Below are 81,617 nucleotides of genomic sequence, written 5' to 3' on the forward strand. Positions count from 1 at the left end.
TGGACTCGACATCCGCGAGCTACCAAGAGGCCCTTCCTTCATGCACTCACCCCGGACAACTCACCCGAACCAGGCCCCCGTTCGAACCTGTCCGACCGCGCGAGCGGATAGAGAACAGGCAGTAAGAGAACCGTCTCCACCAGAGGCTTCACATGCTTGTCAACCCGGCGTCGACGTGTCCAGCTCAGCCCTCCGGTTCCTCTCGCAGCAGTTGCGGCGGCACCGCCGCGCGATCGGCTCCCGGTGGCGGCGCCTGACCGCCAGCCGTCAGGCCCTGCTGCCCCTCGCCCATCTGCGGATGGGACACACCTATGCCCAGCTCGCGGCCGGGTTCGGCGTCGGCACCACGACGGCCTACCGCTATGTCACCGAGGCGGTCGAGCTCCTGGCCGCTCTCGCCCCTGGCCTGGCCGACGCGGTGCGGACCGCGTCGATAAAGGCGTATGTGATCCTGGACGGCACGCTCCCGCCAATCGACAGCATCGCCGCGGACCGGCCGTTCTACTCCGGCAGACACAAGAAGCACGGAATGAAGGTGCAGGTCATCGCCGACCCCTTCGGTCGACTGCTGTGGGCGTCGCCGGCCCTGCCCGGCGCCGTCCACGACATCCGCGCGGCCCGCGAACATGGCATCGTCGACGCCCTCGCCGAGGCCGGCATCCAGTGCTGGGCCGACAAGGGTTACCGAGGTGCCGGCGGCACGGTCCGCATTCCGTGCTGGGGGCGGTGGGAGACCCTCTCCGCGGGCCAGAAGGAGGTGAACCGGTCCCACGCAAAGATCCGGGCCCTCGTCGAGCAGGCCGTCGCCACCCTCAGGTCCTGGCGGCTCCTCCGCAAATCCCGGTGCGCGACCACCCGGATCACCAACCTCGTCCAGGCCGTCCTCACCCTTCACTTGACCAGCTCAGAGTGAGGGTGGAAAAGCCTCACTGGCAGACCCTTGATTGATTGCACCCGATCAGTACCACGATGAACCGTCAAATATTCCGCATTCAATGAATGGAGTGCTCATATTTTGCGCGGCCGTTTCGAGCGTGCGAGCATTGTGAGTGGGATACATCATTTGTCACGCCCTAAAAGTGACATCGCGCTTACAGCGCCTCTCCAGCCGCACCCGCGACGAAGATCAGTCGACACATGAAAGCGGTTGGACCTAATGCGATCAGCCTTAGAGGGTAGTTCTAATGAGCTGGAATATCGACTTCTTCCCGCTTCCCGGACAGGCCGTATTCGACCACGAGAAGCAGCAACTCGCCACGGTCTCCCGCTTCCCCGGACAACTCGACGTCTTCGTCATCGGCTTCGACAACCGGGTCTGGAGCACCTTCTGGAACGAGAACACCGGCTGGAACGCCGACTTCTTCCCGCTCCCCGGACAGGCCGTATTCGACCACGAGAAGCAGCAACTCGCCACGGTCTCCCGCTTCCCCGGACAACTCGACGTCTTCGTCATCGGCTTCGACAACCGGGTCTGGAGCACCTTCTGGAACGAGAACACCGGCTGGAACGCCGACTTCTTCCCGCTCCCCGGACAGGCCGTATTCGACCACGAGAAGCAGCAACTCGCCACGGTCTCCCGCTTCCCCGGACAACTCGACGTCTTCGTCATCGGCTTCGACAACCGGGTCTGGAGCACCTTCTGGAACGAGAACACCGGCTGGAACGCCGACTTCTTCCCGCTCCCCGGACAGGCCGTATTCGACCACGAGAAGCAGCAACTCGCCACGGTCTCCCGCTTCCCCGGACAACTCGACGTCTTCGTCATCGGCTTCGACAACCGGGTCTGGAGCACCTTCTGGAACGAACACCACACCGTGCCGACAGTGCGGTTGCACGCGAAGATTCTTACCGCTCCGAACGTGCCCGTCGCCGATGCAGTCAATCGGATGCGCGAGGTTTACGCGACTGCCGGCATAGCAGTCGATTTCGTCTCGACGGAGAACCTCAATCTGCCCGCTCTAAATGACCTCGACGTGGGTCAGTGCCTGAGCGGGCAAGCCACTGCAGAGCAGACCCAACTCTTCGCAAACCGCAACAGCGCGGGCACGGATGACGTGGTGGTCTACTTCGTACGGTCCACCGTTCCACCGTTCAACGGCTGCGCTGCCCACCCTGCTGGCAGGCCGGGCGCGGTTGTGGCGCAAGGGGCCACGCAATGGACACTCGGCCATGAGGTGGGCCACGTATTGGACCTGCTGCACGTCAACAACAACGACCGCCTCATGACGGGCAACGGCACAGCGAACATCACCAATCCGCCCCCCGACCTAGTCCAGGACGAGGTAAAGATCATGCTCGCCAGCGCGTCCACCCAGGACATCTAGGAGGCCGTCCCATGACCAGTGTATCGATGCAGGACGTGCGCCGGGTACTCGAGCCCGAAGAGCCAGACTACGCAGCGATGAGTGAGCTGGGCACTGAGAGCCTCCCCCACCTGCGGACTCTGCTCCAGGGGGATGACCAGATGCTCGCCTCAAAGAGCGCCTACGCCGCGAGCCTGCTGGAAGGCGATCAAGGGCAGGACGTCATCCTCTCAGCAGCGCGTAGTGATGATCCGGTGCTTCGGGTGGCGGCTGCCAGCGCGGCGGCCAATCTGCCAGGAAGCTCCGCAACAGATGTCCTTCTTGGTCTGGCCGCCGATGAGGACGCAGGAGTACGCAAGGTGGCCCTGTCGTCTATCCCGCCGGACGTACCCAAGGAGTTGGTCAGCCGTCTCCAGGATGCGGCCGCGGAAGCGGAGGACGGGACACAGCGACAGTAGCAGCGCTAGGGTGATGCGGCGCTAGGTCTGTCTCATTGGTCAGCGTCGAGTCCAGATGAGGATGTCGGCGGGGCGGAGTGCGGCCTGGTATGCGAGGGCGAGCTTGTCGGTTCGTGTGGCCAGGCCGCGCCACTGCTTGAGTCGGTTGATGCAGCGCTCGACGGCGTTGCGCTGTTTGTAAGTCTCGCGGTCGAAGCCGGGTGGACAGCCGCCTCGGCAGCCTCGCCACTGACGGTGGCCGATCTGGTCGGACGGCTGCGGAATGACCGCGCGGATTCCCCGACGCCGCAGGTGGATGCGGATGGCGCGGGAAGAGTAGGCGCGGTCGGCCAGCACAGCGAAGGGCCGGGTTCGCGGCCTGCCCGGGCCGCTGCGGGGGACGCGGATCCGGGACATCACGGTCTCGAAAGCGGGTGCGTCACCGGCTTGGCCTGCGGTGACGGTGAGGGCGAGCGGTCGTGCACGGCCGTCCGCGGCCAGGTGGACCTTCGTACTCAGGCTGCCGCGGGAGCGCCCGAGTGCGTGGTCGATGGGCTCGCTGGAGCGTATCGCCTCACTTTCGATGATGTCCTGTAATTACTTGTTTCCCAGTTTCCGATTGGACCAGTGGCCGACTTCCCCTCGCGAGGACTGCCGACACGAGGTTGTCGTCGTACCGGCCGGTTGCGGCTTCGTCAGAGCAGATTTCGGAAACCTCATTGGAACAGCAAGCGGTCGCGTACGGAGAAGTTCGGAGTGACCTGGATCTCCAGTGCACCGAAAGTTTCGCCCATGTGGAAGTCAACTGAGACGTGCATGGCCGACGGATCAGAAGTGAATGCTAGCCGCGTCGCACTCTCGCGGAAGATGTCCAGCACCAGCTTATCGCCATTCGTCCAGCGGACTCTCACTGATCTGCCGACCACGTCATAGGACAGGACGAGCCAGGCGCCGTCGTCGCTGTGCCAGCTGAGCACGCGGGCACCGCTTTCATCGGTGTCCGGCCACTGGCCGATCGCATCGAGGACCTCCTCGTCGCGCGGGGCAAGAAACTCCCGGTACATGTTGTCTGCCTCACTTCTCAATGTACGGCGGCCAGTGGGGCAAGTTGCCGTGGATGCTCACGTTCGGCCCACTGCCACGGAAGATCACAGTCGAAAGCCTACGTCCGCCGTCGGGCAGAAGCTCCCATGTGCTCTCGACTCCTAGAGCCCCGTGAGGCCCGTGCAGTACAGAGTTCGTGACGCCGAACTCACCGCTACCACCGTCCCACTGCTTTGTGAACGTCCGCTCAAACGGCTGCTCAGCGGCATTGGCCAGATGGTCGGTCACATACTGACGCATCTCCGGAGTGTCGTGAATGCCGATGCGATGGAGTTGCAATTCATTCTGCAGAGCTCGGGGCGAGTTGTGCGAATCCGGCTTGATGTCCTTGTTGAACAGGTAGTCGAGTTTTCGAGGATTGACTTCGGCTGCACCGCCTTGCCCCGGCGTGCAGCCGGAGAGACCCAACGGGTCCGCCCAAGTGTGCGGATTCCGTACGTACGTGCCCGGGTTCGGGGAGGGTGTGAGGCCGAGCGGATCGCTTGTGAGATACCGGGCGGTTTCGGGGTCGTAGTGGCGGAAGTAGTTGTAGTGGAGGCCGGTTTCCGGGTCGTAGTACTGGCCCGGGAAGCGCAGGGGCGTGTAGGTGGTGCTGTTGGCCGCCCATGCCGTTGCTCCCCAGAGTGTGCTGCGGGTGTGCCAGGCGATGTCGCCGTGTTCGTCGATGAGTTCGCTCGGGGTGCCGACGATGTCGGTGACGATGGCGAAGAAGCGGGAGTCGATCTCCTCCTGGGGTGCGTCGGCCGCGGTGATGCGTTCCGTCTGGGCGAGGGGGCGGAGGCCCTGGTGGTCCCAGGTGAGGGTGACCGGGTTGGGGAGGTCGGGGGAAATGGTGGTCTGTTCGCAGAGGGTGGTGCCGTCCCAAGTGAAGTCCACCCGTTCCAGCACCGTTTCGCCGTCGGCCGCCAGGCGGAGTTTCGCCGTGCGGCGGCCTAGAGGATCGTAGGTGTAGCGCCAGCGGGTGCCGTCCGGGGTCACGACCGAGGTCAGGCGGTCCTCGGTGTCCCATTCGTAGCGCCAGGTGTCCGGCTTGCGGGAGAGGCGGGTCTTCTGGCGCAGGGTGATGCGGCCGAGGGCGTCGTGTTCATAGCGGACGTTGCCGGCACGGGTGATGCGGGTGCCCGTGTAGTTCCGGGTTCCGGTCGCCTCCTGGCCGGGGTGGTTCGCCGGCCAGGACGCTTGAGTCTGATTGCCCGCCTCGTCGTACGCGTACCGCTCCGTCCAGCCGGCTGCGTGGACCGCCGTCACCCTGCCGGTCGCGTCCAGGTCGAATCGGCGGCGGCCGGAGAGGCGGTCCTCGATGCCGACGACGTTTCCGTCGGCTCGGTAACTGTAGGCCCGGTGCTGCACCGTGCGGCCCGCAGCGCCGGTCACCGACTGGGTCGTCAGACGGCCTAGCGCGTCGAAAATGTGCTCCATGGCGATCGTGTCGCCGATGTGGCGGGTCAGTTCGCGGCCGGCGTCGTCGTAGGTGAAGTCGATGGCACGGCCTGACGCCACCATGCTGGTGCGTCGGCCTGCCGCGTCGTACGACCACGTCGTCTCGGCGCCGGTTGGCGTCGTTCGGCTGATGCGGCGGCCCAGGGCGTCGTAGGTGTACGTCAGCGCGCGGCCGTCGACCGTCTCCGAGCGCAGGCGACCGTGGCGGTCGCGCAGGAGGGTCAGGGTCGTGCCGTCCGGTCCCGTCGCCCGGGCGAGTTGGTCGGTGAGGTCGTAGGCGTAGGTCGTCACCTGGCCGGCCGCGTCTTTGCGCAGTACCTGGCCGAGTTCGTTGCGTTCGAAGGAGACCACCTCGCCGAGCGTGTTCCGCCGCGAGAGCAGGCGGCCGGCAGGGTCGTACCCGTACGTCAGGGTGCGGTCGTCGAAGTCTCTCTCGCTCACCAGGCGGCCGGCCGGGTCGTACTCGTACGTCCACGTCAGGCCCTGCGGGCTGGTGACCTTCGTCAGGCGCAGTTCGGTGTCGTGGCCGAACTCGTAGCGCACTCCGTCCGGGCCCGTGCGGGCCGCCAGCAGATCGAAGTGGGTGTACTCGAAGCGGGAGACGCCACCGAGCGGATCGGTGTGGCTAGTGCAGTTGCCCTCGCCGTCGTACGTCCACGTCTCCGCCGTGCCGTCCGGCGCGGTACGGCGGATCAGGCGGCCTTCGACGGACCACTCCAGCAGCGTTGGGGCGCCCATCGGGTCCGTGATCGTGGTCGGGCGGCCGAAGGCGTCCCGTTCGTAGTGGGTGGCCGCGCCCAGCGGGTCCGTCACCCGCACCGGCAGGCCCGCCCGGTCGCAGACGACCGTCGTCGTGCTGCCCAGCGGGTCGGTCACAGAGGTCAGGTGGCCGGCGCCGGTGTAGGTGAAGTGGGTCGTCCGGCCCGTCGGATCCGTCACCGAGGTGCGGTTGCCCCGCTCGTCCCAGGTCTGGCGCAGAACTGTGCCGTCCGGGTTCACCACCTTCACGGGCAGGCCCGCCTCGCCGTACTCCGCTCGCACCTCGCGGCCGTCGGGACGGACCACCCGCGTGAGGTTGCCCCCCTCGTCGTACTCGAACGCCGTCGTGTGGCCCAGCGGATCCGTCTCGGACAGCAGGCGGTTGTAGCGGTCGCGGACGTAACGGGTGGTGGCACCGACGGCGTTCGTCTCGGCGATCACCTGGCAGCGGCGGTTGATCAGGTATCGGGAGGCGTGGCCGCGTGAGTCGGTGATGGTCGTGGTGTGCTCGCCGGTGTCCGGGTCGACCGGTCCGTAGGTGAAGGTGGAGCGCAGGTGGCCGGCGGCGCCGGATTGGTGGGTGCAGCGGTCCTCGTCGTCGTAGACGTACGTGAAGTGGCTGTCGTTGGTGTCGGTCCAGGAGGTGATGCGGCCCTGGTCGTCGTAGCCGAAGCGGGTCGGACGGCCAGACGAGTTGGTCGTCTCGGTGAGGTTGCCGTCCGTGTAGCCGTAGCGGACCAGTTCCTGGTCGCCGCCGTCCGCAGCCGCACCGGCCAGGTGCAGGGCGGTGACCCGGCCCTGCGACGTCGAGACGTGCAGACGGTAGCCGCCGCTGTGGATGACCGAACGAGGTGTGCCGTCGGCGTCGTACTCGAAGCAGATCCAGTTGCCGTTACGGTCGTCGAGCTGTTCCAGCAACGCCAGCGTGTCGGAGCAGTCGGCGAAGTGCCGTACCCGGCCCGATTCCGGGTCAGTGACGGTGTACCCGTCGTCCACCCTGTCCAGCGGCCAGCGCGGACCGTGGCTGGGCAGCGTCGGCACGCCCGGTGCCGGGTGCGGGTAGGCGAGTGTCAGGCCGTCCTCGCCGACGAGGACCACGCCCTCGGCGTCGATCTCCAGTCGCTGGTCGAGCGTGGAGGACCAGGCCGGTCCGAACCAGCCGCCCAAGCGGTACGAGGACTCGAACTGCCGCCTGAGCAGCAGCGGCAGCTGGGCCGGGAGCGAGACGTCGGTCACCGGCAGCAGCATGCGGCCGGTCGCGACGTCGACGGGGTCCTTCTCGCAGACCTTCTCCAGCGGCCGGCGCGAGACGTCCTCCGCGCCCTCCTCCACGGCATTCCGGGCGGTCTTGCGCAGTCCCTGCTCCGCTACCCCCTCCGCTCCTTCCTTCAGCGCGAGTCGCAGTCCGCCGCGGGCGAGCCCCGCTCCCTTGGTGCCGATGAGTTCCGGGATGAGGCGGCCGAGGAACTCGGAGGGGTCCTTCTTGAAGCCGTCGACGGCAGCCTGGACGGCCCGTTCGGGGTGGGAGGCGGTGGAGACCAGGCCGGCGAGCGTCATGTTGACGTTTTGCAGGTAGGCGGCCGGGTGGGTGAGGCTGTAGGGGTCCATGGGGTTGAGACCGCGGGCGAAGTTGAGCAGGCCCGCGGTGCCCTTGAGAGCGCCGCCCACGACGTGCGTGAGTTCGGTGTTGACGGCCTGGTAGCCGTCCGTGAAGTCGTTGCGCAGGCGTTCCAGCGGTGGGGGTTCGGCCGGGGCGTGCGCGAGGGCCGCCTTGACCTTGCCCTGGGCCTCGGAAGCGGCCGTGTTGCGCTGCTTGCGGGCCTCGCGGAGTTTGTCAACAGCGGCCTTGGCGTCGGCTTTGCCGGCGTTGTGGTCCGGCTCGGGCTTGGGTCCGGGGTCCTCATCTGCCCGTAGTTTGGCGTTGTAGGCTTCGGCTTTGGTCTGGTAGGTGTCGGCTGCGTCCTGGGCTGCCCTTACAGCCTTCTTGTAGAGCTCGATGGCCTCCTTGGCCTGCCCTTGCGCCCACTTGACGGTGTCCGCGTACGACTCCAGGGCTCCCGCCGCCGACGCGCACGCCTCGGCGGCCTGCGCCCATTTGGTGGGGTGGACGCCGAACTTCTCCCGGAAGGCGTCGCCGCCTTCGCCCTGCCAGCCGGAGGAGTCGACCTTCTTCAGTCCCGAACTCACTTTGTCGAACGCACCGTGGAAGTCCCGCAGGTGCTTGGCGCTCTCGCGGATCTTGTCCGGGTTGCCATGGACGAGTTCGTTGGCGTCCTCGGTCTGACCGAGCTGCTGCTCTCCGGGAGTGGCGCCCAGGTCGGAGGCGACCTCGTCGCCCCAGTCCTCCACCCCGTCCGCCCAGTCGTGCAGACCGGCGTAATCCAGGGCCCCGCCCAGCTTGTCGGTGCCGTAGTCGACAGCCTCGCCGAGCTTTTCCTTGCCCTTGTCGTAGAGGTTCTCCGCGCCGCCCAGGACGGTGTTGGTCAGGTCTCCGAGCCCCATCAGCCCTGACCACCCTGCTGCTCAGTCGCCTTGGCTCGTTCCTCGGGCGAGGGCCCGAAGGTGTCGTCCAGGTACTGGTTGTACTCGTCGTCCGACACCCCGAACGCGCCGTGCAGGTCCTCCGGGTTCAGGCCGGGCACCGGTCCGATGGTGTGCGAGGTCATGACGTCTCGTCCCGCGTCCTTCCAGGCCTGCCCGCTGTTGTCCATGGCCTGGTCGAAGGACTCCTTGCTGTAGTCCACGTTGCCGCCGTACACACCGGACTTGGCTATGTCGCCCCAGCCCATCTTCTCCACGTCCTCCTCGGAGGCATACGGATTGCCGATGGCTGCGTTGGTGACAACCTTGAAGGTGCCCTCGACGTACTTGTCGGTCTCGTAGTACGTGCCCGCGGACAGACCCGTCTTCTCGGCGAACCCGTTGCCCTCGTTGATCAGCGACCGGACCCCCCACTCCCAGCGCTCGCAGAACGACGTGAACTCACCCGTCAGCCCTTCGTGGCCGAGTTCCAGCCCGGACAGGGCGATGTCACCGAAGCCTCGCCCGGCCCCCGCCTCGCCCACCATGCCCAGCTCCTTCAACTCGCCCAGCGCCTCGGTCAGGCCCTTGGCGATCAACGCGAGCCCCTCGGTCTTCAGATCCTTGCCGCCGTCGGTCACTTCGCGTCCCCCGTTTCCGCGTCGAAGTCCAGCGCCGCCCCGTCCGGCACGATGCCGCGCACCGGCGGGAAGACCATCCCTTCCTCGCCGTCCGCGCAGTCCAGGGCCACCCCGCAGGGGACTCCGGCCGCGGGGACGGCAACGTCGAGCAGGCGCGCGCCGAGGACGGTCTGGTACGTCCACTCGCGGGCTGCCTGGCCGCGCGCCACCGCGTAACGGGCAAGCGCCTGCTCATCGGAGAAGGCCAGAATGAAACGGATGCCGCCCAGATCGGCGGTCAGGAAGCCCCGTTCGCCCTCCGGGCCCGGACCATCGCCGAGCGGCACCAGCACCGGGGTGCGGCGGAACTCACCGAGCAGAGCGGCGAACTCCCGTCTGCGCACCTCGGCCCCAGCAGCCTCGCGATCGGATTCCTGACTATGTGCCGGCGGCTGTTCGCCACGTCCTCCATCTTCGACGTCATGCTCTCGTGCAGGTGCCTGCGCCTCCGGAGCGGTTGGCGGCGTCGTCATCTCCGCGTAGTCAGCGATGCGTGACCGTGGAATCCGCTGCGGCCCGTCGACCGCACCCCCGTACTCAGACATGCAGCCCATCATCACAACCGCACACAGCACGTCGCAAACGTCAGCTGTGGAGAGATGTGCATTGAACGAGAGTCTTTGGTCGTGTGGTCGCGAACGCTTGGCGCAATCGGCCGTCGGCGGCCCAAGCCTCCGCGGGCGGGAGGCGATGCAGCGGTCGGGGTGGGCCGTGCCCGGTCGTCCAGGTAGTGCGGCACGCGTCCCGGTACAGGGTGCCGCCTGCTGGTTTCGCTGCGCCCCCTTTGGCTACTTACCTACTGCTGCGACACTAAGGGTCCAGTAGAGGTCTGCCGAGTACGGGCAACGGCGCCACTCGCTGAGCTGGCCAGATGCCGTCAACTGGACCCCCCATGCGCCGACGGTCCTTGAACTGCCGCAGCCGCCGGGACGCCCGTCCAGGGCTGCCGTGGCGGCCCGTCTGTCGAGCGGCGGGCCCCGGGGCGCGGGGCCTGACCTGACAGGCCTGGCCCCGTGGGGCCAATCTCGGGGCGGCTTTCTGGGCCACTGCTGGTGGTGGTCCCGCGCAACGTGCGATGGGAGCGCGGGACCACCGAGCCCCGATCGTCCTGTCGGAGCCGGGGGCTGAAACCGTACAGATCACGGCGATCAGCCGCAGGTCGTCGTGTCAGGTGGGCACCTGCCTGGCCATGGCCTCGATCACGCAGGAGATCAGTGGCCCGGCCGCGTTCAGGCGCTTGGTGTAGCCCAACTGCTGCGGCAGTAGGGAAATAGGTGCCGCAGTCGGGCGTGGGCGAATCGGAGCCAGGGCCAGGCTGAAGGGAAGCCCAGCAGCACTTGCGCTACGGCCAGGCACAGCAGTTCCGCGTCCGGCAGCTTCGGCGGTCGCCCGATCCGGCGAGGAGGCGGCACATGGTCGTCGATGAACACGTACAGGGCCGCCAGAAGGGCGTCCAAGCCGGAAGTCACGCTTCAGCCGCGGGCAATGGACTGTTCGATGAGGGCCACGGTGGCGCGGGGATCGTCGACCTCAATGACGAGGCGGTCGTAGCTTTCGGCGTCGGCAAGTTCGATGACGACCGCCTTGTCCGGGTTCTTCACGTCCCAGAAAAGGCGTTCACCGTTGCGGCGGAAGCGGCCGGCGGTGATCACACCGGGGAAGTGGGTGCCACCGACGCGGATGCCCTTGGGTTCGCGGGCGATGCCAGGGTCGTGGGTGGCGCCACGCACGTGGGCGAGGGGGACTTCCAAGCGGCTCTTCAAAGTCCAGAGCTTGTCGAGGCCCTGGAATTCGGCGGTCAGTAGGCCGCGTTCACGGTCGATGGAGATCAGGGCCATGTCAGTGCTCCTTGGGGGCGGTCGGCTGGGCACGCAGGCGCAGACGGGTACCGAGGACGGTGGAGGCGAGTTGAGGGGCAGCGTCACCGTGGGAGGGGCGCAGGGCGTCCTCCAGCGCGGTAATGCCTTCCGCGACCAGCGCGGCAACCTCCGGGTCGTGGGGGGCACGTTCGGCGGCGGCGAGGAGGAGAAGTCCGGCGGCCGGGCCGTTGTCGTACGAAGCGATGGCTGCCGTCAATGCCTGCGTGGGGTCGGTGAGGGTGGCGATGGCGGCGGCGGTCGGGTGGATCTCGTGGTCGAGGTGGTTGCGCAGGGCGGTCATATGCAGGCCCCGTTTGGAGCCGAAGACTTTGTAGAGACTGCCTCGGTGGACGCCGGTGGCTGTGACCAGGTCGTCCACCGAGGTGCCCTCGTAGCCGTGAGTGGCGAAGAGGGCGGCCGCGGTGCTGACGGCCTGATCTGTGTCAAAGGCGCGTGGTCGTCCCATGACCATGACCATATGCGATTAAAGAACGACCAGTCAAGAACGGACGTTCTTTTACGGGAGGCGCTGGAAGCGCAGGGAAGCCGACGCTCGGATCTGCGGGCGGCGGACCTGCCCGTCGAGGTCGAAGCAGTCTGCTACGGCGACGGGCATCGAGCTCCTCCTGGCCGGCGATGCCATCGACCTGCTGCCTCACCCGAACCCTCGCCCGCGTCGCCGCCGCCCTCCTCAACCCCACCGCAGGCGGCCAATCGCCGATGGTTACAAGGGCTCCAGCACGGGCTTCGCGGGAAGCCCGCCGTTCTTCTCGCAGCGCAGTTCCTTGGCCATGGCCAGGGAGACGGAGTGCGCCACAGTCGCGTAGGCGTCCTTCAACGCCTCGACGTCGCCCTCGGGCGGCTTCGGCATGTCCCAGCGCTCCACCCCGACGACGATGTGGGCCGCCTCCGACGAGCCGGCCAGCTTGTCGCTCCGGCACGCGAAGAAGACGTACGCCATGTCCGCCGCTGTCACGGCTCGCTCCCCCATCTTCAGCACCGTGAACTTCGGGGCCGAGGTGCCGGTCGGGGCGCCGTCTTTCAGATCCCAGGTGATCCTGAGCTGGACCTCCGGCGTGCCGATGGGCGTGAAGACACGGCAGACGTCCTTGGTCACGGTGGAGCCCGCGGAGGCCTCGACAAGGTTCGCCGCAGCTTTTGCCACGGAGTACTCCTTGCCCGACGCCTCGAACCGCGACGACCCTGTGATCACCTTCAGTGCCTTGGACGCGTCGGCGGACACTGCATTGCCACCGCACAGCTGTGTCCCCGCGACCGCCTTGTAGTCCTTGGGTGTTTTCTTCTCGTCCCCGTCCCCTCCGCAACCGGTGGCTCCGAGAACCAGCGAGCCGGCCACGGCCGCGGAGAGCAGTCCCGCGCGTACCGACCCACGACTGATCACTGTCCGCATCCTGATGTCTCCTCGGTCGGCCACCGGAATCAGCCGGTCTCCGGGTCGTTGCCCTGCTGGTTCTCCCGGTCGTTACCGACCCCGTAGCCGATCAGCATCGACTCGCGCAGATCCTGGCCGAACACGCTGTCCTTGCCTACACCGTGACGATCCAGGAACTCCCCCATCGGGGCCTCGGCCATGCTCTCACCACCGGAGTAGATCTTGGTCTTCTCCTCCCTGGTGAGCTCCTCCAGTTTCTCCTTGTGCTCATCCACCGAGTTGTCGGAGAAGTCGCCGACCATCTGGCCGATGACCTGCTCGGCGGCACCACTGGCGGTGTCCGTAGCCAGCGGGATGAGCATCGCGGCCGTGCCCACGGCCGCGGTCGCGGGCAGGAAGGCGACACCTGCCGCGAGGCCCGCCGTGGCCCCGAACTCGACCCAGCCCGACCGCTTGGCGACCGCCTTCTCGGCTCGTTGGTCGGTTCGTGGTGCGTCGTCATGGCTGACTGAGCGGTGATCGAGCCGTTGCTCGCCCATCCACGGATGGGCCGGCCGGTGCGGGACCGCCGCCAGGTGGTGAACGGGATCTTGTGGAAGCTGTCCACCGGGGCGGCCTGGCGGACCTGCCCGAACGCTGCAGCAGAGCCCCTTTCGGCCCCGGCTGCATGCTGATGCGCCCGTACGGTCGTGGAGGCACCAGGCGCAGCAGGAGGTCGAGGGTGGTGCGGGCGGCGGTGCGAGTGGTGGCCGTGGGGGCGAGGGCGAGCGTGGCGGTGAGAGCGCCCAGCACGGCCGCGAGGACGGCCAGGAGGCGAACCAGGTGGCCGGGGTGGTGCAGACCGGCCGTGCTGGCGCCGGTCAGGAACACGGTGGTGAGGGCGGTGGCCGCCCGGGCGATGGGACGCACCCACCGCCACCTGGAACTCACCGGCTCCTTCCGCTGCAACGGCTCGGCCGCCTACACCGCCTGGCTCGACAACCTGCTCTACGGCACACCCCAGCCATGGACCGGACACACCGGCTACGAACCAGGGCTCGCCGACGATCCCTTCCAGCTTCAGGAGTGGATCGACCAGGCCACCACCGCCGGGCACACCGCCCGCACCCACCGCTGGATTCTGCTGGGAATGGAGCCGCCCCCAAGCATCCGGCGCCACGGCCCCTCCCCCGCGACATCAGCCTCGACGCGCCCAGCGCCACCCCGGGAGGTCCGCCCCGGACCAGGCGCGCCGCCTGGAACGCCGCGCGGGCGCTCACCGACCCCGACGACGGGCGCCTGATCGCCCCCACAGCCAGCTCTGGGCCAGCCACACCGGCGGCCACCAACAGATCGGCTGCATCTACACCGCCCAAGGCCTCGAATACCACCACGCCGGCGTCATCATCGGCCCCGAACTCACCTGGACGAACGACCACTGGGTTGCCCGCCGGCAGCACCTGGACGATCAGCCCGGCCACCACAGGGACCGAGGAGCCGCCCGGCCCTCGGCCGCACAGCCCGTCAGCAAGATCTTCATGGGCCTTCTAGGGCCTGTCTGCTGCCGCAGCCAGGATCCGGGCCAGTTCGGCGGGCTTGGTGATCATGGGCCAGTGGCCGGAGTCGATGTCGGCGAAGTCGACGTGCTTGGCGCGGGCAAGCTCCGGGGCGTCGCCGGCGTCGATGCACTCCTGCGCCTGGGCGGGCGTGAACTCCGGGCACACGACCACCACCGGCACGCCGAACCGCCGCTCGTCCGCCAGGCGCACCACCCCCCTGGCCACGCCGGCGGGCACGGGGATCGCCGCAGCCGCCAGTTCCCGCCTGGCCCCGTCGTCGAGGTCGGCCGCATCCGGCCCTTCGAAGGGGGCCCAGCCGGGGAAGGGCATGACACCGTCCCGCACGTCGAAGAAGTCGGCGTACGGCTGACCGTGGGAGGACGGGAAGCCGCCGATGAAGGCCACCTTGGCCAGCCGCTCCGGCCGGCGGTCGGCGACCAGCCAGGCCAGCGTGCAGGCGGCGGAATGCCCCACCACCATCACCTTGCCGGGCACCGCGTCCACCGCGGCGAGCACCGCGTCCACCTGCTCGTCGAGCGTGGCGGACACGGAGCCGTCACCCTGGCCGGGGAGGGTGAGCGGCACGGGCCGGTGGCCGAGCCCCTCCAGCTCGGAGGCCACGCGGCCCCACACGGATCCGTGCAGCCACAGGCCGCCGATGAGCAGGATGTCCATGGTGTGCTCTCCTTCTTCCGCTTGACGGGTGTCACCGTAGGAGGAGATCCGGACAATCCACTGCCGGTTCGTCCGGCGACCGTCCCGCGCTCCCGGCGCGGTCCGGCGGCGGCCCGGCAGGGGCGCGTCACCCAGCGGCCCACGCCCCCACTGGCCCGGGCCCGAGCCCCGGGCATCGCGCAGCGACTAGCCTGCTTCCGTGCCGAACGATCTCAGCCCCACCGCGCGAGCGCTGCGCACCCTGGACATCCTCCAGACCCGTCCCGGCACGACGGCCGACGAACTCGCGCGGCGGCTGGGTGTTACGGAGCGCGCCGCGCGCCGGTACGTCGGGATTCTGCGCGAGGCCGGCATTCCGGTGGAATCGGCCCGCGGGCCGCACGGCGGGTACCGGCTGGGGCGCGGGACGAGACTGCCCCCCGTGCACTTCACGCAGGCCGAGGCCCTCGGCCTGGTGATGGCGGTACTCGGCGGCCAGCCGGCCGCGGCCGAGGCCGGCGACCTGGTCGGCACAGCGCTGGGCAAGGTCGTCAAAGCGCTGCCGGAGGGCGTCGGACGGCAGGCGGCCGCGCTGCGGCAGTACGCGTCGGCCGCACCGGACCCCTACTCGGCCCGCCCGGATCCGGTCGTCACCAGTGAACTCGTCGACGCCGTCGCGGCCCGGCACCGCGTGTCGATCACCTACCGCAGCGAGGCCGGCGAGGTGTGGGAGGCGGAGGTCGATCCCTGGTCCCTCGTCGTCCGCCACGGGCGCTGGTACCTGCTGTGCCACTCCCACCGTGCGAACGCGATCCGCACCTACCGCGTCGACCGGGTCCGCGGGGTCCAGCGGACCGGACACGGCTTCCGGCCGCCCGAAGACCTGGACGCGGTGGCCGTGCTGGAGGAGCACCTGGGCCTCGGCTGGTCGTTCCCCACCCGCGTGGTGTTCGACGCCCCCCTGGCCGAGGTGGCCTCCTGGGTGCGGCCTCCCATGGGGCGACTCGATCCCCTGGGGCATGGGTGCGTGCTGGTCGGCAGCACCCGCAACCCGGCCATGTACGCGCAGGAGTGGCTGGCGAGGATTCCGTTCGCGTTCCGCGTCGAAGGCGGGCAGGAACTGCGTGCCGCGGTCACGGCACTGGCGGCACGTCTCACCGCCGCCGTGACGGACCGGCCCTGACGGCCTCAGCCGCCTCCCGCGCCACTGTCGGCGTGCACCGTACGACCACCTCGCCCACCTCGAGTCACGGCGTGCGCCCGGGCGTTCGCCGCCGTCCGGATCCGCAACTCGGGCCGTTGTCGATGTGGAGCGGTGAGGCCTGGATGTCGGGCATGCGGCGAGCGAGGCGGCTCCAGTCGTCCTCGGTCATCGTGCCCGAACGCATGTGGGGGTATGGCCCACGCCGTTCTCGGTCCGGTTACGGGTCCGGGGTCCTGTGACGCATCCGGCGCCCAGGAGGAACGCGGCGACGCACACATCGTCCTCCCGGTGTTGAACGGCCGGCGGGATGTCGGTGACGGTCCAGCCGCGGGCATGCAGCGCCCGGGCGACAGCGGCAGGATACGGGCAGGCCTGGTGACCGCGCAGGACAGCCTCGGCGCGGACGCTCGCACGGCGAGTCAGGCCGACCGGGTAGCCGTGCGCGACGGCGGCCTGGGCGGCCGTCACCGCATCAGCAAAAGAGCAGGGGGAGCGCAGTGAGCCTGGGAACAGTGGCGGTAACAGGAGCGGCGGGCGCCATCGGTTCAGTGGTGCGTGAGGCGCTGCGACGTGAGGCGGCACGCCTGGTCCTGCTCGACCGCGTACCGCTGCGCCCGGAGGCCGAGAACGAAGACGTGCACACGGTGGATCTGCGGGACGCCACCGCGGTGGAATCGGCCCTCGCGGGAGCCGACCGCGTGCTCCACTTGGGCGGCGTACCCGACGAGGCTCCGCTCCCGAGCCTGCTCGAAGCCAATGTGTTGGGCACGCACCATGTCCTGGAGGCGGCGCGGCGCACGGCCATCGAGCGGGTGGTGCTGGCGAGCAGCAATCGTGTGACCGGCTTCTACCCCGCCGGACATCTCACCGGCCCAACGGAGCCGGCACGCCCTGATGGCCTCTACGGGGTGAGCAAGGTGGCCGTTGAGGCCCTCGGACAGTTGTACGCCGACAAGTTCGGTCTGTCGGTGATCTGCCTGCGCATCGGCAGCTTCGAGCCCAGGCCCACCGAGCCCAGGCACTTGGCGACCTGGCTGAGCCCGCGCGATGCCGTCGGCTACATCCGGGCCGCCCTGACCGCACCGTCCTCCACCCGCTTCGTCACGGCGTACGCCGTCTCCGCCAACAGCCGCCGCTTCTGGAAACTCCCCGACGTGACGGAACTTGCTTACGTCCCCGTCGACAACGCCGAAGCCCACGCCGCGGACATTCCCGGGGATCATTCAGCCGATCCGACCGGAGCCCAGGCCGGCCTCTATGCCGAACCCGAGTTCACCCTCAAGCACCTTCGGCCCTGACGCATGGGGCCGTCGCATGCGAGCACCGGTTGTCCCCCGCACCGCCACAGCCGCTTTCCTCGGAGGCTCCGTCGCCGCCTCGGCCACAGAGCCTTCGGCATGCCTGCACACACGCGAAGCCGATGATTTATGAGCCTGGTGTCCCCCGGGCGCGATCCGGCATCGTTGCCGCGATGGCCGTGCGCGCCGGCGGGCACCGCTCCCGTGCTACAGCGTGGCCGTGCCCTCGAACTCAGTCCTGGTGAAGGGCTCGTTGAGGCTGTCCAGTGTCGCGCTGTAGGTGAACCTCTGACCGGTCTTCAGGCCCCTCGACTCGTAGTCGTACACCATGTTGGCAGCTTTGTAGGTGCGGTCAGGCCCGCATGCAACTTGCTCGATGAGGGCGAAGCCCCCTGGTCCCGTGATGAACAGGGTGTGGGGTCCCGGCTGGGCGCAGGTGCCTTCCCAGTGCATCACGATGTCCTTGGGGCTGGGAGTGCCGGACGTGTAGGCGTAGGAGAGCGTGTCCGCCGATGGAAGGACGGCCGCCTGTGCCGTCGTCGTGCTGCCCATCACCGCGACGGCGCCCAGCGCTACTACCGCGCTTCGCAGAGACCGAATCATCGAATGCTCCCGATCGCTTGGTGCGGGGCTTTCCCAGACGCTCAGGGCGATTTTGATCTCGCGAGATGCGGAAGCCGGGGAACCTCACAGCCCTGGTCACCTCAATGGGTGAGGAGCCGGCTCGAGGACCTCGGCGAGTGCACCGCGCCATCCGCCACGTGCATCCGGGCACGCGCAACTTCTTCGGTCACGAGCGAGTTCGTTCTTGGGGCGAGAGGTTGGTGACGCGGCTGGCTGATGGTCGGCCGTTGATGCCGGTGCGACACGTCCGCGTCGAGGTCCCGCCCCCGCTCACCGGCCCGTCGACCGGGTCATTGCAGGGCGCTGTCGCGGACGTGGCGGTCGAGGCCGGTCCACCAGTCGGACAGGTGGCGGGCGGAAGCCGTCCGGGCTTGCTCCTCTGCCACCAGCCGTGTGAGCAGGTTGAGTTCGCCCCCCATCGCGAAGCAGTACACGAGGCGCTTCAGGTCGCCGTGCTGGTCGGCGGCGCCGGCCGGGTGCCGGGTGTACTTGCCGAAGACGGCACGCCAGTAGCTCTCCGGGCTGCTGCCCCCGATGTGCGCCAGGGCGTGCACGGCCGCGACGGAGACGCCTGTGGGCAGGCCCGGGGCGAGGGTGAGACCGGCGACGACCGCGCGCTGACCGGGGCCGCCCAGCACGCGCAGGGCGTACAGGATGGGGACGGCGCGGTCCTCGGTGCGGGCGGTGGCCGGGTGCCGCAGTTCCGTGGCCAGGGCGGCGGCGATCTGGGACCCGTATGGGCTGGCCTGCAGCAGCATCGCCGCGTGCAGCCGCACGTCCGTCACCGGATGGTGCAGAAGTTCGCCGACGAGCGCGCTCAGAACGCTGGCGGTCCGCCCGGGGGCGTCGTCGAGCCGGGCCAGAATGCGCGAGACGGTCACCTCTGCCGTGACCGGATCGGTCAGCGAGCCGTGCGCCACGACGGCGTGGGCGCTGGGACTGTGGTTGGCCGCGGAGGCGGCGAGCCGTTCGGCGTGCTTGGCCGACAGGGGAAGCCCGTGCAGCAGGACGGCGGCGGCCTCGACGGCCGACTGCGGGTGCGGCGCGTGTGGGGCGGCCAGCAGGTCGTCCACCACGTTCACGAGGGTCCGCGTCTGTCCGGCGGTGAAGTGCCGCTTGCGGACCTTGCGCGCGGCGGCGAGCAAGGCCCCGTACCGCGTGTCGGCGGTGGTGGGATCGGTGAGCTGGGTCAGCACGGCCCGACCGGCGTCCGGGTGCGGGCTGGCGTCCAGCAGGCACACCGTGTCGATCAGGCCGGTGTAGTCGGGTTGCTGCGCGACGCCGGCGCACACGGAGATGGTTTCGGGCCCCCACAGGGGGTCGGTCATGAGCCGGCTCAGCGCCTCGAAGCGGCGCATCCAGGAGACGCCGTCGGCCACCATGGTCTCCTGCAGCAGCCGCCGCGCGACCGCGCCGCGCACCCGGCCCGGGGAAACGTGTCCGTCGCCGCCAACGGCCCACCGGGTCAGGTCGTCCCAGTCGGTGCTGGTGAGTGTCCCGCTGTCGAGCGCCCGGTCGAGCAGCGCCTCCATCCGGGGACCGGCCTGCGGAGCGCCGCGGTTCCCGCGGAGGAACACCGCCGCGGCCGGGCCGCCCTCGTGCCGGGCGATGGTCTGGACGGGCGCCAGCAGGCTGTACGGGGCGAGGCCCACAAGGTACTCGTAGCGCAGGACGGCGGCTGCGGTCACCGGAACGAGGCCGTTCTCCCACCGCGACAGCGAACTGGGCGAGACCCCGCCCGCGAGGCGCCAGTCCTCACGGTAGGCGCGGGCGAACCCAGCCAGCCCGCGTAGCGCCGGATCCCGGTGCCGCGTGCGATGGGCGCGCAGCAGCCAGCCCGCCCGCACCTGCCACGGTGTCCACCGGATGAACGCCGGTCTCGTCACGGCAGTTCGCGCCATGTCGGCCCCTCGCGTGAGCGCCGCTCCGCCCAGTGGTTCTGCGGAGTATTTCAGGATGAGCGGATGCGCCCCGGACCGTGAGACCAATTCCGGACATTGCCAGACGAGTGGAGCGGAAAAGCCGGCTTGACTACACCGCCCGTCGGCGGACCGGTTCGCACAAGGCCGTGGTGTCGGGGGTGGCGCTCGTGACGTCGCGCGGGGCCGCGAACGGGGCATGAGCGTCGGCGCCACAGTCGCGACGCCGACGTCGGCCCCGTTTCCAGGACCGTGACGTGAGCATCGGATGCCAGCACCCGGTCTCCGGGGCCGTCGGCACCGGCTTTGCCTGCCCCCGCCTCCATCTCTGTGCCGCCGCCTGCGCTTTTCGCGGTGCAAGCCCCGGTCGTGCGGGCCGCGGACGCGCGGCCTATAGCAGATCCGTGGCCGCCACAGGAGAGGCGTTGCACGGGACTGCCCGGCGGTGGGACACCTCGGCCACGGGGCGTGGCGCGCGCCTACAACAGAAGCGGCGGCCAGCACAGGCCGGCAGACCTCGCGAAAGGACCACGAAGATGACGATCTCTTCCCTCGCCCTCACGCCGTCCGCGACGAAACATGACGGCACGCCGTCCACGGCGGCGCCACGCCGCCGCCGACACCGCGGACTGCTCCTCGGCCTGGCAACGACCGGGGTCGCCTTGGCGACCCTCGCGATGGGCACCCCGGCGTTCGCCACCACGAGCGTGTCGATCTGGAACGCCAACGCCAACGTCCGCGACTGCTACCACCCGCCGCAGTCGTACCCGAGCACGAACTGCACCGTCCAGGCGACGCTGGAGGCGCGGCTCCCAGTTCGCCTTGTCTGCCAGTACCCGGGTCAGACCGTCAGTGGCGACGCTTACTGGGACTACGTCCTGTACCCGGCGACCTCCGGGCACGGCGCCGGCGAGGGCTACGTGTCCGACTCGCTCGTCTACACCGGCTACGGCTCCCGCGACCCCCAGGTGCCCATCTGCACCTGGTAACCAGCCCGGCTCCGCGGGAGAAACCGGCAGGCGAAGACGAGGCCGGTATCGTCTCCGTCACCGTGGACGCGGGTCTGGCACCGAGCTATACGTCGTGGCTGCCCGGGGTCTGCAGGGGGCCGTGGCCGGGATGTGGGGTAAGGACGCCGGAACGCGTAGAGCGGCTGGCCGCCATCGGCATCGATGGACCTTGGCCTTCGCCGCACGCTCCACGCTCACCGGCGAACTCCTCGCGGGGTGCGGCGGCGGCCGCTGCACCCCGCGGGCTCGTCCGAGGCCGTGCCGAGGCCTCAGGGCATCATCTCGTATGCCCCGGACAGTGCTTCGACGCGCTGCCAGACGCGCTCCGAACGCGCCTCGTCGACCGCCGGGCGCCGGACGGCACCGAGTGCCCAGCGCTGCTGCTCCTCGGTTGCGGAGTCCTTGCCGTGCAACTCGACAGCGTGCGCGGAGAAGTCACGTACGAGGACGGCGAACAGTTCGTCGAGGACGTCCTCCTCGACGCCGGCCAGGGCCGCCTGCTCCAGGACCAGCTGCCCGTGGACGACGAGCGCGAAGAGCTGCCCGACGGCGAGGAGGAGGTCGAGGTCCCGGCTCTGCTCCTCGCCGGGAGCGGCCGTGCGTACGAACTCACACAGCGCGTCGGCCTGTTCACGGAATCGGGCGACGTTGGGCAGGTGGGCATAGGTGTCGAAGGCCGGCCGCCAGTCGTGGAAGCGCACCGAGCCGAGGCCGCGGGCCGGGCCCTGGCGGAAGAGGAAGTCGTCGTCGGCCGCGTCGAGGCGGGTCGGGACGGGCTCGTAGGCGACCGGGTCGAGGAGGTGGTTCCGCATGAACTTGAGGATCAGTGCCAGGTTGACGTGGACGGTGCCCTCCAGCTTCGGCAGGCTGCGGATCTCGACGGCGGCCTGGGCGAAGTAGTTGTCCCTCTCGAAGCCCTTGGCGGCGATGACGTCCCACATCAGGTCGATGACCTTCTCGCCCTCGGTGGTCACCTTCATCTTCGTCATCGGGTTGAAGAGGAGGTAGCGGCGGTCGTCGGGGCCCGCGGTGCGGAAGTAGTCGACGGCGCGGTCGCTGAACAGCTTCATGCCGACGAGCCGGACGTACGCGTCGGCCAGCTCGCGCCGCACGTGCGGGAAGGCGGTGACGGGGCGGCCGTAGAGGATGCGGTTCCGCGCGTGGGTGACGGCCTCGTACATGGCGTGCTCGCAGATGCCTATCGAGGCGGTGCACAGGTTGAACTTGCCTACGTTGACGCTGTTCAGGGCGGCGTCGAAGGCTGCTCGGCCGGTGTGCAGGACGTCTTCCGGAGCTACGGGGTAGTCCTCGAGACGGAACTCGCTGACGTACTTCGAGGAATCGACGACGTTCTTGACCAGGTGGTAAGCCGGGTGGCGGCTGTCGGCGGCGAAGAAGACGTAGCCGTCGGGGCCCTCGACGTCGGTGCGGCGGCCGAAGACGGAGACGAGCCCGGCCGCGTTGCCGTTGCCGATGTAGTACTTGGAGCCGGTGGCCCGGAAGCCGCCCCTGCCGTCCGGTTCCAGGAGCATGTCGGTGGAGTAGATGTCGGCGCCGTGGGCCTTCTCGGACAGGCCGAAGGCGAAGACCTCTCCCTGGGAGAGCAGTTCGGCGGCGCGGGCGCGGGCGGCGGAGTTGTCGCTCTGCCAGACGGGGCCGAGGCCGAGGATGGTGACCTGCCAGGCGTACCAGTAGTCGAGGCCGTAGAAGCCGAGGATTTCGTTGAGCGCGGCGATGCGGGAGGTGTCCCAGCGCTTGTCGCCCTCGCCCTTTGCGGCGGCGGAGGCAGGGGTGAGGAAGGTCGCGAAGAGGCCCTCCTTGGCGGCGAAAGCGAGGAAGTCACCGAGCCAGGCGCGGGTCCGGTAGTCCTCGATCAGCCGGCGCTTGCCTCGCTCTTCGAACCAGTCGACGGTGGCGCGCAGCAGCCTGCGGGTCTCGGGGTCGAAGTGCGCGGGGTCGTAGGTGCGCGGGTTGAAGAGCAGCGCGTCGGTCACGGGTGCCGCCTTTCGGCTGGGATGGATGAGGGTGGGGCTGGGCGCGGTCAGGGCCCCGGTGAGGGCCTGCTCGGCCGGTCAGTGATCGGCGGCGAAGCGGGCGAGTGTGGCGAGGACGTCGTCGAGCCAGGCGATCATCATGCGTTCGTACGCGATGCCGCCGCGCAGTACGACGTGCTGGAGTTCCCGTTCGGCGTCGAGCGGCCCGTCCGCCGGGAGTTCCCCGAAGTCGCGGGTCTCGCCCGCGAGGTAGTGGGCGAGGCGGTCGGTGTGTGCCTGCCGGTGACGCTCGACCTCGTTGATCAGGGCGGCCGGATCGTCGAAGGCGGCGCCGCGGATCTTCACCGCCAGGTCGTGCCGCACGCTCTCCGGCTCGGTCGGTTCGCTCAACCACGCAGAGAGCGCTTCTCGGCCGGGCTGGGCGACGGAGTATTCCTTTTTGTCAGGCCGTCCGTGTTGCGGGACGTCCCGGACGTCGATCCAGCGGTCGCTCTCCATCCGCTTGAGCACGCGGTAGATCTGCTGGTGGGTGGCGGTCCAGAAGTACCCGATGGACCGCTCGAACCGGCGGGCCAGCTCATAGCCGGAACCCGGCTTCTCCAGCAGGGAGACGAGGATCGCGTGCTCGAGCGCCATGCGCACGATCCTCCTATGCACCTCGTTGCATAGCAACGCTGCCCCGATGAGACACGGCTCACCCGGGGCAAGTCGCGCCCATCACTGCCGACGGCAGCGTGCCGAGGCTGCGGAAATCCGACGGAGCGTGATCGGCGGCCGCAGTGTCGTCGCTGGAGGAGGCCGATCTGCATACCGTGCTGAACGAACGGCCCAGCCGCGGCCCGCGCCACGGGCAGCACCGAGCTGCGGCCCCCAGGCCGGTGGCCGCGGGCGTGAGGGCTCGCCCCGGTGGACCCGCCCCGGCGGGTCAGGAACGGTCCGCCGGGAACGTCGTGCGGCTGGGGCCGTGGACCCGGCCGTCCAGGTGATCCGCAGCCGTCCTCGTCGCCGCGCTGCTCGTTCCTGCCGTCAGTCGGCTGGGCCGACCAGGTCCGGTGCTCGCAGGACGGGAGCCGGGATGCCCCAGGCGTCGACGAGGTCGACGGCGAGGGGGCGCACCTTGCGGCAGAGGTGGTTCACCTCGCGGCTGATCGCCTTGGACCGCTGGACGGTCAGCCGGCCGTGTTCCATGAACCAGGCGCGGTCGGCTTCGATGGTGGAGAGCGCGAACAGGTCGCACAGCAGGCCTAGGGCATCCTTCTCCGTGCCCTCGGGAAGAGCCCGCACCTTGTCGACGAAGGCTTCTGTGACCAGCCGTTCGACGTGGGCCCGGGCGAGGGCGATGACGTGGTCCTGGATCAGCGAGAAGACCGCGCCGGGCTCGTCCTGCTGGATGCCGCGCTTCATGCGGCGGGCGAGGCCGGCGAGCATGTGCTCCTCGCGGAAGCGGACCATGGCGAGGTGGTACTCCGAGTCGAGGAGTCCGGCTTCCCGGTCCCATGCTTCACCACCGGGCAGCAGGTCGCGGACACGTTCGAGGAGTTTGTGCGCCGAGGTCCGCTCGATGACGGTCTCGACGGCGAGGCCGGTGACGTAGCGGACCATACCGAGCTGGTCGAGGTCCTCGAACTCGGTCGCGTGGTCGGTGAGCAGGCCCTTGGCCACGAGCTGGAGGAGCACGTGGTTGTCGCCCTCGAAGGTGGTGAAGACGTCGCTGTCCCGTTTGAGGGCGGCGAAGCGGTTCCGGGCAAGGTAGCCCGCGCCGCCGCACGCCTCGCGGCACTCCTGGACGACGCGGGTGGCGTGCCAGGTGGCGAGTGCCTTGATGCCGGCGGCTCGCGACTCGAGGCGGCGCCGTGCCTGCGGGTCGTTTTCGATGCTGGAGAAGATCTCGTGCAACTGGGCTCGTACGACGTCCTGGGCGAAGTGCAGCGCGTAGGTGCGGGCGAGGAGGGGGAGCAGCCGGCGCTGGTGGAGGCCGTAGTCGAGGAGTACCTGTTCCTCGGTGTCCGGGGACGATGTGAACTGGCGCCGCCGGTCGGCATACTTGGTGGCGACCGCCAGTGCGACCTTGGCGACGCTGACTCCGGCTCCGGCGACGCTGACTCGGCCCTGCACGAGGGTGCCGAGCATGGTGAAGAAGCGTCGGTCGGGGTTCTCGATGGCGCTCTCGTAGCGGCCTTCGGGGGTGACCTGGGCGAAGCGGTCGAGGAGCGCCTCGCGGGGGACGCGTACCCCGTCGAAGCGGATGCGTCCGTTGTCGACGCCGTTGAGGCCCATCTTCCGGCCGTCGTCCTCTATGGCGACACCGGGCAGGACCCGGCCGTCCGACCGTAGGGGAACGACGAAGGCGTGGACTCCCTCGGTCCGGCCGTCCACCTCCAGCTGGGCGAAGACGACGGCGAGTTCGGCGTGGCGGGCGGCGTTGCCTATGTAGTCCTTGCGGGCTTGGTCGTCGGGAGTGGTGAGGACGAACTCCCGGTTCTCCGGGTCGTAGCGGGCGATGGTGCCGAGCGCCTGGACGTTGGAACCGTGACCCACCTCGGTCATGGCGAAGCAGCCCATCAGCTCTCCGGTGACCAGGCGGGGCAGGTAGGTCTTGTGGTGGTGGTCGGTGCCGAGATGCAGGATGGCTCCGCCGAAGAGCCCGAACTGGACGCCGACCTTCACGAGGACGGAGAGGTCGCCGAATGCCAGGGTCTCGAAGGCGGCGATCGACGCGCCGACGTCGTCGCCGCCGCCGTACGCGCCGGGGAAGCCCATGCCGGTCTGACCGGTCGCGGCCAACTGGACTACGACATCGCGGACCCTCTCCCGGAACGCGTCGATGCCGAGCGCGTCGGCCTCGTCGAGGACGGCGGCATGGGTGACCAGGTTGGTCCGGACGAGGTCCCGGATCCCGGCGTACTCGCCGTCGAGGACGGCGGTGAGGGCCGGGACGTCGATCCCGGGCTGAAGCCGGCCGCCGGCGGGGGCGGAGCTGTTCTCGGTTGCCATGCCGCTTCGCTACCCCGGGCCGCGACGATCAACCGACGCGACCGTGGCGCCAAGCACGGTCGGCGCGGGGCGCGGGACCGCGTCATGGTGATCAGCAGGGCCAGATCGGGCATCGGGGCCGGCTGAGGGACCTGTCCGGCCTCGTACTCGGCGCGCAGCCACTCGCCGTAGAGGAAGTCGCAGGTCGGCGGGTACCGCCAGGGTCGCGCCCTCGGACTGGACGACCACGGTCAAGCAGGCGCGGGCAAGCTGGTTGGCGGCGAGGAGGTCCATGCGGCCGTTGCGGACGAAGGCCGGGCCGGCGGTGACGGCGTCCAGGATCCGCGGGAACCAGCGCTCCAGAGCCGCGTCCCTCACGTCCGAACGGATCGAGTGAGCCCCGCCCGCTCCGCTCCGCAGCGGCTTTGCGCGCAGTCTGTACGCGATACGTACGCTTTGTGGACCCCGAGGGCACCCAGTACGTCCGGTCCGGTCCTGCGCGTTGTACAGCGTCACCGGGCGCACGAGTGATCCCCGTACCCGACTGGCTCGCCGCGGCCATTTTGCGTCGCTTGCCTGGCTCGACCAGCTGCCGACGGCGCCGACGAGCAGCTGCTACGTGGCCGGCTTGGCTTCGTGGGGCGCGTCATCTGGGTAGGCGGTGCCCCGGATGGGGGCCGCGTCCTGCCGCCCCGGACGGTATCAAGCCTCGCTCTGTACCTCCTTGACGAGCGCGTCGGCCGCGAGCAGGCCGAGGCCGTGAGAGGCGAGGGGGCTGTCTCCTGTGAGGAGCTTGCGGTCCCGATGAGTCTTTCCGGTCATGTCGTCGTTGATGACATTCACTCCCTGCTCCCGGAGCAGTCCGGCGACGAGCCACTGCAATCGGCCGGGAAGGTAGCCGATGTCGAGGTTGGGTCCCTCGTCGAGCGAGTCGGGGAAGACGCAGACGTCGTAGCCCTTGAACGGCGACTGCTCCTTGCCCAGTGAGGCGGCCAGCAGTGCGGCCGGCCCGTGGCAAAGGGTGATGACGTATTTGTCGTTGTTCATAGCCCAGTCGAGCGTCTTCGTGACGTCCTCGCTGGTCGGCAGACCGACGACGGCCCCGTGTCCGCCCGGGATGAAGACAGCGATGTAGTGCGAGTCCTCGCCGAGATCGTTGGTGACGACGTCGGTGAGGTCCTTGGGCTGCTTCAGCTTCGGTTTGAGGGCTTCATAGGTCGCCTGCACCGCTTCGTCCTCGCCCGGCATGGCCCACAGTTCGAGCTTCGCCGGATAGCCGCCCACGGTGGCGACGTCGATGTCGAAGCCCGCCTCCATCAAGTGGTGAGCCGGAAGAAGCATCTCGACCGGGTGGTTGCCGGTGGAGAACATCGTTCCGTTCTGCGTCAGAAGGTAGCGTTCCGCCGCCGCGATCATGAGCACTTTCCACTTTCCCCCGGTGTAAGCGCCCTTGTGCTGCACTCCGTCGAAATTCGTCTTCGAGGCGGTGTACTGACTCAGCGAATACGGTGACGGGAAAAACGCATTATCCTCGGCCGGATCCGGAGTGGGGGCCCTGTTCGAATCGTCTTTGGCAGATGACATGCTGACGACCTGCTTTCATGGCGGGCTGAAGGTCTCGGCAGCAGCCGTTCGGCGGGTGCACCACCGTCAGGACGGGAAAGGTTGAAGTCGACCAACTCTTCCCAAAAATCCTCACCAATTATAACTTGCCAGAAATTGTCCGGCAGGACGAATCTTCCGGGCTGCGGTCTACGTCGTCGGATGCACAATGCATTTCCCCGACTGATCGCACAGTCTCCTGGCTGGACGATCAGACCCCACGTCTCCCGGGCGTCCGTGGGTATGGAGTCGGTGCGTATCCGCAGGGGCTTGCCGTTGCTGTCTTTCAGCTGGACCCACCGTTCGGTCTGGTAGGGGTCGGTGTAGCGGACTTTGATGCCCCACTGGCACGACTTACCCCATGGCACGATCGCGTGCACCTTGTAATTGCCTGAGGGCTGGCCTCCTCCGACCTCTATGACATGGGTGCTGAAGTAAGGCTCGCCTTGTCCCTCGGTCTCATCGGTCAGTACCGGTTCGCCGACGAGGGGCGGAATATGGAGCTGGAGACCTTCATAGGATGCTCCCCCCCTGCTCCGGAAGCAGCACGACGGTGTGCCCGGTGCTCTTCTGGCAGGTGACGTCGGTGACCTGCCAGCGGTTGATGGCCACCGAGGTGGACCGGGTGCTCATCACAGTGAGCACCGGCTGGTTCTCACGCGCGAGGGTGGCGGTCACCGCCCACTCCAGCAGGGCGTGCAGGTGGTTGACGTTGCCCTCGGCCGGATCCACGCGGGGGCGCAGGATGTCGAGGGCCGTGTCGTCGACCGGACTTGCCCCGATCCACGGGCGGCGGACCTGCAAGTCCCCCCTGCAGCCGTCCCCACGCCCCGGCCCTGTCCCCCGCTGCAGCCGTCCCCACGCCCCGGCCCTGTCCCCCGCTGCAGCCGTCCCCACGCCCCGGCCCTGTCCGCCCTGCGGGCGCACCCGCGCCGGCGCAGCTGCGCCTCGGCGACCGCCACCGCGATCGGGCGGGTGGGCCGCCGGGCCCCAGGAGACGCACCCCGTGCCGAGCCACGCGGCGGTCCGCAGGCCCAGGCTCACCAGCTCACGAGGGATGAGCGTGGTCCCGGCAAACAGCAGCGCGGCCGGCGTCGCCGCCTGCTGCCGACGAATCTCCGGCTCGGGTCACCGGCCTTCCCGTCAGGCCTGGTGGCCGCCCCCCGAACGGGCGGTGATCAGGCCGGACTCGTACGCCGCGATGACCGCCTGGGCGCGGTCGCGCACGTTGAGCTTGCCGAAGAGGTTGGTGATGTGGTTCTTCACCGTGGAGTGGCTGATGTCCATGGTCCGGGCGATCGCGGCGTTGTCCAGGCCGGTGGCCATCAGCCGCCACACCTCCACCTCCCGGGGTGTGAGCTCCCCCGTGACGACGTCGGGCGGTGGCGGGGCGCCGAGCGGCGTCCGGACGTAGGCGGAGATCAGCCGGGTCAGCAGGCGCGGGGCGACCGCCGCCTCCCCGGTGTGGACGGTGCGGATCGCGGCGGCGAGGTCCTCCGGCGAGACGTCCTTGGGCAGGAACCCGTACGCGCCGGCGCGCAGCGCGGCCACCACGTACTCGTCCATGTCGAAGGTGCTCAGCGCCAGGACCCGGCATCCGGGCAGCGTGCGGGCCAGTTCCTCGGTCGCGCCGACCCCGTCCAGGACGGGCATCCGGATATCCATCACCACGACGTCGGGGCTCAGCCGCTGGGCGAGCACGACGGCCTGCGCGCCGTCCTCCGCCTCGCCCACCACCTCGAAGGCGGGGTCCGGCGAGAGGATCAGCGACAGACCGCGCCGGACCAGCGGCTGGTCGTCCACGATGAGGACCCTGATCCTGGGTGTCACGGCCGTCACCGGTACATCACGTCCTCACGCAGCCCGCCGCCGACGCGCTCGGTGGGCTCCCCGCTCTGGACGGCCGCCTCGGCCGTGTCCTCCGCCGCCAGCGGCAGCTCGGCCACCACGGCGAAGCCGCCCTCCGGCCGCGGTCCCGCCTCCAGGGTGCCCCCGTGCAGGGTGACCCGCTCGCGCATGCCGATCAGGCCGTACCCGCTCCGCACCGGTTCGTGCCTCGCGTCCTGGGACGGCACGCCCCGGCCGTCGTCGCGCACCTCGACGCCGATGGCGTCGGCGCGGTAGGTCAGCACGACTGACGCGCTGGCCGGCCCCGCGTACTTACGCGCGTTGGTCAGGCCTTCCTGGACGATCCGGAACACCGTCAGGCCGACGGTCGGCGGCAGCGGCCGACGCGGCCCGCGCACGCTGAACGCGGTCGGCAGCCCGGCCCGACGGGACTCGTCCACCAACCGGCCGAGGTCGTCGGCCCCGGGCTGTGGCGAGGCGGGGGCGGCGTCCGGTTCGTCACCGGCGCGCAGGACGTCCAGCAGCTGGCGCATCTCGCGCAGCGCCAGCCGCCCGGAGGACTCCAGGGTGACCAGGGCCTCCCGCACCACCTCCGGATTGGCGAGGTTGGCGCGGGCGCCGCCGGCCATCAGCTGCATGGTGGTGATGTGGTGGGCCACGATGTCGTGCAACTCCCGGGCGATGCGGCGGCGTTCCTCGGCCACCGCGCGGTCGGCCAGCAGCCTGCGGTTGGCGTCCACCTGGCGCTGCCAGCGGGCGGCCGTGAGTCCGCCGCCTGCCACGAGCGCGGTGGAGGCGGCGGCCGCGATGCCGGCCTCCGCGGAGGGCACCGGGAAGTCGCTCTGGCTCAGCATCGTCACCAGTGCCGTAGCCGCGGCGGCGCCTGCGGTGACCGGCCAGGCGCGGTTCCGGGCGACCGAGTACACCGCCACTATCAGGACGGCGCCGAAGTGGGTGCCCATCGGGGTCGACAGGTCGATCGCGGACTGGAGCACCAGGACGGCGGCGAGCGCGTGCACCGGGTGGCGGCGCCGGGCGAGCAGCGGCAGGCCTGACAGCACGAGCAGGACGAAGCCCGGCACGCCGACGCCGCGGGTGCCCGGCGCCGCGCTGACGACCAGGTGGGTGAGCAGGTCCAGCGAGCCGGTTCCGACGGCCACCAGCGCGTCCGCCTGGGTCCACGGCAGGCTGTCCGTACGTTTCCGCGGCGCCTCGTCCACGGCCGCGCCGGGGTGTTGACGCCCGTCCATCCTCGTCCTCCCGGTCGACCAGCGTTGACGCCTCATTCTGGCACCGGCCCGCCCGGGCCCGGATGGTCCTCCCGGCCGAGGGCGGGCGGGCGGACCAGGAGCACGGTCCCGGTTCCGGCCCGCCGGGGGACCGGGGGCCCCGGCCCGGATCGTCCGCTGTCCGGACGTCCGGCACCCTGTTCGCCTGATGGTCTGGAAGCCCGCCGGGGACCCCCGGCGAAAGGGCCGACGTTCGCGTCCATCAGCCGGAGGGCACCGTGATCCGCGCACTGACCGGATTCTCCACCAGACATGCATGGAAGGTCATCGCCCTCTGGGCGGTGCTGGGACTGGCACTGGGCGCGCTGAGCCCGATGCTGCTCGGCCGGGTCACTCAGTCCCAGACCGGTGACTTTCTGCCGAAGAGCTACGACTCGGCCGCCGCCCTGCGGATCGCCGAGGAGGAGTTCGGGGTGAAGCCCGACGCCACTACGGTCACGGTCCTGGTCGCCCGGAGCGACGGCAAGGCGCTCACCGACGGCGACCAGCGGCGGATCGAGGTCGAGGCGGCGGGCCTCGGCAAGCGCCGGGTCACCATGCCGAGGGACGAGGACGAGCCGGCGTTCCTCAAGCCCGACCGCTCGCAGACCCCCCGGATCGCCCCGGCGACGACGGCGCCCGACCGGAGCTTCGAGCTGCTCTCCGTCGAACTGACCGGGAGCGCCGTGGACGAGGGCGTCCAGGAGGTCTACCGGACCTTCCGGGACTCCGCCCGCGCGAAGTTCGCCGCCGTCGGGATGCGCACCGGGTTCACCGGCGGACTGGCCGAGGCCGCCGACAGCACGGACGACAACCGGGTCGCCGCGCTGATCGGCAGCATCCTGGTCACCGTGCTGATCGTCCTGCTCAACGTGCTGGTGTTCCGCAGCGTGCTCGCGGCCGTGCTGCCGCTGCTCGCCGTCACCCTGATCGGCGCCGTGGCCGCCGGAGCCGTGGCCGGCGCCGCGACGCTCACCGGCCTGCGGCTGGACGTCTCCACCCCGAGCCTGATCTCCGTGGTGCTGCTCGGCATCGGCGTCGACTACCTGCTGTTCCTGCTCTTCCGGTTCCGCGAGCACCTGCGCGCCCGGCCCGGCCAGCCCGTCCGCGAGGCGGCCGCCGAGGTGTCCGGACGGGTCGGCACCGCGATCACCTCGGCCGCGCTGACCATCGTGGCCGCCTTCGCCACCCTCGGCGTGGCGAGCTTCGGGCAGTTCCGCTCGCTCGGCCCGGCGATCGCCGTCGCCGTCCTGATCATGCTGCTGGGCAGTCTCACCTTGATGCCGGCCCTGCTCGCCGCCTGCGGCCGCAAGATGTTCTGGCCTTCGCGCAGCCTGCACCGGGAGCCGCGGGCGGGCGCGGCCGCCCGCTACGGCGCCTTCGTCGCCCGTCGTCCGATGGTCCTGCTGCTCGGCTCCGTCGCGCTGCTCAGCGTCCTCACCGCCGGAATGACCGGGATACGGATGGACTACGGTCAGGGCGGCGACTCCGGGACGGCGGCCGCGGCCACCGCCAAGGAGATCGCACGCGCCCTGCCGGCCGGCGTGTCCGACCCGACCACCGTCTACGTCACCGCCACAGACGGCGGCACCCTGGACCCCGCCCGGCTCGACGGCCTCTCCCGCGCCCTCGCCAAGACCGAGGGTGTCGGCCAGGTCGGCGGCACCGTCCTGAACAAGAACCATCACGCCGCCCGGATCGACCTCTTTCTCACCGCCGACCCGCAGAGCGCACGGGCCCGCGACCTCGCCTCCGGCCCGGTCCGCGCCGCCGTCGCCGCCCACACGCCGGCCGGGACGAGCGCCCACGTCGGCGGTACGGCGGCGGTCTTCGCCGACATCTCCGTGGCCGTGGACCACGACCTGACGGTCGTCTTCCCGGTCGCCGCCGCCCTGATCGCCCTGATCCTGCTGCTGCTCCTGCGCAGCCTGCTCGCCCCGGCGGTCCTGATGCTCTCCGTCGGGCTCGGCTTCGCCGCCACCCTCGGCGCCTCCACCCTGCTGTTCCAGCACGTGCTGGACGAGCCCGGCGTCAGCTTCACCCTCCCGCTGGTGCTGTTCCTGTTCGTCGTCGCGCTGGGCACCGACTACAACATCCTCATCACCGACCGGATCCGCGAGGAGATGCACCACCCCGGGCCGGCCCGCGCCGCCGTGGCCCGCGCCGTCCGCCACACCACACCCGCCGTCGCCACCGCCGGCCTGGTCCTGGCCGGCTCCTTCGCCACCCTCGCCGCCACCCCCGGCAGCGCACAGATCGCCTTCGCGCTGACGCTCGGCATCCTCCTCTCCGCCGTCGTCCTCTCGCTCGCCGTGGTCCCGGCCCTGGCCACCCTCCTGGGCCGCGCCCTCTGGTGGCCCTTCCGCCCCGACCGCCACCAGCCTCCCAGCGCCTCCGCCGCGCCCCCCGCTCGCGTCCTCATCCCCTGACCGCCCCTCTACTTCCACCTGCCCCGGACGTCCGGCCGGCCCCGAGACGCTGCCGGCCCGTTCGGGCCTGGTGGCTTCGCCCCGCCGCCATGCGGCGGGGCGAAGTGCTGCCACGGGGCTCGTGCGGGTTCGGGCGCGGGTCTGCTCGCACCGTGACGATCAGAAAGACGCCGGTACGGCTGCCGGCCCCGCCGGTGGATCCTGGCCGCTGTCGGTTGACCGCGGCACCGGTGAGCTGGTGCTGCACGCTCGTCTTCCGCAGCCAGCCACATGTCCTCGTCGATGCCGCGGACGAGGATCGAGCAGGGCGGCTGCTCGGTGACGCACCACTCCAGGTTCCGTTCGCGAGGTCCATTGGGCTTCGACGATCTGCGGGAGTTCTCGACCGTGCGGATGATCCGGCGGCGCGAACCGCCCCGCCGGTCGGGGTCGTTCCGGTCCATGGGCAGGAAGAACTTGGCGGCCAGGAAGACGTCCTCGCGACGGCTCTTCAGCGCCGGGGAGGACGGCCTGGCCTCTCACGCCCGGGTGGCTATGCCGCCTCACCGGCGACGGGCGTCGCATCGGACTCGTCCGGCCGGCCGTCGTCGTCGGCCAGTGCCGGGGAGTGAGCCAGTACGAAGACCGCCATGCCCACGAGCGCGGCGGCGAAGGCGGCCACGGCGATGTGCCACCCGCCGCGCACCGTCTCCCCGAAGACCACCGTCCCCCACAGCATGGAGAGCACCGGGTCGCCCAGGGAGAGACCGGGCTGGGCGGCCAGCAGACGCCCCGCGTGGACCGCGGACTGGAGCAGGAACATCGAGGCGGCACCGGCGACGATCATGGCGTAGAGCTGCCAGCTGGTGAACAGGCCGCCGATGCCGTGTCCGACGGTGCCCGTCGCGCCCTTTATCAGGGCGGCCGTCAGGGCGAAACCGAAGCTCGTGGTGGTGCCCAGGATTGCGGCCTTCCGGGCGCCCTCGCCGCTCAGCCGCGCCCACCAGACGCCCGCGGCGATCAGCAGCACGTTGGCGCCCGACGCCATGGCCCACGCCGGTCCGCTGACCGCGCCGGCGGACCCGGCGGCCGGCTCCAGGCTGAGCAGCATCCCGGCGAGCCCGGCGGCCATCGCCGCGGCGGCCGCCCACTCCCGCGCCCGCATCCGGTCGTGGAGCAGCAGCGACGACAGGATCAGCGCCACTGGGAGGTCGAGGACCAGGATGGACTCGACCACGGAGATCCGGCCGATACCGAGAGCGACGGCCTGCAGCAGGAACGCGGCGGTGATCGAGGCGACCCCGCCGAACCACACCGGCCGGTGCAGGAGATGCCGGATGAGCCGCCAGCTCAGGCTCTCGCTGGCCGGGCGGTCCCGGGCAGCCTTGCGCTGCAGCACGGAGGCCAGGCCGTTGGCGACGGCGGCCAGCACCGCGAGCAGTGCGCTCAGCAAGGCGGATCAGATCCTCGGCCGGTCACCTGGTCCGTGGGGTGCGGGGTCATCGGACGTACGGTTCCAGGGTGCCGCGCCGGCGGACGTCCAGGGTCGCGCAGTGGAAGGACCCGCCGAACGGGGCGTAGTGCAGCAGGTCGCACGGGACGGGTTCGAACCCCCACTCCTCCAGCGCCCTCAGCATCGTGGCGTGATGGCGCTCGGCGATCACGCGTTTCTCGTCGATCATGAGCACGTTCATGTTCAGCCACTTGCCGCACATCGAGGTGATCTTGAGCAGAGGGTCGTCGATGGGGTCGGGTTCCGGGGCGACGAGCACCTCCCACGAGTCGAGCACCTCGGGCAGGCGCCCGAGGTCGACGTACTCCGGGTTCACCATCACCCGGCCGGGGCCCAGGACGACGAACGTCGTGTCGATGTGCATGGGGGTGCGGCAGCGGCTCTCGATCTCGTGGACGCGGTACCCCGGCCCGAGATGCCGGCGCAGCCACTCGATCCCCATGCGGTTGGTGACGTTGCTCCGGGTGACGAAGAGGTCGTGCCCGGCGCGCACGAAATCCGCCGCGTCGAAGACAGGCTCGAACTCGGTCAGGACGTAGCGCATCGGCTCGCCGTCGGCCGGGGGACGGAAGTCGGCTTCGAACAACTCGTCCGTGAGCTGAGGCTTCGGCGCCGAGGTCCAGCGCGCGCCCCGCCGGAAGTAGTCCTTCAGCAACGACCGGTAGGAATGCGTCTCGAAATACCGGCACGGCCACGCCATCGGCGTCTCGATGATCTCGTCGCCCACCACCAGCAGACTGTCGCGCGGACACGTGTTGCAGAATCCCCGTGCCGACCAGTCCGGTGTGCCGAAGCGCTGCCTGAAGTCGATCGCGTCGGGCCGCCTGACCGTGACGTCCAGGGAGTCCAGGAGGGCGACGAATCCGTCGAGCTCCCGCTGGGCCTGCTCGATGAGAAAGCGTGGGTACCGGAATCCGGCGGCGAGGCCTTGGAGCCGTGCGGCCCACGGCGGGATGTTGCACGTCACGACCGGATGGTGGGAGGGAATCGTGGCGCCTTCGAGACGCCCGACTATCACCTCCTCCAAGGGGTCCCACTCGTTGTGTGAACTGACCGGCGACGTGGAGGGCTCACCGAGTCCGGCCGGTGCGGTGGACCGTTGCTGCATCAGCATTCCTGCCCTCGGCGACTTCTCATGGACATGTGCTGCCACCGGAACGAACGGAGTTCGTCCCCCACCGACCCCAGTGGGTCTCCTCCGGGTCACCCGGGCCGTAGAACCGAAAACCCCGGAGACGGCCACATCGGTCCGCCCGCGCCCGCACCTCCGCGACCGACGGTGCGGTGTGGGGGATCGTGTACGGCCGGCAGTCGGAGGCGGAAGCCGATGAGTCCGAGGACGACGAGGTGTTCGGCGACAGCCAGGACGACGAGGAGCTCGAGCTCCTGACCGACGATGACGGCGCGCTGAATGTCTGGCCGGCTGAACCCGCACCACCGGGCGACTGCCCCCCCGGCCCGGTCCAGGAAGCCGGCGTGCCTGCACCGAGGCGTCCCGAGGTGACGGTCTACGACCCCTGCGAGGAGTCCCTGCGATGGTGAGCCCGATCTCCCACGAGGCCGTCGGGTTCGCCCCGCCGGCTCCTGCGACCGTATGGCAAGGCTGGGACGCCTTCGTCCACCGGGCGCCGGCGCGCGACGCCGACGACCCCACCTGGGCCCAGACGGAGCGCGAGGACTACCACTCGCCGTCATGCGCACCCCGGCCGTGGACAGCGTCTTCACCGCCGTACGCCGGCCGGGAAGCTTCGGCGCCGGAGCCCGGGTTGAGCAGGCCGGTCAGCGGTGCGCCGACGGCGAGGAAGAGGAAAGCACACGGCACGATAGCGGCGGAGGACATGCGCAGGCCGCTCTCCGACAGCAACAATCCGTTGATCACAGCGCTCCCAGCCGAGCTTGCAGGCGATGCCGAGGCAGTCCTGGCGGTGATGCCTGATCCAGTACGAGGGCCTGCAGTTGTCGGTAAGGGCGTTTCAGGTTTCGGGATGGGCCAGGCGGCCGAGCAGGGCTACCGCGTCGTCGAGGGGTACCGGTTGGAAGAACCGTGCGTCGGCGTGCTCGACTGCGGCAATCGCGCGGGGGGCCAGGTCGGCGCCGGTACCGGTGACGCGCAGTCGTTTGGCGCGGGTGTCGGCCGGGTCGACTTCTCGCTCGATGAGTCCTTTGTGTTCCAGGGTGCGCAGTACCTGGGAGGTCATCTTGACGTCGGTGCCGGCTTGGCGGGCGAGAGCCAGCTGGTTGGGATGCTCGCCCTGGGTGTTGAGCCACCAGGTACAAGCGAGCAGCACGAACTGCACGTGGGTGAGATCGAGCGGGGCCAGGGCTGTGGCGATGTCGCGCTGCCAGCGCAGAGTGGCGTGCCACAACAGGAACCCGGGGCTGTCGCCGGGGCTGAGGGTCATCAGCGAAGCGCCAGCTCGGCCAGCGAAGCCAGTGTCTCGGGCCAGTCGGCGGTGATTCCCGGGCCGATCTGCGGGCCGGCCTCGTCGGCGCCGGTACCGGTGATCTCCATCCGGTACACCACGCGGATCCGGTCCTGGTCGATCCGGTCGATCCGGTGGACGGTGCGCAACAGCAGGCCGTCGAAGCGCGCCTCGTCGACGAACAATTCGTCTTCGACCACCTCAGCGATGCGCAGCAGGACCGCGTCGTCGCCGGGCGGGGTCATCGTGATCTGCGTGCCCGTCGCGAACGGGCCGTTCATCTCGATCTTCTCGATCTCGGCGTTCCAGGTGCCCCAGTTCTCGACGTCGGCCCAGAGCCGCCAGATCGCCCTCGGGGTGGCACTGGTCTCGATGCTGTGCTCGTACTCCCACATGAATGATCTCCTTCCCTTGATGATCCATCCATAGATTATCTGCGCGCGGACTATCTGTCCATTGGTGCATGGAGCCCATCCCGCGGTGCCGCAGTCGCCCACCCGACTCACTGCCCGCCCGCGCCACCCAGAGGGTCCCACCTCACGCATGAGGCTCCGCCTCGCCACCCAGGCATCCGCCTGCAACGTGAAAGGCATGGCTCATGACCTGGACTCTGCCGGAGCCGACGCTCGCCGCCCCCGGGTCCGATCCGGCCTTGCCCCCGGGCTGGGCGGCGGAGCCGAAGTGGGACGGCTTCCGCGCGGCCATCTGCATCGACGCGGACACCGTCATGCTGCGCTCGCGCCGCGGCACCCAGATGGGCCCGGCGTTCCCGGAGATCGTGGTGGGCACCGCGCAACTGCCGGACAAGTCAGCCCTGGACGGCGAACTGATCGTGTGGGGCTGGGAGCAGGGTGCAGCCCAGTGCGCGTGGGATGGCCCCACGGCCCGCGAGCCAGGGCCCTGAGCCTCGGAAGGCCTGCGTGCTCGAGCCCGGCTAGTAACTGTCGTAGCTGGGCTCGCCGTGCGGCCGGTAGACGCCGACGATGGTGCCGCCCTTCGTCGTCGAGACGCTGACCGGCTCCAGCGCAGTGGGGATCGCTCCGTCGGCGAACAACCGCTTGCCGGTGCCGATGATCACCGGATGGATGGTCAGCCGGTACTCGTCGACAAGGCCGTGCTGCATGAGGGTCTGGGCGAGATCACCGCTGCCGACGACATTGATGTTGCCGCCGTCGGACTCCTTCAGCTTGCGCACGGCATCGACGATGTCCCCCTTCAGCAGCGTGGAGTTCTGCCACTCGACGGACGTCAGGCTCCGAGACGCCACGTACTTGTGCATGCTGTTCATCCGACTGGTGAACGGGTTGCCGGGATCGGCGGTCGGCCAGTACGACGCGAAGATCTCGTACGTCTTGCGGCCGAGCAGCATCGCGTCGGAGTGCTCGTACCACCCGGCGACGGCCCTGCCGACTTCGTCGTCAGACACCGGTTTCTGCCAACCGCCGTGCTGGAAGCCGCTCTCAGCATCCTCATCCGAAGCGCCTGGCGCCTGCATGACGCCGTCCAGCGTCAGGAACGTGCAAACGATGATCTCGCGCATGGTGCGCTCCCTTCGTCGACGTGGGTAGACCGCGCACCCGCCCAGAACTCATCGCCGGTTCCGCCCCACCGGGCGCGCGGGGGCGGGCTGCCGGGCGATTGTGCGGGCGGGCGGTCCGGACCAGGGGTGATGAGGGGCTGTGCCTGGCCGGTGGTGTGGTGGGGGCGGTGTCGATCCACTGCGCGGTGGAGGCGGCCGCACGGGCGGCCGCCTCCGGGATCGCCCGGCACCGGTAGGTGCCCGGTGCGAGCTGCGTTGTCACAGCAGGCTTGCCACAGTCGCGGCCTGCCCGGCAACCGTGGGGACGGTCAGGCCGCCGGCGCGAATGCGGTGAGGGCGTCGACGAGGTCGGCCGGGGCTTCCAGCGGGATCAGGTGACCGGTGTGGGGAACCACCACGAAGTCGGGGTGGGAGAGGTAGGGCACCAGGTTGTCGCGGAGCACGCCGACGGGCTCCACCTGGTCGTGTTCTCCGGCGACGACGAGAACGGGCACGCTGACCATGCGCGTGTGTTCGGTGATGTCGTGCGCGATGCCGTGCAGCGGCCACTCGGTGCGGGCGGCGTCGGCGACGGTCCGCGAGTCGGTCACGATCTGCGCCTTGACCGGCTCGGGAAGCTCGGTCGCGGTGAGGACGTGATCCCGTGCCCCGGCCACGGACTCGGCGGAGTCGTAGGCGTGCGACAGGGCTTCCTGGTACTCGGGAGTGATCTGTGCGGCAGGCTTCGCCGGGCCGGAGCCGACGAGAACCATGCCGCGCAGGCCGGCGGGCCGGGTGGCCGCGACCAGTTGTGCGACCTTGCCGCCCATCGAATGCCCCACCAGGACGTAGTCGGTGACCCCCGCGTCCGCGAGCACGGCGAGCGTGTCGTCGGCGAGCTGACCGAGCGTGTAGGGACCGGGCAGAGCGCTCGACCGGCTCCACCCGCGGAAGTCCACCGTGAGCACGTCACGGCCCGCCAGGCGGTCGACGACGAGGTCCCAGGTGCGGGCGGAACCACCCCAGTAGTGCAGGAACACCAGAGTCGGTCCGGTCCCCGTGCGATGGTCGTAAGTGGGCAGTAGCGTCTGCTGCGTCGTGTCCATGATGGCTCTTCCGGTCGATGCTCTGGGTCATTTGCCCCGTGCGTTCATTGAAACTTCTGCACCCGGACGGGGCATTGGCGTGACTGGTCTCCCGATGGCTAAAACTGGACACATGAGTGTGATCCGGCAGATGACCTACCAGCCCGCGGGACGTCCCGCCGCCTCGGTCGAGACGATGACGTTCGGCCGCCTTCGCGAGCTGAACGACGGCAACACGCAGCGCGCCGACTTCCACGTCCTTGCCGTCATCGACGCCGGACCCGGCTCAGTCGCCGTCGATTTCCACCGCCACCCGCTTCAAGACCGGTCCGCGGTGTGGATTCCACCCGGCGCGGTGCACCGGTGGGATGACATCGCCGACGTGGCAGGGCACCTCGTGCTGTTCGTGCCGACCGCGCCGGTCACCCACGCCACCCGAGAACTGGCCGCCTTCCCTGACCCGGCCGCGCACTGGATCATCCCCGACGCCGACTGGCCCTTCGTCGACACGGCGCGCAGCCATCTCCTCCTCGAAGCATCCGCCCCGCCCAGTGACTCCCGGACAGAGCTGCCCGAAATCCTGCTCTCCGCGCTCATCACCCGGCTGCACCCGCCGCACGCCGAAGCACGGCTCACCCCTCAGGTGTTCCGGTTGTTCCGCTCCAGCGTCGAAGCGCACTTCCGGCAGCACCACGACGCCGGCTACTACGCCCGTGCGCTGGGATACGCGCCCCGCACCCTCTCACGAGCGGTGCAGCAGGCCACCGGCCGCACCGCGAAGGCGTACATCGTCGAACGGATCGTCCTGGAGGCCAAACGGCTCCTCGCACACGACCGCCTCACCGCAGCCCGCTGCGCCGACGTACTCGGCTTCCCCGACGCGTCCAACTTCTCGGTGTTCTTCCGCAAGGCGACAGGCATGCGCCCGGGCGCGTGGCAGGCGACGGCGGCCGCCGAGTGAGGGCGTCGGCAGCAAGGCGGTCGGCGGAGGCGGCTGGTGTCCGCGGCCGTCAACCGGTCGGGCTGTCCGAGGGCTGGGGCTTGCCGAGCATCTGGCAGGTCGCGGCTTCGACGAGGGCCTTGTTCGTGGTGGCGGCCTTCTTTTCCTTGATGCCGAAGTTCGTCATGGTGAAGACCGTGACGCTACGGGTGCCGGTGGCGTCGGTGTAGATCTCACTGGAGTAGCCGGGCAGGCCGCCGGTGTGGCCCCAGACCGTGCCGCAGGGCGTGTCCACCTTCATCAGGCCCAGACCGTAACCTCCGCCTTCCTCGGGGGCGTCCACGGTGGTGCGCATCTGCTTCATCTGGGCCTCGGGCAGCAACCGGCCGGACATGAGCGCGGTGAGGAAGCGCTGCCAGTCCTGAGCGGTGGAGACCATACCGCCTGCCGCCCACGACCAGCTCGGGTCGATGGCGGAGGTGTCGACGTTGTCCCCGGGGCGTTCGGGCCCGGCGAATCCGACGTCCTCGGGCAGGTCCACGGTCCCGGAAAGGAGGGCCTTCAGGCGCTTGGCGTCCGGCTCGTAGCCGGTCGCGTGGCGTTTCCCGGCGGGCCAGGCCGCGTTCGTGGCCAGGAACGAGTCCTTCATGCCGAGCGGCCTGGTGATCTTCTGCTCGATCAGCTCGGCCAGACTGCTCCCGGTGGCCTTCTCGAGGATCAGCCCGAGAGCCTCGTAATTGGCGTTGCTGTAGGAGTACGTCTTGCCGGGCTCGGTCGGCGGGTCCTGCTCAGGGGTGATGGCGAGCAGTTCCTGCGGCGTCCAGGTGCGCTGCTCCTGGCCGGTGAGGGAGGGCAGGAACTGGGGCGTCAGCAGGAAGTCGCCCAGGCCGCTGGTGTGGTTGAGCAGCATCCGTACGGTGATGTGTTCGCCGCCCTTGACCAGGCCTGGCAGCCACTTCTCGACCGTGTCGTCGAGGCCGATCCTCTTCTCGGCGACCTGTTGCAGGACGAGGGTCGCGGTGACCGTCTTGGTGTTGGACCCGACTCGGAACCGGTCGCCGGCTGCGAGGCTGTGGTCGTCCTTGGTCCAGGCGGCCTGCTTGGCGATCTCGACGGGCTTCCCGTCGCCGGAGTCGACCCGGACGATGACGCCCAGGGAGCCGGTGTCTGCCGCCTGCTGCGCGAGGCGGGCCAGCCGCGCGTCGGCCGCCGGGCTCGCCGCGCTCTGCCCGGCCGCCGGTTCGGCCTCCGAGCAGTTCGCGAGCGCCGCGCCCAGGCAGGTCGTCAAGGCGATGGTCAGCGCTGCGCGGCGGATTCGGTGGCGGCGGGACAGTGGGGGTGCGGACATGGCGGTTCCCTTCGGCGCGTGACGATGTGCTGCGTGCGTCGAGGGACCGGGCGATCGCCTGATGAGCGGCCGTTCGGCGGGTCCCGCGCACACCATCCATTCAGTCAGTGGCGCGCCGCTGGTACATCGCTCGATGGCGGGCTTCCCACCGGCGCGGGGTCACTCCAAGGAGCGACCCCGCGGGGCACGGCGCCCCGCCGGCCCGTCCTGCGGCCGAGGGCGGGTCAGGACAGGGTGTTCCTGGCCAGCACCGCCGCCTGTGCCCGGCTCTGGCAGCCGGTCTTCGTGAGCACGCGGCTGACGTGCGTCTTGACCGTGTGCAGGCTCACCACGAGCCGGTCGGCGATCTCGGCGTTGCTCAGCCCGTCCCGGATCAGACGCAGCACGTCGACCTCCCGCTGGGTGAGGTCTCTCAGCCGGGCCAGGTCATGGTCGCTGGGCTGGCGCCGGCCGCTGAGGTGGCCCTGGATGATCCGCTGGGTCACCGCGGGGCTCAGCGCGCTGTGCCCGGCAGCCGCGGCACGCACGGCCGCAGCCAGCTCTTCGTACGAACTGTTCTTCAGCAGGAAGCCGGAGGCCCCGGCCGTCAGCGCATCGTCGACGTAGGCGTCCAGGTCGAACGTGGTCAGCATGAGCGCCCGGCTGCGCCCCGGCCCGAGCAGGCCCCGGCGGCCCAGCTCGGCCAGCGCCCACAGGCCGTCGCGGCGCGGCATCCGGATGTCCATCACCAGCACGTCCGGCCGCAGCCGCGCACACACCTCGACGGCTTCCTCACCGTCGTTCGCGGTGCCCGCCACGGTGATGTCCGCCTGACTGTCCAGGATCACGCTCAGCCCGGTGCGGATGACCGGCTCGTCGTCCACGACGAGCACGCTGATCTGCTCAGGCATCCGCACGCTCCCACGGCATCGTCGCCGCGACGCGGAAGCCGCCGTCACCGGTGGGGCCCGCGGTGAGTTCGCCGTCCAGCGCGCCCACCCGCTCCTCCATGCTGACCAGGCCGAGCCCGATGCCCGCGCAGGCCGCGGCCTGCCGCACGCCGCGGCCGTTCACGATCTCACACCGCAGCTCTCCGCCGTCTTCGCCGCGGACGGTCACCTGGACGGGCGCTCCGGGCGCGTGCCGGCGGGCGTTGACCAGTGCCTCCTGCACGACGCGGTACACCGCCAGCTGGACCGGCCCCGGCACGGACTGCGGCGCGACGTCCGTCGTCAGCTCGACCGTTCCGCCCGCGGCACGGTGGCCGTCCAGCAACGCGTCCAGCTCACCGAGGTCCGGCACGGGCTGGAGCGGGACGGCGTCCGCGGGGTCGCGCAGCATCCGCAGCAGGTCACGCAGCTCGCCGCTGCTCTGCCGGCCCGCCGCCGCAAGGCCGTCGATCTGGGCACGGGCCCAGTCGGGCAGTTCGCCGCCTCGGGCCCGCAGCGTCTCCGCATGCACGACGAGCAGGGTCAGCGAGTGCGCGACCACGTCGTGCATCTCACCCGCGATCCTCGTCCGCTCGCGTTGCGTGGCCTGTGCCGCCTCCAGGGCCTGTGCCCGGCGCGCGTCGGCCGCCCTCCGCTCGGCCGCGGCCAGCAGTTCCTGCCGGGTGCGCGCGGCGAACCCCATCACCCAGGCCAGCGGCATCGGGGCCAGCACGGCAAGGACGTCCAGGCCGCCCTGGAAGTCGCCGGAGTCGGTCGTCATCCGGTTCAGCCACAGACCGGCCACGCTCAGCATGCTGACGCCGAGAACCGCCGACACGGTCCGCCGCCAGCTCACGCCGTGGTGGCCCAGGTTGTAGAGCAGCACCGCCAGCGGCAGGAAGACCAGGGGTGACAGCTTGGCCCCCTCGCCCGCGCTCCCCACCAGCGCCGCCAGAAGAGCCCCGAAACCCACGACGAAGGCGGTGGCCGGCAGCCGCCGGCGCAGCAGCACAACCACCACGCCCACCGCCTCGTACGCCATCAGCGACACCCAGGCCGGCCCGGAGGTGTCCACGTACGGCTGCGACAGCAGCGCCGGCACAAACGTCAGTACGACCAGCCCGGCATCGGCACCCCAGCCGGGCCACCTGCCGTCCCTCACTCTCATCCGTCCGACACTACGACCTCGCACACAGGTCTTCGTCACTCCAAAGAGCCACTTCGCGTCACCTCCCGTGCGGAGAACTGGCTCATCACCGGCGTCGGCACGGGCCTCGGACGCCGTGATGTCACCGCAGCGGTTGACCCTGACACGGGGTCACGATCCCCGGTATCCCGCGGCGGCCAGGGACGACCACTGGTCCTGTGCCCTGGACTGGACTCGGCGCAGGCCGACCTGCACGACCTGGCCGAGCTTCTTCGACGCGCGTTTCTGAGTGACCTCGCCGCCGTGCTCGCGAAGCTCGACCTGCCCTCGGCACCCGTGCTCGTGGGCGCCGTGGCATTCGGCGCCCGTCCGCTGTGCGGGTCTCACCTTCCGGCGGGCCGGCACCGTGCGGCGACAAGGGCCGGTCTCTGGTCAGGAGAGACCCGTCAGAGCGTGGATCAGCCGTTCCACCACGTCCTGCGGGTGCGGTACGCCCGGGCGGCCCGTCATCAGCAGATGGTGCAATGTGCCCACCAGTGCCAGCGCGACCGATCCGGCGTCCAGATCGTCCGTGACGCGCCCCAGGCGCTGTTCGGCGCCCAGGTAGGTCTCGATGGAAGTCTGGATCGCATTGAAGCCGGGTGCGCCCGCCGCCCAGGCCTCGCGTACGCGCAAGGCCGCTGCCGGCCGGGTCACCGCCAGCCCGACGACTCCGGGATCCAGGCTCAGCACCGCCGAGGCCAGGGCCGTCAGGTTGCCGGTGACGGAGTCGCTGCCCGCCTTTTCGGGGAGGCGGGCGGCGAGCGCGGCGGTGCGGGTGAAGCGGTCCAGCACCAGTTCGGCGACGAACTCGTCCAGCCCCGCGAAGTGCGTGTGCAGCACCCCCTTGGCACACCCGGCTTCGGCCGTGACCGCCCGGCTGGTCAGAGCAGCGGCCCCGTCCCGGGCCAGGACCCGCTCGGCCGCGTCGAAGAGCCGCTCGCGCAGATCGGGGATGGCCACTCCGCGTGGTGACACCAAGTCCTCCCGGACAAAGGGTATTGCAGGTATGGGCGTGCGCCCATACTGTTTGGGCGTGCGCCCATTCTATGGGTGGCCCATCGCTTGGCCAACACCCGTCCACGGGAGGTTCCGCTCATGCACGCCATCGTCAACACCGCTCAGGCGCAGGCCTGGAACGGCTATGAGGGCGCCCACTGGGCAGCGCATCAGGATCGCTGGGACGCCGTGAACGCAGGCTTCGACCAGCCCTTGCTCGACGCCGCGGTCATCACGCCCGGCGACCACGTCCTCGACATCGGCTGCGGCGCGGGAGCCACGACCCTGCTCGCCGCGCGCGCCGCCGCCCCGCACGGCAGTGCCCTGGGCCTGGATCTGTCCGGCCCTATGCTCCAGCGCGCCCGAGCCGGCGCCGAGGGCGCGGACTTCGCCAACGTCCGCTTCGAACAGGGCGACGCCCAGGTCCACCCGCTCCCCCGCAGCACGTTCGATGTCGTCATCAGCCGCTTCGGCATCATGTTCTTCAGCGACCCCGCCGCCGCCTTCGCCAACATCGCCGCCGCACTGCGCCCGGGCGGCCGCGCCGCCCTGCTGTGCGCCGCCGAACCCGAGGGCAACCAGTGGCTGACCGCCCTGGCCACCCTCGCAGACCTGCTGCCGCTGGACGGCTTCGGCAAGCCCGGCCCCGGCATGTTCTCCCTTGCCCCGCCCGGCGCGGCGACCGCCCTGCTGAAGCAGGCGGGGTTTCAGAACGTACGCACCGAACACGTCACGGCCTACGGCAGTTGGGGGCACACCGCGGCAGAGGCCGCCGACTTCCTGCTGAACTCCGGACCCGGCCGCCACCTCCTCACGCAGACCACCCCCAGCACCGCCACCCGCGCCCAGGCCCGCCTGACCGACGCCCTTCGCCCCCACGAAGGCGACGCCGGCCTGCGACTGCGCAGCACCGGCTGGCTCCTCACCGCCACCACACCCGAGGCGTGACCTTGCAAGCTCCCCTCCGCCTGCACGCAGCGCAGGCGAGGCCGCGACGAAGGGCTACCGCACCTCGTCCATCCAGGCCAGGCGAACGCCATGCGGATCGGCGCGCGGCGTGGGAGCGCCCGGCGGGGTCGGCCGGACACCGCCTAGGCGTCAGGAGCCGCGCTCGGCACAGTGATCGTCAGCCATGAGGTGCGACGCTCAGGGGGCGAAGGCCGCGGACAGGATCCGGGTGACCAGGGCGAGGTCGTTGCCGCCGCCGGTGGTGGGGTTGAAGGAGTACACCAGGCGGCGGCGCAGGTCGCGGGTGGTGAACATGCCGTTGGTGTAGCCGAAGGTGGTGCCGGTCTTCCCCCACACGGTCACACCGTTGGGCAGGGTCACGCGCATCAGGCCGGCGGCGTAGTAGGCGCGGCCCTGTCCCGGGTCGTGGTCGGTGCTGCCGAGGTAGGGGACGTCGGGAACGTCGAACAATTCCGCCTGCTCGGTCGGGGGCAGCAGTTGTCCCCGGAAGAGTGTGGTCAGGAAGCGGTCGAGGTCGGCGGTGGTGGCGATCATGCCGCCGGCGCCGGGAGTCTGTTCGGTGATGTCGACCAGCTGCGAGCCACCGTCCGGCCGGGGTACGGCGATGTAGCCGTGGGAGTGGGGGCCGGGGATCGTGGTGTCGGTCTGCGGGGCGGTGGTGTCGCGCAGGTGCAGCGGTTGCAGGATCCGGGTGGTGATCTCCTGCTGGTAGGTGTGTCCGGTGAGGTGCTCGACGAGCATGGCGGCGACGTAGTAGCCGGTGGCTCCGTAGGCCTGCATGCAACCGGGCTCGGTGAAGGGGCGTTCGTGCCGGACGGCCTTGGCGACGAGTTCGGCGAGCGGGTGGTCGTCGAAGCGGTGCGCGACGATGCCGTCCGGGGTGGTGGGCAGGTCGTCCTGGCTCAGTTCGGGCAGGCCGCTGGTGAAGTTGAGCAGGGTGCGGACGGGGATGGGGGGGTAGCTGTCGGGCAGGACGTCCGGCAGATAGTGCTGGACGGGCTGGTCGAGGTCGACGCGGTGCTCGGCGGCCAGTTGCAGCATCACGGTGGCGATGAAGGTCTTGGTGACACTGCCGAGACGGAACCGGCCGGCGACCGGCACCGGCGCGCCGGTCGTGATGTCGGCGGCGCCGTACGTACCGGTCCAGTGACCGTCCGGCCCGCTCACGCGTGCCAGCACGCCCGTGACGCGGTCGGGCGCGCTCGATAGGGCCTGCCGCAACGCCTGCGGATCCAGCTCCGGCAACCGGTCGCTGGTGGTGTTGCGGGTCGGGTCGCTGGTGGTGTCGCGGGTGGTGTGGCCGGTGCAGTCGACCGCGGTGGCAGGCCGCGCGGCGGGTACCGCGACCGCCGGGACGGCCGTGCCCAGCGCCACGGCGCCGAGGACCGCGCAGGCGAGCGACGCGACCGGCACCCGCCTGCGTCGGCGCGCTGTCGCCGTGGTCCCGGCGTTGGAGCAAGGAGGCTTGAAAGTCATGTCCACGACCGTTCCGCACAGCCGAGGTGTGACGAATCAGGGCTCGCCCCCGATAGCACCCTGATCGGTCCCTGAGATCGAGGCCAAGGCCGCCCTGGAACCGCCGCCATCAACGAGTGGCTGTGACCAGTCAGGTCACGATCCCGCTGCGTAACAGTGGATGGCCACCAGCTGGGACGGGCTCCATCGTTGCTCGACCGTGGCCATCAATTCCCAGCCCAGCCGCTCATACAGGGCTGCGGCGGCAGTATCCGACAGCACGACATCGAGCACCGGATGCAGGCCACGGCGGCGTGCTTCCTCCACGGCTTGGCGGATCAATAGCGCACCGATGCCATGCCCCCTGGCCTGCGGGGCAACGAACAGCCGACTGACGACTGCGGTCAGGTCCTCGCTCGTTCCGCTCCGCTCGCTCCACAAGCCGGGAGCCAGATCTCCTTCGCCGCTGCGGGACAGGCTGACATGGCCAACGAGACGGCCACCGAGTTCAGCGACCCAGGCCCCGAACAGAGAAGCCTGCAACAACCACTCATGAGGCCGGCCAGGCCAGTTCATCGGGTAACTGTCACGCCGATGGACTTCTGCGAGAACCCTCACGCACTCCTCGACATCGCCGTCAGCCCTCAGTCGAACCCGGGGGCCTGACCTCTCCACAGCAGCACCGACGCTCTCGTTGTTCACTGCGGCATAGGAACACAGGCCACAGAGTCACAACCAGTCACTTTCGACACACACCCTGAGGCGTGCGCCGGTCCGACCCGGCGTGGGGCCGGATGAGGTTTCACTGGCAGTAGCGCACGATCAGCAGAGCCTCGACGTCTCCGGACGGTGCTTGGTACGTGTGCGGAACGTCGGCGGCCCAACTGCCGTGCATGCCGGGGCCGATCAGGGCAGGAGCGGAAGTTTCACCGACGCGCGCGGTGCCGGCGAGGACGATGATGTGCTCTGTTGTGCCGGGGGTGTGGGCGGCGGACTCCTGCGTCGTTCCGGCACGGATGCGCACTCGGTAGGTTTCCGTGACCGCCTCGGCAGTCTCGAATCGCTCGGTGAGGACGGCGTCCACGGCGTGGCCGGAGACCTTGGTGGGAAACGCGAGGTTGTGCAGCGCTGTGCTGAGCGGCACTTCGAGGGCCGTCGTCAGAGCGTAGAGCGTCTCCAGAGTGGGATTGCGCCGGCCGCTCTCCAGTTCGGAGAGCGTCCCTTTGCCGATCTTGGACCTGCGGGCCAGCTCGGACAGTGAGATCGCCTGCGCTTCGCGCAATTCCCGCAGGCGCAATCCGACGCGAGTGGCGAGGTCCATGGTGAGCCCCTTCTTGTCGCCGATGCCAGTTGATCCGATGCCGCGTGAGATCTATCGTTCCACATACGGAACGTTCTGTATATGGAACACGTGATGATGCGACCTTGCATGAAGGAGTCCCATGGGACCTCAGGAAAACGCGTCCCTGCCCGTTCGCAGTATGCAGGTGGCCCGCGCCCTCGCCGCGGCCGGCGTCACGGGTCAGGTACGTGAGCTGGCGGAATCGACGCGTACGGCCGCCGAGGCCGCCTCGGCCCTGGGGTGCGACGTGGGTGCGATCGCCAACAGCCTCGTATTCATCTCCGATGGTGAAGCCGTCCTGGTTCTGACCAGCGGTCAGCACAAGGTGAACACCACCGCACTCGCCGCCCGTTGGGGGCGGGGCAAGCTCCGGCGTGCCACTCCCGAGCAAGTACGCCAGGCCACCGGACAGGCGATCGGAGGTGTGGCCCCCGTCGGTCACCCCCGTCCGCTTCCCACCGTGGTCGATGCGGTCTTGGCCGACTACGCCCAGGTCTGGGCCGCCGCAGGAACTCCCCGCACGGTCTTTCCCACCACCGCTGGCGAACTCGTCCGGCTCACAGGTGGACTTCTGCTCCAGGTCGGCCCATGACCAAGGGGCCCGTCGGGCTGGGGACGAATCTGTCTGGGCAGGTGGCTCTGGTCACCGGGGGCTCGACCGGGCTCGGCCGGGCCATCGCGCTGGGCCTGGCGTCCGCCGGATGCACGACGGTGGTAGCCAGCAGGCGGCCGGAGGTATGCCGTCAAGCGGCGGCCGAGATCGCTGCCCGGACGGGCACTGCCGTCCTGGGCCTCGCCTGCGACGTAACCGAGGAGGACGAGGTTCACCACCTCGTCGAGGAGATCGTCACCGAGTACGGCTGCCTGAACGTGCTGGTGACCAGCGCCGGGATCCAGGCCCGAGGCGAGCTCGGAGCGCTCGACGCTGTCACGTTGCGTCGCTGCCTGGATGTCAATGTCGTCGGAACCTTCCTCGCCTGCCAGGCGGCTGTGCCGGTGATGCGCAGTGCCGGGTATGGCCGCATCGTCACCTTGGCCAGTGCCCTCGGGCTCGTCGGTGCCGCAGGTCGGGCAGGCTACGCGGCCAGTAAGGGCGCGGTCATCCAGCTCACCCGCAGCCTCGGTGCCGAACTCGCCGGCACCGGCATCTGTGTCAACGCGCTGGCTCCAGGTCCCTTTCGCACACCACTGAACGACGGCATCGATGACGACCCGCACGTACGGGACTTCCTGGACCACCAAGTCCCCATGAGGCGCTGGGCCGACCCTGAGGAACTGGTCGGTGCGGCAGTCCTGCTGGCCAGCCCAGCGGCCTCTTACCTCACGGGCGCCGTCCTTCCGGTCGATGGAGGCTGGACCGCCCACTGACAGGGCCCGGGGATCCCCGGACCCCTGGGCCTCTGCGGCCCCTATGACCGGGGGGTAGCCGACGTTCCAGCTGTGCGCGACCAGGAGCGCGGCGATCATCACGCGCAGGCTCTTCAGCCGGGCTTCACCGCCGAGGCCGGACTCAGGCCCCCGGCCGCACGGCGGTGAGGGCAGCGGTGCGAGAAGGGGCAGCAGATGTTCACCACTTCGGGAGGCAGTCTCGAGGGCCACGGCGTTCGACTTGTTCAAGCGCTACGACAGCACCGCTGGCCGGTGCTCAGTGGCGGTACGCGGCTGTCGCCTCCTCGATGAATGACCGGATCAACGGATTGGTGTCTCGTTCGTTCCACACCGCCACCACTCGGCTAGGCGCCATGTCGATCAGCGGCACCACGGTGAACTCGACGGGCAGGTCGTGCCCGAGCGGGGCCAGGCCGACCGTGCCGTTCCACAGCACGGCCTGCAGGCATTCCTGGACGGCACGCACCACTGGTCCCTCGCGCGGCCTCCCATCGTTCCAGTACGACTGCCAGACGGGGTCAGTGCCCTGCGGGAACTGGAACCAGCGGCGGTCGCGCAGCTCGGCCAGCCGCAGTCCCTCGCGGCGGGCCAGTGGGTCGTCGGCGCGCAGGACCACGCCGACCGGATCGCTCCGCAGCGCTCGCACTCTCAGGGCGGTCTCGTCGAACGGCGCCCGGGTGAGAGCGACGTCGACCAGTCCAGCGCGCAGTCCACAGGTCGGGTCGGTCAGATCGGTGTCGCGGACACGGATCTCGACGCCGGGGTGGTTCCGGCGGTAGGCGGCGGCCAGCCTGGCCACTCCCGGGTCGGTGCCGTCGCCCAGGATGCCGACGGTGATGGTCGCGACGCCGGCTGCTGCGCTCACGCGTAGCCGGACGCGGTCGGCATGGTCGAGCAGTGCGCGCGCCTCGTCGAGCAGCACCGTGCCCACCGGAGTGAGCGTGACGCCGGTCGTCGAGCGGGCGAAGAGCAGGGCCCCGACCTCGGCTTCCAGCTGCTTGATCGCCCGGCTCAGCGGCGGCTGGCTCATGTGCAGCCGGGTGGCGGCCCGGCCGAAGTGGAGTTCCTCGGCGACCGCCACGAAGTAGCGCAAGGTCCGTAGCTCCACGCTGCAACGATACCCATGAGGTATCGGCTCCGCCGAAGGGGTCTTGGACACCGGCGGGGTCCCGGCGGTGCACTGTTGAACGTGACCGATGACATGAAGACCAGCGAGCCGCAGGCCGACCCCGGCGTATCGGTGGTGGGCCCCCTCGACGGCGAGACGATCGTTCTGGGTACCACGCGCATGCGCGTTCTGGAGGACGGCAGCCACACCGGGCACCGCCTCGCGATTGCCGAGTCCGTCCTCGCTCCGCACACGCAAGGTCCGCCGCAGCACCGCCACGGCCGGCACGACGAGGGCTTCTACATCCTCTCCGGCAACGTGCGGTTCACCGTCGGGGACGAGGAGTACGACGCCACCGCGGGCACGCTCGTCATGGTTCCCCCCGGCACCCCGCACACCTTCGCCAACCTGAGCGACCAACCCGCCGTCATGCTCAGCACATTCACACCCGACCTGTACGTGCAGTACTTCCGAGACCTTCAGGAGGTGCTCGCCGGCGGCCGGCCGCTGACGCCACAGGCCAACCTCGACGCGATGAGCCGCTACGCGACACAGCCCGCCACCGACCTCGCCTGAAGCCGACGGGACGAAACGGCCCGGCCGCCCACCTTTCGACCCCTGGGCCACGACGCGCCCGCCTTTCGCGTCCCAACCCCTCGGACGACGGACCGGCCTTCCCCGGGGGCTTCCCCGGCACTCGACACAACCGACAGGCCCCCGCAATCCGGGGCTCGTGAACGGGAACCATGAACATCGCCTACTGGATCGTCGCGGGGCTGCTCGCGCTCTTCTACTTCTACGCAGGCACGCTGAAGGTGATCCGCAGTCGCGATCAACTCCGGCCGATGATGGCTTGGGTCGACCGCATGCCCCTTCCCGCCCTCAGGGCGCTGGGGGTGATCGAGATACTCGGCGCGACCGGACTGATCCTGCCACGGCTGACCGGTACCGCTCCCTGGCTGGCGTCGGCCGCAGCCATCGGTTTCGTGCTCCTACAGACCGGTGCGATCGCCGTACACCTGACCGGCGAGGACCGCCGGGTCACACTCAATGTCGGACTCACCGCCACCGCGGCTGTGACCGCCTGGTTGGCCGCCCAGCTGTGATCGGGGCCCAACCCCCGACCTGCGGAGGCAACGGCTCGGCCGGCCGCCACACGGCCGCTGTCACTTCCCAAAAACATCGAACACGCCGCCGTCCACGCGCTGCTCGGTGATCTGCTGTCGAAACTCGTGAACAAGCACGTTCATCCCCAGACCGGTTTTGTCTTGTTCTCCGGTTCATCCTTGAGGAATCCGACCAGCATGCGGGCTGCCTTGCAGGCCTGACTAGTCGTCCGCTCGGTGAGCTTGACATCGCCGGCCCAGCTCCAGTCACTCCAGTCGACCGTGATACGTAGGTTCGCCTGCCGTAAGTCGATGCTGGTGGAGTTGTACTTCCGTTCCTTTTCCTTCTTCTCGTCCCTCACCGTCTGCATCGCGCCGTCGGGGAGTTCCTCGGTCTGGGGGACCTTGCTCGTGGTCATCGGTCCGTACTCGGAGCGGCCAGGAGTGATCTTGGCCATCGCCTTGTCGGCGTCCTGTGGAGAATCCAGCAGTTCCGCGCTGACCGTCAGCTCGAAGTCGTACAGGTCGCCGTTCGCGCTGTTCGGCTCGGTCCAGCCGCAGTTGGCCTTCTTGCTTGTGTTGGTGGACTCGGGCAGGTCGTAGGCGGCGAGTTCCTTGTAACCGTGCATCTCGTTGCTTCGCAGGTAGCCGCAAAGGTCCGGCATACTCAAGTACTTCTTGGCGGCCACTGGCGTCTTTGTGGCCTTGTCGTCCGGCAGTGCGTGATCGTGGTTCAAGAAGCCGGCGAAGTAGGCAATGCAGGCAGCCGTCACGGCGGCACACAGCGGTATGGCTACACCCATTCGGATCGCGCGATGGACGGGTCTTCCCTGCGGCTCCGGCGGTTCGCCGCCGGGCGGACCGCTGTTCGCACCGTGCTCTTCAGGGGGAGCGGCCGGCGGGAGCGCAGGGGCGGGGCCTGTGGCAATGGCGGTTCGTGGGACGGGCGGTGGCGCAGCCGCCGTCGCCAGGTCGGCTGGTTCGGTCGCAACGAGCGTGGAGACTTCGCGGCGGAGGTCGGTGATGCGCCCGTGGACGGCGGCCGCAGTGCCGGGACGCCGCTCGGGATCGCGCTGGAGCAGGTCCGTCAGCAGGTCCGCTACGGGGCCGGGAACATCCGGACGCAGTTCGGTCACACGACGGGCCTCCTCGTCGAGTTTGCGGCGGATCACCGACAGGGGGCTGCCGTCGCCGAACGGTGGCTGTCCGGTGAGGAGTGCAAAGAGGACGCTGCCCAGGGCGTAGAGGTCGGATCGCGTGTCACCGCGGTGGTCGAGGAACTGTTCCGGCGCTCCGTACTGTGCGGTGCCGATGGGTGAGAGCAATGTGGTGGGAGCGACGGTGAAGGTGTGCGTATGGACGAAGCCCGCAATGCCGAAGTCGACGACCTTGACGGTGCCGTCGCGGGTGAGCATGACGTTGGAAGGCTTGATGTCGTAGTGAACGATGTTCGCCGCGTGCGCAGCGACCAGGGCCTCGCAGATCTCCTGCGCGATCTCCAGCGCACGGTCGACGGACAGTGGACCATGGGCATGCAAATGCTTCGCAAGGCTGGTTCCCTCGATGTGCTCCATGGTGAGGAAGCGGATGTCGTCATGAGCACCGCGGTCGTACAGGGCGGCGATGTGGGGGTGGTTGATCTGGGCCGCGGCCACTGCCTCGCGTTCAAAGCGCTGGAGAAACTCGGCCGGAGCGTTGTCGTCGGGCTGCAGGAGCTTGATGGCGACCGTGCGGTGGAGCTCACGGTCACGGGCCGTCCAGACCTCCCCCATGCCTCCCCTGCCGAGCCGTTCCACCAGCTCATATCTGCCAGCGATCACAGTGCTGCGGTCCACTCAGTCCCTCCAGGGTTCTGTCCGGTGTCAGGCTCCCGCACCCTCAGTCACGCGAGGACCGCAGTAGTAGTTCCTCACACAAAGCCCACAGGCTTCGCTCCCAACGCAGCACGACCACCCTCGCCGGCATCTTCGCCCGCCCGCTGCCCGGGCCCATCGGACTCCACGACCTCGTATCTCCAGCTGATGGACCCTGGGACAGGCCGGAGACACTGAACGACCCGGCCTGCTCGGCTACATCAAAGGCCTGCGGTTCATCCGCATCGAAGCGTCCGACACCGACGCCGCGGTCACCGCCACCGTCGAGCCCTAGGTGCACACCCTCCGGTAGGGCACCTCGGCTAGGAAGTCCGCCCATGCCTCCCGGGTGAGGCCGCCGCCGGCCCGTGCGCACACCGCCGCCGCGACGGAGGCCGGCGCCAGTGCATAGGCGTGCGAAGGCACGTCCTGGTTCGCCACGTACAGGCTGTCACCTGTGCCGTCGCCCTGGATCACCAGGCTCAGCACCTGGTCGGCCGGTGCGGGGAGCGTCGTGCCGAGCGCCTGGTTCGAGCTGACGTCCCACAGCCGTATGGTGCCGTCCAGTCCGCCTACCGCCTTGGGAGCTGCGGGTGCCGCGAAGCAGATGCCTTCAGGCTCCGTTTGCCGGTGGGTGCCATACTTCCTGGTCAGGTGCGTGGCTGGGGTTTCGGCTGCTTCGCGAGGCAGGACGAGGGACGCGGCGGATGTGGGCGAAGTCAGGGACGGGCATGGGCGTCGGCCCGACCGGGCTGGTCGGTCGGGAGGGCGAGTTCGCCGAGCTTGCGGCGTTCCTGGAGACGGCCGGGGTGGACGGAGCTGTCCTGCTGCTCACCGGTGATCCGGGCGTGGGGAAGACGGCGCTCCTGGACGCGACCGTCGAGCTGGCGGTGGCGAAGGGAGTGCGGGTCGTCCGCGGGAGCGGTGTCGAGTACGAGACGGACGTCAGCTTCGCGGGGCTGCATCAGCTCGTCGGCTCGCTGCCGGACGAGCTCGGTCGTCTGCCGCGGCCCATTCGGGAGGCCCTCGAGGTCGCCCTCGGTCTCGGCGCCGGTCCCGCGCCGAGCCGGATCGCCGTCCTGAACGCGGCACTGTCCCTGTTCGACGAGGCCGCGAAGGAGCGGCCGTTGCTCCTCGTGGTCGATGACCTTCATGCCGTCGACCAGGCGAGCCGGGCCGCGGTGGGTTTCGTCGCCAGAAGACTGGGGGGTCGCCGCATCGGGCTGCTCGGAGCGCAGCGGGCGGTGTCCGGCGAATCCTTGCGGTCCACCGGTCTGCCGGAGCTCGAGGTCGCGCCGCTGGGTGACGCGGACGCCCTGCGGCTGCTGTCCCGGCGCTTTGCTCATCTTCCCCGCCGGGTTCTTTCGACCGTGGCGCACGAGGCGCAGGGAAATCCCCTGGCGCTGCTCGAGTTCGCCGGGTCCACCGGGATGTCCGGCGACCGACACGGCCGAGGGGCGGAGTGGGCGGGCGGCCCGGGGCGGGATGTCCGGGCTCTGTACGGCGCCCGCGTCGGACGACTGCCGCCAGGAACGCGCGAGGTACTGCTGCTCGCGGCTCTTGAGGGCTCCGGCGACATCGGCGTCCTCGAGGCGGCCGGCGGGCCGGGCAGCCTTGGGGAACTCGCTCCCGCGGAGCGTGACCACCTGGTCATGGTCACGGAGAACGGCCGCGCGGTGCGCTTCAGGCATCCGCTGGTCAGGACCGCGGTGGTCGACGGTTCCACCGGTGAACAGCGGCGTCGCGCCCACCGCCGACTGGCCGACGCGCTGGCCGACCAGCCCGAGCGGCGCGGTGATCACCTCGCGAGAGCCACGACGGCGCCCGACGAGGCGGTCGCCGCCGTCGTGGAGTCGGCGGCCCGGAGCAGCCTGCGGCGCGGTGACGCCGACGGCGCGATCGCACGATTGCGGCGCGCGGCCGAGCTGAGCCCCGAGCGAGCGGACCGCAGGCGCCGCCTGTCGCAGGCCGCCTATGCCGCCGCCTGGGTCACGGGCCATCTGGAGGTCAGCCACGAGATCATGCGTGAGGTCGAGAGCGATCCGGCGGCCCGGTCGCTCTCGACGGCCGCGACGGCCGGCTTCCTGGTGCTCGTCACGGAAGGCGACGCCGATACGGCCCATGCACTCCTGATGGAGGCGGTCGAGCAGGCCCCGGTGATGCCCGGAGCGCCGCGTGAGGAGTTGGAGACCGCGCTGTTCACCCTCACCCTCGCCAGCCAGTACTCCGGCCGCCCCGAGCACTGGCAGCCTCTGGTCGACGTGCTCGCCCGGTTCCCCGAGGCGGCGCCCGCCGCCTCGGTGTCGCTGGGGCGCGTCCACCACGCCCTCGGCTCCGTCACCGACGGCATGCTGCGCCGCCTGGACGAGGAGATCGCGCGGCTGAGGGACCAGAGTGACGCCGACGTGGTCATCCGCACCGCCCTGACCGCCTCGTACCTCGACCGGCTTCCGGGCTGTCGCAAAGCCGTGGGCCGGGTCATACGCGACGGCGGCGCGGTGGGTTCGAGCATGCCGGCCCTGATGTTCGTCGCCCTGGACGGCCTGTACGCCGGCCGGTGGCAGGCGTCGGCCGACGCCGCGGACGAGCTCATCGCACTGTCCGAGGAGACGGGGTACCACCTGTTCGCCCAGGTGGGGCACTACATCGCCGCGATGGCCGCAGCCCAGCGCGGCGCCCTCGACGCGTGCCGGGAGCACTGCGAGGACATCTGGGGGTGGTCGGGTCCCAGGGGTTTGCGGCGACTGGAGAACTGCGCCCACCAGGCGGCGGCCCGGGCGGCCCTCGGCGCCGCCGACTTCGAGACGGCGTTCCGGCACGCCACGGCGATCTGCGCCCCGGGTGTGCTGCCGCCGTTCAACCCCGAGGCCGTGTGGTCCGCGCCGGACCTCGTCGAGGCCGCCGTGCGCTCCGGGCGGCACGTTGAGGCGCGACGGCACGCGGAGGCGCTGCGCGACGCCGGTGTCGCTCGCCTCTCGTCGCGGCTCGCGCTGAGCACGGCCACGGTCACGGCGATGACATCGGCCGCCGAGGACATGGTCAGGTGCTTCGAGGAGGCACTCGGGCTGCCGGGCATCGAGCAGTGGCCCTTCGAAGTCGGCCGTGCTCATCTGGCGTACGGCGAGAGGCTGCGCCGTCAGGGGCTCAACCGCGAGGCCCGGGTGCAACTGACCGCCGCCCACAGCCGCTTCGAGGAGCTCGGGGCCCGTTCGTGGGAGGCCCGGGCCGCGGCGGAGCTCCGCGCCACCGGGATGACGCGGACCGGCCGGGGCAAGGCTGGTGGGGCCCTCACACCGCAGGAGCTGCAGGTCGCCAGGCTGGCGGCGACGGGGCTGTCGAACCCGCAGATCGCGGCACGTCTGTTCCTTTCGCCGCGGACCGTGTCGTCGCATCTCTACCGTGTGTTCCCGAAGCTGGGGATCACGTCGCGGGCCGGGCTCCGCGACGCTCTGGAGGCGCTGCCTCCCGAGCCTCCGGCCACCCGGCCGTGAGAGCTGCCGCTCGGGTCTCGGCACTGCCACGGTACTGACGTGAGCGAGCCGTCGGCCGGATGTCAGTCAACTGACGGAGGCTGCCGGCACGGTGGCCGAGCCATTCTCGTGGAGACATCGAATCCGCCCGGTACCCGGGCGAGACCACGAGGAGCGGACCATGCCGTTCGTCACCACCGACGACGGAGTAGAGATCTTCTACAAGGACTGGGGCTCGGGCCGGCCGGTCATGTTCCACCACGGCTGGCCGCTGAGCTCGGACGACTGGGACGCCCAGTTGCTGTTCCTCGTCCGGCGGGGCTACCGCGTCGTCGCCCACGACCGCCGCGGGCATGGGCGCTCCGCCCAGGTCGGCCACGGGCACGACATGGACCGCTACGCGGCGGACGCCGCCGCCGTGGTGGCGCACCTCGGCCTGCGCGACGTCGTCCACGTCGGCCACTGTGCCGGTGGCGGAGAGGTCGCCCGGTACATCGCCGGGCACGGTGCCGGCCGGGTTGCCAAGGCCGTCCTCGTCGCAGCGGTTTCGCCGCTCATGGTCCAAACGGAATCCAACCCCGCAGGGCTGCCGGTGGAGGTCTTCGACGGCTTCCGCGAGGGCGTGGCCACCGACCGCTCCCAGTTCTACCTCGACATCGCCTCCGGGCCGTTCTACGGGTTCAACCGTCCGGGCGCGGACGTCTCCCAGGGCATCATCCAGAACTGGTGGCGCCAGGCGATGGCCGGCAGCGCGCAGGCGCACCACGAGGGGATCAGAGCGTTCTCGGAGACGGACTTCACCGCCGACCTCCGGGCGATCGACGTGCCCACGCTCCTCCTGCACGGCGACGACGACCAGATCGTCCCGATCGCCAACTCCGCCCATGCGGCTGCCACGTTGGTCGAGCACGCGAGCCTGAAGGTCTACCCGGGCCTGTCACACGGCATGTGCACCGTCAACGCCGACATCGTCAACGCCGACCTCCTTGACTTCATCAGGAGCTGACCGGGCTCGGTACCGACACACAGCCCGTCAGCACGGAACACAACACGGAACAGGGCAGGAATCACTATGACCGCAACACCCACCGGCTATGTGACCGTCGTCTGGGACGCGAAGGCGAAGGCGGGCAGGGAGGACGACCTCAAGGCGTTCATCACCGCCGCCGTCACCCCCTCGCGCAACGACCCCGGCAACATCGACTACGAGGCCCACGAAGTCGAGGGCCGACCTGGCGAGTTCGTCATCTACGAACGCTGGGAGACACGCGCCCACCTCGACGCACACCTCGCCGCGCCCCGGATGCGGGAACTCGTCCCGCAGATGCTCGAACTGTTGGACGGATCCATCGAGGACGGCATCCGCCTGCTGCGCCCGTTCCGCCCCGCCCACTAGAGCAGGGCGCCCGTCGGCGTCGACGTCGACGGGACGCACCGCAGCGAACCCATCCCGCGGGTGCTCCCGGTAGCCGTTCTCCCGGGAGCACCCGCTCCAACGACACGCACAGGAGAGACACGACGTGACCACCACATTGATCACCGGCGGCAACAGGGGCCTCGGCCACGAGATCGCGCGCCGGCTCGTCCAGGCGGGCCAGACGGTCTGGATCGGAGCCCGGGACGCCGGGAACGGACGCAAGGCCGCCGATCGGCTCGGTGCCGGCTTCGTCCAGCTGGACGTGACCGACGACGCGTCGGTCGGCGCGGCGGTCGAGACGCTGCGCGCGCGGGCCGGCCACCTGGACATTCTCGTCAACAACGCCGGGATCCTCGGCGAAGTGACCGCCCCCGAGGACATGACGGCCGACCGGATCCGCCACGTCTACGAAACCAACGTCTTCGGCCTGGTGCGCGTCACGCACGCGTTCCTGCCCCTGTTGCGGAAGGCGGCCGCCCCGTCCGTCATCAACGTCACCAGCGGTATGGGGTCGTTCACGCTGACCCACGACCCGGAGCGGGTCGAGTCGCAGTATCCGCTCGCCGCCTACGGCTCGTCGAAGAGCGCGGTCACCATGCTGACCATGCAGTACGCCAGGACGATCCCCGACGTCCGCTTCAACGCGGTGGACCCCGGCCAGACCGCGACCGAGTTCACCGGCCGCATCGGGCAGAGCGTCGAGGAGGGCGCGGAGGCGGCGGTGCGTATCGCCACCCTGGGGCCCGACACACCCACCGGCACGGTGACCGACCGCGCCGGCGTCCTCCCCTGGTGACGGCGGCAGGCCCCGCGTCGATCTCGCGGTCGCAGCGATCGGTACCCCACGAGACGAGAAGGGAGATGGACACCCGTCCCCGACGCCGCCCATGACTGATCACCGATCACCGATCACCGATCACCGATCACCGATCACCGATCACCGATCACCGATCACCGATCACCAGGGCACGGGTGTCCCGTCCCAGGAGAAGAAGCCACCCGTGGGGCCGTCGTCCGGCAGCAGGGCCAGGCGGAGCGCACCCTGCGCTGCCTCGGCCGGGTCGCCGCCGGCAGCGGCGGCCCGGGGGTTGAGATCGGTGGCTCGCAGGCCGGGGGCGAGCGAGTTGACCTTGAAGCCGTCCTCCGCCAGCGTCTGGGCGTAGAAGACGGTGAGGGCGTTGAGGGCGGCCTTGGACGACCGGTAGGCGGCAGCGCCACCGCTTCCCGGGGTGAACTGGGGGTTGGGGTTCGTGCTCCAGGTCAGCGACGCGGTGCCACTGGAGACGTTGACGATGCGCGGGTGCGGGGACCGCCCCAGGGCGGGCAGGAAGGCATTGGTCACCGCCGCCACGGCGAACACGTTGGTCTCGAATGTGTGCCGGTACTCCTCGATGAGGGTGTCGGCCGGCGAGGCGAGTGACGGTGAGATGCCGGCGTTGTTGACCAGCACGTCCAGGCGTTCCACCTGAGCCGCGGCTTGGGCGATGCTGTCGGGATCCGTCACGTCGAGGACCAGTGGCCGGGCGCCGGGACCGATCTCCTCGACGGCTCGCTCCCCGCGGCCCGGGTTGCGCGCGCCCACGTACACGGTCAGGCCCTCGGCGGCGAGCAGCCTGGCTATGTGCTTGCCGATGCCCTTGTTGGCGCCGGTGACCAGAGCTATGCGATCGTTCATGGAGACTACGGTCCCCTGGCGGTGGGCGCCCTGCCAGGGACAGTCTGTACCAGGCACGCGGCCGGAGGTGGCATGGCGCGGCAGGAACTGGCCCGCTTCCTGCGGGACCGTCGGGCGGGTCTACGTCCGCACGAGGCCGGACTGACGACGACGGGCACCACCCGCCGCACACCCGGCCTGCGCCGCGAGGAGGTGGCGGAACTCGCCCACATGTCCGTCGACTACTACACGCGGCTGGAGCAGGCCCGGGGACCGCGGCCATCGCCCCGGATTCTGGATGCGCTGGCCCAGGCACTGCGGCTCACCTCGGCCGAGCGCAGCCACCTGTTCCGCCTGGCGGGATCGAACGTGCCGCCCGCCGGCAACGCCGTGCGCCGGGTACGCCCGCACGTGGCCCGGATGCTGGAACGGCTGCCCCAGACCGCTGCCGTCGTCACCGACGCGGCCTACGGCGTCGTCGCCTGGAACCCGCTGGCCCGGTCACTGCTCGGCGGCGACCTCGCACACGGGACGACGAACCTGGCCCGGCGCCGCTTCCTGAGCCGGCAAGGGATGCACGAGAGCTCCAGCAGCGAGGAGTTCGGGCACATCGTGGTGGCGCGGCTTCGCCGAGCCGCCGACCGCTACCCGCACGACCCGCAGGTGACCGCCCTGCTGGCCGAACTGCACGCCGGCAGTGAGGAGTTCCGGCAGATCTGGCAGACACGCCCGGTCCACGCACCCGGGCACCGCACCAAGACCCTGGACCACCCCGAAGCCGGCACGCTGCGCTTGAACTGCGACGTCCTGCTCGTGCCCGAGGACGACCAGGAAGTCGTCCTGATCACGGCCGACCCCGGATCACCCGCCATGCGGGCTCTGCACAGGCTGGCCGAGCAGGCGACGACCTGAAACCGAAGACGCGGACAGGTCACGGCCGGCGCCCAAGGACAGGGCGGGGGGCGGGAGCCTCAGGCCCCCCACTCCGTATGGTCTCCGATGATCCTGTCGCCGAGGTTGCACCATGCGACGCTCTCCGCGCTCGCCCATACCCAGGGACCGTAGTGCGTGTACTGGTAGCCGCCCAGGGTCTCGCACTTGATCACTTCACGGTACCGTCCCGAGTCGCACCAGGTCTTGTTCCCCTGATGGCCCGCGCTGCCGGTCACCCGTTGGCCCCAACACGAGGCCAGCGCGGAGTCGCTGGACGCGGGAAGGGCGGTCACCGACGAACCGCTGTCCGCCACCGCGCTCGGTGCGAGCGTCATCGCTCCCCCCAGGACGAGCGCCGTTGAGGCCAGTGCCTTTGCGATACGACCTTTGATCATGCAGATCTCCCAGGTGTCGACGAGATGTGTATGCGTCGCCGGCTCGCTCCGCCCGGCGGTTGATCGCTCGTTGACGACCGTAGGCGCAACCCGCGACCGGCGAGCACCCATATGCGCACTGTGACTCTCCAGTTTGCGCACGGTGCACAATTGGGACTGAACCGCACATGTGCACAGGAAGCTGGGAGCACATCGGCATGACCGACCGCAAGGGTTCCCGATTAAGGGGAACCGAGTCGTTCGAGGCAGTCGCCTCGGCCTTGTTCGCCCCGTTGCGGGTGACCGATCCCGGTCCGCAGGGGTTCGAAGCCGTGGTGGACCACGCGGTCATCGGGCCCGTGGTCGTCGCCCGTATCCAGGCCGCCGCCGCGACGGTGACGCGGGACAACCGCAGCATCACCTCCAGCGACGTGGAGTGGATGCATTTCACTCTGCACCACCACGGCCCGGTCACGGCGGCCCAGGACGACCGGACCACGGCGGTGAGACCCGGTGAACTGTTCGCCTGTGACAACACCCGGCCCTACCGGCTCGTCGGTGTCGACCCCAGTGACATGACTGTGCTCTGCGTTCCCCGGGCAAGTCTGGGCAAGCACGCGAACTCCATCAGCCGGCGCACGGCGCTCCCCATAGCCACTCAGGGCGGGATCGGCAGACTGCTCGGCCACGCCCTGTCCGCAGCCGGCGAGGACCTTCCCCGTCAGCGTGTGTCACGTACGTATCTGGCCGACGCGCTCACCGCACTCCTCCTTGCCGCTTTCGCCGACACCACCCCCGAGCGGGCGTCCGTCGCCAGCGACCTTGCCGACCGTATCCGCGCCTACGCGCTGGCTCAGCTCGGCGACCCCCGCCTCAGTGCGGAACGGGTCGCGCACCAGCACCACATCTCCGTCAGGTACCTCCATGCGCTCTTCAAGGGCGGTGACCTGACCTTCGCCGCCTGGGTCCGCCATGAACGCCTGCTACGGATCCGCCGAGACCTTCTCGACCCCGCCTCCGCGGACACTTCCACGGCCGCGATCGCAGCACGATGGGGAGTACACGACACCAAACACCTCGGCAGGTCCCTGAAACACGAGTTCGGCGAATCCGTCAGCGACCTGCGCCGCAGGCAAAGGGACTGAGCGGCAGTACGCACCCGCCGCTCACAGGCCGGATCGCGCCCCGGGTCGGGCCAGTTCCCAGGCGGTGGCGGTCAGGTCCAGAGGCCGGAACCGCACCGAGTGAGAGAGTTCCGGCGCTCGTGGTCCGGTTCGGACGTAGGACATGGCCTTCGGCCGGGTAGCCGCTGCTGTGATTGACGCAGGGCGCTGACGGCGTCCGCTTCGCGGGAGGGAGATGAGAACGCATGGCTACCGGCGCGGACTCGGCGAGGATCACGGCGAAGGTCCAAGGCAGGGACATCACACTCCATGGCCCCATGACAAAGGACGAGATCCGAAGCACGATCTGGTGGTGGCAGAGTGCCGACCACAAGACTTCCCAGGAACGGGAAGAACGTCAGCACGATCACGACGACTCCCACAAGGACGTGATCACGACTTTGGCCGGGTACTACGAGGTCTCCCCCGACCCCCGTACACCCGAGGCCGAAAGGCTCGTGGACCTGGTGTACGACGAGCTCAACTCGAACGAGTGACACAGCGGGCACGGACGTAGCCGGTGTCCGAGTCTGCCCCGTGACGGGGTGCCTGCTCGTCACGGTCGCTCCCCCGGCGGGCTGAACCCCCGCTGCCCCCGCACCTGTTGACTGCCGCGCAACGACCGCGTGCGCGTCCCGGCGGTGGAGATCAGGCTGTTGCCGGCTGCGCGGCGGGCGCTGGGGCGGGGGCCTGGTGGGCCTTGCGGGTCTCGCGGAGGGTCAGCAGGCCGGTGATGGCGATCAGTGCCGAGGTCAGGAATGCGGCGGCGAGGGAGCTTCGACCATGCTGGGGCTCGCGCTGACGCGCTATGTGCTGCGGTTCCCGGCGAGCATGGCGCTCGAACGCGAGGAGATCGTGGACTGGGTCGGGCCCACGGTCCAGCGGTATCTCACCGCGCGCACACTCTGACCAACGCGGCGAGGGCACCGACCATCCGTCCGGCTGTGCCGGCACCGCTTGCGGCCGGTGTCGTGCCCTTGCGTATCTGCCGGGCGCCGGTGTCGTGCCCACATATCTGCGTACGCGGTTAGCGTGCTAAACGTACTTAATTAGTACGTGAAAGGTACGGTTTCGCCGGTAGGATGGGGGCGGAGGTGTCTCATGTCGGAGCTGTTCGATGCGGTGGACGCGCTGGTCGCGTCCCGCTCCCCGCTGCCGCCGCCGGCGGAGCGCAGGCGGCTGCGCCAGGCTCATGCGCTCACCCTGGACGAGGTCGCCGCCGCGCTGCAGGTGCGGCGGGCGACCGTCGGCGCGTGGGAGTCGGGTAAGACCGAGCCCAGGCCGCCGGAGCGGGAGGCGTACGCCCGCCTGCTGGAACAGCTCGCCACGCTCTACCCCGCCCCGGAGAGCACCGGTGCCGAGCAGGAGGACACCGCCCTGCCTCAGCCCGCTGCGGCGCCCGCGGCCCAGGCCTCGGCAGCGGCGGCGCCGGCGCCGGCGGTGAGCCCGTCGACTGCGCCGTCGAGCGAGGCGCCGGACAGCACGGCCACAGCCCGGGCCGGGGCGGAGGATGCCCCCTCCGCTCCCCCAGCGGCCGTTCAGGCGCCGGCCGCCGCGCCGGGCCCGCGCGCCGAGCGCGTATCGCGGGGCTCGCGCCGTCCGGGGGCGACGAAGGCCGCCCCGGCGAACACGCCCGCGCCCGGCGGTGCGTACCCGCACGGCCCGCTGCTCGTCCTCGACGCCGACGCCGACCGGAACGTGACCGGCTACGGCGTCGGCGGCCTGATCCTGGACGTGCCCGCCAAGTCGCTGCCCGCGCTGGTCGAGTGGACGCTGACCGAGGGACACCTGGGGGCGGAGCGGCTGCACGGCTCGGGCAAGGACGCCGATCCGCTGCTGGTGCTCACCGAGGCGGCGTGCGAACGCTACGGCCTGCCCGCCGCGCTGTCGCACGAGGAGCGGCTCGCCGGACGGCTGGCGGAGGGGCACAAGGTCGTCAAGCAGCTTGAGCGCGCCGAGTGGAAGCTGACCCGGCGGGGGCTGGGGCCGTGGGCGCGGATCTACCGCCCAGCCCAGGGGGGCCGCCGAAGTTGCGTGCAGTTGTGCATCCCCTCGTGGCGCGCCCTCGACGGCCGTGCGTGGGGGCATGCCGCCCAGCTCGAGCCGGCGGAGCTAGCCAAGGTGCTGGGCCTGTACGCGACACGGGTGATGACCCCGGTCGGCTCTCCGGCCGTCACCGGCCTGCAGCTGATGACCGCGCTCAACCCGCCGACCCGCGCGAGCGAGCCGGACGCCGACGGCCGGCGGCACCGCGAGCACCGGCCCGGCTCGCTGGGCACCCAGCCGATGGACCCGGCGCCGTGCGAGGCGACCGACGGGCACCCCGTCCTGGCCGGCCTGCCGCGCTTCCATGTGCGTGGCCCCGACGAGCGGCTGTTCGAGGAGGCCTACGACTGGGCGCGGGACCTGACCGATACGGAGTGCATGAAGCGCTACCTGGTCGGCATCGACGTCAACCTCGCCTTCGGTGCGGCCGCCAACGGCGCCGTCGTCGGCCTTGCCTCGCCGCCGGTCCACGTCACCAACCCGGTCTTCGACGCGGCGCTGCCCGGCTCGTGGCTGGTCGACCTCTCCCACGTCGACCTGAACCGGGTGAAGGTCGGCAAGCAGTGGCGCGACCTCGACGGCGTCCTGCTGCCCAGCCCGTTCACGCCGACCGGCCGGCGCCCGACGGGTCCGGCCTGGTACGCCACGCCCACCGTGGCGTACGCGGTGGAACTGGGCTACGACGTCGCCCCCTTGGAGGCATGGGTGCGCCGCGAGAGCGGCCGGTTCCTGGACGGCTGGTACAAGCGGCTGCGCGACGCCTACGTCGCCACCATGACAGAGCTCGGGGTGGGCGAGAAGCTGCCCCCGCACGAGTTCCTGACCGCGATGGACGGCTACAAGAGCCGTGATGCGGAGACGGGCATCGTCGTGGACGCCATCAAGATGACCGTCAAGGGCGGCATCGGCAAGCTGCAGGAGAAGGCACGCGGCGGCGGCTGGAAGCCGGGACAGGCGTGGCCCGCCCTCGCCCGGCCCACCTGGCGGCCCGACATCCGCGCCGCGGTCGTCTCCCGGGCCCGGATCAACATGCACCGCAAGATGGTCGCCCTGGCCGCGGCCACCGGGCAGTATCCGGTCGCGGTCCTCTCGGACTGCGCCGTGTACGCCGCGGACGGGCCCAGCCCGCTCGACGTCCTGCCCTACGACGCCGACGGCAAGACCGTGCCCGGCGGCTTCCGGCTCGGCGTCTCCCCGGGGATGGTCAAGCACGAGGGCACCCAGAGCGTGCTGTGGGGCGCCACCGTGCTCGAGGAGCTCGCCGGTGACGGCCACGTCGCCAACCTCGCCCGCTACATCAAGACCGGCGAGGTCACCGCCAAGGACACCGGAGAGTAGGGGAATCGCGGCATGGTCACGGTCGGGGAAGGACTCGACAAGGCGGTGCAGGGCGCGTTCACCCGCCCGATCCCGAAAACGGCCGGGGCACAGATGCGTTACCTGGTCCGCCGGCACCGGCGCAGCACCCGGCGGGTGGCCGAGCTGCTCGGCGTCAGCCAGCGCACCGTCGAGCGGTATGTGAAGAACCAGATCCGGACGCCCCGGCCGGAGCTCGCCGACCGCATCGAGCGTGAGGTCCGCGTGCGCTGGCAGCCGCAGATCAGGGCCAAGGCCAAGCAGGCCGCGGCCACCACCGGCGGCATCATGATCGACGTCCAGGGCCGCTTCGGCTACACCGCCGCCCCCGGCAGCACCGACGACGCCCGCATCCGCCACCTCACCCTCGCCCTGCCCCCCGAGCACGCCGCCCGCCTCTTCACGGCCCGGGAGGAAGGCGCCACCGAGGACCGGCTCCGCCGCATCGCCGCCGAGGCCGTCGGAGAGGTCTACTTCCGCGACAACGGCCGCCGCGCCCACGGTCTCGAAGTGGAACTCACCGACCTGATCGACCTCGACTTCGAGCTGTAGCCGAGCCGGTCCGGGGGCCGGACAGAAGACTGTCGGCCGCTCGGGGCTGTCCGGGCGCGCAGCAGCCCCGCAGGCAGGAGGAGCAGGGTTCCACTGCTGAGCCTGCGGGGCCGGTGCATCACTCACCTACCCTGCGGTGCGCCCGATACGCCCGATCCCTCCCAACCGCTCGCCCACAAAGGCTGGTTACGCGAGTGGGGCCCGGCCGTATCCGGCCGGGCCTCACTCACTTCTCGTGCGCGGCGCGTTCCACGCGCCTGGTGTGTCCGTCGTCTACCAGCGGTACCAGCGGCCCTTACGACCGCCACTGTCAGCCGTACGGACCACGAAGCCCAGCAGCCAGACGACGAGCACGATCACCGCGATCCACCACAGTGCCTTCAGCGCGAAACCCGCGCCGAAGAGAATCAGGGCCAGCAGAAGAACCAGAAGCAGGGGAACCATCGTTATCAACCTCCTGGCCATCATGTGCCCTTACCTCAGGCCGACAAGCCCACAAAACGGGAGTTATTTCCCTGCGGTACGGGGCATGTTCACGGGCTTGCGCGCCATGCATCGTTCCCCGGGCCTCGCCCCTCACGCACCGCGGCACCATCCCGTCAACCAGGGCGGGCGGGCCGGTGGTCAGGGTGTGTCGCCGGAGTAGTGGAAGCGGCAGGCGATCCCCGGGCCTGGTGTGCGCGGCACGCCGTCGCCGGGGTCGTACAGGGCGCGGCCGCCGGGCCACCGTGACAACTCGGTGGCCAGGGCGACGCCACCGTCGAGTTCCTCCGCCGTCCAGCCGGTGATGTCCAGCAGCAGACCGTCCAGGGGTCCGCCCACGAGCGTCGCGTAGGACCGTGCGGGGAGGGGCCCGGGGTTGGGGTCGTCGTGGTCGCAGCCGTAGACCCGGCCACGCAGCAACTGCTCATCGCCGTTCATACGACCAGCGTTGCAGCCACCACCGACAACGGCTCCCCCGCCCGCTGCCTGCCGTGCCTCGGCTTCCCGTTGTTCGACCCGAAGTTCGTCGAGGGTGTTGATCAGGCGGCCTTGAGCGGGGTGCCGCCATAGGTACAGGCCGATACTCGTCAGCGCCCTTGAGGGCTTTACGGTGGCGACGACGCGCGATGCGGGGGGAAAGTGTTCAGATCCGGAATGATCATTCTTGCGGTGTTCGGGCTGGCCTGGTGGATGGTGGGGATCTCGGTGGTCACCGGCCTCCTGGCCGCTGTGGCAGTGGTCCTTGGATTGGCCGCCACCGTGGGTGTGCTGTTGCTGGCTCGCAGGGCCGTCGCCCAGGGGGCGCCGCCTTCCCCGCCGGACGGCGCAGTGATGCGGCGCTTCGGGTGGATCAACATCGCCCAGTGGGCTGCGATCGCGGCGACTGTCGCGGTGTGCGTCGCTTGCGGTGCGTCCTCCTGGATTCCGGTGTTGGTGGTGTTCATCGTCGGGGTGCACTTTCTGCCGCTGGCCACGTTGTTCCGGCAGCCGGAATACCGCGTGACAGCCGCCTTGCTCATCGCCGCTGGTGGCGTCGCCGGTGTCGTCGGCGCGGCAGGCGGACCGCCGACCGTGGTACGCGCCATGGCCTGTATCCCCACCGCGCTGGCTCTGTGGGGCAGTGCGGTGTGGCTGCTGGGCCGCAGAACCGACGCTCGATAGCGGCGGGGCCATTCGCTTCAGCGCTTCCTCATGGTGTTCAGGAGTTTTCTACAGGCACCGTTGAACCGAGCGCCTTCGTCCATGTAGGCAGCCCCGACCATGGCGCCTTCCCGGCGGTACGCGCCGGGTTTCTTCAACTGGCGCCCGGGCACCCGGTGTCGGCCTTGGGGCACAGAACCATCTACGCAGGTTCTCGTATGCCTTGTGACGCAACAGGCAACCGGCTAAGGTGGTTCCATGGCCGTGGTTTATTTTCCCGAGTTCCGTCTGGGCAAGGTGCTGGCGACCAGCTTCACGGGGACCCTGTCGGAGCGTTACGGCGAGGCGCTCGAGCGTATTCCGGTGCCCTCCCGGCTCGCGGACTGGTTCGCGGTCCATGGACTCGCCGTGGACTCCTGCAGTCAGTCCCAGCTCGAGCGCGCACGGGAGCTGCGGGAATCGATCCACGAAGCCGCCACCGCAGTGGCGAACCAGAGCCCGCTTCCCTCCTCGGCTGTCCAGGTCATCAATGACTGCAGTACTGGCGGTCTGGCCTCGGCGATCTTGACGCCCGAGGGCAGCCGGGAGTGGCGGCTGGGCTCTGGTTCCACGGAGGACGCGCTCAGCGTCATCGCGGACGACGCGATCCGCCTCCTCGCGGAAGAGCGAGAAGGGAAGATCTCGTTGTGTGCGTCGCCGACGTGCCGGGCCGCGTTCCTCGACACCAGCCGTGGACACACCCGCAGATGGTGCGACATGAACACGTGTGGCAACCGTGAGAAAAAGGCCCGCTTTCTCGCCAACAAGCGCAAGAAGTCGAGCCTTGCCGACTGACCATGCTGTCGATCGCCGGCCGTCGTGACTTCGCAGTACCGAGATTCCCGCGCTACATGATCTAGATTCCCGCGCTACATGATCTCGCTACCGCATGCCGACCACATGACACCCTCCAAGGCCGGCATCGGGTGCCCGTCCGCCGGCGGTGACCCAGCGTGGAGCGATCACCCCCGGAAGTGCGGATTCCCCGCACGTCACGCCAGGACTGGAGGCCGCTGACGATGGTGGATCTGACGGTGCTGCCGGGCTACGTGGCAGTGATCCTGCTCTTCCTCGGTCCCCCCGGGCCGGACATGGCCTACCTGCTCGCAGTGGGCCTCGAAGGCGGTCGCCGGTCCGCGGTGAAAGCCATCCTGGGCATCGCGACCGGCATGAGCGTCTACGCCGCCGCCGTCATCGCCGGCCTGGGGGAAATCGCCCGGTCGCATCCATCAGTACTGAATGCGGTCAGGATCTTAGGCGCGGCGTATCTACTGTGGTTGGCGTATGTGACGATGCGTCACGCGCGTCGTGCGATCAGTGGGCACAGTGATGTCACAGCAGGCCGCTGGTATCTGCGAGGCGTCTTCGTCAGCATCACGAATCCGAAGATCATTCTGTTTTTCCTCGCGGTGCTCCCGCAGTTCATCGGAAGCGCGGACAACCCGGCCTCGCAGATGGCGATCCTCGGTGCGATCGACATTCTGATGGAGGTGATTCTCTACGGATGCATCGGCGTTCTGGCAGGTTTCTTCCACGCACGTCTCGTCGACTCGACCAAAGCGACAGCCGTGCTGAACTACAGCGCGTGCACCGTGTATGTCGCGTTGGCCGGGACGATCTTCGGCGAGGTCCTGCTGGCTTGATCGCCGATACCCCTCAAGCCGAAGGAATGCGGAACTCGAACTCGGGACGGTCCCACGGCACGGCGGGCGGGTTCGCGAGCGCGGTTCCGGTCCGCACTGCGCCGACGCGGTGGTAGAAGTCCTGGGCGGGAAGATGCGACACGACTTTGACACGGTCGAGCCCGGCGGCACGCGCTTCGGACCGCATGTGCGCGACGAGCAGTCGTCCGATACCCCGTCCTTGCGCTTCGTCAGCGACGAACAGCAGGTCGAGCTCCGGTGGATCGAGGACGAGCGAGTAGAACCCGAGGACCCGGCCTCCCTGCTCGTCGGCGCCGACGGCCACGAAGGCACGGTGGGCCTCTATGTAATCGGGACCGACCCGGTAGCCCGCGACTGCGGCCGCGTACTTGCCCTCGTAGGCGCCTGAGCCACGCACGAGCCGTGTGAGCCGTTTGGCGTCCCGCGCTACGGCCCTGCGTATCGCGACCGGCCGGCTGGTCGGGGAAGTGCGTGAACCCATCGGGAGAGTATGTCGCGCCGGGGGTTGCGCTCCCGCGGCGGGTCGGCCGCTCAGGCAGGCGGTCCTCGCACTCGGGCGGGCGCCGGAGCGGTACCGAGGTGAGGGGCGTCATCCCCGTACGGCAGGACGGGGCAGAGCGTGGCGGCCTGGCGAGGGCTGTGCGGTCACGACGCGGGGCTGCGCGGGGCGTGGGGGTCGCGTGGCGCCGGCCCTCAGGGCCGTTGTCTTTCGGGCGGCTCCGGACTTCGCGGCCGTTGCCGACCGGGCGCCGCGCGGGCGGCGGATGCGCATGGGACGTGTACACCTTGGCCGGCGGGCCCCCCGGGGTGCTGCCCGTCGGGAATCTCCCGGGGACCGGGCGTAGGGTGAAATGACGCTTCACCGCGTGTGACATGGCTGCGGCGAGCAGGCCGGGGACACGGTTTCCCGGGCGTGCCGTAGCGGCCCGCACCCTCGTACGTGATCATGCTGAGCACCCTTGGCGGGATCTCGCAGGAGTCCGCCGCCGACAGCAGCCCGGGTGCCGCGAGACACCGAGGCCCCCGCACACGGCACCGAACCGCTCTTCGTCCTCGACGACCGGTACGAGGACATCACAGCTGAGGAAGCGCCTATGAGGAAGTCCCCGTATGCCATGTTCGCCCACGCATTGCCGAAGGAAGGCACCTGATGAAGATCGCAGTCATCGGCGGTACCGGGCTGATCGGATCGCAGGTCGTCGCCGACCTGCGCGCCGCCGGGCACGAGGCGGTGCCCCACTCGAAGTCCACCGGCATCGACGTCATCAGCGGACAGGGACTGGACGACGCGCTGAGGGGGGCCGACGTCGTCGTCAACCTGACGAACTCCCCGACCTTCGACGAGGCCTCCCCCGCCTTCTTCCAGACCTCGATGGACAACCTCCTGGCCGCGGCGGACCGGGCCGGCGTCGGTCACTTCGTCATTCTCTCGATCGTGGGCGTCGACCAGGTGCCCGAGCTGGACTACTACAAGGCGAAGCTGCTTCAGGAGCAGATCCTCGCGGCCGGGCCGGTCCCCTACTCGATCGTCCGGGCGACGCAGTTCATGGACTTCATGGACGCCGTGCTGTCCTGGACCGCCGACGGCGACACCGTCCGGCTGCCCGCCACACCGATCCAGCCGATCGCCTCCAAGGACGTGGCCCGGGCGGTGGCGGAGGTCGCCGCCGGCGCGCCGCTGAACGGCATCCGCAGTGTCGCCGGCCCCGAGGTCTTCACTCTGGACGAGCTGGGCCGCATCACTCTGTCCCACAAGGGTGACGACCGCAGCGTCGTCACCGACCCCACCGCCGGCATGTTCGCCGCCGTCAAGGGCGACGTCCTCACCGACAAGAACGCCCACCTCGCCCCCACCCGCTACGCCGACTGGCTTTCCTGACCCGCCACGACGTCTCGGGCCGGGTCGCCCGGCAAGCCGTCCGTCTCCTCGTTGGGCGTGTGTGGGCCGCGACGGTGGCTTCACCGGCTCGGAGATCGGCTCAGGCCCGAGGCCAAGTCATGGATGCGTCCGCGCTCGCCCGCCGGCCGCCACCGACCTGCTTCGTCAGCAGAGTCAGCAGCTGACAGAGCGTCCGGCTGTGCTTGCACCACTCCTCCGGCATCGGCCCAAAGGCGGCTTGTTCGCCGCAGTGGCGGGGATCCGTACCCCTTCTACGAGGAACTGCGCAAGCAACCGGTGGCGCGGCAGCCGGACGGCACCTATGTCGTCAGCACCTACCGGGAGATCGTCGCGCTGCTGCACGACCCCCGGGTGAGTTCGGATCCACGCAAGTGTCCCGTCCCGGCCGGGGCCCAGGCGGCGGGCGCGGAGCCGGCGGCCGAGCCGATCAGGGAAGCGCTGACCGAGCCGAACATCATCACCTGCGATCCGCCCGAGCACGACCGGGACCGCCGGACGATGATGCCGCACTTCGCCGGCCCGCCGCAGGCGCCTCATCTCGACAGGTACGCCCGGGAGCCGGGACCGGGCATGCTCTCGGTCCTGGTGAACGAAGACGGCGCGGAGGGACGGATGTCCAAGGGCGTCCTCGTGAGCAACGCCCTGCTCCTGATCTTCGCGGGACACGAAACCACGGTCAACCTCATCGCCCACAGCGTGCTCACCCTGCTGCGCCACCCCGACGCGCTCGAGAAGCTGCGCCGCCGGCCCGAGCTGATCGTCCCCGGCGTGGAGGAGCTGCTGCGCTTCGAGTCGTCGGTGCAGTTCTGGCACACCCGCTCCGCCGTGGAAGACATCGACATCGCCGGCACCACCATCCCGAAGGGCGCGCCGATCTTCCTGGCGTACGGCTCGGCGAACCGCGACCCGCAACGGTTCACCGACCCCGACACACTCGACCTCGAACGCCCCGACAATCAGCACCTCGGGTTCAGCCAAGGCATCCACTTCTGCTTCGGCGCTCCGCTCGCGCGGCTCGAAGTCCAAGTGGCGGTCGGCGAGTTCGTCCGCCGGGTGCAGAACCCCCGGCTCGTCCAGGACCCGCCGCCCTACCGGCACAACCAGATCTTCCGCGGCCCGCGGCACGTCCTGGTCGACATCGACGGCATCCGTGACTGACCGGTGCCGGACACGTCCGGGTGGGGATCTGTCCTCGGCGGGCGGTCACCACAGGCGCGCCTGCATGAGCAGACGGGTGCGGACCGTTCCCACGCCCGGGTTCTCCTCCGTGCCCGGGCGGACCGCGACGAACAGGGTGTTGAGGGGTGGGACCTCCACGTCCAGCAGCTTGACGAGGTGCCCGGAGGCGAGCTCGGCCGCACACAGATACGTCGGCAGTACCGTCACTCCCGCCCCGGCCACGGCAGCGGTGAGGACGGCCCGTAGGTCCGGCACGACCACCGCGGGGCTGCCGGCGGGGCGGGCGGTGAAGACGGTCCGCCAGTAACGGCGGATCAGCGGCATGTCCTCGGCGTAGCTGATCAGCGGAACACCGCGCAGGCGGGGCGCTCCCTCCCGGGCGAGCCGCGCGACGTCGATGCGCTCGGCCCAGGAGGGGGCGGCCACGAGGACGAACTCCTCGTCGGTGAGGGGGACCGCGGCGATGTTGCGTCCGCGCGGGCGAACGGTGGAGATCACCAGATCGAAACGGCCTTGCGAAAGTCCCGCGAGCAGCTCCTCGGGCAGGCCCAAGGTGATCCGCAGCCGCAACCCGTCCTCGATCAGAGGAGCAAGTGCGGGAAGCACCCGGGTGCCGGTGAGTTCCGCCGGCCCGCCCAGGTGCAGCGGCCGGGAGAAGGGCGCGTGCCGGGACAGGCCACGCTCGGCGATCGCGTTGAGCGCGTCGACATGGGGCGCGGTCTCGGCCGCGAGTTCGTCCGCGACGGAGGTCGGCGCGATCCCGCGCGGCAGGCGGCGAAAGAGCTGCAGACCGAGTTGCTCCTCCAGGGCACGGACCTGGGCGGTGACCGTCGGCTGCGAAAGTCCGAGCTGACGGGCCGCGGCGGTCAGAGAACCCGACCGATAGGCGGCGAGAAAGGTACGGAGCAGAGAAAGGTCCACGGCACCCTCTCTATCCGCTCGGCCACCGGCCGTCCAACCCCTGCGACCGGCCTGCCCCGGCCCCTGGGGTGCCGGCATCCATCCGCTGACTCACCTATAGGGATTCCGATAGCCAGGTGCCACTCAGGCCATTGGATATCGATGGGAAGCGACTCTACTGTCGGGGGAGCCGGAGACGACGGCCCTCCCCCGTCACCCGCGTCCCCGGACGAGGCCGAACACCCCGGCCTCTTCGTCCCGGCGGCGGTCCGGGCAGCAGACCTCGCGCCGCCGGGCAGGAGCGCCGGGCGGGAGCGCGGCGATCATCCGGAAAGGACTTCACGCACACCATGAAAGCAATCACGCTCCAGGAATACGGCTCGGCCGACGATCTGAAGCTGGTCGAGGCGCCCGACCCCAAGGTGGCTCCCGGCGAGGTCCTGATCCGGGTCAAGGCGGCCGGGGTCAATCCCGTCGACTGGAAACTGGCTGCCGGACACCTGGATCCGATCATGGAGGTCCGCTTCCCTCTGATCCCCGGCTGGGACGTCTCAGGCGTCGTGGAGCGGGTCGGTCTCGACGCCAAGGAGTTCAGCGTCGGCGACGAGGTCTTCGGCTACGTACGCAAGGACTGGGCGCAGAACGGCGCGTACGCCGAACTGGTGTCCGCTCCCGTACGTGCGCTGGCGAAGAAGCCCGCCGCGCTCACCTGGGAGCAGGCCGCGGGCGTGCCCCTCGCAGGGCTCACCGCCTACCAGAGCATCAGACGCGTCGGCCTCGTCGAGGGCGAGACGGTGCTGATCCACGCCGCGGCGGGCGGAGTCGGCTCGTTCGGCGTACAGATCGCCCTCGCACTCGGTGCCCGGGTGATCGGCACCGCGAGCGAGGACAACCACGGCTTCCTCCGCGAACTCGGCGCGGAGCCCGTCGCCTACGGTGAGGGAATCGTCGACCGAGTGAGGCGGCTGGTGCCCGACGGCGTGGACGCGGCCCTCGACTTCGTCGGCCACGGCGCGGTCGACGTGTCGCAGCGGCTGCTCAAGAGGCGCGACCGAGTCGCATCCATCACCGAGAGCGAGGTGGAGGCGAAGGGCGGCCACCACGTATGGGTCCGTCCGAACGCAGCCGACCTGGCCGACCTGGCCGGTCTCGCGGATGCGGGCAGGCTCGTCGTGCCCGTCCAGCACGTCCTGCCGCTGGCTGACGCCGCCCGGGCATGGCACCTGAGCCAGAGCGGCCACACCCGCGGAAAGATCGTGCTCACCCTCTGAGCCCCTGCCGCAGAGTCAGCCGCACCGTGCACCAGGTCGCTCTCAGTGATGGATACCGCTGAATGAGTGACACTTGAGCGACCTGGGCTGACCTGCGGCTACGCCGAAAAGAGGTCTCCTTCCACGCTTCCCGGGTTCGCTTCGGCATGCCGCCCCGCCGCACGCGGGCCAGCCTGAATGCGCGAGCCGCCCGAATGGCCGACTCGACTCCCAGGGGGGAACTCCGACGAAGCAGGAGACCCACATGAGCGTCACCCGAGGCCGCCGCACCCGTGCGCTTGCCGCCGGTGCCCTGTCCGCCGCGCTGCTGTCGACCGGTACGGCCACAGCCGCCGCGACCGGGATGCCGGCCCCCAAGCCCACCGCGACCCACACCGGCATGCCGAGCATGAAGCCGTCGCGGACGCCGACGGCCATGGGCTCGATCACCGTCGCGGCCAGCCACAAGGCCGTCAAGGTGGGCAACGCGGTGGTGTTCACCGGCCGGGTCAAGGGCATCAAGGCCGGCTCGACGCTGGTGCTGCAGCACCAGCGCAACGGCAAGTGGACCACACTGAAGACCACGGCCGCCGTCAACAAGAACGGCACCTACACGATCAAGCGGACGTTCACCGCCAAGGGAACCGAGCATGTCCGGGTGGCGACCAAGTCCGGCACGTTCCACTCCTCCCCGGTCGCCGTGCGGGTCAGCTGACGCCGAGCTGACGCCGGCGGCTCGCAGCCGCTGACGGCGCACCCGCAGCCGCAGCGGGGCTGGGCAGGAAGGTCTCGCCCAGCCCCGCTGTCATGCCCACGCACCCTGGCCCGCCGGGTCACCTGGCGGTGCCTGCCGCGCACGGCCCGTTGTGTGTCCGCGCCGTTCACCGCGGCTTCGGGTCAAGGGGAGGCGGTGGCGGCGTTTTCGCGGGCGGTGGCGGTGGCGGTGGTCATCGCGCCGAGGAAGCGTTCGACGGTGCCGAGTTCCGCCGGGGTGAAGGCGTCCATGGCGGTGAGCAGCGTGCCGATGGCGGGGCCGAAGAACGACCAGCCCAGGTCGACCGCCCGGGGTTCGACGGTGAGCAGGACTCGGCGGCGGTCGGTGGTGTCGCGTTCGCGGCGGACCAGGCCGAGCCGCTCCAGGCGGTCGATGAGGGTGGTGGTGCCGGCGGAGTTGAGGCGGAGCTGCCCGCCGAGCCGGCCGGGCGTCATGGGCTGTTCGGCCCGGGCGGCGTCGAGCAGGGCGATCAGGGCCCGCAGGTCGGTCGGGTGCAGTCCGTGGCGGGCGGCGAACTCGGCGGCGAGCAGGTCGAACTCGACGGTCGCCGCCCGTAGTTGGTGGACCAGTCGGATCCGGGGGTCCTGCCGGATCTCCTCGGTGCTCATTGACGCGCCATCCTCTCGCCGGCCTAGTATCTCGTTCAGCGAGAGAATATGTCATGCGATCCGCCGAACACCCAGGAGCCGGTGTGTCCGACCCGTACTTCGCCGCCTACGACGCGCTGCTGGCCCGCTGGCCGGCCGGGACCGCCGAGCTGACCGTGCCCACGGCGTACGGCCCGACCCGGGTGCACGCCTGCGGCCCGGTGGACAGCCCGCCCCTGGTGCTGCTGCACGGCGGCGGGGCCACCGGCACGGCGTGGTTCGCCAACGCCCCGGCGCTGGGGGCCCGGCACCGGGTGTACGCGGTCGACATCCTCGGCGACGTCGGCCGCAGTGAACGCGCCGGCCTGCCGCTGCGCACGCCGCAGGACCTCATGGCGTGGCTGGACGCCGTGCTGGACGGGCTGGAGCTGCCGGCGGCCGCCCTGTGCGGGCACTCGTACGGCGGCTGGGTGGCCGCCGCGTACGCGCTGCACGCTCCGCTCCGGGTGCGGCGCCTCGCGCTGCTCGACCCGACCCAGGTGTTCAGCGGGTACCGGCCGGGCTACCTGCCGCGCGCACTGTGGATGCTGCTGCGGCCCACCGAGCAGCGGGTCGGCGCCTACCTCGACTGGGAAACCGCGGGTACCGGTGTGGACGAGGACTTCAGACGCCTGTACGTGCTGGGTGCCGGGCTGCGGGGACGAGGCCGGCCGGTGGTGGGGCGCACGCTCGACCCTGCGCCGCTCGCCATGCCGGTGCTGGCGCTGTTCGCCGGGCACAGCCGGGTCCACGACGCCGCAACGACGGCCGAGCGGGCCCGCCGGCTGCTGCCACGGGCCCGGGTCCAGGTGCTGCCCGGACTGGGTCACCACGCGCTGCCCATCGCCGGCGCCGCGGCCGTGGACGCGATCGTGCTGGACTTTCTCGCGGCGCCGTCCGCGAAGGGCCGTCCGCCCCGGTGAACGAGCACGCGTGCCGTGCGGTGAACCGTCCGCGCCGGAACCACGTCTTCCTGCGCGAGACTGCCCCCTCATGCCCCTGGAGAGCTGACCGTGGACGACAAGGCCGTTGAGCGGACCGACGAGCCGCATCACGTGGCGGGGCCGTGGTGGGCGGACCTGGGAACGTGGGGGGCTGTCGCGCTGATCGTTTTCGGGGGCGTCGCGGCAGCATGGGTCTTCCTCGGGCTGCCCGGCACCCCGCAGGAGCCGGCGTTCGGCTACCACGGGGCCGCCAAGCTCATCGCCATCGGCCTGGTGACCGTCGGGTGCACCCTGCTGGGCCGACGCCGTGCCCGGCCCGCGGCCGGCGAGGGGACGGACAAGCCGGAACGCGCCTGAACCCGCCGCTGGTTGAGCACCGGGACCCGGCCGGCGAAGCCCTTTCCGTTGTGCGGCAGGCGGCATCGTCCCGCGTACCGGCCGCGGGCGGCCGACGCTCCCCGGCTCGGCACGCAGCGAGCGCCGAGGGCGTTTCGATAGTGCCGGTCGCCGCCGTGGGCGGCGAAAGCCACTGCGCCGGCGCACCGGCTTCGACAAGCTGCGGCGCATGGACTGGACGCCCCTGCTCTCCACGCTGACCGGTGCCGTCATCGGCATCGCGGCCACTTTGATCGCCGACCGCAACCGGTGGGCTCCGCCGCCGGCGGAACCTCGAACTCGACGACCGCGGGCGCCGCTTCCTCGGACGGCCTGGCTGTCCGGCCGTCACCATGGGCGCCCGGTTGTCGCTGGCATGCCATACGCTTCGTCTCCGGCAGCGTCCGGGCGCCCGTCGCAGGGGGCAGGGGGGACGCGCCGCCCGTTCCTTAGCGCCCGGACACACCGGGCTTCTTCTGTGGGGGGTCACAGCACTGTGCGCAGGCGCAGCATCTCGATCGCGACGTCACTGGCGGTCGTCCTCGGTTCCGCGTCCCTGATAACGGGCGTGGCGGGGCCGGCGGCGGCCGACTCGGCGAAGGTCCTTCCGGTGAAGGCGGTCGGCGACATCATCGTGGACGGCGCCCACCGTCGGGTCTACGTCTCCGATCCGGCCGGCGGCAAGATCGTCGTCACCGACTACAGCGGCACGGTGAAGGCGACGCTCACCGGCCTTTCCGGCGTGAGCGGCCTGGCGCTGTCCGCCGACTCCGGACAGGTGTACGCGGCCGTCAAGAACGGCAACCGGATCATCTCGGTGGAGACGAGCACGTACACGCAGACCGCGAGTTATCCGGTGGGCGTGGCTCCCGGCGACCTGGAGGTGGTGGACGGCCGGATCTGGTTCGCCCACGGCACGAACTTCGGCTCGCTGGACGTCTCCGGCCCCGAACCCGTCGTGCACCTCGCCCAGCGGGGCGACGTCGACTTCTCCGGCGCTTTCGGCATGTTCCTGGCGTCCGACCCGGCCGTGCCGGGCGTCCTGGTGGCCGGCAACGGTGGCCGGCTGGCCGTGTACGACGTCTCGGCCGACGGGGCGGTACTGCGGGTCAAGGGCGACATGGACACCGCCGTGCGGCAGCTGGACCTGACGCCCGACGGCGAGCAGGTCCTCACCTCGTGGGGCGACCCGGAGTACGGCTACGGTCTGGGCGCCTACTCGGCCACCGATCTCACCGAGCGGCCGGGCTACCCCATCGACGCCTACCCGAACGCGGTGCGGGTCGCGCCCGACGGCAGCGTCGCGGGCGGCAGCTCCTCATGGTACGAGCCCGACGTCCACATCCACCGGCCCGGCGATGCGGTGCCGGTGCGGGAGTACGACTTCCCCAACACCGGCAACAGCAGCGGCGCCGACACCCTCGTGGACGGAGCGCTCGCCTGGGCGCCGGACTCGAGCCGGGTCTTCGCCGTCTCCGAGAACACCTACGGCACGTACACCCTGCGCGCCCTGACCGACCCGACCAAGGAGCTGCCCACCCTCAAGGTGTCGGCCCCCGGCACGTCGGAACGGGGCAAGAAGCTCACCGTCACCGGCAAGCTGACCTCGAGGACTCCCCTGGCCGCGGGCACCGCCCTGAAGGTGACCCGTACCGACGTCGACTCCCCGGACGGCAAGGCGCTGGCCGCCGTCACGACGAAGGCGGACGGCGGTTTCTCCTTCACCGACACCCCGCCGGCCGGCGGGAAGGTCACCTACAAGGTCTCCTACGCGGGCGACGCCACGCACGCTCCGGCCTCCGGTTCGGACGCGGTGGACGTCCCGCGCAAGGCGACGTCGCTGACCCTGAACAACAACGGCAAGCTGTACGCGTACGGCAAGGACGTCACCTTCACCGCGCACCTCGGCACGACGTACAAGAACCGCACCGTCTCGCTCTACGCGGACCCCTTCGGCTCCGACAAGCCGAAGAAGCTGCTGAAGACGGCCAAGGTCAACTCCAGCGGCAACCTGTCGGCGACCGTCGACATGACCCGGGACACCGCCGTCACGGCGGTCTTCGCCGGCGACGCCCGCTATGCGTCGAAGACCGTGAAGTCCACGGCGTACGCACAGGTGAAGGTCTCCACCGCCGTCTCCAAGCACTACAAGACGGGCCGGATCGGCTCCACGAACTACTACTACTTCCACAAGAACACCGATCCGGTGTTCACCACGACCATGACCTACTACGCCGGCCGCAAGCAGCGTTTCCAGCTCCAGGTCTACTACCAGGGCTCCTGGCACGACTCCGGCTCGCAGTACTTCGCGCTGGGGGCGGGCGGCAAGTCGGCCGTGCGCCTGGAGGCGGCGGGCACAGCCGGCGTCCGCGCCCGCATGCGCTCGTCGTACGTCAACGGCTCCTCCGGCGACAGCGTCAACTCCACCACGCACGGCGCCTGGAAGTACTTCACCTTCACCAACTGACCGCCGGGGCGGAGAGGGCCTCGCTCAAGGCCTTCTCCGCCCGGGCTGGCCGCGCCTGGCACGTCTTGGAGGGGTCGATGATGCCGCCACTGCCCCGCCGTGTGCAGGGCCGCGCTCGAGGTGCGCACCGCGGCTGTCCCGGGTCAGCGGGGGTGTGCGCCGTGCAGCACGCGTGAGCCTGCTCTGCCGCTCGCCGCGGCCGGGCGGAACCGGTGACTGAAGTTCAGGGCGATGTCCAGGGCGAGGAAGTTCTGTCCGCTGTCCGTGCGGGCGCGCAGCAGGATGCGGTGCTCGGCCACCGGTACCGTCTCGGGGAGCTGGAGGTCCCACGTCTGCTGCCACGGTCCGGCAGCCGGTCTGGGGTCACCCGAGAGCCTCGCGCCCAGACTCTCGAGGAGGTCGGGCAGCAGGTAGTTTCTCTCGAGCATCTTCACAGGCCCGAATTTCATGATGACGTTGCAGGTGACCCGGGTCAGGTCGACGGGCTCCTTGAGGTGGCCCCTCATCTCCCAGCGGGCCCGGTGTCCCAGCCAGGGCAGCGCCGGGGTCAGCGTGACGGTGAGGCGGTCCAGGACGCAGGTGCCGTCGCTCACGTCTTCCACCAGGCGGATGCTCATGTCACTCCTCACCCGTTTGCGGACCGGGAAAGCGTCGGACGGACGGCCGGGGCGGCCGCCCCGGGACACACGTCGGCGGGCACAGAACCGCAGGTGGGCGCACCTGTGAAGGGGAAGGGTGGCCGTCCCGGCGCCGGATGCCGTATGCCCGGCATCCGGCGCCGGCAGGGCTGTGCGGGACGTGACCGCCGCGCACATGGGCCAAACTGGGACCCCGGCCCGATTCCGGCGGGCCGGGGCTCCACAGTCACACGACGGGCCGCGGACTAGTACTCGTCGTCGTGGTGACGCTTGACCACGCGGAAGCTGGCCAGC

Annotated in this window: 77 protein-coding genes and 6 pseudogenes; 38 read left to right on the top strand and 45 right to left on the bottom strand. The window is 70.1% G+C overall.

Going from position 1 to position 81,617, the window contains the following annotated elements; all coding sequences use genetic code 11:
- The first annotated feature begins 175 nt into the window (after window positions 1-175).
- The 3 genes from TNCT1_RS33010 (at window position 176) to TNCT1_RS33020 (ending at window position 2,761) form a co-directional block, all read left to right on the top strand.
- On the top strand, window positions 176-913 hold the full coding sequence (locus tag TNCT1_RS33010) for a transposase family protein (RefSeq protein WP_143639542.1): 738 nt from the start codon (window positions 176-178) through the stop codon (window positions 911-913).
- Between the two features lie 271 nt (window positions 914-1,184).
- Entirely contained in the window at window positions 1,185-2,324 is a 1,140-nt protein-coding gene (locus TNCT1_RS33015; RefSeq protein WP_143639544.1) for a hypothetical protein, read from the top strand.
- Window positions 2,325-2,335: 11 nt separating this feature from the next.
- Complete coding sequence (locus TNCT1_RS33020; protein WP_143639546.1) at window positions 2,336-2,761, top strand: hypothetical protein; 426 nt, start codon at window positions 2,336-2,338, stop codon at window positions 2,759-2,761.
- A 39-nt stretch (window positions 2,762-2,800) separates the two neighbouring features.
- Here TNCT1_RS33020 and TNCT1_RS33025 read toward each other — a convergent pair.
- From TNCT1_RS33025 to TNCT1_RS33070, 9 genes and pseudogenes are all read right to left on the bottom strand, one after another.
- Window positions 2,801-3,283 (bottom strand): annotated as a pseudogene (locus TNCT1_RS33025) (IS5 family transposase); the annotation flags it as partial.
- A gap of 173 nt (window positions 3,284-3,456) precedes the next feature.
- On the bottom strand, window positions 3,457-3,804 hold the full coding sequence (locus TNCT1_RS33030; RefSeq protein WP_143639548.1) for a hypothetical protein: 348 nt from the start codon (window positions 3,802-3,804) through the stop codon (window positions 3,457-3,459).
- Window positions 3,805-3,814: 10 nt separating this feature from the next.
- A complete protein-coding gene (locus TNCT1_RS33035; RefSeq protein WP_143639550.1) occupies window positions 3,815-8,545 on the bottom strand; it encodes a putative T7SS-secreted protein in 4,731 nt (1,576 codons plus the stop codon).
- On the bottom strand, window positions 8,545-9,204 hold the full coding sequence (locus TNCT1_RS33040) for a hypothetical protein (RefSeq protein ID WP_143639552.1): 660 nt from the start codon (window positions 9,202-9,204) through the stop codon (window positions 8,545-8,547). Before TNCT1_RS33040 ends, TNCT1_RS33035 begins: the two co-directional genes overlap by 1 nt.
- Window positions 9,201-9,788 (bottom strand): hypothetical protein, encoded by a 588-nt coding sequence (locus tag TNCT1_RS33045; RefSeq protein ID WP_143639554.1) that lies wholly within the window; start codon window positions 9,786-9,788, stop codon window positions 9,201-9,203. Before TNCT1_RS33045 ends, TNCT1_RS33040 begins: the two co-directional genes overlap by 4 nt.
- A gap of 927 nt (window positions 9,789-10,715) precedes the next feature.
- A complete protein-coding gene (locus TNCT1_RS33055) occupies window positions 10,716-11,081 on the bottom strand; it encodes a hypothetical protein (protein ID WP_143639556.1) in 366 nt (121 codons plus the stop codon).
- 1 nt (window position 11,082) lies between these two features.
- Window positions 11,083-11,568, bottom strand: coding sequence for a TetR/AcrR family transcriptional regulator (locus TNCT1_RS33060; RefSeq protein WP_143639558.1), 486 nt, complete (start codon window positions 11,566-11,568; stop codon window positions 11,083-11,085).
- 258 nt (window positions 11,569-11,826) lie between these two features.
- Window positions 11,827-12,513, bottom strand: coding sequence for a hypothetical protein (locus TNCT1_RS33065; RefSeq protein ID WP_174266536.1), 687 nt, complete (start codon window positions 12,511-12,513; stop codon window positions 11,827-11,829).
- A 29-nt stretch (window positions 12,514-12,542) separates the two neighbouring features.
- A pseudogene (locus TNCT1_RS33070) lies at window positions 12,543-12,971 on the bottom strand (hypothetical protein); the annotation flags it as partial.
- A 69-nt stretch (window positions 12,972-13,040) separates the two neighbouring features.
- Between TNCT1_RS33070 and TNCT1_RS33075 the strand changes: the two are divergent.
- From TNCT1_RS33075 to TNCT1_RS37045, 3 genes and pseudogenes are all read left to right on the top strand, one after another.
- Window positions 13,041-13,169 carry a transposase gene (locus TNCT1_RS33075; RefSeq protein ID WP_373920524.1) on the top strand — a complete coding sequence of 43 codons (129 nt, stop codon included), beginning with the start codon at window positions 13,041-13,043 and terminating at the stop codon, window positions 13,167-13,169.
- Between the two features lie 224 nt (window positions 13,170-13,393).
- Window positions 13,394-13,777, top strand: a complete 384-nt coding sequence (locus TNCT1_RS36510; protein ID WP_235903025.1) for a DNA/RNA helicase domain-containing protein — start codon at window positions 13,394-13,396, stop codon at window positions 13,775-13,777.
- Window positions 13,731-13,952, top strand: a pseudogene (locus TNCT1_RS37045) (DNA/RNA helicase domain-containing protein); the annotation flags it as partial. The gene TNCT1_RS36510 and the pseudogene TNCT1_RS37045, both read left to right, overlap by 47 nt.
- A gap of 69 nt (window positions 13,953-14,021) precedes the next feature.
- On the opposite strand, the gene TNCT1_RS33090 reads toward TNCT1_RS37045, so the two are convergent.
- On the bottom strand, window positions 14,022-14,708 hold the full coding sequence (locus TNCT1_RS33090; protein ID WP_143639560.1) for an alpha/beta fold hydrolase: 687 nt from the start codon (window positions 14,706-14,708) through the stop codon (window positions 14,022-14,024).
- Window positions 14,709-14,907: 199 nt separating this feature from the next.
- Here TNCT1_RS33090 and TNCT1_RS33095 point away from each other — a divergent pair, with 199 nt between their 5' ends.
- Both TNCT1_RS33095 and TNCT1_RS33100 read left to right on the top strand, forming a co-directional pair.
- The gene (locus tag TNCT1_RS33095; protein ID WP_143639562.1) at window positions 14,908-15,870 is read left to right on the top strand and encodes a YafY family protein; all 963 of its coding nucleotides are present in this window, start codon (window positions 14,908-14,910) and stop codon (window positions 15,868-15,870) included.
- A gap of 518 nt (window positions 15,871-16,388) precedes the next feature.
- Window positions 16,389-17,189 (top strand): NAD(P)-dependent oxidoreductase, encoded by an 801-nt coding sequence (locus tag TNCT1_RS33100; RefSeq protein WP_143639564.1) that lies wholly within the window; start codon window positions 16,389-16,391, stop codon window positions 17,187-17,189.
- Between the two features lie 207 nt (window positions 17,190-17,396).
- Here the strand turns inward: TNCT1_RS33100 and TNCT1_RS33105 are convergent, their stop codons facing one another.
- Both TNCT1_RS33105 and TNCT1_RS33110 read right to left on the bottom strand, forming a co-directional pair.
- A complete protein-coding gene (locus TNCT1_RS33105) occupies window positions 17,397-17,792 on the bottom strand; it encodes a hypothetical protein (RefSeq protein ID WP_143639566.1) in 396 nt (131 codons plus the stop codon).
- 311 nt (window positions 17,793-18,103) lie between these two features.
- Window positions 18,104-19,714 carry a hypothetical protein gene (locus tag TNCT1_RS33110; protein WP_143639568.1) on the bottom strand — a complete coding sequence of 537 codons (1,611 nt, stop codon included), beginning with the start codon at window positions 19,712-19,714 and terminating at the stop codon, window positions 18,104-18,106.
- Window positions 19,715-20,268: 554 nt separating this feature from the next.
- Between TNCT1_RS33110 and TNCT1_RS33115 the strand changes: the two genes are divergently transcribed.
- Window positions 20,269-20,721, top strand: coding sequence for a hypothetical protein (locus TNCT1_RS33115; protein ID WP_143639570.1), 453 nt, complete (start codon window positions 20,269-20,271; stop codon window positions 20,719-20,721).
- A 290-nt stretch (window positions 20,722-21,011) separates the two neighbouring features.
- Here TNCT1_RS33115 and TNCT1_RS33120 read toward each other — a convergent pair whose 3' ends face one another.
- From TNCT1_RS33120 to TNCT1_RS33155, 8 genes and pseudogenes are all read right to left on the bottom strand, one after another.
- Window positions 21,012-22,736, bottom strand: coding sequence for an acyl-CoA dehydrogenase family protein (locus TNCT1_RS33120; protein ID WP_143639572.1), 1,725 nt, complete (start codon window positions 22,734-22,736; stop codon window positions 21,012-21,014).
- Between the two features lie 78 nt (window positions 22,737-22,814).
- Entirely contained in the window at window positions 22,815-23,372 is a 558-nt protein-coding gene (locus TNCT1_RS33125) for a PadR family transcriptional regulator (RefSeq protein WP_143639574.1), read from the bottom strand.
- A gap of 390 nt (window positions 23,373-23,762) precedes the next feature.
- A complete protein-coding gene (locus tag TNCT1_RS33130; RefSeq protein WP_143639577.1) occupies window positions 23,763-25,730 on the bottom strand; it encodes an acyl-CoA dehydrogenase in 1,968 nt (655 codons plus the stop codon).
- A gap of 83 nt (window positions 25,731-25,813) precedes the next feature.
- Window positions 25,814-26,051 (bottom strand): annotated as a pseudogene (locus TNCT1_RS37050) (hypothetical protein); the annotation flags it as partial.
- A gap of 360 nt (window positions 26,052-26,411) precedes the next feature.
- Window positions 26,412-27,293 carry a glyoxalase III HchA gene (gene hchA / locus TNCT1_RS33140; RefSeq protein ID WP_143639580.1) on the bottom strand — a complete coding sequence of 294 codons (882 nt, stop codon included), beginning with the start codon at window positions 27,291-27,293 and terminating at the stop codon, window positions 26,412-26,414.
- 648 nt (window positions 27,294-27,941) lie between these two features.
- A pseudogene (locus TNCT1_RS33145) lies at window positions 27,942-28,076 on the bottom strand (3'(2'),5'-bisphosphate nucleotidase CysQ); the annotation flags it as partial.
- A 378-nt stretch (window positions 28,077-28,454) separates the two neighbouring features.
- A complete protein-coding gene (locus TNCT1_RS33150) occupies window positions 28,455-29,141 on the bottom strand; it encodes a response regulator transcription factor (RefSeq protein ID WP_143639699.1) in 687 nt (228 codons plus the stop codon).
- 5 nt (window positions 29,142-29,146) lie between these two features.
- On the bottom strand, window positions 29,147-30,409 hold the full coding sequence (locus TNCT1_RS33155) for a sensor histidine kinase (protein ID WP_143639583.1): 1,263 nt from the start codon (window positions 30,407-30,409) through the stop codon (window positions 29,147-29,149).
- Window positions 30,410-30,666: 257 nt separating this feature from the next.
- Here TNCT1_RS33155 and TNCT1_RS33160 point away from each other — a divergent pair, with 257 nt between their 5' ends.
- Entirely contained in the window at window positions 30,667-32,856 is a 2,190-nt protein-coding gene (locus TNCT1_RS33160) for an MMPL family transporter (protein WP_143639585.1), read from the top strand.
- Between the two features lie 532 nt (window positions 32,857-33,388).
- Here TNCT1_RS33160 and TNCT1_RS35675 read toward each other — a convergent pair.
- The gene (locus TNCT1_RS35675; RefSeq protein WP_160160450.1) at window positions 33,389-34,288 is read right to left on the bottom strand and encodes a DMT family transporter; all 900 of its coding nucleotides are present in this window, start codon (window positions 34,286-34,288) and stop codon (window positions 33,389-33,391) included.
- 46 nt (window positions 34,289-34,334) lie between these two features.
- Window positions 34,335-35,456 carry an amidinotransferase gene (locus TNCT1_RS33170; protein ID WP_143639589.1) on the bottom strand — a complete coding sequence of 374 codons (1,122 nt, stop codon included), beginning with the start codon at window positions 35,454-35,456 and terminating at the stop codon, window positions 34,335-34,337.
- A gap of 176 nt (window positions 35,457-35,632) precedes the next feature.
- Between TNCT1_RS33170 and TNCT1_RS33175 the strand changes: the two genes are divergently transcribed.
- Complete coding sequence (locus TNCT1_RS33175) at window positions 35,633-35,890, top strand: hypothetical protein (RefSeq protein WP_143639592.1); 258 nt, start codon at window positions 35,633-35,635, stop codon at window positions 35,888-35,890.
- A gap of 136 nt (window positions 35,891-36,026) precedes the next feature.
- Here TNCT1_RS33175 and TNCT1_RS33180 read toward each other — a convergent pair whose 3' ends face one another.
- The 3 genes from TNCT1_RS33180 to TNCT1_RS33190 form a co-directional block, all read right to left on the bottom strand.
- Window positions 36,027-36,227 (bottom strand): hypothetical protein, encoded by a 201-nt coding sequence (locus TNCT1_RS33180; RefSeq protein ID WP_143639595.1) that lies wholly within the window; start codon window positions 36,225-36,227, stop codon window positions 36,027-36,029.
- A 94-nt stretch (window positions 36,228-36,321) separates the two neighbouring features.
- Complete coding sequence (locus TNCT1_RS33185) at window positions 36,322-36,750, bottom strand: MarR family winged helix-turn-helix transcriptional regulator (protein ID WP_143639597.1); 429 nt, start codon at window positions 36,748-36,750, stop codon at window positions 36,322-36,324.
- Complete coding sequence (locus TNCT1_RS33190) at window positions 36,750-37,166, bottom strand: polyketide cyclase (protein WP_143639599.1); 417 nt, start codon at window positions 37,164-37,166, stop codon at window positions 36,750-36,752. Before TNCT1_RS33190 ends, TNCT1_RS33185 begins: the two co-directional genes overlap by 1 nt.
- A gap of 203 nt (window positions 37,167-37,369) precedes the next feature.
- Between TNCT1_RS33190 and TNCT1_RS33195 the strand changes: the two genes are divergently transcribed.
- Window positions 37,370-37,675 (top strand): hypothetical protein, encoded by a 306-nt coding sequence (locus TNCT1_RS33195; protein WP_143639601.1) that lies wholly within the window; start codon window positions 37,370-37,372, stop codon window positions 37,673-37,675.
- Between the two features lie 30 nt (window positions 37,676-37,705).
- On the opposite strand, the gene TNCT1_RS33200 is transcribed toward TNCT1_RS33195, so the two are convergent.
- Both TNCT1_RS33200 and TNCT1_RS33210 read right to left on the bottom strand, forming a co-directional pair.
- Window positions 37,706-38,311, bottom strand: coding sequence for a dihydrofolate reductase family protein (locus TNCT1_RS33200; RefSeq protein WP_143639603.1), 606 nt, complete (start codon window positions 38,309-38,311; stop codon window positions 37,706-37,708).
- Window positions 38,312-38,619: 308 nt separating this feature from the next.
- Window positions 38,620-39,396: an alpha/beta fold hydrolase gene (locus tag TNCT1_RS33210; protein ID WP_143639605.1), complete on the bottom strand. Its 777-nt coding sequence runs from the start codon at window positions 39,394-39,396 to the stop codon at window positions 38,620-38,622.
- Window positions 39,397-39,508: 112 nt separating this feature from the next.
- On the opposite strand from TNCT1_RS33210, the gene TNCT1_RS33215 reads away from it, so the two are divergent.
- The gene (locus tag TNCT1_RS33215; RefSeq protein WP_174266537.1) at window positions 39,509-40,336 is read left to right on the top strand and encodes an AraC family transcriptional regulator; all 828 of its coding nucleotides are present in this window, start codon (window positions 39,509-39,511) and stop codon (window positions 40,334-40,336) included.
- A gap of 49 nt (window positions 40,337-40,385) precedes the next feature.
- Here TNCT1_RS33215 and TNCT1_RS33220 read toward each other — a convergent pair whose 3' ends face one another.
- From TNCT1_RS33220 to TNCT1_RS33240, 4 genes are all read right to left on the bottom strand, one after another.
- Window positions 40,386-41,663, bottom strand: a complete 1,278-nt coding sequence (locus tag TNCT1_RS33220; RefSeq protein ID WP_174266538.1) for a serine hydrolase — start codon at window positions 41,661-41,663, stop codon at window positions 40,386-40,388.
- Window positions 41,664-41,887: 224 nt separating this feature from the next.
- Window positions 41,888-42,553 carry a response regulator transcription factor gene (locus tag TNCT1_RS33225; RefSeq protein ID WP_174266539.1) on the bottom strand — a complete coding sequence of 222 codons (666 nt, stop codon included), beginning with the start codon at window positions 42,551-42,553 and terminating at the stop codon, window positions 41,888-41,890.
- Entirely contained in the window at window positions 42,546-43,739 is a 1,194-nt protein-coding gene (locus TNCT1_RS33230) for a sensor histidine kinase (RefSeq protein ID WP_143639609.1), read from the bottom strand. The genes TNCT1_RS33225 and TNCT1_RS33230 overlap by 8 nt, the downstream gene beginning before the upstream one ends.
- A 411-nt stretch (window positions 43,740-44,150) precedes the next feature.
- A complete protein-coding gene (locus TNCT1_RS33240) occupies window positions 44,151-44,735 on the bottom strand; it encodes a TetR/AcrR family transcriptional regulator (RefSeq protein ID WP_143639611.1) in 585 nt (194 codons plus the stop codon).
- Window positions 44,736-44,855: 120 nt separating this feature from the next.
- Between TNCT1_RS33240 and TNCT1_RS33245 the strand changes: the two genes are divergently transcribed.
- On the top strand, window positions 44,856-45,704 hold the full coding sequence (locus TNCT1_RS33245; RefSeq protein WP_143639613.1) for a class I SAM-dependent methyltransferase: 849 nt from the start codon (window positions 44,856-44,858) through the stop codon (window positions 45,702-45,704).
- Window positions 45,705-45,902: 198 nt separating this feature from the next.
- Here the strand turns inward: TNCT1_RS33245 and TNCT1_RS33250 are convergent, their stop codons facing one another.
- The 3 genes from TNCT1_RS33250 to TNCT1_RS33260 form a co-directional block, all read right to left on the bottom strand.
- Window positions 45,903-47,201: a serine hydrolase gene (locus TNCT1_RS33250; RefSeq protein ID WP_143639616.1), complete on the bottom strand. Its 1,299-nt coding sequence runs from the start codon at window positions 47,199-47,201 to the stop codon at window positions 45,903-45,905.
- A gap of 135 nt (window positions 47,202-47,336) precedes the next feature.
- Window positions 47,337-47,798, bottom strand: a complete 462-nt coding sequence (locus TNCT1_RS33255) for a GNAT family N-acetyltransferase (protein ID WP_143639619.1) — start codon at window positions 47,796-47,798, stop codon at window positions 47,337-47,339.
- A 184-nt stretch (window positions 47,799-47,982) separates the two neighbouring features.
- On the bottom strand, window positions 47,983-48,501 hold the full coding sequence (locus TNCT1_RS33260; RefSeq protein WP_143639622.1) for a helix-turn-helix transcriptional regulator: 519 nt from the start codon (window positions 48,499-48,501) through the stop codon (window positions 47,983-47,985).
- A gap of 121 nt (window positions 48,502-48,622) precedes the next feature.
- On the opposite strand from TNCT1_RS33260, the gene TNCT1_RS33265 reads away from it, so the two are divergent.
- The gene (locus TNCT1_RS33265) at window positions 48,623-49,114 is read left to right on the top strand and encodes a YbaK/EbsC family protein (protein WP_143639625.1); all 492 of its coding nucleotides are present in this window, start codon (window positions 48,623-48,625) and stop codon (window positions 49,112-49,114) included.
- The gene (locus tag TNCT1_RS33270; protein ID WP_143639627.1) at window positions 49,111-49,890 is read left to right on the top strand and encodes an SDR family NAD(P)-dependent oxidoreductase; all 780 of its coding nucleotides are present in this window, start codon (window positions 49,111-49,113) and stop codon (window positions 49,888-49,890) included. The genes TNCT1_RS33265 and TNCT1_RS33270 overlap by 4 nt, the downstream gene beginning before the upstream one ends.
- Before the next feature lie 277 nt (window positions 49,891-50,167).
- Here TNCT1_RS33270 and TNCT1_RS33275 read toward each other — a convergent pair whose 3' ends face one another.
- Window positions 50,168-51,019 carry a LysR substrate-binding domain-containing protein gene (locus TNCT1_RS33275; protein ID WP_235903019.1) on the bottom strand — a complete coding sequence of 284 codons (852 nt, stop codon included), beginning with the start codon at window positions 51,017-51,019 and terminating at the stop codon, window positions 50,168-50,170.
- A gap of 93 nt (window positions 51,020-51,112) precedes the next feature.
- Here TNCT1_RS33275 and TNCT1_RS33280 point away from each other — a divergent pair, with 93 nt between their 5' ends.
- Together TNCT1_RS33280 and TNCT1_RS33285 are read left to right on the top strand one after the other, a co-directional pair.
- Window positions 51,113-51,595 (top strand): cupin domain-containing protein, encoded by a 483-nt coding sequence (locus tag TNCT1_RS33280; RefSeq protein ID WP_174266540.1) that lies wholly within the window; start codon window positions 51,113-51,115, stop codon window positions 51,593-51,595.
- A 170-nt stretch (window positions 51,596-51,765) separates the two neighbouring features.
- Window positions 51,766-52,125, top strand: coding sequence for a DoxX family protein (locus TNCT1_RS33285; RefSeq protein WP_143639633.1), 360 nt, complete (start codon window positions 51,766-51,768; stop codon window positions 52,123-52,125).
- Window positions 52,126-52,265: 140 nt separating this feature from the next.
- Here the strand turns inward: TNCT1_RS33285 and TNCT1_RS33290 are convergent, their stop codons facing one another.
- Both TNCT1_RS33290 and TNCT1_RS33295 read right to left on the bottom strand, forming a co-directional pair.
- A complete protein-coding gene (locus TNCT1_RS33290) occupies window positions 52,266-53,960 on the bottom strand; it encodes a serine/threonine-protein kinase (protein ID WP_143639635.1) in 1,695 nt (564 codons plus the stop codon).
- 309 nt (window positions 53,961-54,269) lie between these two features.
- Window positions 54,270-54,467, bottom strand: coding sequence for a hypothetical protein (locus tag TNCT1_RS33295; RefSeq protein ID WP_143639637.1), 198 nt, complete (start codon window positions 54,465-54,467; stop codon window positions 54,270-54,272).
- Between the two features lie 218 nt (window positions 54,468-54,685).
- Between TNCT1_RS33295 and TNCT1_RS33300 the strand changes: the two genes are divergently transcribed.
- The 4 genes from TNCT1_RS33300 (at window position 54,686) to TNCT1_RS33315 (ending at window position 59,661) form a co-directional block, all read left to right on the top strand.
- Complete coding sequence (locus tag TNCT1_RS33300; protein ID WP_143639639.1) at window positions 54,686-57,469, top strand: AAA family ATPase; 2,784 nt, start codon at window positions 54,686-54,688, stop codon at window positions 57,467-57,469.
- A gap of 160 nt (window positions 57,470-57,629) precedes the next feature.
- Window positions 57,630-58,454 (top strand): alpha/beta fold hydrolase, encoded by an 825-nt coding sequence (locus tag TNCT1_RS33305; RefSeq protein ID WP_143639641.1) that lies wholly within the window; start codon window positions 57,630-57,632, stop codon window positions 58,452-58,454.
- Between the two features lie 66 nt (window positions 58,455-58,520).
- Window positions 58,521-58,844, top strand: coding sequence for a putative quinol monooxygenase (locus TNCT1_RS33310; RefSeq protein WP_143639643.1), 324 nt, complete (start codon window positions 58,521-58,523; stop codon window positions 58,842-58,844).
- Window positions 58,845-58,968: 124 nt separating this feature from the next.
- Window positions 58,969-59,661, top strand: a complete 693-nt coding sequence (locus TNCT1_RS33315) for an SDR family NAD(P)-dependent oxidoreductase (protein ID WP_143639645.1) — start codon at window positions 58,969-58,971, stop codon at window positions 59,659-59,661.
- Window positions 59,662-59,823: 162 nt separating this feature from the next.
- Here TNCT1_RS33315 and TNCT1_RS33320 read toward each other — a convergent pair whose 3' ends face one another.
- Entirely contained in the window at window positions 59,824-60,540 is a 717-nt protein-coding gene (locus TNCT1_RS33320) for an SDR family oxidoreductase (protein ID WP_143639647.1), read from the bottom strand.
- A 72-nt stretch (window positions 60,541-60,612) separates the two neighbouring features.
- Between TNCT1_RS33320 and TNCT1_RS33325 the strand changes: the two genes are divergently transcribed.
- Window positions 60,613-61,431 carry a helix-turn-helix transcriptional regulator gene (locus TNCT1_RS33325; protein ID WP_143639649.1) on the top strand — a complete coding sequence of 273 codons (819 nt, stop codon included), beginning with the start codon at window positions 60,613-60,615 and terminating at the stop codon, window positions 61,429-61,431.
- A gap of 59 nt (window positions 61,432-61,490) precedes the next feature.
- Here TNCT1_RS33325 and TNCT1_RS33330 read toward each other — a convergent pair whose 3' ends face one another.
- Window positions 61,491-61,988, bottom strand: coding sequence for a hypothetical protein (locus tag TNCT1_RS33330; protein ID WP_143639651.1), 498 nt, complete (start codon window positions 61,986-61,988; stop codon window positions 61,491-61,493).
- A 56-nt stretch (window positions 61,989-62,044) separates the two neighbouring features.
- Here TNCT1_RS33330 and TNCT1_RS33335 point away from each other — a divergent pair, with 56 nt between their 5' ends.
- From TNCT1_RS33335 to TNCT1_RS33360, 5 genes and pseudogenes are all read left to right on the top strand, one after another.
- A complete protein-coding gene (locus TNCT1_RS33335; RefSeq protein WP_235903020.1) occupies window positions 62,045-62,971 on the top strand; it encodes a helix-turn-helix domain-containing protein in 927 nt (308 codons plus the stop codon).
- Between the two features lie 296 nt (window positions 62,972-63,267).
- Window positions 63,268-63,486 (top strand): hypothetical protein, encoded by a 219-nt coding sequence (locus TNCT1_RS33340; RefSeq protein WP_235903021.1) that lies wholly within the window; start codon window positions 63,268-63,270, stop codon window positions 63,484-63,486.
- Window positions 63,487-63,763: 277 nt separating this feature from the next.
- Window positions 63,764-63,898 (top strand): annotated as a pseudogene (locus tag TNCT1_RS33350) (TetR/AcrR family transcriptional regulator); the annotation flags it as partial.
- Between the two features lie 192 nt (window positions 63,899-64,090).
- Complete coding sequence (locus TNCT1_RS33355) at window positions 64,091-66,373, top strand: helix-turn-helix transcriptional regulator (protein ID WP_143639657.1); 2,283 nt, start codon at window positions 64,091-64,093, stop codon at window positions 66,371-66,373.
- A 12-nt stretch (window positions 66,374-66,385) separates the two neighbouring features.
- Window positions 66,386-66,943 carry an XRE family transcriptional regulator gene (locus TNCT1_RS33360; RefSeq protein WP_143639659.1) on the top strand — a complete coding sequence of 186 codons (558 nt, stop codon included), beginning with the start codon at window positions 66,386-66,388 and terminating at the stop codon, window positions 66,941-66,943.
- A gap of 273 nt (window positions 66,944-67,216) precedes the next feature.
- Here TNCT1_RS33360 and TNCT1_RS33365 read toward each other — a convergent pair whose 3' ends face one another.
- Window positions 67,217-67,387, bottom strand: a complete 171-nt coding sequence (locus TNCT1_RS33365; RefSeq protein ID WP_011113206.1) for a DUF5670 family protein — start codon at window positions 67,385-67,387, stop codon at window positions 67,217-67,219.
- A 180-nt stretch (window positions 67,388-67,567) separates the two neighbouring features.
- Window positions 67,568-67,864 carry a hypothetical protein gene (locus tag TNCT1_RS33370; RefSeq protein WP_143639661.1) on the bottom strand — a complete coding sequence of 99 codons (297 nt, stop codon included), beginning with the start codon at window positions 67,862-67,864 and terminating at the stop codon, window positions 67,568-67,570.
- 216 nt (window positions 67,865-68,080) lie between these two features.
- Between TNCT1_RS33370 and TNCT1_RS33375 the strand changes: the two genes are divergently transcribed.
- From TNCT1_RS33375 to TNCT1_RS33385, 3 genes are all read left to right on the top strand, one after another.
- Window positions 68,081-68,587 (top strand): hypothetical protein, encoded by a 507-nt coding sequence (locus TNCT1_RS33375; RefSeq protein WP_143639663.1) that lies wholly within the window; start codon window positions 68,081-68,083, stop codon window positions 68,585-68,587.
- Between the two features lie 237 nt (window positions 68,588-68,824).
- Window positions 68,825-69,400, top strand: coding sequence for an ABATE domain-containing protein (locus TNCT1_RS33380; protein ID WP_143639665.1), 576 nt, complete (start codon window positions 68,825-68,827; stop codon window positions 69,398-69,400).
- A 224-nt stretch (window positions 69,401-69,624) separates the two neighbouring features.
- Window positions 69,625-70,248 (top strand): LysE family translocator, encoded by a 624-nt coding sequence (locus tag TNCT1_RS33385; protein WP_143639667.1) that lies wholly within the window; start codon window positions 69,625-69,627, stop codon window positions 70,246-70,248.
- A 13-nt stretch (window positions 70,249-70,261) separates the two neighbouring features.
- On the opposite strand, the gene TNCT1_RS33390 is transcribed toward TNCT1_RS33385, so the two are convergent.
- Window positions 70,262-70,750: a GNAT family N-acetyltransferase gene (locus tag TNCT1_RS33390; RefSeq protein ID WP_143639668.1), complete on the bottom strand. Its 489-nt coding sequence runs from the start codon at window positions 70,748-70,750 to the stop codon at window positions 70,262-70,264.
- Window positions 70,751-71,419: 669 nt separating this feature from the next.
- On the opposite strand from TNCT1_RS33390, the gene TNCT1_RS33395 reads away from it, so the two are divergent.
- On the top strand, window positions 71,420-72,148 hold the full coding sequence (locus TNCT1_RS33395; protein ID WP_143639670.1) for an SDR family oxidoreductase: 729 nt from the start codon (window positions 71,420-71,422) through the stop codon (window positions 72,146-72,148).
- Window positions 72,149-72,445: 297 nt separating this feature from the next.
- Entirely contained in the window at window positions 72,446-73,327 is an 882-nt protein-coding gene (locus tag TNCT1_RS33400; RefSeq protein WP_235903022.1) for a cytochrome P450, read from the top strand.
- A gap of 45 nt (window positions 73,328-73,372) precedes the next feature.
- Here the strand turns inward: TNCT1_RS33400 and TNCT1_RS33405 are convergent, their stop codons facing one another.
- On the bottom strand, window positions 73,373-74,269 hold the full coding sequence (locus TNCT1_RS33405) for a LysR family transcriptional regulator (protein ID WP_235903023.1): 897 nt from the start codon (window positions 74,267-74,269) through the stop codon (window positions 73,373-73,375).
- Between the two features lie 329 nt (window positions 74,270-74,598).
- Here TNCT1_RS33405 and TNCT1_RS33410 point away from each other — a divergent pair, with 329 nt between their 5' ends.
- Both TNCT1_RS33410 and TNCT1_RS33415 read left to right on the top strand, forming a co-directional pair.
- Entirely contained in the window at window positions 74,599-75,519 is a 921-nt protein-coding gene (locus TNCT1_RS33410; protein ID WP_143639678.1) for an NADP-dependent oxidoreductase, read from the top strand.
- 244 nt (window positions 75,520-75,763) lie between these two features.
- Entirely contained in the window at window positions 75,764-76,213 is a 450-nt protein-coding gene (locus TNCT1_RS33415; protein ID WP_143639681.1) for a hypothetical protein, read from the top strand.
- A gap of 182 nt (window positions 76,214-76,395) precedes the next feature.
- On the opposite strand, the gene TNCT1_RS33420 is transcribed toward TNCT1_RS33415, so the two are convergent.
- Entirely contained in the window at window positions 76,396-76,881 is a 486-nt protein-coding gene (locus tag TNCT1_RS33420) for a MarR family winged helix-turn-helix transcriptional regulator (RefSeq protein WP_143639684.1), read from the bottom strand.
- Window positions 76,882-76,964: 83 nt separating this feature from the next.
- Between TNCT1_RS33420 and TNCT1_RS33425 the strand changes: the two genes are divergently transcribed.
- From TNCT1_RS33425 to TNCT1_RS33435, 3 genes are all read left to right on the top strand, one after another.
- Window positions 76,965-77,822: an alpha/beta fold hydrolase gene (locus TNCT1_RS33425; RefSeq protein WP_235903024.1), complete on the top strand. Its 858-nt coding sequence runs from the start codon at window positions 76,965-76,967 to the stop codon at window positions 77,820-77,822.
- 90 nt (window positions 77,823-77,912) lie between these two features.
- On the top strand, window positions 77,913-78,200 hold the full coding sequence (locus TNCT1_RS33430; protein WP_143639688.1) for a hypothetical protein: 288 nt from the start codon (window positions 77,913-77,915) through the stop codon (window positions 78,198-78,200).
- A gap of 514 nt (window positions 78,201-78,714) precedes the next feature.
- A complete protein-coding gene (locus TNCT1_RS33435) occupies window positions 78,715-80,685 on the top strand; it encodes a YncE family protein (protein ID WP_143639691.1) in 1,971 nt (656 codons plus the stop codon).
- Between the two features lie 143 nt (window positions 80,686-80,828).
- On the opposite strand, the gene TNCT1_RS33440 is transcribed toward TNCT1_RS33435, so the two are convergent.
- Window positions 80,829-81,302 carry a hypothetical protein gene (locus TNCT1_RS33440; RefSeq protein WP_143639693.1) on the bottom strand — a complete coding sequence of 158 codons (474 nt, stop codon included), beginning with the start codon at window positions 81,300-81,302 and terminating at the stop codon, window positions 80,829-80,831.
- Between the last annotated feature and the right edge of the window lie 315 nt (window positions 81,303-81,617).

The organism is Streptomyces sp. 1-11 (assembly GCF_007176755.1).
Lineage (GTDB): Bacteria > Actinomycetota > Actinomycetes > Streptomycetales > Streptomycetaceae > Streptomyces.

Coding starts and splice junctions, on each gene's coding strand:
- TNCT1_RS33015 (WP_143639544.1), top strand. CDS start 1,185: ATGAGCTGGAATATCGACTTCTTCCCGCTTCCCGGACAGGCCGTATTC.
- TNCT1_RS33020 (WP_143639546.1), top strand. CDS start 2,336: ATGACCAGTGTATCGATGCAGGACGTGCGCCGGGTACTCGAGCCCGAA.
- TNCT1_RS33030 (WP_143639548.1), bottom strand. CDS start 3,804: ATGTACCGGGAGTTTCTTGCCCCGCGCGACGAGGAGGTCCTCGATGCG.
- TNCT1_RS33035 (WP_143639550.1), bottom strand. CDS start 8,545: ATGGGGCTCGGAGACCTGACCAACACCGTCCTGGGCGGCGCGGAGAAC.
- TNCT1_RS33045 (WP_143639554.1), bottom strand. CDS start 9,788: ATGTCTGAGTACGGGGGTGCGGTCGACGGGCCGCAGCGGATTCCACGG.
- TNCT1_RS33055 (WP_143639556.1), bottom strand. CDS start 11,081: ATGGCCCTGATCTCCATCGACCGTGAACGCGGCCTACTGACCGCCGAA.
- TNCT1_RS33060 (WP_143639558.1), bottom strand. CDS start 11,568: ATGGGACGACCACGCGCCTTTGACACAGATCAGGCCGTCAGCACCGCG.
- TNCT1_RS33065 (WP_174266536.1), bottom strand. CDS start 12,513: ATGCGGACAGTGATCAGTCGTGGGTCGGTACGCGCGGGACTGCTCTCC.
- TNCT1_RS33075 (WP_373920524.1), top strand. CDS start 13,041: ATGGGCCGGCCGGTGCGGGACCGCCGCCAGGTGGTGAACGGGATCTTG.
- TNCT1_RS36510 (WP_235903025.1), top strand. CDS start 13,394: ATGGGACGCACCCACCGCCACCTGGAACTCACCGGCTCCTTCCGCTGC.
- TNCT1_RS33090 (WP_143639560.1), bottom strand. CDS start 14,708: ATGGACATCCTGCTCATCGGCGGCCTGTGGCTGCACGGATCCGTGTGG.
- TNCT1_RS33105 (WP_143639566.1), bottom strand. CDS start 17,792: ATGATTCGGTCTCTGCGAAGCGCGGTAGTAGCGCTGGGCGCCGTCGCG.
- TNCT1_RS33110 (WP_143639568.1), bottom strand. CDS start 19,714: ATGGCGCGAACTGCCGTGACGAGACCGGCGTTCATCCGGTGGACACCG.
- TNCT1_RS33115 (WP_143639570.1), top strand. CDS start 20,269: ATGACGATCTCTTCCCTCGCCCTCACGCCGTCCGCGACGAAACATGAC.
- TNCT1_RS33125 (WP_143639574.1), bottom strand. CDS start 23,372: ATGGCGCTCGAGCACGCGATCCTCGTCTCCCTGCTGGAGAAGCCGGGT.
- TNCT1_RS33130 (WP_143639577.1), bottom strand. CDS start 25,730: ATGGCAACCGAGAACAGCTCCGCCCCCGCCGGCGGCCGGCTTCAGCCC.
- hchA (WP_143639580.1), bottom strand. CDS start 27,293: ATGTCATCTGCCAAAGACGATTCGAACAGGGCCCCCACTCCGGATCCG.
- TNCT1_RS33155 (WP_143639583.1), bottom strand. CDS start 30,409: ATGGACGGGCGTCAACACCCCGGCGCGGCCGTGGACGAGGCGCCGCGG.
- TNCT1_RS33170 (WP_143639589.1), bottom strand. CDS start 35,456: ATGCAGCAACGGTCCACCGCACCGGCCGGACTCGGTGAGCCCTCCACG.
- TNCT1_RS33185 (WP_143639597.1), bottom strand. CDS start 36,750: ATGACCCTCAGCCCCGGCGACAGCCCCGGGTTCCTGTTGTGGCACGCC.
- TNCT1_RS33190 (WP_143639599.1), bottom strand. CDS start 37,166: ATGTGGGAGTACGAGCACAGCATCGAGACCAGTGCCACCCCGAGGGCG.
- TNCT1_RS33195 (WP_143639601.1), top strand. CDS start 37,370: ATGACCTGGACTCTGCCGGAGCCGACGCTCGCCGCCCCCGGGTCCGAT.
- TNCT1_RS33200 (WP_143639603.1), bottom strand. CDS start 38,311: ATGCGCGAGATCATCGTTTGCACGTTCCTGACGCTGGACGGCGTCATG.
- TNCT1_RS33210 (WP_143639605.1), bottom strand. CDS start 39,396: ATGGACACGACGCAGCAGACGCTACTGCCCACTTACGACCATCGCACG.
- TNCT1_RS33215 (WP_174266537.1), top strand. CDS start 39,509: ATGAGTGTGATCCGGCAGATGACCTACCAGCCCGCGGGACGTCCCGCC.
- TNCT1_RS33220 (WP_174266538.1), bottom strand. CDS start 41,663: ATGTCCGCACCCCCACTGTCCCGCCGCCACCGAATCCGCCGCGCAGCG.
- TNCT1_RS33225 (WP_174266539.1), bottom strand. CDS start 42,553: ATGCCTGAGCAGATCAGCGTGCTCGTCGTGGACGACGAGCCGGTCATC.
- TNCT1_RS33230 (WP_143639609.1), bottom strand. CDS start 43,739: ATGAGAGTGAGGGACGGCAGGTGGCCCGGCTGGGGTGCCGATGCCGGG.
- TNCT1_RS33245 (WP_143639613.1), top strand. CDS start 44,856: ATGCACGCCATCGTCAACACCGCTCAGGCGCAGGCCTGGAACGGCTAT.
- TNCT1_RS33250 (WP_143639616.1), bottom strand. CDS start 47,201: ATGACTTTCAAGCCTCCTTGCTCCAACGCCGGGACCACGGCGACAGCG.
- TNCT1_RS33260 (WP_143639622.1), bottom strand. CDS start 48,501: ATGGACCTCGCCACTCGCGTCGGATTGCGCCTGCGGGAATTGCGCGAA.
- TNCT1_RS33265 (WP_143639625.1), top strand. CDS start 48,623: ATGGGACCTCAGGAAAACGCGTCCCTGCCCGTTCGCAGTATGCAGGTG.
- TNCT1_RS33270 (WP_143639627.1), top strand. CDS start 49,111: ATGACCAAGGGGCCCGTCGGGCTGGGGACGAATCTGTCTGGGCAGGTG.
- TNCT1_RS33280 (WP_174266540.1), top strand. CDS start 51,113: ATGAAGACCAGCGAGCCGCAGGCCGACCCCGGCGTATCGGTGGTGGGC.
- TNCT1_RS33285 (WP_143639633.1), top strand. CDS start 51,766: ATGAACATCGCCTACTGGATCGTCGCGGGGCTGCTCGCGCTCTTCTAC.
- TNCT1_RS33300 (WP_143639639.1), top strand. CDS start 54,686: ATGTGGGCGAAGTCAGGGACGGGCATGGGCGTCGGCCCGACCGGGCTG.
- TNCT1_RS33305 (WP_143639641.1), top strand. CDS start 57,630: ATGCCGTTCGTCACCACCGACGACGGAGTAGAGATCTTCTACAAGGAC.
- TNCT1_RS33310 (WP_143639643.1), top strand. CDS start 58,521: ATGACCGCAACACCCACCGGCTATGTGACCGTCGTCTGGGACGCGAAG.
- TNCT1_RS33320 (WP_143639647.1), bottom strand. CDS start 60,540: ATGAACGATCGCATAGCTCTGGTCACCGGCGCCAACAAGGGCATCGGC.
- TNCT1_RS33325 (WP_143639649.1), top strand. CDS start 60,613: ATGGCGCGGCAGGAACTGGCCCGCTTCCTGCGGGACCGTCGGGCGGGT.
- TNCT1_RS33335 (WP_235903020.1), top strand. CDS start 62,045: ATGACCGACCGCAAGGGTTCCCGATTAAGGGGAACCGAGTCGTTCGAG.
- TNCT1_RS33340 (WP_235903021.1), top strand. CDS start 63,268: ATGACAAAGGACGAGATCCGAAGCACGATCTGGTGGTGGCAGAGTGCC.
- TNCT1_RS33355 (WP_143639657.1), top strand. CDS start 64,091: ATGTCGGAGCTGTTCGATGCGGTGGACGCGCTGGTCGCGTCCCGCTCC.
- TNCT1_RS33360 (WP_143639659.1), top strand. CDS start 66,386: ATGGTCACGGTCGGGGAAGGACTCGACAAGGCGGTGCAGGGCGCGTTC.
- TNCT1_RS33365 (WP_011113206.1), bottom strand. CDS start 67,387: ATGGTTCCCCTGCTTCTGGTTCTTCTGCTGGCCCTGATTCTCTTCGGC.
- TNCT1_RS33370 (WP_143639661.1), bottom strand. CDS start 67,864: ATGAACGGCGATGAGCAGTTGCTGCGTGGCCGGGTCTACGGCTGCGAC.
- TNCT1_RS33375 (WP_143639663.1), top strand. CDS start 68,081: ATGATCATTCTTGCGGTGTTCGGGCTGGCCTGGTGGATGGTGGGGATC.
- TNCT1_RS33380 (WP_143639665.1), top strand. CDS start 68,825: ATGGCCGTGGTTTATTTTCCCGAGTTCCGTCTGGGCAAGGTGCTGGCG.
- TNCT1_RS33385 (WP_143639667.1), top strand. CDS start 69,625: ATGGTGGATCTGACGGTGCTGCCGGGCTACGTGGCAGTGATCCTGCTC.
- TNCT1_RS33390 (WP_143639668.1), bottom strand. CDS start 70,750: ATGGGTTCACGCACTTCCCCGACCAGCCGGCCGGTCGCGATACGCAGG.
- TNCT1_RS33395 (WP_143639670.1), top strand. CDS start 71,420: ATGAAGATCGCAGTCATCGGCGGTACCGGGCTGATCGGATCGCAGGTC.
- TNCT1_RS33410 (WP_143639678.1), top strand. CDS start 74,599: ATGAAAGCAATCACGCTCCAGGAATACGGCTCGGCCGACGATCTGAAG.
- TNCT1_RS33415 (WP_143639681.1), top strand. CDS start 75,764: ATGAGCGTCACCCGAGGCCGCCGCACCCGTGCGCTTGCCGCCGGTGCC.
- TNCT1_RS33420 (WP_143639684.1), bottom strand. CDS start 76,881: ATGAGCACCGAGGAGATCCGGCAGGACCCCCGGATCCGACTGGTCCAC.
- TNCT1_RS33440 (WP_143639693.1), bottom strand. CDS start 81,302: ATGAGCATCCGCCTGGTGGAAGACGTGAGCGACGGCACCTGCGTCCTG.